Source organism: Arthrobacter sp. Ms25 (genome assembly GCF_059090365.1).
Genome location: NZ_JBNHFP010000005.1, coordinates 166,253 through 278,812, shown reverse-complemented (window position 1 = coordinate 278,812; position 112,560 = coordinate 166,253). Strand labels below are relative to the sequence as shown.

General features: G+C 66.2%; 102 protein-coding genes, 4 tRNA genes and 1 pseudogene (2 of these 107 only partly in view). 43 read left to right on the top strand and 64 right to left on the bottom strand.

The genetic code is table 11. The features are described 5' to 3' along the window. The 27 genes from AC5RT8_RS15890 to AC5RT8_RS15760 form a co-directional block, all read right to left on the bottom strand. A protein-coding gene (locus tag AC5RT8_RS15890) for an EscU/YscU/HrcU family type III secretion system export apparatus switch protein (RefSeq protein WP_494096686.1) crosses the window boundary here: on the bottom strand, window positions 1-324 show its 5' end (the start). It extends 804 nt beyond the left edge of the window; the window shows 324 of its 1,128 coding nt (coding positions 1-324); it begins with the start codon at window positions 322-324; the stop codon falls past the left edge of the window. After that, on the bottom strand, window positions 325-1,083 hold the full coding sequence (locus tag AC5RT8_RS15885; protein ID WP_494096685.1) for a flagellar biosynthetic protein FliR: 759 nt from the start codon (window positions 1,081-1,083) through the stop codon (window positions 325-327). Continuing rightward, on the bottom strand, window positions 1,084-1,359 hold the full coding sequence (gene fliQ, locus AC5RT8_RS15880; RefSeq protein WP_494096684.1) for a flagellar biosynthesis protein FliQ: 276 nt from the start codon (window positions 1,357-1,359) through the stop codon (window positions 1,084-1,086). Then, complete coding sequence (gene fliP / locus AC5RT8_RS15875) at window positions 1,359-2,210, bottom strand: flagellar type III secretion system pore protein FliP (protein WP_494096683.1); 852 nt, start codon at window positions 2,208-2,210, stop codon at window positions 1,359-1,361. The genes fliQ and fliP overlap by 1 nt, the downstream gene beginning before the upstream one ends. After that, window positions 2,207-2,698 (bottom strand): FliO/MopB family protein, encoded by a 492-nt coding sequence (locus tag AC5RT8_RS15870; RefSeq protein WP_494096682.1) that lies wholly within the window; start codon window positions 2,696-2,698, stop codon window positions 2,207-2,209. Before AC5RT8_RS15870 ends, fliP begins: the two co-directional genes overlap by 4 nt. Continuing rightward, window positions 2,698-3,399 (bottom strand): flagellar motor switch protein FliN, encoded by a 702-nt coding sequence (fliN, locus tag AC5RT8_RS15865; RefSeq protein ID WP_494096681.1) that lies wholly within the window; start codon window positions 3,397-3,399, stop codon window positions 2,698-2,700. The genes AC5RT8_RS15870 and fliN overlap by 1 nt, the downstream gene beginning before the upstream one ends. A 3-nt stretch (window positions 3,400-3,402) precedes the next feature. Beyond that, window positions 3,403-4,272: a flagellar motor switch protein FliM gene (locus AC5RT8_RS15860; RefSeq protein ID WP_494096680.1), complete on the bottom strand. Its 870-nt coding sequence runs from the start codon at window positions 4,270-4,272 to the stop codon at window positions 3,403-3,405. A 74-nt stretch (window positions 4,273-4,346) separates the two neighbouring features. After that, window positions 4,347-5,159 carry an OmpA/MotB family protein gene (locus tag AC5RT8_RS15855; RefSeq protein WP_494096679.1) on the bottom strand — a complete coding sequence of 271 codons (813 nt, stop codon included), beginning with the start codon at window positions 5,157-5,159 and terminating at the stop codon, window positions 4,347-4,349. After that, entirely contained in the window at window positions 5,156-5,968 is an 813-nt protein-coding gene (locus tag AC5RT8_RS15850) for a motility protein A (RefSeq protein WP_494096678.1), read from the bottom strand. The genes AC5RT8_RS15855 and AC5RT8_RS15850 overlap by 4 nt, the downstream gene beginning before the upstream one ends. Beyond that, the gene (locus tag AC5RT8_RS15845) at window positions 5,968-6,267 is read right to left on the bottom strand and encodes a flagellar FlbD family protein (RefSeq protein WP_494096677.1); all 300 of its coding nucleotides are present in this window, start codon (window positions 6,265-6,267) and stop codon (window positions 5,968-5,970) included. Before AC5RT8_RS15845 ends, AC5RT8_RS15850 begins: the two co-directional genes overlap by 1 nt. A 168-nt stretch (window positions 6,268-6,435) precedes the next feature. Then, window positions 6,436-7,602 carry a flagellar hook protein FlgE gene (locus AC5RT8_RS15840; protein ID WP_494096676.1) on the bottom strand — a complete coding sequence of 389 codons (1,167 nt, stop codon included), beginning with the start codon at window positions 7,600-7,602 and terminating at the stop codon, window positions 6,436-6,438. 39 nt (window positions 7,603-7,641) lie between these two features. Further along, on the bottom strand, window positions 7,642-8,091 hold the full coding sequence (locus tag AC5RT8_RS15835) for a flagellar hook assembly protein FlgD (protein WP_494096675.1): 450 nt from the start codon (window positions 8,089-8,091) through the stop codon (window positions 7,642-7,644). Between the two features lie 13 nt (window positions 8,092-8,104). Then, window positions 8,105-9,688, bottom strand: a complete 1,584-nt coding sequence (locus tag AC5RT8_RS15830) for a flagellar hook-length control protein FliK (RefSeq protein WP_494096674.1) — start codon at window positions 9,686-9,688, stop codon at window positions 8,105-8,107. Beyond that, entirely contained in the window at window positions 9,685-10,338 is a 654-nt protein-coding gene (locus AC5RT8_RS15825) for a C40 family peptidase (protein WP_494096673.1), read from the bottom strand. Before AC5RT8_RS15825 ends, AC5RT8_RS15830 begins: the two co-directional genes overlap by 4 nt. After that, window positions 10,335-10,769, bottom strand: a complete 435-nt coding sequence (locus AC5RT8_RS15820; RefSeq protein WP_494096672.1) for a flagellar FliJ family protein — start codon at window positions 10,767-10,769, stop codon at window positions 10,335-10,337. Before AC5RT8_RS15820 ends, AC5RT8_RS15825 begins: the two co-directional genes overlap by 4 nt. Continuing rightward, complete coding sequence (locus AC5RT8_RS15815) at window positions 10,769-12,100, bottom strand: FliI/YscN family ATPase (RefSeq protein WP_494096671.1); 1,332 nt, start codon at window positions 12,098-12,100, stop codon at window positions 10,769-10,771. Before AC5RT8_RS15815 ends, AC5RT8_RS15820 begins: the two co-directional genes overlap by 1 nt. Beyond that, the gene (locus AC5RT8_RS15810; protein ID WP_494096670.1) at window positions 12,097-12,708 is read right to left on the bottom strand and encodes a FliH/SctL family protein; all 612 of its coding nucleotides are present in this window, start codon (window positions 12,706-12,708) and stop codon (window positions 12,097-12,099) included. Before AC5RT8_RS15810 ends, AC5RT8_RS15815 begins: the two co-directional genes overlap by 4 nt. After that, window positions 12,698-13,798, bottom strand: a complete 1,101-nt coding sequence (fliG, locus tag AC5RT8_RS15805; protein ID WP_494096669.1) for a flagellar motor switch protein FliG — start codon at window positions 13,796-13,798, stop codon at window positions 12,698-12,700. The genes AC5RT8_RS15810 and fliG overlap by 11 nt, the downstream gene beginning before the upstream one ends. After that, a complete protein-coding gene (gene fliF, locus AC5RT8_RS15800; RefSeq protein ID WP_494096668.1) occupies window positions 13,795-15,378 on the bottom strand; it encodes a flagellar basal-body MS-ring/collar protein FliF in 1,584 nt (527 codons plus the stop codon). The genes fliG and fliF overlap by 4 nt, the downstream gene beginning before the upstream one ends. A gap of 11 nt (window positions 15,379-15,389) precedes the next feature. Beyond that, window positions 15,390-15,695, bottom strand: a complete 306-nt coding sequence (fliE, locus tag AC5RT8_RS15795; protein WP_494096667.1) for a flagellar hook-basal body complex protein FliE — start codon at window positions 15,693-15,695, stop codon at window positions 15,390-15,392. After that, window positions 15,695-16,087: a flagellar basal body rod protein FlgC gene (gene flgC, locus AC5RT8_RS15790; RefSeq protein ID WP_494096666.1), complete on the bottom strand. Its 393-nt coding sequence runs from the start codon at window positions 16,085-16,087 to the stop codon at window positions 15,695-15,697. The genes fliE and flgC overlap by 1 nt, the downstream gene beginning before the upstream one ends. Further along, complete coding sequence (locus tag AC5RT8_RS15785) at window positions 16,087-16,428, bottom strand: flagellar basal body rod protein FlgB (RefSeq protein ID WP_494096665.1); 342 nt, start codon at window positions 16,426-16,428, stop codon at window positions 16,087-16,089. Before AC5RT8_RS15785 ends, flgC begins: the two co-directional genes overlap by 1 nt. A gap of 238 nt (window positions 16,429-16,666) precedes the next feature. Beyond that, a complete protein-coding gene (locus AC5RT8_RS15780; protein ID WP_494096664.1) occupies window positions 16,667-17,011 on the bottom strand; it encodes a hypothetical protein in 345 nt (114 codons plus the stop codon). Beyond that, the gene (gene fliS, locus AC5RT8_RS15775; RefSeq protein ID WP_494096663.1) at window positions 17,001-17,438 is read right to left on the bottom strand and encodes a flagellar export chaperone FliS; all 438 of its coding nucleotides are present in this window, start codon (window positions 17,436-17,438) and stop codon (window positions 17,001-17,003) included. Before fliS ends, AC5RT8_RS15780 begins: the two co-directional genes overlap by 11 nt. A gap of 2 nt (window positions 17,439-17,440) precedes the next feature. Continuing rightward, window positions 17,441-18,775, bottom strand: a complete 1,335-nt coding sequence (gene fliD / locus AC5RT8_RS15770) for a flagellar filament capping protein FliD (RefSeq protein ID WP_494096662.1) — start codon at window positions 18,773-18,775, stop codon at window positions 17,441-17,443. Window positions 18,776-18,955: 180 nt separating this feature from the next. Continuing rightward, window positions 18,956-19,810, bottom strand: coding sequence for a flagellin N-terminal helical domain-containing protein (locus AC5RT8_RS15765; RefSeq protein WP_494096661.1), 855 nt, complete (start codon window positions 19,808-19,810; stop codon window positions 18,956-18,958). 134 nt (window positions 19,811-19,944) lie between these two features. Next, the gene (locus AC5RT8_RS15760; RefSeq protein ID WP_494096660.1) at window positions 19,945-20,817 is read right to left on the bottom strand and encodes a sigma-70 family RNA polymerase sigma factor; all 873 of its coding nucleotides are present in this window, start codon (window positions 20,815-20,817) and stop codon (window positions 19,945-19,947) included. Window positions 20,818-21,111: 294 nt separating this feature from the next. On the opposite strand from AC5RT8_RS15760, the gene AC5RT8_RS15755 reads away from it, so the two are divergent. The 4 genes from AC5RT8_RS15755 to AC5RT8_RS15740 are packed head-to-tail and all read left to right on the top strand — an operon-like array spanning window position 21,112 to window position 24,285. Further along, window positions 21,112-21,597, top strand: a complete 486-nt coding sequence (locus tag AC5RT8_RS15755) for a flagellar protein FlgN (protein ID WP_494096659.1) — start codon at window positions 21,112-21,114, stop codon at window positions 21,595-21,597. A gap of 13 nt (window positions 21,598-21,610) precedes the next feature. Beyond that, a complete protein-coding gene (gene flgK / locus AC5RT8_RS15750; protein WP_494096658.1) occupies window positions 21,611-23,011 on the top strand; it encodes a flagellar hook-associated protein FlgK in 1,401 nt (466 codons plus the stop codon). Window positions 23,012-23,014: 3 nt separating this feature from the next. Next, entirely contained in the window at window positions 23,015-23,902 is an 888-nt protein-coding gene (gene flgL, locus AC5RT8_RS15745) for a flagellar hook-associated protein FlgL (protein WP_494096657.1), read from the top strand. Then, window positions 23,899-24,285: a flagellar assembly protein FliW gene (locus AC5RT8_RS15740; protein WP_494096656.1), complete on the top strand. Its 387-nt coding sequence runs from the start codon at window positions 23,899-23,901 to the stop codon at window positions 24,283-24,285. The genes flgL and AC5RT8_RS15740 overlap by 4 nt, the downstream gene beginning before the upstream one ends. 55 nt (window positions 24,286-24,340) lie before the next feature. Here the strand turns inward: AC5RT8_RS15740 and AC5RT8_RS15735 are convergent, their stop codons facing one another. From AC5RT8_RS15735 to AC5RT8_RS15710, 6 genes are all read right to left on the bottom strand, one after another. Then, complete coding sequence (locus AC5RT8_RS15735; RefSeq protein WP_494096655.1) at window positions 24,341-25,177, bottom strand: aldo/keto reductase; 837 nt, start codon at window positions 25,175-25,177, stop codon at window positions 24,341-24,343. A gap of 152 nt (window positions 25,178-25,329) precedes the next feature. Further along, complete coding sequence (locus AC5RT8_RS15730) at window positions 25,330-25,806, bottom strand: hypothetical protein (RefSeq protein ID WP_494096654.1); 477 nt, start codon at window positions 25,804-25,806, stop codon at window positions 25,330-25,332. A 7-nt stretch (window positions 25,807-25,813) separates the two neighbouring features. Continuing rightward, window positions 25,814-26,485 carry a bacterial proteasome activator family protein gene (locus AC5RT8_RS15725; RefSeq protein ID WP_494096653.1) on the bottom strand — a complete coding sequence of 224 codons (672 nt, stop codon included), beginning with the start codon at window positions 26,483-26,485 and terminating at the stop codon, window positions 25,814-25,816. Window positions 26,486-26,677: 192 nt separating this feature from the next. Beyond that, window positions 26,678-26,878, bottom strand: coding sequence for a YbdD/YjiX family protein (locus AC5RT8_RS15720; protein ID WP_494096652.1), 201 nt, complete (start codon window positions 26,876-26,878; stop codon window positions 26,678-26,680). After that, window positions 26,875-29,181: a carbon starvation CstA family protein gene (locus tag AC5RT8_RS15715; protein WP_494096651.1), complete on the bottom strand. Its 2,307-nt coding sequence runs from the start codon at window positions 29,179-29,181 to the stop codon at window positions 26,875-26,877. Before AC5RT8_RS15715 ends, AC5RT8_RS15720 begins: the two co-directional genes overlap by 4 nt. Before the next feature lie 189 nt (window positions 29,182-29,370). After that, window positions 29,371-30,348 carry an NAD(P)H-quinone oxidoreductase gene (locus AC5RT8_RS15710; protein WP_494096650.1) on the bottom strand — a complete coding sequence of 326 codons (978 nt, stop codon included), beginning with the start codon at window positions 30,346-30,348 and terminating at the stop codon, window positions 29,371-29,373. Window positions 30,349-30,410: 62 nt separating this feature from the next. Here AC5RT8_RS15710 and AC5RT8_RS15705 point away from each other — a divergent pair. Beyond that, window positions 30,411-30,498: transfer RNA gene (locus tag AC5RT8_RS15705), tRNA-Ser, on the top strand. A 262-nt stretch (window positions 30,499-30,760) separates the two neighbouring features. On the opposite strand, the gene AC5RT8_RS15700 is transcribed toward AC5RT8_RS15705, so the two are convergent. After that, window positions 30,761-32,575 (bottom strand): flavin-containing monooxygenase, encoded by a 1,815-nt coding sequence (locus AC5RT8_RS15700; protein ID WP_494096649.1) that lies wholly within the window; start codon window positions 32,573-32,575, stop codon window positions 30,761-30,763. Between the two features lie 223 nt (window positions 32,576-32,798). Between AC5RT8_RS15700 and AC5RT8_RS15695 the strand changes: the two genes are divergently transcribed. The 4 genes from AC5RT8_RS15695 (at window position 32,799) to AC5RT8_RS15680 (ending at window position 40,244) form a co-directional block, all read left to right on the top strand. Further along, window positions 32,799-33,263: a MarR family winged helix-turn-helix transcriptional regulator gene (locus AC5RT8_RS15695; protein ID WP_494096648.1), complete on the top strand. Its 465-nt coding sequence runs from the start codon at window positions 32,799-32,801 to the stop codon at window positions 33,261-33,263. Window positions 33,264-33,396: 133 nt separating this feature from the next. Beyond that, a complete protein-coding gene (locus AC5RT8_RS15690; RefSeq protein WP_494096647.1) occupies window positions 33,397-33,873 on the top strand; it encodes a septum formation family protein in 477 nt (158 codons plus the stop codon). 307 nt (window positions 33,874-34,180) lie between these two features. Next, window positions 34,181-39,124: an ExeM/NucH family extracellular endonuclease gene (locus AC5RT8_RS15685; protein WP_494096646.1), complete on the top strand. Its 4,944-nt coding sequence runs from the start codon at window positions 34,181-34,183 to the stop codon at window positions 39,122-39,124. A 190-nt stretch (window positions 39,125-39,314) separates the two neighbouring features. Continuing rightward, window positions 39,315-40,244, top strand: coding sequence for an alpha/beta fold hydrolase (locus AC5RT8_RS15680; RefSeq protein WP_494096645.1), 930 nt, complete (start codon window positions 39,315-39,317; stop codon window positions 40,242-40,244). A gap of 69 nt (window positions 40,245-40,313) precedes the next feature. Here AC5RT8_RS15680 and AC5RT8_RS15675 read toward each other — a convergent pair whose 3' ends face one another. Both AC5RT8_RS15675 and AC5RT8_RS15670 read right to left on the bottom strand, forming a co-directional pair. Beyond that, window positions 40,314-41,237: a DUF2382 domain-containing protein gene (locus tag AC5RT8_RS15675; RefSeq protein WP_494096644.1), complete on the bottom strand. Its 924-nt coding sequence runs from the start codon at window positions 41,235-41,237 to the stop codon at window positions 40,314-40,316. Window positions 41,238-41,348: 111 nt separating this feature from the next. Then, window positions 41,349-42,005: a hypothetical protein gene (locus tag AC5RT8_RS15670; protein ID WP_494096643.1), complete on the bottom strand. Its 657-nt coding sequence runs from the start codon at window positions 42,003-42,005 to the stop codon at window positions 41,349-41,351. Between the two features lie 219 nt (window positions 42,006-42,224). On the opposite strand from AC5RT8_RS15670, the gene AC5RT8_RS15665 reads away from it, so the two are divergent. Next, window positions 42,225-43,718, top strand: a complete 1,494-nt coding sequence (locus tag AC5RT8_RS15665; protein WP_494096642.1) for an aldehyde dehydrogenase family protein — start codon at window positions 42,225-42,227, stop codon at window positions 43,716-43,718. 81 nt (window positions 43,719-43,799) lie between these two features. On the opposite strand, the gene AC5RT8_RS15660 is transcribed toward AC5RT8_RS15665, so the two are convergent. Together AC5RT8_RS15660 and AC5RT8_RS15655 are read right to left on the bottom strand one after the other, a co-directional pair. Then, window positions 43,800-44,750 (bottom strand): zinc-binding dehydrogenase, encoded by a 951-nt coding sequence (locus AC5RT8_RS15660; RefSeq protein ID WP_494096641.1) that lies wholly within the window; start codon window positions 44,748-44,750, stop codon window positions 43,800-43,802. Window positions 44,751-44,954: 204 nt separating this feature from the next. Then, window positions 44,955-46,964, bottom strand: coding sequence for an FAD/NAD(P)-binding protein (locus AC5RT8_RS15655; protein WP_494096640.1), 2,010 nt, complete (start codon window positions 46,962-46,964; stop codon window positions 44,955-44,957). Window positions 46,965-47,056: 92 nt separating this feature from the next. Between AC5RT8_RS15655 and AC5RT8_RS15650 the strand changes: the two genes are divergently transcribed. The 4 genes from AC5RT8_RS15650 (at window position 47,057) to AC5RT8_RS15635 (ending at window position 51,039) form a co-directional block, all read left to right on the top strand. Then, the gene (locus AC5RT8_RS15650; protein ID WP_494096639.1) at window positions 47,057-49,168 is read left to right on the top strand and encodes a prolyl oligopeptidase family serine peptidase; all 2,112 of its coding nucleotides are present in this window, start codon (window positions 47,057-47,059) and stop codon (window positions 49,166-49,168) included. 68 nt (window positions 49,169-49,236) lie between these two features. After that, window positions 49,237-49,327 (top strand) — tRNA-Ser (locus AC5RT8_RS15645). An 80-nt stretch (window positions 49,328-49,407) separates the two neighbouring features. Next, window positions 49,408-49,953, top strand: coding sequence for a GNAT family N-acetyltransferase (locus AC5RT8_RS15640; RefSeq protein ID WP_494096638.1), 546 nt, complete (start codon window positions 49,408-49,410; stop codon window positions 49,951-49,953). A gap of 45 nt (window positions 49,954-49,998) precedes the next feature. Beyond that, window positions 49,999-51,039, top strand: a complete 1,041-nt coding sequence (locus AC5RT8_RS15635; protein ID WP_494096637.1) for an aldo/keto reductase — start codon at window positions 49,999-50,001, stop codon at window positions 51,037-51,039. A gap of 58 nt (window positions 51,040-51,097) precedes the next feature. On the opposite strand, the gene AC5RT8_RS15630 is transcribed toward AC5RT8_RS15635, so the two are convergent. Next, window positions 51,098-51,646 (bottom strand): hypothetical protein, encoded by a 549-nt coding sequence (locus AC5RT8_RS15630; RefSeq protein ID WP_494096636.1) that lies wholly within the window; start codon window positions 51,644-51,646, stop codon window positions 51,098-51,100. 89 nt (window positions 51,647-51,735) lie between these two features. Here AC5RT8_RS15630 and AC5RT8_RS15625 point away from each other — a divergent pair, with 89 nt between their 5' ends. Together AC5RT8_RS15625 and AC5RT8_RS15620 are read left to right on the top strand one after the other, a co-directional pair. Then, on the top strand, window positions 51,736-52,572 hold the full coding sequence (locus AC5RT8_RS15625; RefSeq protein ID WP_494096635.1) for a crotonase/enoyl-CoA hydratase family protein: 837 nt from the start codon (window positions 51,736-51,738) through the stop codon (window positions 52,570-52,572). Between the two features lie 111 nt (window positions 52,573-52,683). Next, on the top strand, window positions 52,684-53,526 hold the full coding sequence (locus tag AC5RT8_RS15620; protein WP_494096634.1) for an alpha/beta fold hydrolase: 843 nt from the start codon (window positions 52,684-52,686) through the stop codon (window positions 53,524-53,526). Between the two features lie 63 nt (window positions 53,527-53,589). On the opposite strand, the gene AC5RT8_RS15615 is transcribed toward AC5RT8_RS15620, so the two are convergent. Then, window positions 53,590-55,746 carry a RecQ family ATP-dependent DNA helicase gene (locus AC5RT8_RS15615; RefSeq protein ID WP_494096633.1) on the bottom strand — a complete coding sequence of 719 codons (2,157 nt, stop codon included), beginning with the start codon at window positions 55,744-55,746 and terminating at the stop codon, window positions 53,590-53,592. Window positions 55,747-55,842: 96 nt separating this feature from the next. On the opposite strand from AC5RT8_RS15615, the gene AC5RT8_RS15610 reads away from it, so the two are divergent. Together AC5RT8_RS15610 and AC5RT8_RS15605 are read left to right on the top strand one after the other, a co-directional pair. Beyond that, window positions 55,843-57,249 (top strand): phosphomannomutase/phosphoglucomutase, encoded by a 1,407-nt coding sequence (locus AC5RT8_RS15610; RefSeq protein ID WP_494096632.1) that lies wholly within the window; start codon window positions 55,843-55,845, stop codon window positions 57,247-57,249. 2 nt (window positions 57,250-57,251) lie between these two features. After that, window positions 57,252-57,704, top strand: coding sequence for a hypothetical protein (locus tag AC5RT8_RS15605; RefSeq protein ID WP_494096631.1), 453 nt, complete (start codon window positions 57,252-57,254; stop codon window positions 57,702-57,704). Window positions 57,705-57,799: 95 nt separating this feature from the next. Here the strand turns inward: AC5RT8_RS15605 and AC5RT8_RS15600 are convergent, their stop codons facing one another. Both AC5RT8_RS15600 and AC5RT8_RS15595 read right to left on the bottom strand, forming a co-directional pair. Continuing rightward, on the bottom strand, window positions 57,800-59,254 hold the full coding sequence (locus AC5RT8_RS15600; RefSeq protein WP_494096630.1) for a MinD/ParA family ATP-binding protein: 1,455 nt from the start codon (window positions 59,252-59,254) through the stop codon (window positions 57,800-57,802). A gap of 14 nt (window positions 59,255-59,268) precedes the next feature. Continuing rightward, window positions 59,269-59,583, bottom strand: a complete 315-nt coding sequence (locus tag AC5RT8_RS15595) for a M23 family metallopeptidase (protein WP_494096629.1) — start codon at window positions 59,581-59,583, stop codon at window positions 59,269-59,271. On the opposite strand from AC5RT8_RS15595, the pseudogene AC5RT8_RS15590 reads away from it, so the two are divergent. Then, window positions 59,531-60,943: pseudogene (locus AC5RT8_RS15590) on the top strand (type IV secretory system conjugative DNA transfer family protein); the annotation flags it as partial. The gene AC5RT8_RS15595 and the pseudogene AC5RT8_RS15590 overlap by 53 nt on opposite strands. Next, on the top strand, window positions 60,940-61,374 hold the full coding sequence (locus tag AC5RT8_RS15585) for a DUF4913 domain-containing protein (protein WP_494096628.1): 435 nt from the start codon (window positions 60,940-60,942) through the stop codon (window positions 61,372-61,374). The pseudogene AC5RT8_RS15590 and the gene AC5RT8_RS15585, both read left to right, overlap by 4 nt. A gap of 75 nt (window positions 61,375-61,449) precedes the next feature. On the opposite strand, the gene AC5RT8_RS15580 is transcribed toward AC5RT8_RS15585, so the two are convergent. The 7 genes from AC5RT8_RS15580 to AC5RT8_RS15550 form a co-directional block, all read right to left on the bottom strand. Next, window positions 61,450-62,040: a hypothetical protein gene (locus AC5RT8_RS15580; protein ID WP_494096627.1), complete on the bottom strand. Its 591-nt coding sequence runs from the start codon at window positions 62,038-62,040 to the stop codon at window positions 61,450-61,452. Between the two features lie 84 nt (window positions 62,041-62,124). Continuing rightward, window positions 62,125-62,922 carry a Fic/DOC family protein gene (locus AC5RT8_RS15575; protein ID WP_494096626.1) on the bottom strand — a complete coding sequence of 266 codons (798 nt, stop codon included), beginning with the start codon at window positions 62,920-62,922 and terminating at the stop codon, window positions 62,125-62,127. Further along, window positions 62,922-63,164: an antitoxin VbhA family protein gene (locus tag AC5RT8_RS15570; protein ID WP_494096625.1), complete on the bottom strand. Its 243-nt coding sequence runs from the start codon at window positions 63,162-63,164 to the stop codon at window positions 62,922-62,924. The genes AC5RT8_RS15575 and AC5RT8_RS15570 overlap by 1 nt, the downstream gene beginning before the upstream one ends. A gap of 74 nt (window positions 63,165-63,238) precedes the next feature. Continuing rightward, window positions 63,239-64,048 (bottom strand): Fic/DOC family protein, encoded by an 810-nt coding sequence (locus AC5RT8_RS15565; RefSeq protein ID WP_494096624.1) that lies wholly within the window; start codon window positions 64,046-64,048, stop codon window positions 63,239-63,241. A gap of 2 nt (window positions 64,049-64,050) precedes the next feature. Beyond that, complete coding sequence (locus tag AC5RT8_RS15560; protein ID WP_494096623.1) at window positions 64,051-64,353, bottom strand: antitoxin VbhA family protein; 303 nt, start codon at window positions 64,351-64,353, stop codon at window positions 64,051-64,053. A 25-nt stretch (window positions 64,354-64,378) separates the two neighbouring features. Next, complete coding sequence (locus AC5RT8_RS15555) at window positions 64,379-65,287, bottom strand: hypothetical protein (RefSeq protein WP_494096622.1); 909 nt, start codon at window positions 65,285-65,287, stop codon at window positions 64,379-64,381. A gap of 397 nt (window positions 65,288-65,684) precedes the next feature. Then, on the bottom strand, window positions 65,685-67,571 hold the full coding sequence (locus tag AC5RT8_RS15550) for a phosphoenolpyruvate carboxykinase (GTP) (RefSeq protein ID WP_494096621.1): 1,887 nt from the start codon (window positions 67,569-67,571) through the stop codon (window positions 65,685-65,687). Window positions 67,572-67,873: 302 nt separating this feature from the next. Here AC5RT8_RS15550 and AC5RT8_RS15545 point away from each other — a divergent pair. After that, window positions 67,874-67,949: transfer RNA gene (locus AC5RT8_RS15545), tRNA-Arg, on the top strand. 147 nt (window positions 67,950-68,096) lie between these two features. Next, complete coding sequence (locus AC5RT8_RS15540; RefSeq protein WP_494096620.1) at window positions 68,097-69,524, top strand: dihydrolipoyl dehydrogenase family protein; 1,428 nt, start codon at window positions 68,097-68,099, stop codon at window positions 69,522-69,524. A gap of 71 nt (window positions 69,525-69,595) precedes the next feature. Here AC5RT8_RS15540 and AC5RT8_RS15535 read toward each other — a convergent pair whose 3' ends face one another. The 3 genes from AC5RT8_RS15535 to upp form a co-directional block, all read right to left on the bottom strand. Beyond that, window positions 69,596-70,120: a SixA phosphatase family protein gene (locus tag AC5RT8_RS15535; protein WP_494096619.1), complete on the bottom strand. Its 525-nt coding sequence runs from the start codon at window positions 70,118-70,120 to the stop codon at window positions 69,596-69,598. 149 nt (window positions 70,121-70,269) lie between these two features. Beyond that, window positions 70,270-71,139, bottom strand: a complete 870-nt coding sequence (locus AC5RT8_RS15530; protein ID WP_494096618.1) for a winged helix-turn-helix domain-containing protein — start codon at window positions 71,137-71,139, stop codon at window positions 70,270-70,272. A 548-nt stretch (window positions 71,140-71,687) separates the two neighbouring features. Continuing rightward, window positions 71,688-72,320, bottom strand: coding sequence for a uracil phosphoribosyltransferase (gene upp, locus AC5RT8_RS15525; protein ID WP_494096617.1), 633 nt, complete (start codon window positions 72,318-72,320; stop codon window positions 71,688-71,690). Window positions 72,321-72,395: 75 nt separating this feature from the next. Between upp and tadA the strand changes: the two genes are divergently transcribed. The 3 genes from tadA (at window position 72,396) to AC5RT8_RS15510 (ending at window position 73,584) form a co-directional block, all read left to right on the top strand. After that, window positions 72,396-72,866: a tRNA adenosine(34) deaminase TadA gene (tadA, locus tag AC5RT8_RS15520; protein WP_494096616.1), complete on the top strand. Its 471-nt coding sequence runs from the start codon at window positions 72,396-72,398 to the stop codon at window positions 72,864-72,866. Window positions 72,867-72,933: 67 nt separating this feature from the next. Continuing rightward, on the top strand, window positions 72,934-73,419 hold the full coding sequence (locus AC5RT8_RS15515; protein WP_494096615.1) for a pyridoxamine 5'-phosphate oxidase family protein: 486 nt from the start codon (window positions 72,934-72,936) through the stop codon (window positions 73,417-73,419). A gap of 75 nt (window positions 73,420-73,494) precedes the next feature. Then, window positions 73,495-73,584 (top strand) — tRNA-Ser (locus AC5RT8_RS15510). A 147-nt stretch (window positions 73,585-73,731) separates the two neighbouring features. On the opposite strand, the gene AC5RT8_RS15505 is transcribed toward AC5RT8_RS15510, so the two are convergent. The 3 genes from AC5RT8_RS15505 to AC5RT8_RS15495 are packed head-to-tail and all read right to left on the bottom strand — an operon-like array spanning window position 73,732 to window position 76,141. Beyond that, on the bottom strand, window positions 73,732-74,724 hold the full coding sequence (locus tag AC5RT8_RS15505) for a phosphatidate cytidylyltransferase (RefSeq protein ID WP_494096614.1): 993 nt from the start codon (window positions 74,722-74,724) through the stop codon (window positions 73,732-73,734). Continuing rightward, window positions 74,721-75,449, bottom strand: coding sequence for a lysophospholipid acyltransferase family protein (locus tag AC5RT8_RS15500; protein ID WP_494096613.1), 729 nt, complete (start codon window positions 75,447-75,449; stop codon window positions 74,721-74,723). Before AC5RT8_RS15500 ends, AC5RT8_RS15505 begins: the two co-directional genes overlap by 4 nt. Then, window positions 75,446-76,141: a CDP-alcohol phosphatidyltransferase family protein gene (locus AC5RT8_RS15495; protein WP_494096612.1), complete on the bottom strand. Its 696-nt coding sequence runs from the start codon at window positions 76,139-76,141 to the stop codon at window positions 75,446-75,448. The genes AC5RT8_RS15500 and AC5RT8_RS15495 overlap by 4 nt, the downstream gene beginning before the upstream one ends. A 126-nt stretch (window positions 76,142-76,267) precedes the next feature. On the opposite strand from AC5RT8_RS15495, the gene AC5RT8_RS15490 reads away from it, so the two are divergent. Further along, window positions 76,268-76,876, top strand: a complete 609-nt coding sequence (locus tag AC5RT8_RS15490) for a hypothetical protein (RefSeq protein ID WP_494096611.1) — start codon at window positions 76,268-76,270, stop codon at window positions 76,874-76,876. 126 nt (window positions 76,877-77,002) lie between these two features. Here AC5RT8_RS15490 and AC5RT8_RS15485 read toward each other — a convergent pair whose 3' ends face one another. The 3 genes from AC5RT8_RS15485 to AC5RT8_RS15475 form a co-directional block, all read right to left on the bottom strand. Further along, on the bottom strand, window positions 77,003-77,458 hold the full coding sequence (locus AC5RT8_RS15485; protein ID WP_494096610.1) for a hypothetical protein: 456 nt from the start codon (window positions 77,456-77,458) through the stop codon (window positions 77,003-77,005). A gap of 66 nt (window positions 77,459-77,524) precedes the next feature. Continuing rightward, window positions 77,525-82,975 (bottom strand): DUF6531 domain-containing protein, encoded by a 5,451-nt coding sequence (locus tag AC5RT8_RS15480; protein ID WP_494096609.1) that lies wholly within the window; start codon window positions 82,973-82,975, stop codon window positions 77,525-77,527. A gap of 300 nt (window positions 82,976-83,275) precedes the next feature. Next, window positions 83,276-83,557, bottom strand: coding sequence for a pyrophosphorylase (locus AC5RT8_RS15475; RefSeq protein WP_494096608.1), 282 nt, complete (start codon window positions 83,555-83,557; stop codon window positions 83,276-83,278). Between the two features lie 255 nt (window positions 83,558-83,812). On the opposite strand from AC5RT8_RS15475, the gene AC5RT8_RS15470 reads away from it, so the two are divergent. The 5 genes from AC5RT8_RS15470 (at window position 83,813) to AC5RT8_RS15450 (ending at window position 95,356) form a co-directional block, all read left to right on the top strand. Then, window positions 83,813-86,677 carry a hypothetical protein gene (locus AC5RT8_RS15470; RefSeq protein WP_494096607.1) on the top strand — a complete coding sequence of 955 codons (2,865 nt, stop codon included), beginning with the start codon at window positions 83,813-83,815 and terminating at the stop codon, window positions 86,675-86,677. Beyond that, complete coding sequence (locus AC5RT8_RS15465) at window positions 86,674-88,017, top strand: hypothetical protein (RefSeq protein WP_494096606.1); 1,344 nt, start codon at window positions 86,674-86,676, stop codon at window positions 88,015-88,017. Before AC5RT8_RS15470 ends, AC5RT8_RS15465 begins: the two co-directional genes overlap by 4 nt. 59 nt (window positions 88,018-88,076) lie before the next feature. Further along, complete coding sequence (locus AC5RT8_RS15460) at window positions 88,077-92,408, top strand: type VII secretion EssC family protein (protein ID WP_494096605.1); 4,332 nt, start codon at window positions 88,077-88,079, stop codon at window positions 92,406-92,408. Window positions 92,409-92,469: 61 nt separating this feature from the next. After that, window positions 92,470-94,455, top strand: a complete 1,986-nt coding sequence (locus tag AC5RT8_RS15455) for a serine/threonine-protein kinase (RefSeq protein WP_494096604.1) — start codon at window positions 92,470-92,472, stop codon at window positions 94,453-94,455. Between the two features lie 127 nt (window positions 94,456-94,582). Beyond that, window positions 94,583-95,356 carry a GAF and ANTAR domain-containing protein gene (locus tag AC5RT8_RS15450; RefSeq protein WP_494096603.1) on the top strand — a complete coding sequence of 258 codons (774 nt, stop codon included), beginning with the start codon at window positions 94,583-94,585 and terminating at the stop codon, window positions 95,354-95,356. Between the two features lie 67 nt (window positions 95,357-95,423). Here AC5RT8_RS15450 and AC5RT8_RS15445 read toward each other — a convergent pair whose 3' ends face one another. Next, window positions 95,424-96,305, bottom strand: a complete 882-nt coding sequence (locus AC5RT8_RS15445) for a manganese catalase (RefSeq protein WP_494096602.1) — start codon at window positions 96,303-96,305, stop codon at window positions 95,424-95,426. A gap of 210 nt (window positions 96,306-96,515) precedes the next feature. Between AC5RT8_RS15445 and AC5RT8_RS15440 the strand changes: the two genes are divergently transcribed. Both AC5RT8_RS15440 and AC5RT8_RS15435 read left to right on the top strand, forming a co-directional pair. Continuing rightward, window positions 96,516-96,863, top strand: coding sequence for a hypothetical protein (locus AC5RT8_RS15440; protein WP_494096601.1), 348 nt, complete (start codon window positions 96,516-96,518; stop codon window positions 96,861-96,863). 49 nt (window positions 96,864-96,912) lie between these two features. Further along, window positions 96,913-97,212 (top strand): hypothetical protein, encoded by a 300-nt coding sequence (locus tag AC5RT8_RS15435; RefSeq protein ID WP_494096600.1) that lies wholly within the window; start codon window positions 96,913-96,915, stop codon window positions 97,210-97,212. Window positions 97,213-97,217: 5 nt separating this feature from the next. Here AC5RT8_RS15435 and AC5RT8_RS15430 read toward each other — a convergent pair whose 3' ends face one another. Next, entirely contained in the window at window positions 97,218-98,081 is an 864-nt protein-coding gene (locus tag AC5RT8_RS15430) for a patatin-like phospholipase family protein (protein WP_494096599.1), read from the bottom strand. Window positions 98,082-98,194: 113 nt separating this feature from the next. Here AC5RT8_RS15430 and AC5RT8_RS15425 point away from each other — a divergent pair, with 113 nt between their 5' ends. The 3 genes from AC5RT8_RS15425 to AC5RT8_RS15415 all read left to right on the top strand — a co-directional run bounded on the left by AC5RT8_RS15425 (window position 98,195) and on the right by AC5RT8_RS15415 (window position 100,188). After that, window positions 98,195-98,650, top strand: a complete 456-nt coding sequence (locus tag AC5RT8_RS15425; RefSeq protein WP_494096598.1) for a 23S rRNA (pseudouridine(1915)-N(3))-methyltransferase RlmH — start codon at window positions 98,195-98,197, stop codon at window positions 98,648-98,650. A gap of 131 nt (window positions 98,651-98,781) precedes the next feature. Continuing rightward, window positions 98,782-99,402, top strand: a complete 621-nt coding sequence (locus tag AC5RT8_RS15420; protein ID WP_494096597.1) for a hypothetical protein — start codon at window positions 98,782-98,784, stop codon at window positions 99,400-99,402. 69 nt (window positions 99,403-99,471) lie between these two features. Continuing rightward, window positions 99,472-100,188 carry a YcnI family copper-binding membrane protein gene (locus AC5RT8_RS15415; RefSeq protein WP_494096596.1) on the top strand — a complete coding sequence of 239 codons (717 nt, stop codon included), beginning with the start codon at window positions 99,472-99,474 and terminating at the stop codon, window positions 100,186-100,188. Between the two features lie 66 nt (window positions 100,189-100,254). On the opposite strand, the gene AC5RT8_RS15410 is transcribed toward AC5RT8_RS15415, so the two are convergent. Next, complete coding sequence (locus AC5RT8_RS15410) at window positions 100,255-101,316, bottom strand: NAD(P)-dependent alcohol dehydrogenase (RefSeq protein WP_494096595.1); 1,062 nt, start codon at window positions 101,314-101,316, stop codon at window positions 100,255-100,257. A gap of 46 nt (window positions 101,317-101,362) precedes the next feature. Here AC5RT8_RS15410 and AC5RT8_RS15405 point away from each other — a divergent pair, with 46 nt between their 5' ends. The 5 genes from AC5RT8_RS15405 to AC5RT8_RS15385 all read left to right on the top strand — a co-directional run bounded on the left by AC5RT8_RS15405 (window position 101,363) and on the right by AC5RT8_RS15385 (window position 108,931). Further along, the gene (locus AC5RT8_RS15405; protein ID WP_494096594.1) at window positions 101,363-101,935 is read left to right on the top strand and encodes a TetR/AcrR family transcriptional regulator; all 573 of its coding nucleotides are present in this window, start codon (window positions 101,363-101,365) and stop codon (window positions 101,933-101,935) included. Window positions 101,936-102,036: 101 nt separating this feature from the next. Beyond that, a complete protein-coding gene (locus tag AC5RT8_RS15400; RefSeq protein ID WP_494096593.1) occupies window positions 102,037-102,717 on the top strand; it encodes a DUF4232 domain-containing protein in 681 nt (226 codons plus the stop codon). 68 nt (window positions 102,718-102,785) lie between these two features. After that, complete coding sequence (locus AC5RT8_RS15395) at window positions 102,786-107,675, top strand: ATP-dependent helicase (protein ID WP_494096592.1); 4,890 nt, start codon at window positions 102,786-102,788, stop codon at window positions 107,673-107,675. A 32-nt stretch (window positions 107,676-107,707) separates the two neighbouring features. Further along, window positions 107,708-108,502: an Fpg/Nei family DNA glycosylase gene (locus AC5RT8_RS15390; RefSeq protein ID WP_494096591.1), complete on the top strand. Its 795-nt coding sequence runs from the start codon at window positions 107,708-107,710 to the stop codon at window positions 108,500-108,502. Between the two features lie 36 nt (window positions 108,503-108,538). Then, window positions 108,539-108,931, top strand: a complete 393-nt coding sequence (locus AC5RT8_RS15385) for a VOC family protein (protein WP_494096590.1) — start codon at window positions 108,539-108,541, stop codon at window positions 108,929-108,931. Window positions 108,932-108,977: 46 nt separating this feature from the next. Here the strand turns inward: AC5RT8_RS15385 and AC5RT8_RS15380 are convergent, their stop codons facing one another. After that, window positions 108,978-109,844, bottom strand: a complete 867-nt coding sequence (locus AC5RT8_RS15380; protein ID WP_494096589.1) for a LysR family transcriptional regulator ArgP — start codon at window positions 109,842-109,844, stop codon at window positions 108,978-108,980. A gap of 69 nt (window positions 109,845-109,913) precedes the next feature. Here AC5RT8_RS15380 and AC5RT8_RS15375 point away from each other — a divergent pair, with 69 nt between their 5' ends. Both AC5RT8_RS15375 and AC5RT8_RS15370 read left to right on the top strand, forming a co-directional pair. Beyond that, complete coding sequence (locus AC5RT8_RS15375; protein WP_494096588.1) at window positions 109,914-110,510, top strand: LysE/ArgO family amino acid transporter; 597 nt, start codon at window positions 109,914-109,916, stop codon at window positions 110,508-110,510. Between the two features lie 68 nt (window positions 110,511-110,578). Beyond that, a complete protein-coding gene (locus tag AC5RT8_RS15370) occupies window positions 110,579-110,998 on the top strand; it encodes a GNAT family N-acetyltransferase (RefSeq protein WP_494096587.1) in 420 nt (139 codons plus the stop codon). Window positions 110,999-111,184: 186 nt separating this feature from the next. Here the strand turns inward: AC5RT8_RS15370 and AC5RT8_RS15365 are convergent, their stop codons facing one another. Next, the gene (locus AC5RT8_RS15365) at window positions 111,185-112,552 is read right to left on the bottom strand and encodes a hypothetical protein (protein WP_494096586.1); all 1,368 of its coding nucleotides are present in this window, start codon (window positions 112,550-112,552) and stop codon (window positions 111,185-111,187) included. Next, window positions 112,549-112,560: the 3' portion of an ABC transporter ATP-binding protein gene (locus AC5RT8_RS15360; protein WP_494096585.1), read on the bottom strand. 894 nt of this gene lie beyond the right edge of the window; the window shows 12 of its 906 coding nt (coding positions 895-906); the start codon falls outside the window, past its right edge; it ends in the stop codon at window positions 112,549-112,551. The genes AC5RT8_RS15365 and AC5RT8_RS15360 overlap by 4 nt, the downstream gene beginning before the upstream one ends.

Here is a 112,560-nt window from a genome sequence, read left to right as displayed (position 1 = left end):
CACGGCGGCAGTGAGCAGGACGGCGGCGGCAACCACCCCGAGCAGCGGGCCCAGGATGAAGGCCAGGGTGCCCAGCCCCTCGTTCATCTGGGCGAGGGCGAATTCCGGATCGGGGTTGGCAATGGTGGTGGCCACGCCGGCCAGGATCCCGCCGGCCGCTTCGGAGCCGCGGGAGATCGTCAGCGGCATCATCAGGGCGGCCGCGCCCACGCCCACCCAGGCAGTGAGGTCCTCCGACCGCGAAAGCTGGCCTTTGGACCGGACCTCCTTCATCCGTTTGTCGGTGGCCTGCTCGGTCCGCTCCCCCGAATCCTGTTCCGGCATTTATCCCACCCCCGTCAGCGCGCGTTCGATGGTGGAGACCAGCCCGGACACGATGCGGGGCAGGGCCAGGAAGACAACCGACGCCAGGGACAGCGTCAGCAGGATCTTCAGCGGGAAACCGAGGGCAAAGGCGTTCAGGGCCGGAGCCACGCGGGTCAGCAGGCCCAGGCCGGCGTCCGCAAGGAACAGGACCACCAGAAGCGGACCGGCAATCTGCACCGAGGCCAGGAACATCTGCGATACCGCTGCCGCCAGGGCGGACACCGGCTCGGACAGGTCCAGCCCGCCGGTCAGCGGCAGCGCCCTGAAACTGCGCAGCAGCCCGCCGATGATCAGCTGGTAGCCGTCCGAAGCGAAAAGCAGCGCCAGGGCGGTGATCTGGAAGACGCGCGTGAACTGGGCGCCGTTGACCATGGACTGCGGATCGAAGGCCTGGGCCAGCTGGAAGCCGCCGAAGGTATCGATCAGGTTGCCGGCGGACTGCACCGCCGAGAACACCACCATGACGAGGAATCCCAGCACGAAGCCCACCAGCAGCTCCATCACGATGGCCATGAAGAACGCCCCGGTACCCAGCGCGCTGTACCCCTCGCTGACCTGCGGGGCGATGGCCAAGCCCAGTCCCAGCCCGAGCATCGCCTTGATCCGCGCCGGAAACGCGTTGTAGGAGAACGGCGGGGCGATGATGAGGAAGGCGACCATCCGTACCGAGGCCAGCAGGAACGCCTCGATCCAGTCCTGGTCAAGGGTGATGTTCATTTAGCCGCCGCCGAGCAGGGACGGGATCCTTGCGAACATTTCGTGGGTGAAGGACACGATTTCCGAAATCATCCAGTGTCCGCACACCAGCAGCGCGATGGCTACGGCAAGTGCCTTGGGTACGAAGGAAAGCGTGACTTCCTGGATCTGGGTGATGGACTGCAGCAGCGAGATGGCAAACCCCACCACAAGCGCGGTGATCAGCACCGGGGCCGAAAGCTTGGCGGCAACCCAGAGTCCCTGCATGGCAATGTCCAGGACGGCGGTGGTATTCACTAGGTACCGCCGGAGTAACTGTTGACCAGGGACGTGATGATCAGTCCCCAGCCGTCCACGAGGATGAACAGCAGGATCTTGAACGGCAGCGAGATCATCACGGGCGGGAGCATCATCATGCCCATGGACATCAGCGCCGCGGACACCACCAGGTCGATGACGAGGAACGGCACGAAGATCACGAACCCGATGATGAACGCCGCCCGCAGTTCCGAGATCATGAACGCCGGGATCAGGGTGGTCAGCGGAACGGACTCCGGGCTTTCGGGGTTTTCCTGCCCGGCCGCCCGGGTCATCAGCGCAATGTCCTCTTCGCGGGTGTGCGCGAGCATGAACTGCTGCAGCGGCCCGGAACCGGTGTCCAGGGCGGTGTCGAAGGTGGTCTCGCCGTTGAGGTAGGGCTGCACGGCAATGGTGTTTATCTCGCTGATCACCGGCGCCATGATGAACAGCGAGAGGAACAGCGCCAGCCCCGCGAGGACCTGGTTCGGCGGGATCGACGGCAGCGACAGTGCGTTGCGGGTCATGGCCAGCACCACGAAGATCTTGGTGAAGGAACTGAGCATCAGCAGCAGGGACGGCGCCACCGAAAGCAGGGTAATGCCGATCAGCGTGGTCACGGCCGTGGAGGGCCCGCCGTCCTGGCCGTTAATGTCGATGCTCAGCCCGCCGCCGTCGTCGGGCTCGGCAGGAGCGGACGGCTCGGCAGGGGCCGAGGGCGCCGGCGGATCAAAGGTGGTCGCGTGCCCGGCGGCAGCCCCCAGCAGGAGCAGGGCAGCCACGGCGAAGAACAGTGCAGCGGCCGCGGTAAGTGCGTGCCGTTTCCCGCGCACGTCGACGGCGGCGCTCACCTTTCGCGTCCCCGGCGCAGGGCCGCGCCGGCCTGGCGCCAGGTTTCGGGGGCAAGAATGGAGCCGGCCATCACGGATTTTGCCGGTACGGGCGCCATGGTCGGGAGTGCGTGGGCTCCGCGTCCGGTACGGCGCGAGGGCAGTGCGGAATACGGGTCGGGGCTGCCGGGGCCGGCCGGGGAGGGTTCGGCGGTTTCGGCTGCCTTGAGTGAAGCAGCGAAACCGGCGTCGGATTCTGCCGGAAGGTCCACGGAGTTGAGCAGGTTTACCGATCCCTCGGCCACCCCGAGCAGGAGACGCTTCCCCTCGGTTTCCACCGTGACGAGGGAGGTCTTGGGGCTCAACGGCTGGCGGCCGATGATGCGCACGGCGGGCTGGGCCGTTCCCCCGCCCACGGTGCGGCTAAAGCGGCGCTGCAGGAACCACAGGAGTCCGAGCACGGCGCCGAGGGAAACCAGGACACGGAGTCCCAGAAACAGTGTCTCCACTAATTGAGCCCCTCGACCACGTCCAGGATTTTCGTGATCCGCACGGCGTAGTCCTGGTCAATGACGACTACTTCACCGTTGGCGATCAGCCGTCCGTTCAACAGGATGTCGGCGGGTGCGCCTGCGGAGCGGTCCAGCTCCACGACCCGGCCGGGTTCGAGGTTCAGGACGTCGCGCACGGACATGCGGGTGTGCCCGATCTCGACCGTCAACGCCATTTCAATGTTGTTGATGCGGCCCATCTTGCCGATGATCGACGGGTCCGCGGTTCCCGCAGGATTGCCCGGGGTGTCCCGCAGGCGGATAGCGAACCACCCGGCGGTGCCCTCGGGTGACCGGAGTTCGAAGACCACGCTGTCCGGGTCCGCGAAGAGGGCGGATGCGTCTTCCGTGCGGGCCTCGCCGAGCACGCCGACCCCCAGTGTGGCGCTGGCGGCCTCGAGCGAGGGACGCAGCACGTCTGCGGCCGAGACGAGCGCCGAGTCGGTGCCGGCGACGTCGGCCAGGGGCGAGGAGCTGTCCAGGACCAGCGCGAGGTCCGCCGATTCGGTGCCCACGAAGGACGCCGTCACCGCTGTGGCGGCGTGCGACGCCGGGACGCCGGCGCCGTTGTGCGGGATGGGTTCCAGGACAAGGGGGGTGGGCAGGCCGCGGACCAGAGCGGAAACGGCGTCGGCGTGCAGGCTGTGGGGGCTGGACATGGGTTACTTCTCCTCGATACTGACGATGCTGCCGGCAAGACGTGACCCGCTGGCTCCGACGGCGGCCTGGGCCAGGGTCTGTCCGTCAACAGTGACGTTCAGCGGGCGGTGGCGGGGGTGTCCGAGATTCAGGACGTCCCCTACGGCTAGGTTGAGCACCATCGCCGGTTTGACCACGATGGGTTCCAGCTGCAGGCACACTTTCACGGGCACGTGCGTGAGCTGCTGCTGGATAAGTTCCGCCGGCGTGGCGTTGGTGGACTGGGCTCCCAGCGGGTCAAGCTGCGGCAGCAGGGCGGCCGCGGGAATGGCCACCGTGGCGGGGGCAGTGGTTTCACCCACCACCATCTCGAACGTGGCCACGATCATGGGGTCCCCGGAGGCGGCTGCCTGGGCAAACTGCGAGTTGTACTGGACCGAAGACAGCATCAGGGGGGCCGAGAGCAGGTGTCCCAGGGAATAGTGCAGGTCCTCTACGGCGTCATCCATGATCTTGCCCAGCAGGGCCTGCTCGATATGGGTGAATTTGCGTTCCGGGGCCGTCTGGAAGCCGGTGCCGCCGAGCATGTGCCCCACCCAGGACAGTGCTGCGGCCATGGGGAACTGGATGACGGCCTTGGCGGAGGTGGTGGCAATGTTGAAAAGCACCATGCCCGTGTTGTCCGGGAGGGAAGCGGCGTATTCGTCGTAGCTCAGCACCTGGACTTCCTCTGAGGTCACCTGCGAAAGGACCCGTACCTTGGCGGTCAGCTGCGTGCCCCACTGGCGGGCAAAGGTGTCGAACGCCATTTCCAGGACACGTGCATGCTCACGGGCCAGCGTGGTGGGCCTGCTGAAGTCATAGACCTCTACGGGCTTTGCTTTCGCGGGCATGGCTAAGGAAGGTGAATCTTGGACCATCACACCCCGCACTATCGGCACGTGCACCGGCTGTGTAAGGAGAGCTGCTAGGTGCCTGCCGCGTCCCCGCGCTCCGCCACGATTCCGGGGATGAGTGAGCGGACGTCTTCGCTTTGCCCGGACAGGACCACTATGTCCACCCGCCGGTTCTGCGCGCGTTCAGCGGCGTCCCGGCCCGGGGTCAGGGGACGCGATTCGCCGTAGCCCACTGCCTTGATCTGGTCCTGCTTCACTCCCCCGCCGGAAACGAGGTAGCGCAGCACGTTCACGGAACGGGACGAGGACAGTTCCCAATCCAAGGCGTCGTCGGCGAACTGGCGGACCTGGGCGGTGTGGCCTTCCACCGAGACCTGGTAGGTGGTGGGCGCCAGCGCGGGACCCACTGTGTCCAGCACCTCGACGGCCTGGTCGGTGAGGTCGGCCAGATCCGGAGCGAAGAACATATCCGAGCTGACCAGGCGGATGGTCAGGCCGCGCTCATCCATTTCGAAGCGGACGGCCTCATCCAGGCCCTTTTCCTGCAGCCCGGCGTGAATGGCCTCCTGCAGTGCGAGGAGGTCATCGACTTCCTTCGCGGCCAGGGCCGCATCCGGCTCGACGGTTTCCTCGCTGTCCACCTTCTCGGGAGGCACGACGATGCCCACGGCAGTGTCCACCGTATTGCTCTCCTCGGCACCGAACCCGGTGGCCAGGGATTCCTTGAGCTGTTCGAACTTCTTCTGGTCCACCGTGGACATTGCGAACAGGACAATGAACATGCACATCAGCACGGTGACCATATCCATATAGGAGGCCATCCAGCGTTCGTCCGGGTGCTCGTCCTCCTCCTGCTGCTTGGGGCGCCGGCGCTTGGTGCTCACGCTGCGTCCTGGACCTTGTCTGCGGCGTCGTCCTTGTCCGCCTTGTCAGCCTTGCCGCCCAGGGCGTGGGCGGGAACCATGGCGCGAAGCCGCTCTCCGAGCAGGCGCGGCTGGCTGCCGGCCTGGAGGGCCAGGACACCTTCCATCAACAGGTTCATTTCATCCGCTTCGAGGTCCGCCAGCCGCTTGAGCCGGGTACTGATCGGCAGCCAGATGAAGTTGGCGGAAAGCAGGCCCCAGAGGGTCGCAACAAAGGCAGTGGCGATCATCGGTCCCAAGTGGTCCGGGGTGGAGAGGTTCTCCAGGACGTGGGTCAGCGAGACAACCGTTCCGATAATGCCGATGGTGGGCGCATAGCCGCCCAGTCCGTTGAAGAACTTCACTGCGATCTTGTCCGTGGCCGCCTTCGTAGCGATTTCGTCTTCGAGCAGCGTGCGCAGCTCCTCGCCGTCGGTGCCGTCGGCGATGTTCTGCAGTGCCGTGCGCAGGAAGGGGTCTTCGACTTCGGCGGCGTCCTGCTCGAGGGAGAGGAGACCGTCGCTGCGGGCCTTCTCAGCCAGCAGTACCACCCGGTCAATGGTCTCCTGCGGATTGGGGGTCTTGCCCGTGAAGGCCCGGGGCAGGGACTTGAAGGACAGGATGAAGTCTTTGAGGGTTCCCCCTGCCAGCCCCACCGCAATGGTGGCACCGAAGACGAGGATCATTGGCGCCGGCAGCAGGAGCGCGGACACGTGGGCGCCTTCAAGGGTGATCATGGCGTAAAGCGACCCGAAGGCGAGGACTAAGCCGATAATTGTTGCTGGATCCATTAGTCGTTCCTAGGGCGAAGGGGCACTGTCTTGCTGGTGGGAGCCTTATCCGGGGCCGCGGGAACAGCATCGGGTACGAGGCCCAGGGTCCGCGCCCTCGGCGGGATGTCCCGCGCCATGGAAATCACCTGTGCCCGGTAGGCCGCGATGCGGTCAATGACATCCTGCATGCTCTCCGTCACGATGTATTTCGCGCCGTCGACCATGACCAGGGTGGTGTCCGGATTGGAGTGGATCCGTTCGATCAGGTCAGGGTTGATCGCGAACTGGGCATCATTCAGACGCGTAAGAACAATCATTGCCCCGTCCTGGCTGGATCCGCAGGACTCAGATAGGCCCTCACCCCTACTCTCGGCCGCTGCGGCGCCGTCGTTAGGAAGCTGCACCGGGCAACTGCATCCGGGGGCACCGGACGCACAACGGCCCCGCCTGCAGATGCTGCAGCCGGGGCCGTCCGGTAGCGGAGGCTAGCGCTTGAGGTTGGTCAGTTCCTGGAGCACTTCATCTGAGGTGGTGATGATGCGGGCGTTGGCCTGGAACCCGCGCTGGGCCACGATCAGGTTGGTGAATTCCTGGGAGAGGTCCACGTTGGACATTTCCAGCATGCCGCTGCCGATGCCGCCGGCACCGGCCTCGCCGGGTCCGGCGATCACGGGCTCGCCGGAGTTCACCGTAGCCGTGTAGCTGGAGTTTCCGGCTTTTTCCAGGCCCGCGGAGTTGGTGAAGGTGGCGACGGCGATGCGGGCCAGGGCCTGCTTGGCACCGTTGGTGAAGGAACCGATCACGGTGCCGTCCTTGCCGATGGAGAAGGACTCGAGCGTGCCGGCGCTGCGGCCGTTGCTGGTGACGGAGGCCGTGTTGACGCCGGCGTAGCTGGTGAGCCCGGTGAGGTTCACGGTCACGCCGTCCACGGTAATGGTGTCGGCGTTGGCGTCGGGCTGGGCGCCGTTGCCGAAGGCCAGGTTCACCGGTTCCCCGTCCTTCGCGCTGACGCTCCAGCCGTCACTGGTGCGGGTGAAGGTCAGGGGAACCACCGAGGTGTTGCCGTTGGCGTCGTACACGTCCATGTCGCGCACAATAGTGCCGCCTTCAGGCGTTTCGGAGGGCAGGTTGCCGGTCATGGCCGCTTCGTTGGTAGCCGATGCCGGGACGATGGCACCGTCGGGCAGGACAATGTTGCCCACTGCGCCGCCGGTGTTCAGGGTGCCGTCTGCGTTGGCGGTCCAGCCCTGGACGATGCCGCCGTCCGTGGAAACCAGGCGGCCCTCTCCGTCCACATTGAATGCACCGGCGCGGGTATAGGTGGAGGTGGTGCCCTGGCGGGTGATGAAGTACCCCTCGCCGTTGATCATCAGGTCCTCGGCCCGGCCGGTGGCCTGTGCCGAACCCTGCGTGAAGTTGGTGGTGATGCCGGAAACCAGGACGCCGAGACCCACCTGCGCCGGGTTGCCGCCGCCGTTGTTGGCGCCGGGGGCCGTGGCTCCCTGGGTCAGCTGGGACAGGGTGTCCTGGAACTGGACGGCGTTGGCCTTGTAACCCGTGGTGTTCACGTTGGCGATGTTGTTGCCGGTGACATCGAGCATGGTCTGGTGCGAGCGGAGTCCGGAGATACCGGAGTACAGGGAGCGAAGCATGATGGCGCCTTTCAGCTGTGGTGGTGCCGGGAGGGAGGGTTATGCGGTTGCTGTGGGTTCGTCGGGAGCCGGGGACGCTTCTGCGTCGACAACGCCGGAAATGCGGTCCAGCAGGACATCCTCGCCGTTGATGTTGACGGTCGGGACGCCGGCGGCATAGGAGACTGACTTGGCGGTTCCGGTGACGGACACGCCCTCGTCATTGGTATAGGTGACGGTCTGGCCGATGAGGGCAGCGGCGGCAATGCGCATCTGCAGGGAGAAGTTTTCTTCATCCATCTTCGCCATGGCCGTGAGCTGCTCCATGGACGCCAGCTGGGTGGTCTGGGTGATCATCTCATTGGTGTCCATGGGCGAGCTGGGGTCCTGGTTGCGCAGCTGGGTGACCAGCAAATGCATGAAAACCTCGCTGTCCATGGTTTGTTTGGGCGCACGGGTGGTCGCCGTGGTGGCGATGCCGCCGGATGCCGCTACTGCTTCTACGGGCACGTGGTCTCCTTTTCTAGGCCAGGAAATCTATGGTCGATGCCGACGCCGGGATTCCGGGCCGGTAAGTGCGTGGAACGGGCTCTGTCGGGGCCCGCTCGGGGTCCGGCGGGGCGGCCGGAGCCGCTTCCCGCTGCGTTCCGCCGCTGTCCCGCCGCTCCGCGCCCCCGCCCGGGCCGTCCTGGCCGGAGAGCGAGAGGTGCGCGTTCATTCCCGAACCGGCAAGGTCCCGGCGCAGGTCCGTCATCAGGGTCCGCAGTGCCTCCCGGCCGGCATCGGACGGCGCGAAAAGCTCGATCCGCACTCCGTCGGCGCCCACGTGGGCACGCACCGTGACCGGGCCGAGGTTGTCCGGGGTGATGCTCAGTGTCATCACGTGCTCTCCCTGCGGGGCCTGCCCCAGGGAAAACAGCGGTTGGGACACCTGGGGCAGCAGCGCCGGGGCGGCCGGTGCGGGGGCGGAGACAGGCACCGCAGGCATTGCGGCCGCACCGGAGACAGGCGTTTGGGGCGGCAGCGGGGAAAGAGGAGTGACGGGGCCTGCGGCCGGGGCTTCAACCGCGGCGACGGTAGCAGCGCCGGTGCGTGCGGTTTCGGGGGCAACGGCCTCAGCAGCGGACGTCCCCGTGAAGGCCGGTGTGTGAACCCCCGGGTTCCTCCAGACATCGGACGGAACACCGGCGGGCAGGCCGGAAACGGGGGCGGCGCGGTCGGGCATCAGGGGCTCCGTGCCCGCTGGTGCAGCAGCACCTGACTGCCGTACATCCCCGGGCCCTGCACCCTCGGCATTGGCGGACAGGGTGGCTCCGGAGGCAGCCGCCTTGGCGGCACCCGCTCCACCGGCCTTCGCCTGCCCCGCCGGCTGCAGGGTGCCGGCGACGGCGGCTGCTTCCGGCACCATGGCCGGGCTGCCCACGGTGGCCTCACCCGAGCTGATGACGCTGTTGCCGGCCCCCGTGGCCGCACTGAGGGTACCGGCTGCGGCACCTGCGGTGACGGGTCCCGCCGCCGCAGACGCAACGGCGGCGGGAGTGGCCGTGCTCGCCGGAGCAGTGGACGGATACAAGGCAGCGGTCCCGGCAACCGGGATTCCGGCGGTTCCGGCAGCAGCCGGAGGGACGCCAATGGCGGGAGCGGCGCCGGTGGCGGAAGCGGTGTCCACAGCGGGGGCGGGCGCGGTGGACACAGCGCGGGCGGCGGGTTCACCGGTAGCCGGTGAGGATATTCCGGCAGGGACGCCGAGGTCGGCAGCCGCATCATTCACGGCAGAACCCGCCGCCGTGGTTTCCGCACGCGGGCCCGCCAGGCCGGTCAGACCGGTCCCAACCGGGAACTGCGTTGCTGCTGCGGGCGCTGCAGAAGGATCCACGAGTCCGGCGTGCACCGGGAAAACGGTTCCGGGCTTCCCGCCGGTCTCCTGGTCGGCGCCGGGTGCCGCGGAAGGTTTCGTCTCCGGCAAGGCCGGCGTCGAAGCGGCAATTGCTTCCTCAAGCGAGGTGCCGAACCCGTCCGCCCCGGCCCCGGAAGGGACGGGACCCACAACGGCCGCTCCGGAAGCAGCACCGGAAGCGGGATGCGTCATCCCGGTGGACACGCTCATGCTGCCGATCCCATCATGGCTGCCTGCGCTGCACGGGCGGACGCGACCAGATCGGAGAGTCCGGCGGCGCCGCCGGCAACACCGGCTCCCGTCCCGGCGGATTCCGCCGGCAGGATGCGGCGGATAGTGGTGATATTGGCGTCGGTTTCCCACGCGTCGCGGATGGCGATGGTCTGGCCCGGCTGCGGGGCATCCACCGCCTTTCCGTTGCCCAGGTAAATGGAAACGTGTCCGCCGTCGTGGCTGAAAAGAAGGTCCCCGGGCTGCGCCTCGGCCATGGAAGCTACCTGCGTCCCCGAGTTCATTTGGTCCCAGGTGACGCGCGGCAGCGTGTAGCCCAGGTCCTTGTAGACGTTCTGCACGAAGGAAGAACAGTCAAACCCCTGCGCCGGGTCGTTGCCGCCCCAGATGTAGGGCAGGCCCAGGTATTTCTGGACAGCGTCGAGCACCTTGCCGTCAGCCGCCGTTCCAGTGGTACCGGTGTCCATGCCCGTCGATGCCGCCGGAGTCAGCGAGGACAGGGTGGAGGCGAAGTCCGCCCCGGAGGCCCCGGAGGTCGCAGCGGCGGCCTTTGCCGCGGTTGTCCCGGAGAGCTGGCTCAGCGTGCTCCGGATTTCTTCGATCCGCCCGAGGGCGTCCGTCATGCTCATGAGGTGGCTTCCTTCTGCCGGCGGTGCCAGGTAGAGCCGGCAAGTTCATCCAGGATGGTTTGTTCGGTGCGCAGGTCCTCGGCGGCTTCGGCCTCGGCGAACTTGCCTTCAAGTTTTTCCAGGCCCACCGAGCGGGCCCGCGCGGCAGAGAACTCCGCGCGTGCCGTCTCCACTTCCGTGGCCCGGCGCGTCCCCAGCGCCTCCAGATCGGCAAGCATGCTCCGCGAGGAGGCCCGGGCGGCCGCAATCGCGTTCATGGTCGCCGCATCCACGGCCTCACTCTCGGAGGTTTCGAGGGCGGCGTAGGCCTCTGCACGGGCTTCGCGGGTTTCCCGCACGCGGACGTTTGCCGCTGCGAGTTCGCCTGCGGCCCGGTCCTGCTGCAGCTGGCGCAGCCGGAGCAGGCCGGCCAAGGGAAAACTACGTGCCATCAGGAAACCCCCAGCATCCGGGTGAGGTTATGCAGCTGGGTCCACGCGGTTTCGGCCGGGGTCTGCTCATCCATGCGCTGCTGCAGGAAGGCGTTAATGGCGTCCTGGTTGTCCACGGCGGCGTCCACCAAGGGGTTGGATCCGCGCTGGTAGGCACCGACGTCAAGCAGGTCCTGCGCTGCCTTCCGCGCTGCCATCACGCGGCGCAGCGTGGAGGCAGCGTCGCTGCGTTCGCGCGGGTTGACCCGGGAGGCAACGCGGGAAATGGAGGCCAAGGCGTCAATGGAGGGGAAATGACCGGAGACGGCCAGTTTGCGGTCCAGGACCACGTGGCCGTCGAGGATGGAACGGGCGCTGTCGGCAATGGGCTCGTTATGGTCGTCGCCGTCCACGAGCACGGTGTACATGCCGGTGACCGACCCCCGTTCGCCGGTGCCGGCGCGCTCAAGCAGCTGCGCGAGGAGGGAGAACGTCGAGGGCGGATAGCCGCGGGTGGCCGGCGGTTCGCCGACGGACAGGCCGATTTCACGCTGGGCCATGGCCACGCGGGTCAACGAGTCCATCATGAGCATGACGTCGGCCCCGCGGTCGCGGAAGGATTCGGCGATGCGGGTGGCCACGAACGCGGCGCGCAGGCGCATGAGTGCGGGTTCGTCCGACGTCGAGACCACCACGATGGACCGGGCCAGGCCCTCGGCGCCCAGGTCGTCTTCGAGGAACTCGCGGACTTCGCGGCCCCGCTCCCCCACCAGCGCGATCACGGACACTTCGGCATCCGTGCCGCGGGCGATCATGGACAGCAGCGAGGACTTGCCGACGCCGGAGCCGGCGAACAGGCCCATGCGCTGGCCGCGGCCCACGGTGGTGAGGGTGTCCATCGCGCGGACGCCCAGCTGCAACGGGGTATTGATCCGGGTGCGCAGCATGGCGGAGGGGGTTTCGTGGTCCAACGGCACAAAGGCTTCCGCCTGCAACGGGCCCTTGCCGTCGATGGGCCGGCCCAGGCCGTCCAGCACCCGGCCGAACAGCCCGGTGCCGGTGGGGACCAGCAGCGGGGTGCCCTTGGAGCGTGCCGGGGTTCCGGCGGTCAGGCCGGCGAGCCGGCCAAAGGGCATGCAGCGGATGCCGTCACGGGTGGCCGCCACCACTTCGGCGTCCACTTCGGACCCGGGGTTTCCAATGGACACCAGGTCGCCCACGCCGCAGTCCAGGCCGGCGATTTCAATGCTCAGGCCCAGGACGGAGGACACCCGGCCCACCCGCTGCGGTGCGGCGGAGCGCACGGCTGCCGCAAAACGGTCGGCACGCGGGCGCCAGGCGGTGGCGGTCATGATTCATCCCCCAGCAGCGCGGCGCGGGCACGCTCGATGGCGGAGCTGAGCGAAGCGTCCAGGTAGCCGTCCGGGAACTCGGTGACGGCATCGCCCCGCTGCAGGCCGGCGTCGCCCACGAACTCCACCCGGGCACGGCGGAGCGTGTCCTCGTCCAGGGATGCGAGGTCCACCGGATGCATGCGTACGCGCTGCACCAGGTCGGTGTCCACGCCTTCCAGGGCACGGGCCAGCGCCGAGCGGGCGGAGGTGTCGCCGGAGGACAGCTCCCGGCCCAGCAGCGCCTCGGCCAGCTCGAGTGCTGCGGCAGCCAGCGCGTCCTGGATATCGGTAACCAGGGCGACTGTGCGGCCTTCGAGGCTGAACACCGCGGAGTTCAGTGCGGAAAGGCTCCGGTCGATGCGTTCCTGGCCGCGGCGCATTTCGTCGTCGTATTGCTCCCGCAGGGTGCGGCGCAGCAGGTCGGTGTCCGCTGCGGCGGCCCGCAGGCCGGCGGCGTAACCGGCTGCGTGGCCGCGCGCTTCCACCTGCGCGTTGAGCTGCGCTTCGTCCTGCGCGCCGAGGGAGGTGTACACCAGGCGCGAGAACGTCTGCTCGTCAGTAGACATATTCTTCCTCGTCCGCGTGGTGCACCTCGATAATGCCCTGGGCTTCCATTTCACGGATGGCCCGGACAATGTTGGCGCGTGCTTCTTCCACCTGCGAGAGGCGGGCCGGACCGGAAACCTTGATTTCGTCGTCGAGCAGTTCGCGGTTGCGTTCGGAGACGTTGGTGCGGATGGCATCCAGCACCGCCTCGGTGGCGCCCTTCATCGCCAGGGCCAGGGTGCCGACGTCGATGCCGCGCAGCACCAGCTGCACATCCCGGCGTTCGAGCTTGACCAGGTCTCCGAAGGTGAGCATCCGGGAACGGACCTCTTCTGCCAGCTCCGGATCGCGTTCTTCGAGGGCTTCGAGCAGTGCGCGTTCGGTGACGGCATCGGAACGGTTGATGATTTCCACCAGGGGCTGCACGCCGCCGATGGCATCGGTTGCCTCACGGGCGGCGCCCAGGGCAGATGCGCGGGCGCGCAGCGTTTCGGCAACCACCCGTACGGCTTCGGGGGTAGCGCGGGCCATGGTGGCAATCGCCTGGGCGACGTCGGTGCGCAGCTCCGCGCTCAGTCCGGTCAGCACTGCCGAGGCACGCTGGGGACGCATGTGCGCCAGGACCAGCGCGATGGTCTGCGGCAATTCACCGTCCAGCAGCGAAATCACTTGGTTGGGCTCGGCGGTTTCGAGGAATTCGAAGGACTTGCCCGCCATCGAGGAGGTCAGGCGTTCCATCACGCCGGAGGCGCGTTCCACGCCGAAGGATGCTTCGAGCAGTCCCATGGCGACGTCCCGGCCGCCGTGGGCGCGACGTCGGCCCTCAACGGTCATTTCGTAGAACTCGCTGATTGCTTCCTCGGCCACGGAGGAATCAACCCGGCGGAGCCGGACGATCTCCGCCGCGATGGCCTGCGCCTCGGCCTCGGTGAACTGCTGCATGACCACGGCAGCCCGGGATGTTTCCAGCTGCATCAAGACGATGGCAGCCTTCTGGGTGCCGGTCAGGGTGCCAAGTCCGGCATCTGGCTGGGCCGCGGCCAAGGCAAGGGACCCGTTCGAAGCCGCGGCGAAGGGCAGTGTGGCCGGGGCGGTGGCGACGTCCGTCATGCTCGGGTGTCCTCCATGAGGTTGCGCAGGTAGTCAGCGGTGCGGACCGGATCCTGTGCTGCCAGTGCGTCGAGTTCGGCCCGCTTGCGGTCCTGGTCCACGGCGGCGGCAACAATCTGCATGGAGGCGGTATCCGTGGAGACGGGCGGGGCGGGTTCGCTCAGCATGGTGAGGCCGGCCGCCGGCGCCAGGGGGTCCAGCTCGGGCAGTTCGCCGATGTCGATGGCTTCGCGGTTCTGCCGGCGGGAGCGCATGGCATAGGCCACCAGTGCCAGGATGACCACCAGGACAACGCCGGCCACGATGATGCCCATCTGGATCATCTGGGCCCGGCGTTCGGCTTCTTCTTCCGCCTGCGCGTCGGCCAGTGCGTCCTGCGCGCTGGTGGCACCGTCCGCGTTGAAGGACACCATTTCCACCGTGATCTCATCCCCGCGTTCGGCGTTGATGCCGGCGGCGGTGGCGACCAGTGCTTCCAGGTCGGCCACGTTCAGTCCGGCGGCAGCATTGGTGTTCAGCGCCACGGAGACCGTTTGCCGGTTCAGGGAACCGGCCGGGATGTCCCGGGTTTCGGTCACCTTGTTCACGGCGTTGTTCTTGGTGCTGGATTCACTGCGGAAGGCGCCGTCGTCGTTTCCTCCGTTGGGCACCGCAATGTTGTCCGGGCCCAGGATGCCTGCCGCGCCGCCGTCGGCACCGCCGGTGTATTCCTCGGTGCTGGTGGATTCGTTCAGGGCCGGCGTGTCCTGCGGGGCGGTGAAGGATTCCTCCACGCGGTTGGCGGATTCGTAGTTCATGTCCGCGGCGACGGCAACCGTGGCGTTGCCCGGACCCACCACCCGGTCCAGCATGGTCTGCACGGAAGCGGTGACGCGCTCCTCGTAGTCGGTGGCCTGCTTGTCCGCCGAGCCGGTGGTGCCGGTGCCGACGGCGGAGAGCACGGTGCCGGCGGCGTCGATGACGGCCACGTCGGTGGACTGCATGCCGTCCACCGATGCCGAGGTCAGGTGCACGATGGCGGAAACCTGGTCCGCGCTGAGCGTGGTCCCGTTCTGCGTTTCCACGAACACGGAGGCCGTGGGATCGGCCTTTTCCGACACGAACACGGTGTCTTCGGGGATGGCCAGCTGCACGGAGGCGTTCTTCACGCCGTCGATGGCGCCCACGGTCTTGGCGATTTCGCCTTCCAAGGCCCGCTTGTAGGTGACGGACTGCTGGAACTCCGAGGAGGTGACGCCCATTTCGTCCAGCAGGGAGTACCCGCCGCTGGATTCGGACGGCAGGCCGGCGCCGGCGGCCTTGAGCCGCTGGTCGTACACGTGTTCCTCGGGGACCATGATGGTTCCGCCGCCGTTGGCGACCTCGTAGGGAACGCCGTCGGTCTTGAGCTGTTCCACAATGCTATTGGCATCCGTCGCCTCCAGTCCGGAGAACAGCGGGGTGTAGGCAGGCTTGGTCAACCAGGAAGCAAGCAGGGCAATGCCGAGGGCCACCACGGCAATACCGATAATGGCGATGGTCTTCTGCGCCAGGGTGAACTGACCCACCGTCTTGCCCAGCCGGCCGGTCATGGCGCTCATGGGTCCGGGCATCAGGCCTGCATCCGCATAATCTCGTTGAACGCGTCAACGCCCTTGTTCCGCACCGCGGCGACAAGTTCCAGCGTGACGGAGGCCCGGGTGGAGGCGATGGTGGCGGCGTGGATGTCATCCAGGTCGCCGGTCACGGCCTGGACGGCGAGCGTCTTCGATTCGGCGGACAGTGCCGTGACGTTGTCCACGGCTCCGGTGAGCTGCGCGGCGAAGGAGGAGCCGTCCGTGGAGACTGCAGGCTGTACGGCTTCCACGTAGGTCGTGGGCGTGGTGGCGCCGACGGCGGCGATGGGGGGTACGGGCATCAGGAGCGTCCAATCTGGAGGGCGGCTTCGTATGTGCTCTTGGCACGGTCAACCACGGCGGCGTTTGCTTCATAGCCGCGCTGGGCGAGGATCAGGTTGCCCATTTGTTCTGACAGGTCAATGTCCGGGTAGCGGACGTAGCCTTCGGCATCGGCGAGGGCGTGGTCCGGCTGGTAGACCACCCGGCCCTCCGCATCGCCGTACTCGACGCCCGCAACGCGGACACCGCTTCCGTCCTGGCTCTCCTGGGCTACGACGTAGCGGGCCTGGAAGGCAGCACCGTCGGTGCTGGAGACGTTGTTGGCGTTGGCGAGGTTGTCGGAAACGGCGTCCAGCCACTTGCGGTGGGTGCTCAGTCCGGTTGCGGCAATGCCGATGGCATCGAAAGTCATTAGTTGGTCCTCAATGCCGTGCGGAGGGAGTTCGCTTCCCCGCCGACGGCCTGGGTGGCGAACTGGTAGCGCAGCACGGTGTCGATATTGGACAGCGTCTCGGTGTCCAGGTTGACGTTGCTGCCGTCCAGGCGGGTGGGCTCAAGGGAGCGCGAGGTGGTGGGGGCGGCAGCTCCGTCGCCGGCCTTCACCGATTTGGCGAGGGCATCTTCAAAGGAGACGCGCTGGGCCCGGTAGCCGGGGGTGTTCACATTCGCGATGTTGTTCGCGATGGCACGCTGGCGCAGGGCAAGACCGTCCAGGGCGCTTTGCAGCGCAATGGAGGAGACGGAATCGAACACAGTGAAACCCAGTTCTCGCTAAAGGGACAGTGCGGCCGATCCGTGGCCTCATTCACGAGCTATCCATGCTCGTTAATGGTTATCGGCACCCCGCTTATAAATGTAAGCGGGGTGCCGAGTAATTTTTTCGGTTTTTGCGGGTACTTACGCGAAAAAGACAAGTACCCTTTGCTTTTTTATTTAGCAAGCAACCTTCGTATTCGGATTTCGAAAGCACGCTTGGTATTTTGCCCTGCGGTCAGCCGTCAATCTCAAGGTAAACAGGCGCCGGGGACGGTCCGGAAACACTGCTCAAAAGCATGCTTTGTTTTCGATTGCTCCTGGATTCATTCCTCAGCTGGGCATAGGCCCTGGCCTGCGCCTTGGACAGCATCCGGGCACGGGTCAGGAGCTCCTCCGGAAGCGGGCCGAGTTCGGCCGGCGGCTCCCAATCCGCCGCTACCCCGCGGGCCTGTTCCGTGAGGGACTGTCCTTCGAGGAAGGACTCGAGGTTGTCTTCGAGCTGCGTGAGGACCATTTCCCACAACGCAATGTTGGCCAGCTCCTCGGCGCTGCGGAAGGGCTCTGCCGATTCAGCCGACACCGAGCACCCCTCCCTGCGTCCCGGCAGCGGCAGGTGCTGCCCCGGCGGCCGGAAGCTGGGCCGCTGCTTCATGCCAGGCCAGACGGATCGGTTCCAGCAGGTCGATGCACTCGCGGGTCAGCTTTGCGTCCCGGCCGATGTTGGCATTCATCAGGGTAGACAGGGAGTACGTGTACAGGGCGTGCAGGTTGTCCCCGCCCTCCCAGACCTCCGTTTTCAGCGTGCCCAGCAGTTCGGTAATGATGGCCTGGGCATGCAGCAGGTTTTCCGAGGCGACCGGCCAGTCGGCGTTCTGCTGCGCGGTTTCGGCCCGGGCAAGGTCCAGCAGCAGCCGGTCATACAGCATGATCAGGAGCCGAGCGGGCGAGGCCGAGAGTACGGCATTACGTGCATATTCGGCGCGTTTGGCGGCAAGTCCGTAGTTCACGGTCACTTCTTACTCGAGTTGGCGGAGAGGGAGTCGATCTGGCCGGTGAGCCAGTCCATCTGGCTGTTGAGCGAACCGAGCTTGACCTCAAGGTTGGTCCAGATCAGCTTCAGCGTGGACTCCCGGGACGCCAGCCGGCGGTCCCAGTCCTCCACCTGGGTGTTGAGGGACTTCACCATGGACTCCTGGCTGGTGATCCGCTTGGTGATGGAGCCGTCATACTTATCCGACGCCGTCTTCCCTGCGGTTTCGACGCGGGCGGCAATGGCGCCCAGCGCGGCCTGGGCCTTTTCCGGATCCGCCGCGAGGGCGGCGGTGAACTTCTCGGCGTCGAACTCGACGGTGCCGTTCTTGGTGAGGGTGATGCCGATGGCCGACGTCGAACTCCCCTCCAGCGCGCCGGTGGCGGCGTCCATGATGGACTGCTTCAGGGAGCGGGTGGCCGAGTCTCCGGTGAATACTCCACCGACGGTCTTGGTGACGCCGTTCGAGGTGTCGACGCTGACGGCGGAGTTCCGGTCGATGTAGGTGAACACGTCGGTGAGGCTGGCAACCAGGGAGGCCGCGACGTCGGAGATCGCTTTGGCGTCCAGGCTCACGGACACTGTGACCGGGTCGGCTGACACGGCGGAGACGGTGATGTCGACGCCGGGCATCAGGTTCGCGAAGGTGTTGGTGGCCGAGGTGATTTTTGTTTCCGCACCGGCGACGCCGGCCCAGAGGGTGACCTCGGCGTCGGAGCCGGCGCGGATGGCACCCAGGTCGGTGCCCTTCTGGGAGACGGTGAATGCGCCTGCGGCCCCGGTGGCTGCGGCGGTGAACTGCATGCGGTACTGCTGCACGCCGTCCACGCTGCCTGCGGCGATCTTGACGGCGGTGACGCCCAGGTTGGCTTTGTTGACGGTGCTGATGACCTCATCCAGGCTCTTGCCTGCGGTGTCCAGCTCGGTGATGGTGCCGTTGGCGGAGATGGCGAGGGCGTCCCCGTTGGGCCAGGCGGCCATGGCTCCGGACAGGGAGACCTGCGCGGTGGCCAGCTTGTTCACGGTGAGATCCAGCGACCCGGCGGCGGCACCGTCCTTAACCGTTGCCCGAACCGTGTCCGAACCTGTGACGGCGGTGTAGCGGTCGGTTCCGCCTGCCTTGGCAATCTTGCCCGCAGCTTCGGTCAGGGAGGCAATTTTGGTGTTCAGGTTCTGCAGGGCCGTGGCGAAGAGCTTGTTGGTTTCGACCTTTTGCTTGAGCATCGCCTGCGGACGCGCTTCGATCTTCATCAGATCCGCAATCATGGCGGTGGTGTCGATGCCGCTGATCAGCCCGTCAATGCCTAGCGCCATGGAAATGCTCCTTGAGAAGTCCTGCTGGAAGGTCCTGCCGGTAAAGCCGGCGGCAAGCAGAAGGCAGGGAATGGGCTGGCGGCGGGAAGCGTGAGGTCCAAGTCATGTTTCCCCGCCGCCAGCGGCCATCCACCTGCCGGCTCTGCGGTTACTGCTGATGAATCTGGTGGTGCCTTCCTACTACTGCAGGAGCGACATAACGCCGGAGTTCATCTGGTTGGCCTGGGCCAGCATCGCGGTTGCGGCCTGGGAGAGGATCTGGGACTTGGTGAAGTTACCCATTTCCGCTGCCATGTCCGTGTCGCGGATGCGGGAGTTGGCCGAGGAGAGGTTCTCCACGGACACCGCGATGGAGCGTGAAGCGGACTCCAGACGGTTCTGCTGTGCACCAAGGTCGGCACGCTGGTCGGAAGTGGCCTTGATAGCCACGTCCAGTGCCTCAGTCGCGGTAGCGGCAGAAGCCTGGGTATCAAGATCTCCCAGACCCTCGGCGAGCGTGTCCAGCGTGGCGGCGACGTTGGCCTGCGTGATGTCGATGGTCTCGTTGGCAGCAGCGCCTACCTGGATCTTCAGCGTGGCTGCCAGCGGCTTCGCGTCGTCGCCTTCACCTGCGCCCGGCCCAAGCAGCTGAATGCCGTTGAAGTTGGTGGACGTGGTGATGCGGTCCAGTTCCGACTTCAGTTCATCAACTTCGGACTTGATCGCGGTGCGCGACTCAGTGTTGTTCGTATCGTTGGCAGCCTGGACCGTCAGGTCACGCATACGGTTCAGGATGTTGTGGACCTCGGTCAGGGCGCCTTCAGCGGTCTGGATGAGGCTGATGCCGTCCTGGGCGTTGCGGCCGGCCTGGGTCAGACCGGACACCTGGTTCTTCAGGCCTTCCGAGATGGCCAGGCCTGCAGCGTCGTCAGCCGCACGGTTGATGCGCATACCGCTGGAGAGGCGCTCCACCGACTTGGCCTGGTTCGTCTGGTTCAGGTTCAGGTTGCGCATCGCGTTGAGCGACGAAACGTTGGTGTTGATTGTGAAACCCATGATGTATTCCTCCGTGAGTGGGCCGTACTAACAGGCCCTTCCGTGGGCCTGCAACCATAGCTATCGGCGGAGCACCGAGGGGGGTTAGGAGTTCTGAAAAAGAATTTCTGCCGGAAACCCGTCCGGCTCTGTTCCTACGAGGCGGCGGGCTTGAACGCCGCCGGCCGGCCCGGGACACCGGAAAGCCCCGGCATAAAGGCCTGCGCGCCGGGAAGTGCGGGTGCCAGGTGGTGCCGGGTGATGCCGCCGGCCGTGCGGTCCCCCACCGAGGCAAGGTAGGCGCTGCGGCGGGCCGGTGCAATCCGGGACTGCAACTCCGGGGCGGCTGCGGTATCCGAGTAGTGCGTGCCCAGGCCGTCGCGGAGGAGGCGGACCGCCTCGGACCGCTGCTGGGATACAGCCGAATGGGTGCTGCCCAGTTCTTCGGCTATTTCCTTGACCGAACGGTCGTGGAAGTAAATCTCTTCCACGACATAGCGCATCTTGTCCGGCAGGGCGGCGACGGCGGCGTTCAGGTACTTCAACCGTTCGGAGGCCAGCAGGGAACCCTCCGGCGACGGCATGTCCGCGATGAGGAAATCCGTGACCGATTCATCCAGGCTGGACACCGTGCGGGAAGCATCCGACAGGGCTTCCTCGGCCACTGTGCGGTCCACTCCCAGGGCGGAGGCAAGCTCATCCACGTTCGGGGTGCGGCCAAGGGCACCCGTGAGGGTTTCCTTCACCGCGAGGGTTTCCTTGATCCGGCGGCGGGCTGAACGCGTGGCCCAGTCATTGGAACGCATTTCATCCGCGAAGGCGCCGACGATGCGTCGGCGGGCATAGGCCCCGAAGGGCACGCCCAGTTCCGGATCAAAGGAATCGGCGGACGTAATCAGGGCAATGGCACCGGCCGATGCCAGGTCATCACGCGAGAGATGCGTGGCCTTTGCACAGACTTCGGAGACAAGATAACCGACCAGCGGCAGGTTCTCCACCACCAGGGCATTGCGTTCGGCGCGATTCAATTTATGGACCCCCAAGCCCTTGTTCCCCAACAGTTCCCAACTGTTCCCCGACTGTGGCCAGTTGCGCGCCTGTTTCGTGGTCAGTGGCTGAGTCCGCTGGTGGGTCCACGCTTAAGCGCTTTAGCTGAAACATACCACTAACATTGAAGATGAACCGGCCGATAGTGCTTTGTGGCGGACGTATTGGAATACGGACGCCAAACGAAAGACTTTTGCCGCAGGTTGGGGCCTGAAATCAGACGTCTTTTCCCGCTTTAGAGACATTCAGTGCACCACCTAGGAGGTGAGCAAAGCATGGGTACCCAGAAACTCTCGGCACTTCTTTGGGAAGAGCGTGAGTTGTTGGAACTTCTTGTGTTCAAGCTCGAAGAAGAACAACTGCTGCTTACTTCCGGGAAAACCAAATGGCTGACGCACGCCACCCGCGAGGTCGAACAGGTCCTCGAGCGGCTGCGCTCCGCCGACCTGGGCCGTGCCGTTGCCGTTGCCGGCCTGGCCGCCGAATGGGGCACCTCAGAAAACGCCACTCTGCGTGAGCTGGTGGCTGCGGCTCCGCCCGGCCCGTGGACGGAAATCTTCAACGCGCATCTGCAGGCCATGACCGAGCTGACCGTGAAGATCCGCGAGCTGCGCGACATCAACGAACAGTTCCTGCGCACTGCGGCGCGCTCGGCCCAGGAAACGCTGGCGGGCCTCAGCCCCGAGGCCAATACCTATACGGCGTCCGGAGCCTCGTCCGTCCCCACCTCAGCCGCCCGGCTGGTTGACCAAAGCATCTAAGGACTCCTAGACAATGAGCACCTTCAGCGGCCTGAACACGGCGTACACCGGCCTCACCGCCGCCCGCAAGGGCCTGGACGTCGTCGGCCAGAACGTGGCAAACGCGAACGTGGCCGGCTACACGCGCCAGCGCCTGAACACTTCCGCAGTAGCGCCCCTCGCCCCCGCCGGCCGGTTCGCTGCTCCCACCGGCGTAGGCCAGGGCGTAGCGGTGGATTCCATCGCCCGGCTGGGCAGCCAGCAGCTGGACACCCGGGTACGCAGCACCGCCGCCGTCGCCGGGTATTCCGCCGTCCGCGCCAACGCGCTGATCGAGCTGGAGGACGGGTTCAAGGAGCCGGGCAAGAACGGGCTCTCCACAGCACTGCAGAACTTCTCCGCCGCGTGGGAAGGCATTTCCCACAACCCCTCGGACAATACGGCAGCTGCCGTGCTGCTCAGCGCGGCCAACAGCGCCGCCGGGCAGATCGCCAGCGGTTACAACGCGGTCCGGGACCAGTGGAACAGCACCCGCAGCGGGCTCAACGACATGGTCACCGAACTCAATTCCAGCGCACAGCAGCTGGCCAGCCTTAACGGGGCCATCCGCTCCACGCTTGCCTCCGGCGCGTCCGCAAACGAACTGGTGGACCAGCGCAACGCCCTGGCCACCACCATCGCCGCGCTGAGCGGCGCCACGGTGCGGGAATCCTCCGACGGCATGGTGGACGTCCTCATCGACGGGAACGCGCTGGTCTCCGGATCGAATGCCCGCACATTGCAGGTCACCGGCGGCAGGACGATGGACGACCCCCAGGAACCCATGGTCGGCTGGACCGACCGGTCCGGCTCCGCCGGCATCGGCAAGGGCGAAATTGCCGGAGCCACGTCGCTCCTCGCTTCGGCCGGCAACGGCGGAGTCTTCGCCCAGGCCGCTGCATCCTACAACGAGGTTGCCGCCACCCTGGCGTCCAGCGTCAATGAGCTGCACCGGCAAGGCTCCACCACGGCAGGCGGGACAGGGAAAGATTTCTTCAGCGTAGGCACCCCGGCCGCAACCACCCTGGCAGCCCTGCCGACTGATGCCTCCGGCATTGCCTCAGGCCGGCCGGGCGCGGGCACACTCGACGGCGGTATCGCCGACCAGATCGCCCAACTGGGTTCCAAGGCCGGGTCTGCGGACAAGGTCTGGAGCGCCTTCGTCACGGCCACAGCGTCCCAGAGCCGCGCCGAACTGCAGCAGGCCACGCTGGCCGACGTCGCGTCCTCCTCCGCGGTGGACCTTCAGCTCTCCAACGCCTCGGTGGATTTGGATGAAGAAAACGTGAACCTGCTGATGTATCAGCACGCCTACCAGGGTGCCTCCCGCGTCATGAGCGCCATTGACGAAATGCTCGACACCCTCATTAACCGCACCGGAATTGTTGGAAGGTAACCCGTGATCAGCCGCACCACGAACCAGACCATGGCCCGCACGGCCCAGCAGAACCTGCAGGCCAGCATGTCCCGGATGGCCAAGCTGCAGGAGCAGGTCGCTTCCTCCGCTGCCATTGCGCGTCCTTCCGATGACCCCACCGGCACTGCCAACGCACTGAAAGTCAGGTCAGAGATCCGGGCCAACCAGCAGTACACGTCCAACGTGAGCGACGCCGAGGGCTGGCTCTCCGTCACCGACAACGCGCTGACCAACACCACTGACATCCTGCGGCGGGTAAAGGACCTCACGCTCAATGCCGCCACCGGCACGCTTTCCCCGACGGACCGCAAGGCCATCGCCACGGAGCTTTCCGGCCTGAAAACGGACCTGCTGCGCGAGGCCAACACCACCCACCTTGGCCGTACGGTGTTCGCCGGCACCTCCGACACCGGCAAGGCCTTCACCGAGGCAGGCGGTTCCTACGACTACAGCGGCAGCGGAACCCCCACCACCCGCCGTCTGGACAGCAACACGCAGATGCGCGTGGACACGGACGGCGAAGCCGTTTTCGGCAAGGGCGATGCCTCGGTGTTTCGGATGATGGACAACCTGGTTGCGGATCTGGAAGCCAACAACGACGTCAGAGGCTACCTGCCGCAGGTTGACGCCGCGGCCAACGCCGTCCTGATGGAACACTCCGCACTCGGTGTCCGGCACGCTGCCACCATCAATGCCAAGGACAACCTGGCTGAGAAATCCATCAGCCTGGAAACCCGCCGGTCCGGCATTGAGGACCTGGACACCGCCAAGGTCATTTTGGATATGAAGCTTCAGGAAGTGGCCTACCAGTCCGCCCTCGCCGTGACGGCCAAGGCCCTCCAGCCGACCCTGATGGACTTCCTGCGATGAGCATCCACCTGACGTTCCTGGCTCCTCCGCCCGGACTGGCTCCGGCAGTGCACTTCAACCTCAACGAGATTGACGGTGCCGCCGGTCTTTTCGCACTGACCGCTGCGGGAAGCGCCGGCGGCAGCCGGCTGTTTGTCCTGGACGCGTCCGTGTATCTGCCGGACTACCATCCGGAAATCACGGACGAGCAGCGCCTCCAGCTGGCGCTGGACACGCCGGAGGACGCCGCCGTGCTGGTGGTCGCCAACCCGGCCGCCGGCGGCACCACGGTGAACCTGCTGGCGCCGATCGTGCTCAATATCCGCACCGGCAGCTGTGCCCAGGTGATCCTGGAAGGCCAGGACTGGCCGGTCCGCGCTCCGCTGGAGCCGGTCGCCGCATAGTTTCAACGCAAAAGGCGCACGTTCCGCGGAACGTGCGCCTTTTTGTGCTTAAGGCTTAGGCGAAGTCGGCCGTGGCCGGATCCGCGCCGTAGCGGGTGCCGTTGTCGAGGGCGTTGATGGCCTCAATGTCCTCGCTGCTCAGCGTCAGGTTCAGGGCTTCCCAGTTCTCGCGGATGCGGGATTCCGTAACGGACTTCGGGATGACAATGCTGCCCAGGGCCAGGTGCCAGGCGATGACCACCTGGGCCGGCGTGGCGCCGTCGTACTTCGCGGCGATCTCCACGAGCTTGGGATCCTCGAGCAGGCCCTTGCCGGAACCCAGCGGGGACCAGGACTCGTGCAGGATGTTGTGCTCGGCCTCGAAGGCGCGCAGGTCGGCCTGGTTGAGGTACGGGTGGGTCTCCACCTGGTTCAGGACGGGAACGACACCGGTGGCGTCGATGATTTCCTGCAGGGCTTCCTTGGTGAAGTTGCAGACGCCGATGGACTTCACGCGGCCCTGCTTCTGCAGCTCAACCAGCGCCTTCCAGGTGTCCACGTACTTGTTCTGCTTCGGCTGCAGCCAGTGGATCAGGTACAGGTCCAGGGTTTCCAGGCCCAGGCGCTCCATGGAGGCGTCGAAGGCCTTCAGGGTTTCTTCGTAGCCCTGGTCCGCGTTCCATACCTTCGTGGTGATGAACATGTCTTCACGGGGAACGGGGGTGGCGGCGATGGCGCGGCCGACGCCGGCCTCGTTGCCGTAGATCTTGGCCGTGTCGATGTGGCGGTAGCCAGCCTCGAAGGCCTGTCCCACTACCTTTTCGGCAACCTCGTCCTCAACCTGCCACACGCCGTAGCCGAGCTGGGGGATGGTATTGCCGTCATTGAAAGTCAGTACGGGTGATGTAGTCATGTCCTCATCATTGCCGCAGCATCCGATGGGACAAAGTGGATAAGCTCACCGCGAAAATACACCGTAACGTATTCCCGGTTTCGAACAATTTCTTTGCAGTTTGTATCGAGGCCGCGACGGAGGATGCCGGCCGCGTCAAAGACTGCCCGCTGCTAGCGGCGGGAAATTCCCGTTTCCCGGGCGCTGAGCAGAGCACGTTCGGCTTCGGCAACGTCGTCCCGGACCAGTTCCGCACGCCGGCGTACGTTGTCCAATCCGGCGGAGGCGATCCCCCAGCGTTCTCCTTCGAGCCGGGACATGGCGGCGGCCTCTGCGGCGGCGGCCAGGGAGTTTCCGCTGCGGGACAGCGCGCGGTGCACTGCGGTCAGCGCCCCGGGAATGTTCTGTCCGGTACTGGGCAGCTGCAGCTGGGCCGAGGTGCAGACTTCCCGGACGCGCGGGAGGAGAGCGGCGAGGTCGTTCGCCACGGTCACCAGTTCGTTGTAGATGGCGTCATCCTCGACGCCTTCGAGCATTTGGTAATACCGGTCCAGCCCGCGCGTGAAACGGTCGTGCGCACGCCGCCAGACGCCCTTGCCGAGCTCCGCGTCATCTTTCCGCCCCTGCCGGGCGGCTGCAAAAAGTGCCATCTATGTCCTACAAGTACTGGCCGGGGCCCGATTGCGGTTCCTGCCGCGGGCTCCCGGCGCCCTGGGGCCCCTGTGCCCGGTGCGGTTCCCCGTCGTCTCCGATAACAACGCCCGGCGCAAGGATGGTCCCGGGCGGCAGCTGGCGCAGCTGCAGGCGTCCCGCTGCGTGGGATGCGGTCTGCTGGGCCGCGATGGCCGTCTGGATTCCGCGGAACAGGCCTTCGAGCCAGCCCACCAGCTGGGCCTGCGCAATCCGCAGTTCCGCGTCCGTGGGGGTGGAGTCCTCCGTGAACGGCAGGTTGATCCGGTGCAGCTCGTTCACTAGTTCGGGGGCGAGCCCGTCCTCGAGTTCCTTCAGCGACCGGTCATGGATCTCGGCCAGCCGGTCCCGGGCGGCATCGTCCAACGGGGCGTTGCGCACTTCTTCCAGCAGCTGCTTGACCATGGTGCCGATCCGCATGACCTTGGCCGGCTCGTCCACCAGCTCGTTGAGCCTGGCGGGGCCGTTCTTGCTCCTGCCGTGTCCGGACGCCTTGTCCACGGCGTGGTCCGGCGCGCCGGCGGCACCCATGGACGGGCGCTCCGTGCCGGACTCCGGATGGGTCTGCTCTGATTTCTGTCCAGCGGGAGCATCCGGTGCCGCGTCATGGCGGTCGGAGGATCCGTTCTGTTCAGTCATGGCATTAATGCTCTCACGGTTAGTGCCGGTTGCCCTGCGAACCGGCGGTTTTCCGGTTCCGCCCTGCGGTTTTGACGCACTTTCCGCGTCGGCAGGAACGGACGGTAAGCAACAAAAGGAAACAACGACGGCGGCACCGCAGCGAGGTGCCTCAGCTGCGGTGCCGCCGTCGTACTTCAGGGTGCTGCAGAATCAGCAGCAGCGGCCCTCCGGATTGGCGTCCTGCCGGTCCATTTTGTCCCGCCAGAACTCGCGTTCGCTCATCAGCGGCGAGGTGCAGCCGGACGCGGCGTGGAAGTCCGTGTATTTGCGGTAGGCGTCCTCCCCCATCACGTCCCGGAAAAAGCGGACGAAACCGGCAACGCCCTGCCGGACGGCGACGGCGGCACTCATGAGTGCGCCGCCCTCTTGGCGGGCCGGTTCTCCTCCGGCAGCGCATCCCATTGGGCCAGGATCTCCTTTTCCGCCGGCGTCGCCAGGAAACCGGCCGGGGCGAAGGTGCGGGACGGAACGGCCGGATCCTCGGCGCTCGGGGCGCCGCCGGACCGGTAGGACCGGATGCTGGCAATGACGGCCGTGATGATGACGATGATCGCCAGGGTCACGAACACCACGGACAGCGTGGTCTGGATGAAGGTGTTGCGGATGACCGCCTCCATGGCTTCGACCGTCTTGGCCGTGCCGAAGCTGGTTTTCCCGTCTGCCAGCGCCTGCTGGAAGGCCTCATGGTTGGCCCAGTAACCGACGGAGGGAACCGGCGAGAAGATCTTGTAGAACGACGCCGTGATGGTCACCACCGCGGCGAAAGCCAGCGGCAGTGCCACGATCCACAGCCACTTAAACGCATTGTTCTTGGCGATGATCGCCATGCAGATGGCCAGCGCGATGGCAGCCAGGAGCTGGTTCGCGATGCCGAAGAGCGGGAACAGCGTATTGATGCCGCCCAGGGGATCCGTGACCCCCATGATCAGGATCGAGCCCCAGCCGGCCACCATGATGGCCGTGCATATCCAGGCTCCGGGGCGCCAGGACATGTCTTTAAACTTCGGGGCCACGTTGCCGATGGTGTCCTGCAGCATGAACCGTGCCACCCGGGTGCCGGCGTCGACCGCGGTGAGGATGAACAGGGCCTCGAACATGATCGCGAAGTGGTACCAGAACGCCATCATGGAAGGCCCGCCGATCAGGCTCTGCATGATCGTGGCCAGGCCGACGGCGAGGGTGGGGGCGCCGCCGGTGCGGGACACAATGGATTCCTCGCCCACGTTGGAGGCCAGGGAGGAGAGCATGTCCGGGGTGAGGTTCACGCCGGACAGGCCCAGGCCGTTGACGAAGGCGACCGCGCCTTCCACCGTGCCGCCGGTGGCACCGGCGGAGGAGTTCATGGCGAAGTAGATGCCGCGGTCAATGGAAATGGCAGCCACCAGCGCCATGATGGCCACGAAGGACTCCATGAGCATGCCGCCGTAGCCGATGAACCGGGTCTGGCGTTCCTTTTCCAGCATCTTCGGGGTGGTGCCGGAGGAAATCAGGGCGTGGAAGCCGGACAGTGCGCCGCAGGCGATGGTGACGAAGAGGAACGGGAACAGCGGTCCGGCGACCACCGGGCCGTCGTCGCGGCTGGCGAACTCGCTGACCGCCGGAACGTTGATCTCCGGGCGGACGATGATGATGGCGACGGCCAGCATCACGATGGTGCCCACCTTCATGAAGGTGGAGAGGTAGTCACGCGGGGCCAGCAGCAGCCAGACCGGCAGGACGGCGGCGATGAAGCCGTAAATGATGATGCCCCACGCAATGGTGGTGGGCTCCAGCGTCAGTGCCTCGCCCAGCGGGGTGTCGGCCACCCAGCCGCCGGCGATGATGGCGGCGAGCAGGAGGACGAAGCCGATGATGGAAACCTCGGTGACCTTGCCGGGCCGCAGGTAGCGCAGGTACACGCCCATGAACAGGGCGATGGGGATGGTCATGCTGACGGAGAAGACGCCCCACGGGCTTTCGGCGAGGGCGTTCACCACGACCAGGGCGAGGATGGCCACGATGATGATCATGATGACCAGGGTGGCGATCAGCGCGGCGGTGCCGCCGATGACTCCGAGTTCGTCCCGCGCCATCTGGCCCAGGGACCGTCCCCCGCGGCGCATGGAGAAGAACATCACCAGGTAGTCCTGGACGGCGCCGGCGAGCACCACACCGACGATGATCCAGATGGTGCCGGGAAGGTAGCCCATCTGCGCGGCCAGGACCGGTCCGACAAGCGGACCGGCGCCGGCAATGGCGGCGAAGTGGTGGCCGTAGAGGACCCGGCGGTCCGTGGCGGCGTAGTCCTTGCCGTCCGCCTTGTATTCGGCGGGGGTGGCGCGGCGGTCATTGGGCTTCAGCAGCTTCGCTTCGATCAGCTTGGAGTAGAAGCGGTAACCGATCAAGTAAGTGCACACGGCCGCGAAGACGAACCAGATGGCGTTCACGGTTTCACCGCGGACCACGGCGAGCATGGTCCAGCTGAAACCGCCCAGCAGGGCGATGCCGACCCAGAGGGCGATCTTCGCGGGTGTCCAGCGCCGGTCCTCCGCCTCGAGGACTTCCGGATCTACGGCCACCGGCGGCAGTGCCGGGTCCTGTTCCAGGACGTCTCCGTCCAGTGTGCCTGGTGGTGTTCCGGGGGTGCCGGCCCGGCGCCGATGGTTTTCGCTCATGATGATCCCTTGTGTCTGCGGTGGCTTGTCTACGTTGACATACGTACCGAACGGGGCAGGGAGTGGCCCTGCCCCTTGAGATTACCAGCGGGTGAGGCGGCGGTCACAGACAAACGTGACGGCGGCCGCATGCGGCCGCCGTCGTCGTCGGGATCCTTTCCGGGCGGAAGCTGCCCGGAACAGTTTTGGCTAGATCGTCAGCAGGATCTTGCCCGCGTGCTGCCCCGAGTCGAAGTATTCGTGCGCGGCGGCGGCCTCGGCCAGCGGGAAGGTGCGGTCCACAAGGGGCCGGATCTCACCGGAGACCAGCAGCGGCCAGACGTACTCACCGACGGCGGACATGATGGCCGCCTTTTCCTCTCCGGGCCGGCCGCGCAGCGTAGTGCCGATGACGGCGGCACGCTTGGTCATCAACTGGTTCAGGTTCAGCTCTGCCTTGGTGCCGCCCTGCAGTCCGATGATGACCAGCCGGCCGGCCACGGCGAGCGCGTCCAGGTTCCGCTGCAGGTATTTGGCACCCACGACGTCGAGGATGACGTCCGCTCCGTGGCCGTCGGTCGCCTCCCGCACGGCTTCGACGAAGTCCTGTTCCTTGTAATTAATCAGCACCTTCGCACCGAGGGATTGGGCGAGTTCGAGCTTTTCCGCCGAGCCCGCCGTCACGATCGGAACGGCCCCGAATGCGGCGGCCATCTGGATGGCCATGGTGCCGATGCCGCCCGTGGCGCCGTGGATGAGGACATAGTCCCCTTCCTTCACGGCGGCAGCCATAAAGAGGTTGGAAAAGACGGTTGCGGCCGTTTCCGGCAGGGACGCTGCTGTGACGGCGTCGAAGCCGTCCGGCAGGGGCAGGACCTGCCCGGCGGGGACGGCTACCTTTTCGGCGTATCCGCCGCCGGTCAGCAGTGCCACCACTTCGGTGCCCACGGTGAAGCCTTCGACGCCCTCGCCGAGGGCGGCAATGCGGCCGGAGACTTCCAGTCCCGGATACTCGGATGCTCCGGCGGGCACCGGATAGTGCCCCTGACGCTGCATGGCGTCGGCGCGGTTGATGCCGGCGGCGATGACGTCAATCAGCACTTCTCCGGGACCGGCCTCAGGTGCAGGAACATCCTGCAGTTCCAATGCGTCCGGTCCGCCGGGTGTTCCAATAACGATGGCTTTCATGCTGTCCTTCCGGGTTTAGGGAATTTTGGTGATTTCATCCCTTCTGCCAGACTACATAGTGAGGAAGGTTGTCCGAGCGGCCGATGGAGCTGGTCTTGAAAACCAGTGTGCGGTAACCCCGTACCAAGGGTTCGAATCCCTTACCTTCCGCGTAGACATACAGAAGCGGCCCCGCAGTGGGGCCGCTTCCGTTGTTTAAGCCTCCCCCGGCCGACGGGGCACCTTCCGTACAGCTGATGCCGTCCCCGCTCTACCTTCCGTACAGCTGATGCCGTCCGAGCGGGTTCCGCACCGCATGTGCTGTACAGAAGGTGGGAACCCAAAGCCGCCAGGCTGCAGGTGCTGTACACAAGGCGGCCCTGGGCGTCACCCTCACACCGGATGAGCAGCCTGCGGGGCCTGGCGGGCGGCCCTAAGCCTCAGTCACCAGCACATCGCCGATGCTTTCCTCACGCCACTGCTCCAGCAGCCGGTGGAATACCACCGGCCCGGGCCCGAAGGAGAAACTGACGGGCGGCGGGTTGCCCTCGCGGTTGTAGTAGCCCGGGGTGCATTCGGCGGCGAACTGCCGGTTGTCCATCGCGGTCCGCTGGATGGTTTCGCACCAGGCCGCTTCGTCTTCGGCCGTGGGTTCGATGTACCGGGCGCCCACTTCGCGGCCCTTGGCGATGACGGCGGCGATGTGGTTGGCCTGTTCCAGCAGGATGTGCACGAAGTTCACGGAGTTGGCGTTCTGCATCGAGCCCAGGTGGAACAGGTTCGGGAAGCCGTGGGTGTAGAAGCCGTGCAGGGTCCGCGGTCCGCGGCTCCAGGTTTCGAGCAGGGTGGATCCGCCGCGGCCGGTCACCGGCATGGCGCCGGAGGTGACACCCGAGACCCCCACCTCGAAGCCGGTGGCGAAGACGATGCAGTCCACCTCATACTCCTCGTCCCCCACCACGATGCTGTTCTCGGTGATGCGGGTAATCCCGCCGAAGTCGGCAGTGTCCACCAGCTGCACGTTGGGAAGGTTGAAGGTCTCCAGGTAGTAGTCGCTGAAAGCCGGACGCTTGCACATGTAGCGGTACCAGGGCTTGAGCTTTTCGGCCGTCTCGGGGTTGAAGACTTCCTCGTCCACACGGGACCGGATGGAGTTCATTTTCCGGAAGTCGAGGATTTCATCGCGGCGCTCGCGCTCTTCGGCTGAGATGGTCTCGTCGACGGCGCCGGTGATCATCTTGCGGTGCAGCTGCGGGACCGAGGTCCAGCCGTCCCGGGTCAGGTCCTTCTCCACGGGTTCGCCCGAAATCACGGCAAGGAAATTCTCCATGCGTTCCTTCTGCCAGCCCGGCTTCAGCGATGCTGCCCATTCAGGGTCGGTGGGGCGGTTGTTCCGGATGTCCACGGAAGACGGCGTGCGCTGGAAGACGATGAGCTGCTCGGCGTCGTGCGCCACCATCGGAACCACCTGGATACCGGTGGCGCCGGTGCCGACCACGGCCACCTTCTTGTCCGCCAGGCCGGTGAGGCCACCGGACTGGTCTCCGCCGGTGTAGCCGTAGTCCCACCGGCTGGTGTGGAAGGTGTGGCCTGTGAAGGAGTCGATGCCCGGGATGCCGGGGAGTTTGGGCTGTGTGAGCGTTCCGGAGGACGTAATCACATACCGTGCCCGCATCCGGTCCCCGCGGTCGGTGGAGACGATCCATTCCAGTGCTTCTTCATCCCAGGCCAGGCCGGTCACCCGGGTGGAGAAAACGGCGTCGCGGTAGAGGTCGTAGCGCTCGGCGATCGCCACGGCGTGGCGGCGGATCTCTTCTCCCCGTGCGTAGCGTTCGGTGGGCACGTATCCCACTTCTTCGAGCAGCGGCAGGTAGACGTAGGACTGGATGTCGCAGCGGATGCCGGGGTAGCGGTTCCAGTACCAGGTGCCGCCGAAGTCCCCTGCTTCATCCATCATGCGGATGCTCTCGACACCGGCTTCCCGGAGCCGGGCTCCGGTGCTCAGGCCGCCGAAACCGCCGCCGATCACCAGCACCTCCACGGCGTCAGCCAGGGGCTCCCGCTCGGTGCGCGGGGTGTAGGGGTCAGTGGCGTAGTAGCCGAACTTCCCCTTTGCGGGCTGGTACTGAGTGGCGCCGTCGGGCCGGATCCGCCGATCCCGTTCCGCCTTGTACTTGGCCCTCAGCGCCTGGACATCCGGGCCCTCTTCCGTGCGCTCGTACGCTATGGGGGTTTGCGTGCTGCTCATCTAGTGTCCTCATTTCGCTTGCGCGGACCCGGGGGCACAAGGCGGAGCGGGAGGACAACGACGACGCCGGGCGCGCAGGGAGTCCTACTTACTCCCCATACAGCCACCGGGATCGCCGGAATATCTTCCCCGTCAAGAACGGTTAGCCCCATCCTAACTAATTTGGGCCGCGACCTGCCGGCCCTGTGTTTGCCGCCACGTCCGGGGCCATTACGGTGAACTCATGACCGACGGAATCAACGAGCAGCAGGAACGCGAACGCGTGCTCCTGAATCTGGAAGAACTGGCCGATTCCCTGCAGTCCACGGCCGTGCCCACCTTCCTTGATCCATTGCTGGCCACAGACTTGACAGTCCGCCAGCTGAAGGTCCTGACTGTCCTGGTGACCTCCGAGGAAGGCGCCACGGGCCGGGGCCTCTCGGAGTCCTTCGGCGTCTCGATGGCGTCCATGTCAGGACTGATCGACCGCCTTGTTGCCCAGGGAGTCGCGGTCCGCTCCGAGGATCCCCGGGATGCGCGGGTGCGGCGGGTGGAAGCGACGCCGCTGGGCCGGACAGTGGTGCGCCGCCTCGTCTCCGGTCGTCCGGAACTGAATTTTGACATCCTTGCACGGCTGTCGATCGAGGATCTGCGGGCACTGGAGCAGGGCATGCGCGCCGTCCACGCCGAAATCCACCGTATCGCCTGACCCTCCGGGTCCCGAGAGGAATTCACCGGCCGCAGGCAGTCCGAGTCTTGCGGCTCCGTTTCGCCCGTAGGATGAGCCCGTGGTTCCCGGCCGCCATGGGGGTGCGCCGCCACACTGCCTGAGGAGAAACACTGTGAATTCCCCAAAGACTGCACGCGTTCGTGGCCTGCTCATCCCCGTCCTGCTCGCCGGCCTGCTGACCGGCTGCGGAGGCCTATTCGGCTCTGACGGCACCCGATACTCGGACCTCGAAACCGGGGACTGCTTCACCAATCCCAATCCGGGGTCGGGCACTGAGGACGAGCAGATTGTGGAGGTCGACCTCATTCCCTGCGACGAGCCGCACCAACAGGAGGTGTACTACGTGACGGAGATGCCTGACGGAGACTACCCCGGGCAGGACACGCTCGCCACGGAGGCATCGGACATCTGCGCCGCCGAGTTCGAGGGGTACGTGGGAAGCACCCTTGAGGAAACGGAACTGATGCCGGGCTACATCATCCCGACCCAGGAGTCGTGGGACCAGGAGGGCGACCGGGCAGTCATGTGTTCCCTCGGCGACACGACGAGCGAAGAGGTCTCCGAATCCCACAAGGATTCCGGCCTGTAAACCACTGCATCTTCGTAAGAGCGCCGCCGGCCACCGTGGCCGGCGGCGCTCTTACGTTACTTGGGGGTAACCGAGGCGGGAAGTGGGGGCGGAAGGCCGTACACTGTGCTGGCGATCACTTTTCCGCTTCCTCGGAGGACGCGGCGGAACCACACCGGCTCGTGCATTGACGGACGACACCGGGTGGGCACCTGCTCGCAACCTGTCCCACCCAGCATCATCCTTGCCCCCACTCGCTGCACCCCTTGCCGCCCCATTCGGCGGCCATTACCTGTCGGCCCGCACGGCCGGCCAAGGAGTATCAGGAATGAGACCTTTCCCCTGGAAGGCTACGCTCGGAACCGCCCTGTCAGCCGGCCTGCTCGCCGCACCGCTGACCGCGTTCCCGGCCTACGCGCAGGACGGCGACGCCGCCGTTCCCGGCGTCATCATCAACGAGGTATATCTGTCCGGAGGCAGCGCCAACGCTCCGTTCAACACCAAGTTCGTGGAGCTCTACAACCCCACCAGTGAACCGGTGAGCCTGGACGGCTGGTCCCTGCAGTACCGCTCCGCTGCCGCCGCTGCTGCACCCACCGGGATCGGCAGCCTTTCCGGCACTATCGCTCCGGGCGGCTATTACCTGGTTTCGGGCGCCAGCAACGGCACCACCGGTGCAGCCCTTCCGGACGCCGACGCCACCATCGGCGCCAGCTTCGCCGGTGGCGGCGGCACCCTGATCCTCTCGAACCAGGGAACCGGCATCGATCCGCTGCCCACCGGCTCGGTCACCGGCGCTCCCGGCGTGGTCGATCTGGTCGGCTACGGAACCTCCAACACCTTCGAGGCCGCAGCCGCCGGCGCACCGGCCGGGAACTCAGATCCGAAGTCGCTAAACCGCACCGGTTTCGCCGATTCGGACAACAATTCAGCCGACTTCACCCTCAGCACCTCGGTCACCCCCACCTCTTCCACCGGCACGGCGCCGACCGAGCCCGCCCCGACACCTACGCCCCCGGCGCCTCCGGTACCGGGCGACGTGGTTCCGATCGCCGAGATCCAGGGCACCGGCGCAGCCAGCCCGCTGATCGGCCAAACCGTCACCACGCGCGGCAAGGTCACGGCCGTCTACTCCACCGGGGGATTCAACGGCTACTACCTCCAGACCCCGGGCACCGGCAGTGACATCATCCCGGCCACGCACACCGCATCGCATGGCATCTTTGTCTTCTCCGCGGCAACCGCCGGGCAGGTGACCGCCGGCGACTACGTCGAGGTCACCGGCACCGTGGGCGAGCACTACAACCTCACGCAGCTCACCGTCGCCGACGGCGCCATGACCAAACTCAGCGAAGCCGCACCCGAGGTCAAGCCCGCCGCCGTTGCCTGGCCGGCAACCGACGAACAGCGCGAGACCTTCGAAGGCATGCTGCTGGCACCCCAGGGCGAATTCACCGTCACCGACAACTTCTCGTTGAACCAGTACGCGGAGATCGGCCTCGCTGCCGGCTCGGACTCGCTCGTCCAGCCCACCGCCGTAGCGGCCGTGGGCACACCGGAACACGCGGCCGTCACGGCGGACAACGCCGCCCGCGCCGTGAAGCTCGACGACGGTGCCAGCACCAACTTCCTCAACGCCGCCAACCAGGGCAAGCCGCTGCCCTACCTGACGCCGGAAAACCCGGTCCGGGTGGGCGCCGCGGCCACCTTCAGCACCGCGGTGATCCTGGACTTCCGCAACAGCGCCTGGAAATTCCAGCCGCTGACCGAACTGACGCAGGCCAATGCGGGCACCGTCACGCCGGCGTCGTTCAGCAATACCCGGACTCCTGCTCCCGAGAGCGTGGGCGGAAACCTGAAGCTGGCATCCTTCAACGTTCTGAACTACTTCACCACCACCGGTGACACGTTGTCCGGCTGCACCTTCTACACGAACCGCAGCGGCGAACCCGTAACGGTCGACGGCGGCTGCGACGCCCGCGGCGCCGCCAACACCGCTAACCTGGAGCGCCAGCAGGCCAAGATCGTGGCCGCGATCAACGCACTGGGCGCCGACGTCGTGTCCCTGATGGAAGTGGAGAACTCCGCCACGTTCGGCAAGGACCGCGACGATGCACTCTCCCGCCTGGTGGCAGCCCTGAACGCGCAGGCACCGGGAACCTGGGACTACGTGCGCTCCCCCGCGGACCTGCCCGCTGACGAAGACGTCATCCGTTCCGCCTTCATCTACCGCACCGGAACCGCGGAGCCCGTCGGGGAATCCACCATCCTCGACAACGAAGCGGTCTTCTCCAACGCCCGCGAACCCCTGGCCCAGGCCTTCCGTCCGGCCGGAGCAGACAAGGGCACGGAGATCCTGGCCGTGACCAACCACTTCAAGTCCAAGGGTTCGGCTCCGTCCTCGGGCGAGAACGCGGACACCGGCCAGGGCGGCTGGAACGCAGACCGCGTCCGCCAGGCGCAGGCGCTGGTGGACTTCGCCGGTACCGAGTCCGAAGCCGCCGGCACGGACAAGGTGTTCCTGCTCGGCGATTTCAACGCCTACCACGCCGAAGATCCCATTATGGTGCTGGTCGATGCTGGCTACGTCGATCTCGGCGCGGCCACCGGCAAGCACTCCTACGCCTACGGCGGGACCGTCGGCAGCCTGGACCACATCCTGGCCTCGCCGGCCGCCAACGAGGCCGTCACCGGTACGGATATCTGGAACATCAACTCCGTCGAGTCAGTGGCCTTCGAATACAGCCGCTACAACTACAACGCCACCGACTTCTACGCACCGGATCCGTACCGGGCCTCGGACCATGATCCGATCCTGGTCGGCATGGACCTGACCGCCGAAGGCACAGACACCGCAACGCTGAATCTGCTGAACATCAATGACTTCCACGGTCGGATCGATGCCAACACGGTGCCGTTCGCGGGAACCATTGAGGAATTGAAAGCCGGCGCACCGGAGGGCAGTTCACTGTTCCTCTCCGCGGGTGACAACATCGGCGCCTCCCTGTTCGCCTCTTCGGTGCAGCAGGACCAGCCCACGATCGACGTCCTGAACGCCCTGGGGCTGCAGGCCTCCGCGGTGGGCAACCACGAGTTCGACGGCGGTTTTGCCGACCTCACCGACCGTGTGGCCCCGGCCGCGCAGTTCCCCTACCTTGGGGCCAATGTCTACGAGAAGGGCACCACCACGCCTGCCCTGCAGGAGTACGAGATCATCGATGTCAACGGCGTGGATGTTGCCGTCATCGGTGCCATCACCCAGGAGACGGCCAGCCTCGTGAGCCCCGGCGGCATCGCCGACCTGGACTTCGGGAATCCGGTGGACGCCGTCAACCGCGTCGCCGAAGAGCTGGTGGAGAAGGATCTCGCCGACGTGATCATCGCCGAGTACCACGAGGGAGCCGGCAGTGGCACGCCCGACGGCGCCACCCTGGACAAGGAGCTGGCAGCAGGCGGCGCTTTTGCCGAGATCGTCAATGAGACCACCGAACTGGTAGACGCCATTTATACCGGGCACACGCACAAGCAGTACGCCTGGGATGCAGCCATTCCCGGCGCCGACGGCAAGACCCGCCCCGTGGTGCAGACCGGTTCCTACGGTGAATTCATCGGCCAGATCCGGCTTGAGTACAACGAAGAAACCGACGAGGTGCTCTCCTACACCGCAGCCAACGTCGCGCGCACCACGACGCCCGCACCGGAACTCGTCGCAGCCTTCCCGGCTGTGGCCGAGGTACAGCGGATCGTCGACGCTGCCGTGGCCTACTCGGCCGAGGTGGGCAACAAACCGGTAGGCTCCGTCACCGCGGACATCACGTCCGCCTTCACGGGCACTGTCCGTGATGACCGCAGCAACGAATCCACCCTCGGCGCCTTGGTGGCCGACTCCCTGCTGTCCACCCTGTCCGCTCCCGAACGTGGCGGCGCCGAAATCGGTGTCACCAACCCGGGCGGCCTGCGCGCCGAGCTCTACTACGGCGAGGACGGCGTGATCACCTACGCAGAGGCCAACGCGGTCCTGCCCTTCGTCAACAACCTCTGGACCACCACGCTCACCGGTGCCCAGCTGAAGACGATGCTGGAGCAGCAGTGGCAGCCGGAAGGCAGCTCACGCGCCTTCCTGGCCCTCGGCCTCTCCGACAACATCACCTACACCTTCGATCCCGACCAGCCCCGCGGCTCACGGATCCAGAGCGTCACCATTGACGGTGCCGCCATGGACCCGGCCCGCGAATACCGCGTCGGTACGTTCAGCTTCCTGGCTCAGGGCGGAGACAACTTCACCGTCTTCCGGGACGGAACGGACACCCGGGACACCGGTTTGGTGGACCGTGACGCCTGGATCAGCTACCTCTCGGCGAACAAGCCGCTGTCCCCCGACTTCGCCCGCCAGGGCGTCGTCGTCAAGGGAGCACCTACCGCGGTCAAGGCAGGCGCGGCAGCGACGTTCAGCGTCAGCCAGCTGAACCTGACCTCGCTCGGCAGCCCGGCCAACACATCAGTGGCGGTCAGCTACGTGGATGCCGCCGGCACCGCCACACCCCTGGGCACCGCACCGGTCAACGCGGGTTCGGCCACCGTCACCGTCACCCTCCCCGCGACGGCTTCCGGCGCAGGGTCCCTGGTGCTGACGGCCGCCGAATCCGGCACCACGGTGACCCTGCCGGTCACGGTGGAGGCTGCCGCGCCGGCGGTGTTCGCCGACGTACCTATGGGAATGAAGTTCTATGACGACATCCAGTGGATGGCATCCAAGGGCATCGCTACCGGCTGGACGGAAGCGAACGGCACCAAGACCTACCGCCCGCTGCAGTCCGTAAACCGCGACGCGATGGCCGCCTTCATGTACCGGCTGGCCGGAAGCCCGGATTACACCGCACCGCAAAAGTCACCGTTCACCGATCTTTCGCCCAAGGACCAGTACTACAAGGAAATCACCTGGGTGGCATCCAAGGGCATCGCTACCGGCTGGACGGAAGCGAACGGCACCAAGACCTACCGCCCGCTGCAGTCCGTAAACCGCGACGCGATGGCCGCCTTCATGTACCGGCTGGCCGGAAGCCCGGATTACACCGCACCGCAAAAGTCACCGTTCTCGGATGTCCCCACCGGCATCCAGTTCTACAAAGAGATGGCTTGGTTGTCTTCGGAGGGGATTTCCACCGGCTGGACGGAACCCAACGGCGCGAAGACGTACCGTCCGTTCCAGTCCGTGAAGCGGGATGCGATGGCCGCTTTCATGAACCGCTACTACTCCAGTTTCGGCGCCTAGCGGCGCGGGACCGGTTGGCAGTATGACAGGGGAGGTCCGGATTTTCCGGGCCTCCCCTGTGCATACCTGCAGTGGAACGAGCGCGGCCGCGTGTGTCTGAATACCGGTGGGCTGCGAGCCCCGACCCGGCTAAGGTGGGGATCCGTGCAACTGCCTGCGCGGACACCGGCGTCGACGTAGGAGCCACCGCATGGACCGCACCCCCGGGATCCCGCCGGAGCAAAGTAGTAACCGGCGGGGAGCCCGCCCCGAACCCCGGCGGAGCACAGTCCGGAGCCGGGGCGCGGACCTGGCCGTGTACGAGTACGGCACCCCGCAGGACGGGTGGCCCAGCATCGTGATGGTGCACGGCTACCCCGACGACCACCAGGTGTTCGACGGCGCCGTGAAAAGGCTGGCGGCGGACCGGCACGTCATCACGTACGACACCCGGAACGCTGGTGCTTCGCGGGTGACGGGCAACACCGCGGACCGCGGCGCCCTGGGACCCTACCGTCTGGAACTGCTGGTGGAGGATCTCTATGCGGTCCTCGACGCCGCCGAGGCCCGCCATGTGCACCTGGTCGGCCATGACTGGGGGTCGATCCAGGGTTGGGCGGCCATCCAGGACCCCCGGGCGGAAGGCAGGATCCTCAGCTTCACCAGCATCTCCGGTCCGGACCTGGGACATTTCCGGCGCTGGTTCCGTTCCCGCCTGCGCTCGCCCCGCCTGTGGCCGCAGGCACTCCTGCAGGCGCTGCGCAGCTGGTACGTCGCAGCCTTCCACATACCGTTCCTGCCCGACGCCGCCTGGAGATACCTGTTGACGCCCCGCTACGAAAAGTACGCCGGACGCAAGATCGGAGACAGCGGGGTGCGGGGCCTGCAGCTCTACCGGGCCAATATGCTGCGCTCCGGCGGCTCGGTGCCCGACGGCGGATATGCCGGTCCGGTGCAGGTGATTGTCCCGGTGAAGGACCCGTTCCTGTCGCCGAAACTGGTTGACGGCCTGGAGAAGCGTTTTCCCGGGGTGGAAATCCGGAAGGTGGCCGCCGGGCACTGGTGGCCGGAGCGCAACAGCGGGGACTTCGCGGCACTGCTGGACCGGTGGATGGCGGAACATCCCTCCGATCCCCGATAACGCCGCCGGATCCCTTAACGCAGCAGGCCGCCGGGTGTTTCCGGCGGCCTGCTGCGGTGTGCGCGACGATCAGCGGCTGCGTTTGCCGCCGCTTCCGCCTCCTTCGCCCTCCATATCAATCTGCTCCTTGCTGACTTCCTCGGTAACGGTGGCGTCTTCGGTTACCGTTTCGGTGTCCAGCCGGACACGCTCAACGGGGACCGCTTCCTTTTCCACCACGGGCTCTTCGGCATGGAGGGTCACTTCGTGTTCCTCCTCGCTGATCGCCGGTCCGTCCATGGCCGAGCCGCGGTTGGCATCGGTAATGGGTTCACGCTGAATCCGCGCTTCCTCATGGCTGACCGGAACCGTCTTGGTGACGTTCTCCGTGGTGACATACTTCCGCAGCCGCGCACGGCCGGATTCCCGGCTCTGCTTGCCAACGTGAAGCTGCTCCTCGGACCGGGTCATCGCATCATCGGTGGTCGGGCCCGAAGTGTCATGCCCTACCTGGCCTCGGCCGGAGCCGCGGCTGCTTTCCGTCCGGCCGGAACCGCTTCCCGTCCCGCCGGAGGTCATGCCCGAACCTGAACCGCCCGACGTCGTGCCGCCGGAAGAAACATGCTGCCCCGACGTGGTCCCGGAGCCGGAAGTACCCGAGGTGGTGCCGGAAGTTCCGGACATTCCCGAACTGCCCGAGGTGCCGACCGAGTAGTAGCTGTACAGCTCATCCTGCTCCTGGTCGCTCAGATGCCCGTCTTTGTCCACCCGCGGAGCATCCTTCACCATTTCCTTGGAGTACGGCACCCGGACAACAGATCCCTCAACCGTCGCATCGGCCAGGGGCACAAAGCTCTCCTTGGAACCGAAGAGCCCGGTCTTGGTGGTTACCCAGGCGGGCTGGCCCGACTCGTCGTCAAGGTAGACGTCGCCGGCCGAGCCGATCTTCTCACCGTTGGGACCCTCAACGGTTCCATGGTTCATGATGCTGTCGATCTGTTCAGTGGTGATCACGTTGTTCTCCTGTTCCACGCCCTGCAGGCGCCTGGTGGTGCATTGGATACCGCGTCCCCCGCTTATCCCCCCACGCCTTTTTGGCCGGCAGCCCCGGCAGCCCCCGCCCGGTCAATCCCCCAGCCCGGCTTTGTCCACCCGGCGGTGGAAGCGCATGCCACCCAGCCCGCCGAGAATAGCGCCGACCAGTGCCACTGCTGCGGCAACAATGGCGGCGATAATTGTCGATGCCGTGGCGTTGTCACCGAACATCGGAATCTGGGGGAATCCGTTGAGTTCAACCAGGATGTTGAACTGGTCTCCTGCGATCGCGGCAAGGATGGCCGCCACAATGGCGATCAGCACTGCCCACACCCAGACCGCAATGCCCTGCTTCATCCCGTTGAATCGGGCCATCCGCCCAGCCACGTATCCGCCGCAGTAGTAGGCAACGAACAGAATGACCAGCAGGATGATCGTCCCGGTTACCGTCAGTGCCGTGGCATCCGGGTTGTCGTCATTGGCCAGCACTGCCGCGCCGAGGGCCGTTGCCAGGGCGCTCAGCAGCACCGTGGTGCCGATAGCGGTCAGCCAGCCGAAAAACGCCGAGCCTATCTTCACTCCGCCGAAGGTGGCTTTCTCCCGCTCGACCACCCGCCGGCGGCTGGTCTCCCCCACCCCGTCGCTACGCAGACCGTCCGGCGTCGGATTGGCGCCGGCCCGACGCCCCGGGCCCTGCCCGTCTCCGTTTCGTCCGCGGTCTCCCGCAGCGCTCGCGCTTGTGCTCATGAGTTATCCCTTTGGTGTTGGAGCGGCCCGGGAGTCCCTTTTCGGCCCCGGGTACCGCCTACGCTAGGCCGAACCGGGGAAAATAAAAAGGGTACTTAGTAGCTCCGGTTCTTGACAGTCCCGGCACCGGCGCCGGAGGGCCGGACGTTCTGGGAATTGATCCGGACCCGCCTCGGTTGTAACCATCAATACACCGTCAAGATTCATCTAGGAGTAATCATGACAACTCAGCTCGAATCAACATCCCCTGCCCTCACCGACTGGATTCCCGCACAGCAGTTCATCGGCGGCCAGTGGCGCGACGGCCGTTCCGAGAAGACCCTCACGGACACCAACCCCTTTGATGGTTCGCAGCTGATGACCATGCAGCAGGCATCCCGCGAAGACCTCGATGACGCGTATGCCGCTGCAGAGGAAGCGCAGAAGGACTGGGCCGCCAGGACCCCGAACGAGCGACGTGCCGTCATTGCCCGCGCAGCCGAAATCTTCGACGAGCGCCGCGACGAGATCATTGCCTGGCTGAACGCCGAATCCGGCAGCACCATGCTCAAGGCCAACATTGAAGTCGCCTCCGCCGCAGCCATCACCCGCGAGGCAGCAACCTTCCCGCACCGCGTGCACGGCAAGATCATGGACTCGGATACCCCGAACAAGGAACTGCGCGTCTACCGTGCCCCGCTGGGCGTGGTCGGCGTCATCAGCCCCTGGAACTTCCCGCTCCACCTCTCCCAGCGCTCCGTGGCTCCGGCCCTGGCCCTCGGCAACGCCGTCGTCCTGAAGCCGGCCAGTGACACCCCCGTCACCGGCGCCCTCATCATCGCCAAGATCTTCGAAGAGGCCGGCCTGCCCGCCGGCGTGCTGAACGCCGTCGTCGGCGCCGGCTCGGAAATCGGTGACGCGTTCGTGGAGCACCCGACCCCGCGGATGATCTCCTTCACCGGCTCCACCCCGGTGGGCAAGAACATCGGTGCCCTGGCCGCCACCGGTGCCACGCTGAAGTACACGGCACTGGAACTGGGCGGCAACAGCCCGTTCGTTGTCCTCGCCGATGCCGACGTCGACCAGGCAGTCCGCGCCGCAGCCATGGGCAAGTTCCTGCACCAGGGACAGATCTGCATGGCCGTGAACCGGATCATCGTCGAAGACGCGGTCTACGACGAGTTCGTCGAAAAGTTCACCGCGCACGTCAAGACACTCAATGCCGGCGATCCGACGGACCCGAAGAACGTGGTGGGCCCGATCATCAACGCCAAGCAGCTTGAAGGGCTGCAGACGAAGATCGAAACGGCCAAGTCTGAAGGCGCCCGCCTGATGCTCGAAGGCGAAGTTAACGGCCAGGTCCTCTCCCCGACTGTCTTCGCCGACGTCACCAAGGACATGGAGCTGGCACGCGAAGAGATCTTCGGCCCCATCGCCGGAATCATGCGCGCCAAGGACGCCGAGGATGCACTGGCCCTGGCCAATGACACCGATCTGGGCCTGTCCAGCGCCGTTTTCACCTCGAACCTTGAGGAGGGCGTGAAGTTCGCCCGGCGCATCAAGGCCGGCATGACCCACGTCAACGACTTCCCCGTCCAGGATGAGGCACACATTGCCTTCGGCGGCGAGAAGAATTCCGGCCTCGGCCGGTTCAACGGCGAGTGGGCCATCGACGAATTCACCACCGACCACACGATCAGCGTCCAGCACGCGCCGCGCGAATACCCGTTCTAATCCGGTAACGGATACCGGCAGGTAAACGTCGACGGCGGCCCGCACCAACAGGTGCGGGCCGCCGTCGTTAACGCAGGAAAACTATTCGCCGAAGCGGGCCACCAGGCGCCCGAGGACCTGGTTGTTCTTGAGCCGCTCGATCCCTTCGCCGATCTTGTCGAAGCCGATTTCCTCGTACGCGGGGGTGATCTCGCCGCGGAGCATCAGGTCGAAGACCTCCTCAATGTCGGCTACGGTGCCGCCGAGGGATCCTTCGATGGACTTACCCAGGATGGTGTTGGTCGCCACCGTGAAGGTGTGCCTGCCCAAGCCGACCTGCACTACCTTGCCGCCGCGCCGAATCGCATTCACGGCTTTCTGCGTGGTGTCGAAACCGGCGTAGTCAACAATCAGGTCGAAATCTCCGCCGGCCCGGGGATCCGTGACCCATTCCGCGGCGTCCCGCACACAGGAAACCACGCCGGCGTCCTTGGCATTGGCCCAGGCTTCTTCCTTCATCTCGGCCACATGCACTTCGGCGCCGGCCAACACTGCGGCGCGGGCACCGATCTGTCCAAGTCCGCCGAAGCCGATCACGCCCACCTTCATGCCCTTGGTTGCCCCGCCGACCTTGATCATGGCGTGGTAGGAAGTCATTCCCGCATCTGTGGCCAGGGCGGCCAGGGAGACATCCAGCCCGTCGGGCACCCGGGCCAGGTCGCGGTAGTCGGCCGCGAGCTTGTCGGCGAAGCCGCCGGGGGTGAACATGCCCAGCGGAGGCTGGACCCCTGAGGAACACACACCCACGACGTCGCCAACATGGAAGCCTTCAACCTCGGACCCGAGTGCGGTGATGACGCCCGCATTTTCGTGGCCCTGCGTCATGGGCAGGAACGGCATGGCGGAGTCCCCGACCTCCATGTACATCACATCGGAGTGGCACAGGCCCGCCGCCAGCACATCGATGATGACCTGCGTGGGAGCCGGGGCGGGCTCCGGAACTTCATTCAGTTGGATCGGCTTGCGGTCGCCAACGTACTGCCAGGCTTTCATGGAAAGGCCTTCCTCTCGAGTCGGATCGCGAGGCGCTTGTACCGGATGGAAATGGAATGGTTCAGCCCCGCTGAGGACCGATTTTACGGGCGCGGCGGGTGCTCCCGGGGCCTCGGTTCACCCCCCGCTGAGCGTTGGGCGCGGCGTCCCGCCCGGCTTCCGAAGCACTGCTACTGTGCGACGTGCAGGCTCCGCAGAGACGGCTTAGCCCAGCACGGCCGGTTCGTCCCGGCCGGAGGCCGCGTTCCGCGGGCCCGGCACGGCGGAGAAGGATGCGGCAGCGGAAAGCACCGCAGCGGCAATGGCATCGGCGTCCTGCAGCGTCCGTGCACCTTCCCCGGCGGGAGCTCCGGCTTCGGCCGCGATAGCCGTCCCCCACTGGACCGAGGAGAGCTGCAGGCCCAGCACAAACAGGTTTTCCACCGGTTCACCGCTGACGCCCACCGCCCGGTAGGGCGGCAGCGTGACGTCCAGCCCGGGAGTCAGCACCGGGGTGCCGTCCGCGGACATCATGACCTTGGGCCGGGCCAGCCCGTCCCGGATCAGTCCGGCGAGCAGCGGCGAGACGCTGCGGTCCACCCGGTTGGGCGGCATCATGGCCTCCATTAGGGTGGAGGCGGCGTACTCGGTGCCCACCCACGGGGAGGACGCCGTGAACATGCCCCGGGCCTCGTCCACGTCGAAGCGCGGATCGGGACCTACAAAGTGCACCAGGCCGGCACGTACCAGGGCTGCCAGCTGTTCGATCCGTTCCGGGGGCGGACCACTGGCCAGGCCCTCGACCAGCGGCTCAAACCAACCGCGCAGCTCGGTGAGCCAGGAGGCCTCGGCAAGGCCGCCGTCGGCCACTACCGCTTTAAGCAGGCTGCGCCCGGCGTTGAGGGCGCCGATGGCCATCTTCAGCGGATCGTCTTCCCCGGCCGCTGATCCGGCGGCGTCATCCTCCAGATAGGCCAGAACGGTCCCGTCCGCGTCGGAGGCTCCGTTGAACGGCCGGCGTCCCAGCGGCTGGGCCAGGGCTTCGAGGTTGGTGCGGCGGTTGGCGGGAACGTACCTGTCCAGCACTGCTTCCTTCGCTGCATCCCACTCGGGTCCCGGGAGGTTCAGTGCCGCTTCCAGCCGTTCCCGGAATTGCTCCGCGGGGCCGTTGAGCTCGTCCGGGGCCACGCGGGCCAACGTGCTGTAATACGCCCAGACCGCGTCGCGGTGCAGCAAGGGCCACAGATCGTGGTCAAAACCCGGCAGCAGGCCGTCCGCACGGAAGGCGAGCGCCCGTTCCCGGGTCAGCCAGCGCAGGCGGATTCCGCGGGGAACATAGGAGTCCAGCTTTGCCTTCGCCCGGTACGGGGTGCCGCGGCGGGACGCCGCGATCAGCTGCGGTTCCCGGCCCGAGGGATCATAGCGCAGCGCCCGGCCGGCGGGCTGTCCGGTGGGCACATACCGGCCGCCGCGGCCGACGGTGGCCGCAGCCATCACGTCGAAAAAGTTCAGGCCCAGCCCGCGCACCAGCACGGGCTCCCCGGCCGGCAGGCGGGAGAAGTCGACGTCGGCGGGAACCGCGGGCGGGAGATAGGTCAGGCCATGTCGCTCGGCTGCGTCCTGCAGCCGTGCCTGCTCGGGCGACAGCAGCGCCGGCAGGTGGCCCAGGGCCAGTACGACGGCGTCCGCGGCAAGGACCTGCCGGCCCTCCAGCTCGATGACCAGCAGGCCGTCCGCTTCCCGCGCGATGCCCAGCGCTTCGGTCCGGCGGTGCACCAGCTCCACGCCGTCGTCGGCGGCGGCTTTCCGCAGCTGTCCGTACGTCCATTCCAGGTACCGTCCGTACAGCGGGCGGCTGGGGAAATCCGCGGGACCCAGTCCCGCCAATTCGTCGCGGTCACCCGCGGACAGCCCGTCTGCCGTCCGGGTGCCTGCGGCCATCAGCTCGCGCCACTGGTTAAAGGAGAGTCCGGCCGGTGAGGGCAGCAGGTCGCGGACCGTATCCCCGGCCGGGACCACGGTGGGGAACAGTGCCGGGGTGTTCATCAGGAACAGCCGTGACTGGTTGGTCCGCCAGACGTGGCCCGGCCCCGGATCAAACGGATCAATAAGGTCGATACGCAGGGGCGGACGGGCGTTTGAGGCACGCCGGTTGGTGAGGATCCGGTCGACGACGGAGAGGCCGCGGGGTCCTGCACCAATGACAGCTACCCGGAAACTCTGCGCGTGATCCATGCATCTAGGGTATCCGGCGGCGGAGCTGAGCGGGTTCGGGCGGCTCCGCGCCTCCCTGCAGGGGCCCGCAACCCAGTCGCTAGGATGGGCCCATGACTTCCTCCAACCTCGACACCGCCGCACCAGTTCCTGACGATGAGTTCCTGTGGCTGGAAGACATCTACGGGGATCGGCAGCTGGACTGGGTGCGCTCCGAAAACGCGGTGACCGAGAACCTGCTCGCACGCACCGGCTTTGAGCATACCGAGGAGCGCCTGCTGGAGGTGCTGGATTCCACGGACCGCATCCCCATGGTCGCCAAACGCGGAGAGCACTACTACAACTTCTGGCGGGACGCAGCGCATCCCAAGGGCATCTGGCGCCGCACCACCTGGGCCAGCTACACAGCCGCGGACACTGAGTGGGAGGTGCTGCTGGACCTGGACGAACTCAGTGCCGCCGAGGGAACCGAATGGGTCTGGGGCGGGTCCATGTTCCTGCGGCCCGCGGACGGCGTGTCCTACCGCCGTGCCCTGGTGGCCCTGTCCCCCGACGGCGGTGACGCTGCCCGTTTCCGGGAGTTCGACGTCGTCGAGCGCGCCTTTGTGCCCGGAGGTTTCGACATTCCCGCGGCCAAGAACCGGATCAGCTGGGGCACGGAGGACACCCTCTACGTGGGCACGGACTTCGGTCCGGGGTCCATGACCACCTCGTCCTATCCGCGCAGCAGCCGCATCCTGCGCCGCGGCCAGGCGCTGCAGGACGCCGCCCCCTATTTCGAAGTCCCGGAAGAGCACATGATGGGCGTGGTGCAGCGGGACCAGACACCGGGCTATGAACGCGACCTGGCCGTGGACATCATCGATTTCTACAACACCCGCACCTTCCTGCGCGAAGGCAGCGAGTGGGTGCAGCTCGATGTTCCGCTGGACGTCAACGTGGACCTGCACCGCGAATGGCTGCTGATGCGTCCGCGCACTGACTGGGAACTCGACGGCGTAACCCACCCCGCCGGCTCCCTCCTGGCCGCCCCGCTCGCCGACTTCACCGCCGGCAACCGGACGGTCCACCGGCTCTTCACCCCGGACGCGTCCACCTCGCTGCAGAACTGGAGCTGGACCCGGGACCGGCTGCTGCTGAGCCTGCTGCGCGACGTCAGCTCCGAAATCCTGGTGCTGGCCCCGGAAGACGGCTGGCGCGCGGAGATCCTGGATGCCTGCCCGCCGCTGCACACGGTCGAGGCGTACGCGGTGGATGACGAAGACGAGGACGCCGGCAACGACTACTGGCTGGTCAGCACCGGTTTCCTGACCCCGTCCACACTGTCCCGCGGCACCTTGGGCGGGGCCGGAGCCGAGGTGGTCCGGACCACGCCGGCGCTGTTCGACACGGCAGGCCTTTCGGTTGAGCAGCACTTCGCCGTCTCCGCGGACGGCACCAAGGTGCCCTACTTCCAGGTGGGTCCGCAGGACCTGGTGCTCGACGGCGGCAACCCCACCCTGCTCAACGGCTACGGCGGATTCGAAGCCTCCCTGACCCCTGCCTACAGCGGCGTGGTGGGCCGAGGCTGGCTGGAGCGGCGCACCACGGATGCCGACGGCGTCGAACGGCGCGGCGTGTATGTGCTGGCCAACATCCGCGGCGGCGGCGAATACGGCCCCGAATGGCACCGTGCCGCCCTGCAGGAAAACCGGCACCGGGCATACGAGGACTTCGCCGCCGTGGCCGAGGACCTGGTGGCCCGCGGCGTCACCACCCGGGACCATCTGGGCTGCACCGGCCGCAGCAACGGCGGGCTGCTGGTGGGAAACATGCTGACCACCTATCCGCACCTGTTCGGAGCTGTCTCCTGCGGAGTGCCGCTGCTGGACATGCGCCGCTACACCAAGCTGTCCGCCGGCTACTCCTGGATTGCCGAATACGGCGATCCGGACGATCCCGCGCAGTGGGAGTTCGTGCAGACGTTCTCCCCGTACCACTTGCTGAAGGAAGGCGTGTCCTATCCGCCCACGCTGATCTGGACCGCCACCAGCGATGACCGGGTGGGGCCGGTGCAGGCCCGGAAGATGGCTGCCCGGATGAAGGCGATGGGTGCGGATAAGGTCTGGTTCCACGAGGCGCTGGAGGGCGGGCACGCCGGTGCGGCGGACAACCGGCAGTCCGCCCGGATGCATGCCATGTCCTACGAATTCCTCTGGGAGGCGCTCACCGGAAGACTGGGCTGAGGCGTTTTGCCCTAACCGGCAACTTGCCGGTAGTCTTGTCAGGCTGGCAGCTGATGCCAGTGGAAGTTGGAGACGTGCCAGAGCGGCCGAATGGGCTTCACTGCTAATGAAGTGTGGGCCTAAAGCCCACCGGGGGTTCAAATCCCCCCGTCTCCGCCACTAGTCCCCCGGATTTCCGGGGGACTTTTTGCGTCTACCCTAAGATTCACCACCGAATCGCTTCAGAAGGGTACGCAGCAATGGCACCGGACAGCATCAGCCTGGGCGGACCACGCGTGATACTGCGCGACTTCCGGGGCGACGACGTCGACGCCGTGCACGCCTTCGCCTCCGATCCAGTGGTCACGCAATGGTCCACGTGGGGGCCCAACACCCTGGCGGAAACCCAGGCGTTCGTTACGGATGCAATTGCCGAAGCCGGTACCCCCGACAGGACCCGGTTCACCCTGGCTGTGGTGTTCCAAGGCCGGGTAGTGGGAACCGCCGGGGTGTGGACCACCGGACTGCACACCGGGGAACTCGGCTACACCCTCGCCCGCAGCGTCTGGCGCCGGGGCCTGGGCACCGAAACCGCCGCACTGCTGCTGGCGCATGCCTTCGGTCCCCTGGGCTTGGCACGGGTGGACGCCACCTGCCATCCGGAGAACACCGGCTCGGTCCGGGTCCTGGAAAAGAACGGTTTCGCCTTTGCGGGTAGGCTGCGGGAACACCGGTTGGTGGACGGGCAGCGGTGCGATTCGCTGCTCTTCTCCGCCCTGCTTTCGGGCTCGGCAGCTGATCAGTAAGCTGACAGCCGGTTCACCAGCTTCCCTACCGTGAAGGACATCCCCATGGAAATGCGACGGCTCGGCAACAGCGGGACATCGGTCAGCAACTACGCGCTCGGCACCATGACTTTCGGCAACGAATCCGATGAGCGTGCCTCCCACGCCATCCTCAGCGACTATGTCCGTGCGGGCGGGAACTTCGTGGACACCGCGGACGTCTACACGGCCGGCGCGTCCGAGGAAATCATCGGCCGCTGGCTGCACGCGCATCCCACGGAAGCGGCCGACGTCGTCCTCGCCACCAAGGGGCGCTTTCCCATGGGCGAGGGGGCCAATGACGTAGGGACCTCCCGGCGGCACCTTCGCCGCGCGCTGGACGACTCCCTGACAAGGCTGGGTGTGGACCATGTGGACCTCTACCAGCTGCATGCGTGGGATCCACTCACTCCGCTGGAGGAAAGCCTCGGCTTCCTCCAGGACGCCGTCACCGCGGGCAAGATCAGCTACTACGGTCTTTCGAACTTCACCGGCTGGCAGCTGACCAAGGCCGTCTACCTGGCGCGTGAACACGGGTGGGCGCTGCCGGTCACGCTGCAGCCGCAGTACAACCTGCTCGAGCGTGAAATCGAATCCGAGATCGTTCCGGCAGCGCTCGACGCCGGACTCGGGCTGCTGCCCTGGTCACCGCTCGCCGGCGGCTGGCTCACCGGCAAGTATGACCGCGAGACGGTTCCCGCCGGAAACACCCGGGTGGGCGACAATCCCACGCGGCAATTCCAAGGCTGGGACCTGCGCAGCAACAATGAACGGACCTGGCGGATCATCGATGAGCTGCGCACCGTCGCCGCGGCGCACTCGGCCTCGCCCGCGCAGGTGGCGCTGGCCTGGCTGGCGGACCGGCCGGGAGTGACCTCGGTGATCCTCGGTGCGCGCACCACGGACCAGCTCGCGGACAACCTGGGCGCAGCGTTCCTGGTCCTGTCAGATGAGGAGAAGCACCGTCTGACCGAGCTCAGCGTTCCGCAGGTCGGCAACTACCCGTACGGTCCGGACGGCCGGATTCAGCGCTCACGGCCGCTCGAGGGCGGCCGGGCCGGACGGTAAGCCCACCAGGCGGAACAGAACAGGCCGGACCAACACTGGTCCGGCCTGTTTCGTTCCACTACGGCTTGAGGAAATCCTCGGGCCGCAGCTGCTGGGCCCACTTGCTGATCTCTTCTTCCCGCATTGCTTCTGATTCCGGGGCGGCGTCCTGCTTGGCGGCCTCCGGTTTAGCGGGACCGGCAGAGTCCCCGGCCGGGGTCTCAGGATCGGGGATGGGCCGCACATACGGCTGGGGATGGGCGGCCATGTTGGTGATGGCCGCTCCCGAGGCGCGGATGCCGGCACCGGTGAACATGGCGTACAGCTTCAGCGCCTTGACCGGCTGGCCCTGGCCGAGGGCCGCGTAGACCTGCCGGTGCTGGTCCGCGCTGAGCAGGGCGGCGGCGTCCTTGGCCGCCTGCGGCGACGTGCCGGCCTGTGCCTGGGCGGGGCGCTGACGTGCAGGGCGGGACTGTTGCGCCGGACGTCCCGGCGTGGGCCTCGGGCCGGCGCTCGACGTGCCCGCCTCCGGCTTGGGTTCGGCGGCGCGACGCTTCTCGAACCTGCCCCAGAGCGCGCTGACAACTGCAATGGATAGGACGAAGAGAATGATAACCGCAAGCTCCATACCTTGATCCTAGCTTTGCTTTCTTCGGGCCCTAAAACGGCCGGTATATTGACGTCCAGCCCAAAGACGCCCCAATCAACGGAGATGCCATGACGTCCAGCGCAACCCCACTGCCTTCCCTGCGCTCCCTGAGTGTCGAAATTCATGACGGCGTGGCGGAGGTACAGCTGCTGGGGCCCGCCAAGGGCAACGCCATGGGACCGGATTTCTGGACCGAACTGCCGGCAGTGTTCGACGCGCTGAGCACGGACGACGACGTCCGGTCCGTCCTGCTCTACGGCTCCGGCGGGAACTTCAGCTACGGCCTGGATCTGCCGGCCATGGCTCCGGTGTTCGCCCCCTTGCTCGCCGCCGGAGGCATGGACGCGAAGCTGCGTGAAGGTTTCCGGCGGCAGATCAAGGACCTGCAGGACGCCGTCACCTCGCTGGCCCGGTGCACCAAACCGGTCATCGCAGCAGTGGACGGCTGGTGCATCGGTGGAGCCATTGACGTCATCGCCGCGGCGGACATCCGCATCTGCTCCCCCGCCGCCCGCTTCAGCGTGCGCGAGGTGCGGGTCGCCATCGTTGCCGACCTCGGCTCGCTGCAGCGTCTGCCCGCGATCATCGGCGAAGGCGCCACCCGGCAGCTGGCCCTGACCGGCGAGGATTTCGACGCGGCCCGGGCCGCCGCACTCGGGCTGGTTACGGAACTGGCTGACGACGTCGTCGCCCGCGGACGCGAACTGGCCGCGCAGATCGCCGCCAATCCCCCGCTTGTGGTGCAGGGCGTCAAGCAGGTCCTGAACCGGCGGACGCAGGCACAGGTCTCCGACGGCTTGGAGTACGTGCAGGTCTGGAACACGGCGTTCCTGGCCAGCCGCGATTTCGGCGAGGCTACCGCTGCCTTCGCCGAGCGGCGTCCGCCGGTGTACCGCGGCGAGTAGGCAGCGGGGACGACGGGGTTCTCCCAGACCACCCTTACGGCGAAGGCATTGTTCTCCTAGCATCTTCCCGAGAACGCTCACCACATAACGCCAGCCTGAAAGGAATCCGCCATGGGCTATATTTCCGTAGGCACCGAGAACAGCACCACCATCCACCTCTATTACGAAGACCAGGGAGCAGGCCAGCCGGTAGTGCTGATCCACGGCTATCCCCTGGACGGCCACAGCTGGGAGCGTCAAACCCGTGAGCTGCTCGCGGCCGGTTACCGGGTCATCACCTATGACCGGCGCGGGTTCGGCCAATCGAGCAAGGTCGGTTCCGGCTACGACTACGACACCTTCGCGGCAGATCTGAACACCCTGCTGGAGACCCTGGACCTGCACGACGTGATCCTGGTCGGCTTCTCCATGGGCACCGGGGAACTGGCCCGGTACGTCAGCCGTTACGGCCACGACCGGATTGCCAAGCTCGCCTTCCTCGCCTCGCTTGAACCGTATTTGGTGGCCCGGGACGACAACCCCGAGGGGGTGCCGCAGGAGGTGTTCGACGGTATTGAAGCCTCCGCCCGGGCGGACCGCTACGCCTGGTTCACCAGCTTCTTCTCGAATTTCTACAATCTGGAGGAGAACCTCGGCAGCAGAATCAGCTCCGAAGCTGTCACCGCCAGTTGGAACGTCGCCGCGTCAAGCGCCCCGGTGGCCGCGTATGCCGTGGTGCCGACCTGGATCGAGGACTTCCGGGCCGACGTCGACGCCGTCCGCGAAAGCGGCAAGCCGGTGCTGATCCTGCACGGCACCGCGGACAACATCCTGCCCGTCGACGCCACCGCGCGCCGCTTCCGGAAGGGCGTGCCTGACGCCGACTACGTCGAGGTCGAAGGCGCGCCGCACGGCCTGCTGTGGACCCATGCCGCGGAGGTCAACGCCGCGCTGCTTGCCTTCGTCGCCAAGTAGTGGGCGGAAACGGGCGGCGGGGCGGGCTCGCCCGTCCCGCCGCTGTTGGGCGGCCGGGCCGCGTCAGGCCTTCAGCGCGAGCACAAACGGCAGCACCGCTTCAGCGCCCGCTTCGCGCAGCACCCGGCCGGCTTCGGTGAGGGTCCAGCGGCTGTCCGCGAAGTCATCCACCAGCAGCACCGGTCCGGGGTTCGCCGCGAACCACGCGGCGCCTTCCGGGGGAACGGCAAACTGGTCCCACACGGAGGCCAGCCGGAAGGCGCTGTTGCCGCCGGGTCCCCCGGTGGGTCCGCCGTGGGGCAGGTGCAGCGCCCCCAGATACGGGATCCGGCCCAGCTCGGACAGTCCGCGGGCGAGCGAGTCCACCAGCTGCGGGCGGGAGCGGGAGGGAACGGACACGATGGCCACCGGGCGCTGAGCCCAGCCCCACTGCGCCAGAACCTGCACGCAGCCGTTCAACAATGCCGAGTCCACAAGCAGGTCCTCCGCACCGGGTGCGAAGATCTCCCGCAGCCGGCCGCCCCAGCCCAGGTCGGTCAGCCGGGCCAGGGCACGTCCCTCGGAGACGGCCCGGTCCGGCTTGATCTTGCCCTTGACCGAAACACCCAGCCGGTCCATGCCCGAGGGGTACATGCCGCGCGGATCCACCTCAACGCCCACCCGGTCAAGCGCCGTCGCCGCGTTGTCCGTGGCCTCCGCCGCGACGTCGTCACCGAACCAGCGCCCCGCGCAGTTGTCGCAGCGCCCGCACGGCGCCGCTGCCGGATCATCAAGCTGCTGCGACAGGAACTGCATGCGGCAGCCGGTGGTGGTCTCGTAGTCCAGCATCGCCTGCTGTTCCTTCACCCGGGCGGCGGCAATCCGCTCGTAGCGTTCCTTGTCGTAATGCCAGGGCCGGCCGGTGCCCCGCCAGCCGCCGGAAACCTTTTCGACGGCGCCGTCCACGGACAGGACCTTCAACAGCAGCTCCAGCGGCGAGCGCTTGAGGTTGACCCGGGTCTCCAGCACGCCGACGGAGAGCACCTCCCCGGATGCCAGTTCGGCGAGCACCGCGGTGGCCGGTCCTTCCGCCGGCATGGAGGAGGTGGCGAAATACTGCCAGATGTCGCGGTCCTCGGCGCCGGGCAGCAGCAGTACATCGGCGTTCGGTGTGCCGCGGCCGGCACGGCCCACCTGCTGGTAATACGCCACCGGGGAAGACGGCGCGCCCAGGTGGATCACGAACCCCAGGTCCGGTTTGTCGAAGCCCATGCCCAGGGCGCTGGTGGCCACCAGCGCCTTGACCCGGTTTTCCTTCAGGGCGGCTTCGGCCTCCTCCCGGTCCGCGGGGTCGGTTCGCCCGGTGTACGCGAGGACCGGATGTCCGGCCTCCCGCAGCAGCCGGGCGGTGTCTTCGGCGCCGGAGACGGTCAGGGCGTAGATGATGCCGCTGCCGGGCAGATCGTCCAGGTGCGTCAGCAGCCAGGCCAGGCGCGCCTTGGGGTTGGGCAGCCGCAGGACACCGAGCCGCAGGGACTTGCGGGCCAACGGACCGCGGATGGTGAACACGTCTTCGCCGCCGGCGGCGAGCTGGTCCTCGATGTCCTTCACCACCCGGCTGTTAGCCGTGGCGGTGGTGGCCAGGACCGGCACAGTGGAGGGCAGCTGTTCGATCAGGTGCCGGATCCGGCGGTAATCCGGCCGGAAGTCATGCCCCCAGTCGGAGATGCAGTGCGCTTCGTCGATCACCAGCAGCCCGGACCTGCGGATCAGTTCGGGCAGGTGCTGTTCCCGGAAACCGGGGTTGTTCAGCCGCTCCGGGGAGACGAGCAGGACGTCCACCTGATCGGCCTCGAGCTTCGCGGAGATGTCCTGCCATTCCAGCTGGTTGGCGGAGTTGATGGCTTCGGCGCGGACTCCGGCCCGCGCGGCGGCAGCTACCTGGTCCCGCATCAGGGCCAGCAGCGGAGACACAATCAACGTGGGGCCTGCACCCCGCGCCCGCAGCAGCAGGCTGGCTACGAAGTACACCGCGGATTTTCCCCAGCCGGTGCGCTGGACCACCAGGGCACGGCGGCCGCCGGCGACCAGTGCTTCAATGGCTTCGAACTGGTCCTGGTGGAACTCCGCGGAATCGTTGCCGACCAGCGCGCGCAGCAGTTCGACCGCCTCGCCGTGCAGCGGGCGGGCGGACCCGGAAGCAGTGTCAGAAGCAGGGTTGTGCGTATCAGTGCTGTCCATACCTCCACTATCCCAGCCCGCCGGAAGTCCTTTCCGCACCGGTCTCTAGCTGTGGACAAGAACACCGCGGCGGGCGCCCCCTATAGACTTGCCAACGTGAACAATGCATTCGACCTCTCCGCGTCCTTTAAGGCCTATGACGTCCGCGGCGTCGTGGGCGAGACCATCACCCCGCAGATCGTCGAGGCCGTAGGGGCTGCGTTTGTAGACGTTCAGGGCCTGTCCGGGCAGACGGTGCTGGTGGGCGGTGACATGCGTCCGTCTTCCCCCGAGTTCATCCGCGACTTCGCCCGCGGAGCCACTGCCCGCGGAGCCGACGTGCTCCTCCTGGACCTGATTTCCACGGATGAGCTCTACTATGCCTGCGGCGTGCTCAATGCGGCAGGAGTGACCTTCACGGCCAGCCACAACCCGGCCCAGTACAACGGCATCAAGATGGCCAAGGCCGGGGCGGTGCCCATCTCCTCGGAAACCGGCCTGAAGGAGATCCAGGCGCTCGCCGAACAGTACCTGAACGACGGCGCCATCCCGGCCGCTGCAGCCAAGGGTTCCATCTCGATTAAGGACGTGCTGGCCGACTACGCCAAGTACCTGCGCAATCTGGTGGACCTTTCCGGCATCCGCCCGCTGAAGGTCGTGGTGGACGCCGGCAACGGCATGGCCGGCATGACCACCCCCGCGGTGCTGGGCGACAGCATCCTGCCCGGGCTGCCCCTGGATATCGTTCCCCTCTACTTTGAACTGGACGGGTCCTTCCCGAACCACCCGGCCAACCCGCTGGAGCCGGAGAACCTGCGGGACCTGCAGGCCGCCGTCGTCGAGCACGGCGCGGATCTCGGCCTCGCGTTCGACGGCGACGCCGACCGCTGCTTCGTCATTGACGAAAAGGGCGATCCGGTCAGCCCCTCCGCCGTCACCGCACTGGTCGCGCGCCGCGAGATCGCCCGGGCCAAAGCCGCCGGCGAAGACACGCCCGTGATCATCCACAACCTCATCACCTCCCGTGCCGTGCCCGAACTCGTGGCCCAGGACGGCGGCCGCGCGGTCCGCACACGGGTGGGGCATTCCTTCATCAAGGCCGTGATGGCCAGCGAAGGCGCCGTCTTCGGCGGCGAGCACTCCGCGCACTACTACTTCCGCGACTTCTACAATGCGGACACCGGCATGCTCGCGGCCATGCACGTGCTCGCCGCCCTGGGCGAACAGACCCGCAGCCTCTCGGACCTGGCCCGCGAGTATGAGCCGTACTTCTCCTCCGGCGAAGTGAACTCCCGGGTCGAGGACGTCCCGGCCGCCGTCGCCCGCGTCCGTGCCGAGTTCGAGCGCGACGGCGTCACGGTGGACGCCCTCGACGGCGTCACCTTCACTTCCGACGACGGCGCCTGGTGGTTCAACCTCCGCGCCTCCAACACCGAACCCTTCCTGCGGCTGAACGCTGAAGCAGAGGACCTGCCCACCATGGAGCGGATCCGCGACCACGTATTGACACTAGTAAGGAAATAGCAATGGCTGATGTAGAACTGAACGGCTCAGAGCCCTCCGCAGAGGTCCAGGAGGACCTGAACTCCCTGCTGGGCACCGCTCTGGGTGTCACGCAGGAGCAGCTCGAGGCACAGGGCGCCTTCCTTCCGGCCGCCCTCGTGGTGCAGAACGACGGCGAGCTGCGGATGATCGCCGTGGCCCCCGAAGAAAGCGATGAGGACCTCGATGCCGACTCGATGATCGATGACCTCTACACCGTGCTGACCGAGCAGAAGGGCGACAACCGTGCGGTCGCGGTATTCTCCGACATCCACCTGCCGGAGGAAAACACCGACGCCATCCATGTCGTCACCGAACACTCCACCGGTGTCTGCATCTCCGCCATCCAGACCTACTCGCAGCAGGACGGCGAGTGGACGTTCAACGAACCCATCTGGGAGGGCGGCGAGCCCATCGTCTGGGCCGACGCTGAGTAACCAGCCGTAGCACTGCATAAAGGAAAGCCCCGCCGGCGTTTCGGCGGGGCTTTCCTTTTACGTGTCCAAGGGCAGGGCTTAGGTACTCGGCACGCTCACAATCCGCGGGCAACTGCGGCGCCGGCTGCGAGCCATGCCCGCTGGGTGGACGGGCGCAGAGATCCGTAGCGGAGCAGCCCATCAACCATTCCCGGATCGAACGGGATGGTGATGGCCTCCCGTGCCAGTGCCTGGTATCCGGCGGCCACGCGGACTAAATCATTTGTGTGAGCCTTGGGATCAGCCTGGTTGACGATGACCACCGCCTGCTGGGCAAGCCGGGCTGCATGCTTATCGCGCTCTCCGAGGGCTTCCAGCAACAACGCACCTGCTTCGGCATGGTCATCCCGGGTTGTAGTCGCCACGACGAGCTGATCGGTCTGGTCGATCATCCGCCGCCACATCGGATCGCTTTCGTCGTTGCCGCTGTCGATAAAGATGAGGCGGTAGTACTTGCTGGCCACCTGGTGGATGGAATCCACGTCTTCGGCGTTGACCCGTTGTGCCGAAGCCAGCTCCATGGGTTTGGAGCGGAGCACGTCGAATTTGTCGCGGGTCTGGTGGTGTACATAGTGGGCAAGATCGGCCGACTGGGCACCCGTGCTGAGCAGACGATCGACCTGGGGCAGCAGCTCCAGCAGGGTCGCCTCGTGGGGGCCCTTTTCGGTACGCCAACCCAGTGTTCCCCGGGTCTGGTTGTTGTCCCAGGTCAGCAGGCCGGCACCGCCGTAGCGGGCAAAAACTGCAGCCAGCAGGACGGTGGTGGGCGTTTTGCCTGCCCCGCCCTTTCCGTTCACCGCCGCGACCGTCCGCGGGCCGGGCCAGTGCTGGCTCACTGCCTGCACATCCGACCTTTCGGACCGTTCGGCAGCATTGGCGGCCATGCGTATACCCGTGCGTGTGAGGAGGCCGCGCCATCCCTGAGTCGCCGGCTCCTCCTTCTGCTCCTGGTTAAGGAAGGACTGCCGGTGCTCACGACGGCTCACCGGAGCGCTGGCCCCCGCTGGATTCGGCTCCTGTTCCTGCACAGGAACGGGCATCTCGGCTGCATGCAGAGAATCGGGGCTTCCGGGTGCCGGTGTCCCCGGTGTTGGTGTTCCTACCGGAACAACCGGGGACGGCGGCCCCGGTGGTGCCGGAGCCGGGCTGGGGTTGGCAACAACCGGTGCCGGCTGGACCTGAATCGGCGACGTCGACGAGGTCCGGCGGGGAACCTGCTGCATTGCGTTCCGGCCCCGCGGACGGGTGGCGGTTTCGTCGTCGGCTTCGACGGTGCCGTCGGAGGCGATGATGAGTGGCCAGTCGCCATCCGGATCGCTCATGGTGGCACGGACACTGCGACCCAGTTTTCCCGCGCTCTCTGCAACAAGTTCGATGGCGGCTTTCCTGGCGCTGGCCAGATTCTCAGCGTGTATGACGTGCACGGCTCCGCCGATCCGGACTTCCCCCGTGCCGTCGTCTTTGATGACGGCCTCTACACGGGGCCAGGAGGCTACTGCTTCGGTACTCATATGGGCTCCTTCGATTAATACTTAACGCCGACTTCGGAAAGAAACTGAACGGGATCAACCGGGTTGCCCGCGAGGTGCACTTCAAAATGCAGGTGGCAGCCTGTGGCGTATCCGGAGCTTCCGACGCGGCCGATCTGTTGTCCGGCCTCCACGACGTCGCCCTCCTCGACCAGGATTCCGTCGGCGTTCATGTGCACATACCAGGTGATGAGCGTGACCGCCTCGCCGTGGTCGACCTCAATGATCCAGCCGCCGCCAAAGTCCTGGAATACCCGCGCGCAGGCAACTGCCAAGCGTCTTGGCGTCGGCTCCTCGGCTGGTGTGCCCATCGGGCGAACCGTCGGCGGCGGAAAGCTGCTCTACGGATCCTGGGAGGACATGCACATCGATATCTGAGGACCGCGCACCGGTAAGACCACCAGCCGCGCCGTTCCGGCGATCCTTCACGCCCCGGGAGCTGTCCTGGTGACCTCCAACAAGCGGGACGTGGTGGATGCCACCCGCGATGTGCGGGCCAAGGCAGGACCGGTCTGGGTCTTCGATCCGCAGGCCATCGCCGGAGAAGGACCGCATTGGTGGTGGAACCCGCTCAGTTATGTGACCGACGAGGTCAGGGCACAGAAGCTGGCCGAACATTTTGCTGCGGGATCCCGCGACCCGGGTGCCAAAACAGATGCCTATTTCGATCCGGCCGGTCAGGACTTGCTCGCCGGGCTCCTGCTGGCCGCCGCTCTTGACCACCGGGCGATCACGGACGTGTACACCTGGTTGACCCGGCCGATGGACCGCACGGCAGCAGACGTGCTGCGAAACCATCACTTCGATCTACTGGCAGACCAGGTTGAAGGTGTGGTGGACGCTCCGGACAAGCAGCGCGGCGGTGTCTTCGGAACGGCCCAACAAATGGCGTCCTGCCTGACCAGCAAGCAGGTTTCCGTGTGGGTTACACCCCGGAGCATGGCCGATACCCGGCCGCAATTCGACCCCGAAGTATTTCTGCGCGATGGCGGCACTCTCTACAGCCTTTCCAAAGAAGGACGAGGAACAGCCGGACCGCTCGTCACGGCCTTGACGGTTGCCGTTGTCGAGGCCGCTGAAGAGATTGCCGCCCGCTCCGCCGGCGGACGGCTTGCCACCCCCTTGCTCGGCGTGCTCGATGAAGCTGCCAACGTTTGCCGCTGGCGTGAACTGCCGAACCTGTACAGCCACTACGGTTCACGCGGAATCGTGTTGATGACGATTCTGCAGAGCTGGTCGCAGGGAGTGGAGGTGTGGGGCGAATCGGGAATGAAGAAGCTCTGGAGCGCCTCGAATGTGAAGGTCTACGGCGGAGGCGTCTCTGAGGCGGCGTTCCTGGAAGACCTGTCCCGCATGATCGGAGATTATGACCGCCTCTCGTCCTCGACGTCACGTGGAAAGGGACAACGGACTGTGTCCCGGCAACTCCACCGTGAACGAATCCTGGACGTGGCTGATCTTGCCGCCATGCCCAAGGGCCGGGCTGTTGTCCTGGCCTCGGGAAACCGTCCGACCCTGATCCGCACCCAGCCGTGGATGACCGGACCGCACGCTGACGACGTCCGGGCATCCATTGCAGCACATGATCCTCAGGCGCAGACAACAATCACCGATGCTGAACGCGAAGCGGCTACCGTCTCAGCCGCCATGAACACCCGCGGTGCTTCGTGACAGACAAGGGAATCGAAGAATACGCGGACCCCGTACCGGACGGCGCAGCAGCTCCTGAACCGGCGCTCTACTTCGGGAGCGTTGACGAGTTTGTACGGGAATACCTGCGCAATGCCTACCGCCGCAGGATCGACGGAAAATCCCGTGTCTGGGCGGCCGATTGGTGGCAATACGATGAGGCAGTGATCCGGCTGGAAGCGTTATGGCGTTCATGGGAACATCTTCGCCACGATCCCAGCACCGGTATGAGCATCTGGTGGCGGGACCATGCCGACCACCACATGTCTGTTCTCATGGACCCGCAGGGGCCCTTCTATGCTGCCGATGCCGCCAGTCGAGACAATCAGGAGACACGGGGAGGGCCGCTGCCCTACGCGACCCCTCCGGCCGGGTTGTTTCCGGATGTACGCACGGTCGCTACCTACACATAAGACCGATGCGGGAGAAGCAGAACCATCCGTCAGTGATGCGGTTTCGCTGTCTCTCGTGTCAAAACGGGGCGGGCGTCACCGATCGAGACCCAAGGGGTGGTTCTGCCCTCCCCTGGAGCGGCGGGACGTATGGGCTTTGGCGGACTTTGCGGCGCCGGCTTTGACGGCCGTTGTGGCCGGTTTGGCCTGGCTCACATCTGCCCGCATCCGTGCCGCCACAGTCTCTCCGTCTATGCCTTTGGACTCCAAGTCGCGCGCCGTCCCGTTGCGTCGCGCCGCGCTGTCATACTTCATCTGGCTGTCTTCCCGGGCTTGGCCGGCGCGGTCCTGGTTGTCTTCAGCCTCTGCCAGGTCCCGCACAAGTTCATCCGGGTTCGGCTCATGCTCGGCTTGGCCCCGGGCTTGGTCCGCCCGGTGTTCCTCCTGATCCGCCTGGGTCATCAGCCGCTGCGCTTCGGCGATTTCCGCAGCCTCGAGGTTCCGTTCGGTCCCGGCCTGGACACGGTCCCGTTCGGCCCGTTCGGCGGCCGTCCTGGCAGCCGCCGGGTCAGTATTCACGTTATCCGCGTCCACGCCGTACCGGCTGCGCAGCTCGTCCTTCATCCTTTGCACGCGGGTTTCCTGTTCGCTCGCATCCCTCGCCCTGCGCAGAGCCGCCTCCGACATGATGTGCATTCCTCCCCTACCGTTCCGTGCCACGGATTGCGTCCAATCTCGTAGTGGGCCCCCACGAACAACCACGGACTTTCTTCATCTACCGTCCTGGGAGCGCCCTCCGTCGTCCCCCCGACCACGATAGGTTGCGGCCTTGTCCGGTGAGGTCCCCTGCACCGGAACAACCGGGGCGCGGGTCGCTGACTGCGGGTAGGTGACGTCCAGCAGGGTCCGCACCGGGGAAGGGTGCACCGTACCGGATGGTGCTGCACCGCTTCGCTCGACAGCACAATGCCGCATTATGGGCACCAGGAAATCCACCACCGGCTCGTACTGACCCCGGTCCGGGCCGCTGAGCATCGAAGCCTGGTTCCACGCCTCCGGGCTTACCCGCCCGAATTTGAAAGTGAATCTGGATTGCTCCGCAACATGCTCCATGAATATCTTGGACGTGCGACCGTTCCCTTCCCGGAACGGATGCGCCTGATTTAGGTAGGCGAAAACGGTCGCAGCGGACATTCCGAACTCGTCCCGGTCCAAATCCTTCCACTCCGTCATGCCTACCACGCGGTTAACGTCACGCAGATAGCGGTCGACTTGTCCGGAGCGAACGTCGGCAAAACTACTCAGACCCTTGGCTATGTTGACTGTCCGGCAGTCCCCTGCCCACTCATAAACGTCCTGGAATAGATGACGGTGAATAGCCCGCACATGTGACTGGTCAAAAGTTCTCGGAATGGCCACGCCGCCGGACAGCAGCTCACTTTGCCGCTGCGCAACCCGACCGTATTCCTTAACACGCAGCACAGCTGGGTCGCGTTCTCCGAGAATGTTACGCATGGTCGAATCATCCGGCGGCGGGTAGAAATACGACTCCCAGCTGCCGAACTCCATCAGCGTCTTTCCACGCCGGACTCGCGGCGTCGCTCTGCGGCAGAATCAACACGGCGCAGATATTCCTCACGATCAATGGCGCCGCTCACCTGATCGACCAGGTTCGCTACATCCTCGCGGTTGGGTATCCAACCCTCATGCCACGCAGCAGCGAACGACTCAACCACAGCGTTGCGCTGCGTCTCACTGAGCTGTGCGAACAACTCCGGCCAGCGATCTTCGAGGTCAAGCTTCTCTGACATTTTGGTCCTCCCTCAATGACTCACAACCTACAGAACTTCCCCAAAGAGGTGTAGGACCGGTCGCACCGTGGTTCTTATCGTCCTTCTCCACGACCTGGTGATCCGTATCCCAGTGCCGGCAAGAGAGAGGGATTAGAAGGAGTGACATCGCTCTTCCGACTGCTGGAACTGGCAGCTTTCGTTGCCGGTTCGGGATAACTCACCCTGGTTAGGCCTATAGGCGCCGCTTTACCCGTGCCGCTTTCTGCGGCACGTTCCTGCGTGGCCTGCATGAACACACTCACTAACGGCAGCGGGTCAACATGTGGGCGCTCTGGCTTCGGCCTGCTTGCGTCTGATACCGCATTCCAGACATTCTTGTCGATTCGCGAGAAATCCAGGCTGAAGCGGCTTTGCTCGGCCACGTGCTCCATGAAGATCTTCGAGGTTCTTCCGTTGCCCTCGCGGAACGGATGAGCCTGGTTCACGTAACTGAACAGTACAGCCGAGGACATCGCGAACTGATCAGCGTCGAGGCTGGGCCAGTCTATTTGGTGGACGGCCTGCTGGACCTCCGCCAGCAGGAGGTCGACTTCACCGTTATCGATACTGGCGAAGGCACTGGATCCCTTCCGCATATCGACTTCCCGAAATTCTCCTGCCCAGTCGTAGACGTCCTGGAAAAGATGGCGGTGAATGGCTTTCAGGTGCTCGGCATCGTACGTATGGTCAATTTTCGCAGTACCTTCCATCAGCTCGTTTCGACGGATACCAGAAGCGTCGTACTCCAAATTAAGCAGTGCTTCCTTGTTACGCTCCCCGAATTTGTTCCGAAGGGTGCCGCTTCCGGTTCCGTTAATCGTTTCCGGGTAGAAGTACGCGGCCCACGGATCGCTGCGCTCCATGGCTAATGTCCATCAGCCCGGCGAATGCGAGCACGGTCGGCAGCCCGCCGCATGAACTCTTCCCTGTCGATCTCTCCCCGGGAATGTGCAGCCATATCCGCCACCACCTCCCGGTTCGGCTCCCACCCCGCGTGCCAGTTAGCGGCGCAGGTTTGCCGGATAGAGTTTTTCTGCTTCTCGGTCATGCCTTCAAATAAGTCGGGCCACATCGCAACCACGTCCATGCCCGGTCCCGCAGGGACCGGGGTTTCCGTCCGCGGCGCGGCAGCCAGACGTGCCAGCACATCGCTCACCTTCTCGATCATGGTTCCTCCTGCTAGTTGTCGAGCATTACTGCCTGGCCTGGACCCGCGCGGCGTAGCTAAGTCCGGCCCTGCGGACAGCTTCTGCGGGCATTCCTTCAGAGAGGTCCGGCGCCTCTCCTGTCATCGGAAGAGGCGTGACCCGCCGAGCATATGCGTGCAGCTCGTCGCTGATCAGGTTTGCCTCGTGGATATCGGCCGGCACGCCGTCCCCAACTTCGACGGTGATCGTCATCCCGCGGGCCGTGATTGCCTGGCGGATGGACGCTGCGTACGCCTCAAGGTATGACTTCTGATCCTGGACCCACAGTTCTTCGAGCGTCTCCAGTGCGTCCTCGGCGCTGGCCAGGTCAGCGACAAGGGGGTTGTTTTCTTCTTCGGCGCGGTGCGTGACGGCGGCAACGATGTTCTGCGTCTCGAGCAGAAGCCCGGCAGTGGGTTCCTCCCAGGCGGAGTCTTCCTGCTGCCTACCGTGCGACACTGCTGCACGGATCTCATCCATGCGGATGCGTTCTTCCGGAGTGGTCACTGCATCGAACAGCGCCGCGTCTGCAGCGGCTTCACGGTGGTTCAGCTCCTCTGCAGCTTCCCTGTACAGGGCGCTGAGTCCGAAGTCCTCGAAGACTCTCTGTACGTCCAGATTCAGGTTCACCGGTTCGGTGCGGTAGCGCAGGAGCTCTCCCTCATCCTCCCCCACCACGCTGTGGATCATCCGGCGTACATGGTCTGATTCCCAGGAAGCAGACCGGGCCAGCAGCGCCTCGATGCCTCCAACGTTGGCGGCCACCGCGGCGAGGACGCGGCATACGGTTTCACCGAAGTCTTCGGAGCCCGTGCCGACAGCCGCATCTCTGCGGGCTGCAACGGTAAGGGCGGAGATCGCTTCACCCAATGGATCCGGTTCCGGCGCACTGGCTTCCAGCAGCGTCGTGGTCATGGCGTTTCCTCTCCGGTTATGACAGGCATGCCGTTGGAGCAAGGAACATTCAGGGTCTAACGTACTGACTTCCACCACATTGTTACTGGAGTTTCAAGAATTATGTCAATGGGCATTTTTATGTGGCAGTATCCGCATAAGTTGTCGGCAGCCATCGGCACCGATCAATTAGCCCTGCATTGAACGAAATGGGAGACAAAAGCTGCTGGGCCGAGTGTCGTTTCATTTCTTTGGATATTGGCATACCCGGTTACCACATATTCGATCGACGGTCGGCCTGCTGTTCATGTGGAAGACCTCCGGGCCGATGTGCTCTGGATAAGCTCCACCACACCCGGAGGTCTTCCCTATGCCGGTCAGTCCTGCCGCCTGTGTTCATAATCGGCAATCACTGCAGTTAGGCGGCGGCGAACCGGTCCTTGAGTTCGGCCAGCCGGTCTTTCAGTTCCTGCGGCAGGGTGGGACCGAAGCGGTGGTACCACTCGTCAATGCCGTCCAGCTCGGTGGCCCACTCCTGCGGATCCACCCGGACCGCCTGCTCCACGTCCGCGGGGGTCATGTCCAGGCCGGTCAGGTCGATGGAGTCGCCGGTCGGCACGAAGCCGATCGGGGTTTCCACCGCATCGGCGGCACCTTCCAGGCGTTCGATGACCCATTTCAGCACCCGGGCGTTGTCGCCGAACCCGGGCCAGGCGAATCCGCCGTCGGCGGTGCGGCGGAACCAGTTCACCAGGAAGATCTTCGGCAGCTTCTCCTGGTTGGCCTTGCCGCTGAGCTCGATCCAGTGCCGCAGGTAGTCACCGGCGTCGTAGCCCATGAAGGGCAGCATGGCCATGGGATCGCGCCGCACCACGCCCACCTGGCCCGCCGCTGCGGCGGTGGTTTCGGAGGAGAGCGTGGAGCCCATGAAGATGCCGCTGGCCCAGTCGCGGGCCTCGGTGACCAGGGGCACGGTGGTCTTGCGGCGGCCGCCGAAGAGGATGGCCGAGACCGGGACCCCGTTCGGGGAGTGGTACTCGTCCGCCAGCATGTCGATCTGGTCGATCGGGGTGCAGAAGCGGGAGTTCGGATGCGCGGCGGGGTGCCCGGCGTCGGGCGTCCACTCATTGCCGAGCCAGTCCGTCAGGTGCGCCGGCGCCTCGTCGGTCATACCTTCCCACCAGACACCGCCGTCGTCGGTCAGTGCCACGTTGGTGAAAATGGAGTTGCCCTTGGCGATGGCACGCATGGCGTTGGGGTTGGTGCTCCAGCCGGTGCCGGGGGCGACGCCGAACAGGCCGGCCTCCGGGTTCACCGCGCGCAGTTCACCTTCCTTGCCGAAACGCATCCAAGTGATGTCATCGCCCAGGGTTTCGACCTTCCAGCCCTCGATGGTCGGATCCAGCAGGGCTAGGTTGGTCTTGCCACACGCCGAGGGGAAGGCTGCGGAGACGTAGTAGTCCTTTCGCTCCGGGCTGGTGAGCTTGAGGATGAGCATGTGTTCGGCCAGCCACCCTTCGTCGCGGGCCATGATGGACGCGATGCGCAGTGCGTAGCATTTCTTGCCCAGCAGGGCGTTGCCGCCGTAGCCGGACCCGTAGGACCAGATGGACCGGTCCTCGGGGAAATGCACAATCCACTTCTCGTCGCTGCACGGCCAGGGCACATCGTCCTGGCCCTCCGCCAGCGGGAAGCCCACGGAGTGGAGCGCCGGAACGAAGAAGGCGTCCAGCTCCTCCATCTTGCGCAGCACGTCGGTGCCGATGTTGGCCATGATCCGCATGGAGGCGACCACGTAGGCGCTGTCGGTGATCTCGACCCCGAACTTCGGGTCTTCCGCGGCCAGGTGACCCATGACAAAGGGCACCACGTACATGGTGCGTCCGCGCATGGAACCGGCGAAGAGCCCGTTGAGCTTGGCGCGCATCTCGCCCGGTTCCATCCAGTTGTTGGTGAAGCCGGCGTCTTCGCGCTTTTCGGAGCAGATGAAGGTCTGCTCCTCGACCCGGGCCACGTCCTTGGGATCCGAGAAGGCAGCAAAGGAATTCGGGAAGGTCTCGGGGTTGAGGCGCACCAGGGTGCCCGCCTCCACAAGTTCATCCGTGAGGAACCGGTTTTCCTCTTCGGAACCGTCGACCCAATACACGCGGTCAGGCTGCGTCAGCTCGGCTACTTCTTTCACCCACGCGAGGAGGGCCTGGTGGGTGGTGGGGGCAGCAGCGCCTCCGGTGGTGCTGTCCAGCGGCTGGCTTGCAGCATTCTCGCCGTTTTCATCGAGAACTAACTGACGCGCGTCATCGCCCATGACTCTTCCCTTCGTTGGGTCAGTGGTGTGGTTTGATGCTAGTTGCGCCTTTCAGGCCGACTGGCGGGAAATGATCGTACCTTTACAGCCCTTCCGGTGATCGGCCCCACAAAATCAGGGAAAACAGGGCGCCTGCCACACGCTAATGTGACGAAGGTCACATAGACCGGTCTAGTTTTATGTCGTCGGAACCCCCGATTGGCGTTCAACCAAAAAGCCCGCTATAGTTATCTACGGCCAAACAGCCACGGAACAACTTGAAAAACATCGATGGAAATCGGTTCTGTTAGAATAGTTGTTAGGCGTGCGTAGCTCAACGGATAGAGCATCTGACTACGGATCAGAAGGTTGGGGGTTCGAATCCCTTCGCGCGCACCACTGAAAAACCCGGTCTGACTAGGAGAAATCCTAGCCAGTCCGGGTTTTTTGTTTATCCGGGGTTTCACTCCCCCCGGCGGTCCGGGATGCCTTCCGCACCGGGACAGCGGTTGCCCCTGCACCGCCCGTAGTGCAAGGCTCGGACCCATGACCGAGACTCTGCAGACTGACGTTGTTGTTATTGGAGCAGGTGCCGTGGGGGAAAACGCCGCGGATCGCATTGTGCGCGGCGGGCTCTCCGCCGTCCTTGTGGAAGCCGACCTGGTGGGCGGCGAGTGTTCCTATTGGGCATGCATGCCGTCCAAGGCACTGCTGCGGCCCGGCACCGCACTCAAGGAGGCACAGTCGGTGGCAGGCTCGCGTGAGGCCGCCACCGGAACATTGGACACCGCCGCCGTCCTGGACCGCCGGAATTCGTTCACCTCCAACTGGGATGATTCGGGCCAGGCCGAATGGGTCGCCGGCGCCGGCATCGAGCTGGTCCGCGGCCGGGCCCGGCTCACCGGAGAACGCGAGGTGGAAGTCGCCGCCGCCGACGGAGGGACCCGGCGCATCTCCGCACGGCACGCCGTCGTCCTTGCCACGGGTTCCGCCCCGTCCGTTCCTCCGATCGAAGGTCTGGACACCGTGGATTTCTGGGGCACCCGGGAGGCCACGTCCGCAGCAGAGATTCCCGGCAGCCTGGTGGTCATCGGCGGTGGGGTGTCCGGCGTCGAACTGGCACAGGCCTACGCCCGGCTGGGCTCACAAGTGGTGTTGCTGGCCCGCCACGGGATCCTGGGTTCCTTCCCGGAGCCGGTCCGCGCACTGGTGAAGCAAGGACTCGAGGCGGACGGCGTCGACGTGCGCACCTCCGCCTCCCCGGTCTCCGTCCGGAAGACCGACGACGGCGGCGTGGAGGTCGGGCTCGAGGGCGGCGGCAACGTGGCCGGAGATCGGCTGCTGGTCTCCACCGGCCGCCGGCCCGCCCTGACGGGCCTGGGCCTTGAAACGGTCGGCCTGGGGACAGAGATGCTGGACACCGATGATTCCGGCCGGGTGGCAGGCGTTGACGGCGGATGGCTGTACGCCGTGGGTGACGCGGCCGGAAAGGTCCTGCTCACCCATCAGGGCAAATATGAGGCACGGGCCACCGGCGACGCCATTGCCGCGCGCGTAAAGCAGGAGCACGGCAGCGCGGAGCCGGAGGCCTGGAGCCGGTTCACCGCAACGGCGGACAGGTTCGCCGTGCCGCAGGTCGTGTTCACCGATCCGGAAGTGGCGATGGTCGGCCGGACCCTGGACCAGGCCCGGAAGGACGGCCTCAACGCCACCGAAACGTCGCTGGACATCGCCGTCGCCGGTTCCTCGCTCTACGCAGATGACTACCAGGGCTGGGCGCAGATGGTGGTGGACGAGGACCGGCGGGTACTGGTCGGCGTCACCTTCGCCGGGCCTGGCGTTTCCGAGCTGCTCCACGCGGCCACCATCGCCATCACCGGCGAAATCCCCCTGGACCGGCTCTGGCATGCCGTGCCCGCCTATCCGACCATCAGCGAGGTCTGGCTCCGGCTCTTGGAGAAGTACGGGCTGTAGCGGCAGCGATCCCCTAACCCGGAGCGAAAACCAGCCGGAATCCGCGATCCAGCCGGCCGGGTGGACGCGCCTTAGGCGCGGCGCACCACGAAGTCCGTGACGCGGGCGTCGCGGCCGTCCAGTTCGGCCCATGACAGCTCATGCTCCATCACGGTGAGGCCCGACGTCGGATAGCGGGTGGCCATCTCCATGACGGCTTCCTCGTCCGAGTCGGCCGAGGCAAGGCGCATGGCCAGGTCCTGGACACCGGGAAGGTGGGCGATCACGAGCAGGCTGGTGACCGTGTCAGGCACGTGGTTGATCAGGCTGAGGATCCGCTGGGGCGTTGCGGCGTAGAGGCCGTCTTCAAGCTTCGCCGTGGGCGCCTTGTCCCCGAGCTCCTTGCAGACCCAGGTGCACGTCTGCCGCGCGCGCAGGGCAGAGGAGCAGAGAATGAAGTCGGGGATGCTGCCGTGCTCACGCATCCATTGCCCGGCCAGCGGCGCGTCCCGGTGCCCCCGGCCGGAGAGCGGGCGCTCGTGGTCTGCCACGTCGCGGGGCCAGTCCGCTTTGGCGTGGCGCAGGAGCTGGAGTTTCTTGAGGTGATGGCCGGTCATTTGCTCAGTTTAGCCGCGGACGGAGCCCCCGCTCCGTCCGCGGACCGGCCCCCGGCTCCGGACCTGCCGCGGATTGCCGGCTCCGGACCTGCCCCTCGCCTCAGCGGCCCGCAACCCCCGGGTGCTGTACCCAGGGGCTGCGGCGCCAGCTAGATGCTGTATTCCGGTGCGGCCCAGACAACCACTTCGGGGTGCTCATAGAAGCGGTACCCCTGGCCACGGACCGTGCGGACCGTGTTGGCCAGGCGGCCCAGCTTGGACCGCAGCCGCCGGATGTGGACATCAATGGTGCGTTCGTTCGGCACCTCTTCGGCGTTGCGCCACAACCCCGCCAGCAGCTCTTCCCGTCCAACGGTCCGGCTGGCGTTTTCGACGAGGTAGTTCAGAAGTTCGAATTCCTTGAACGTCAGGTTCAGCGTGTCCCCGTCAAGGTGCACCTCCCGGCGGGACAGATCGATCAGGACGCCGGAGGGACGTACCGCAGCCGGGGGCTGGGGTGCGGGAGCCTGCTGGGCGGCGGGCTGCCGCCGGGCAACCGTGGGATCCCCGAGTGCCTGGCGGACAACATCGATATCCGAGCCTGTGGCTCCGGCAGGGGCAAGCGCTACGGCCGCGTGGCTCTGCGCGCCGGGAACCAGGGTCTGGACATACGCCCGGATTTCCTGCGCCAGCTTGCTCAGTGAGGTGCCGTTGGCCGCAGCGGTGTCTTCATCCAGGCCAACGTAGATAACGAATCCACGGGCAGCGGTGTCATTGCTGACCGACTGCGGTCCGGGAATGCCGTTCGGGGTGACCACCTGCATGGGGGCGGTCATAGGGTGCGCGTCCTGTCCGGATACGGCGCGGAGCGGACGGGCTCCGGTGCCGGCGGCGGGTGAAACGGTGTAGGACTGGTTCCCAAACTGCTGTCCGCCGTATGCGCCGGAGAACCCTCCGGCGGATTGGCGCTGGGAACCTGATCCGGCGCGGTTCTGCGCATTGCGCAGGGAGATGTGGACGTAACCGGATGCTACTGACATGTGGGACCTCATCGTGAATTGACGTCATCACGGCTCGATTGCTGGGGGTGTGCCCGGTCGAGACGGCGCCTATTATGCCCGTGGCGGGCCTGAGTCTTACCTAGGGATGGGGGTGGTTCCAAAGGTATGCATTCGACAACAGCAAGTCCCCTGGGCGACCCGGAGGCCGCCGCGGAAGACTGCGACTGATGCTGCCGTGTTGGTGTTCACACTCCGGATTATTGCATGTAACAAAGGGATTCACGCAAGTAACAATGCGCTAGTCGTCTCACATAGTGGACAAAAAGCACCCTTTTGTGACGTACTTCACATAAAGACACAATGAATAGCTATGCGCGTATATGTATAAGACCTAAATTAAATTCCCGCCACCATAGGCCCGATAGCAAGCGGTATCGGTTACTGGATACAGCAAAGGCACCCGCACGGTAACCGAAGTTACGGTGCGGATGCCCGTCAAGCATCGTAAGTCAGTCCACATAGTGGACAGATGGAAGCATCGGCTGAAAGCCGGAGTCCGCCACCTTCGACGGTGGCGGACAGGGGCGTTAGACGACCCCGTAAAGCCGGTCTCCGGCGTCGCCCAGGCCGGGAACAATGTAGGCGTTCTCGTCGAGGCGCTCGTCGATGGAGGCGAGGACCACGGTGACATTGGCATCCTGCAGCTCCTCCTGGAGCACGGAGAGGCCTTCCGGAGCGGCCAGCAGGCAGATGCAGATGACTTCCGCAGCACCGCGCTGGAACATGAACTTGATTGCTTCGCGCAGTGTGCCGCCGGTGGCCAGCATCGGATCCAAGACGAAGACCTGCCGCCCGGTCAGGTCATCCGGAAGGCGCTCAGCATAGGTGATGGCTTCCAGCGTTTCTTCATTCCGGGCCATGCCGAGGAAGCCGACCTCTGCCGTGGGGACCAGGCGGGTCATGCCTTCGAGCATGCCCAGGCCGGCGCGCAGGATGGGAACCACCAGCGGGGTCGGCTTGACCAGGCCCGTACCGGTGGCGGAGGTGACGGGGGTCTCGATCGGAACCGGCTCCACGCGGACGGTCCGGGTGGCTTCGTAGGCCAGCAGGGTGACCAGCTCTTCCGTCAACTGACGGAAGATCGGTGACGGGGTGTCCTTGTCGCGGAGAACGGTGAGTTTGTGGGCAACGAGGGGGTGATCCACTACAAGTACGCGCATGCTTCAAAACTACCATTCCGCCCTGCCACTCCCTGCGTTCGCCCCCGCGGGCGCGGATGCGGGACGATGGCAGGCATGGAGTCCCTTTCCCGAACACATGAGGCCTGGATGGACCTCGCCCTGGCCGAGGCCCGTCTGGCGCTGGCGACCGGCGACGTGCCGATCGGCGCCGTCGTCCTGGGTCCCGACGGCGAGGTGCTGGGAACCGGGCGCAACGAGCGGGAGGCGACCGGGGATCCGACCGCCCATGCGGAGGTGCTGGCGATCCGGCAGGCGGCTGAGGCTGTGGGTGAATGGCGGCTGGAAGGCTGCACCCTGGTGGTGACGCTGGAGCCTTGTGCCATGTGCGCCGGTGCGATTGTGCTTGCCCGCGTACCGAAGGTGGTGTTCGGCGCCTGGGATGAAAAGGCCGGGGCCTCAGGTTCCGTGTTCGATATCCTGCGCGAGCGCCGCCTGAACCACTGGGTGGAGGTGTTTCCCGGGGTGTGCGAGGAGGAATCGGCGCGCCTGCTGCGGGACTTCTTCGGCTCCAAGCGCAACTCCTAGCGTTCCGAACGTATTTATACGTAGGCTTACTAATTCCGGAACGTCTACCACTGAAGGAGTTTGCGCAATGGCATCAGAGCAGGATGGACGGGACATCGTCGTCAAGATCCTCGAAAAGGCCAAGATCGCCACGGTGACCACTGTGGATCTGCAGGGCAACCTGGTCAGCCGGCCGCTGCAGCTGCAGGAGGCGGACTCGGAGGGCAACCTGTGGTTCTTCACCCCGGACCCCTCCCCCAAGGCGGACGAGGTCCGTGCCAACCCGCATGTGAACGTGGCCATCAATGATTCCGAAGGCTTCCTGTCCATCAGCGGCACCGCCACACTGACCAAGGACCAGGGGAAAATTTCCGAGTTGTGGAAGACCTCGGTGGAGGGCTGGTTCGAAAACGGCCGGGAAGACCCCGCGGTCGCACTGCTCAAGGTGGATTCCCATACCGCCGAATACTGGGCCTCGGACGAGCCCAAGATCGCCAGCATGTTCAAGATCGGCAAGGCCGCTGTCACCGGCGGCACACCCGACATCGGCAAGAACGACGTCGTCGACCTCTAGTTCCAGCCGGACCCTTCGCTGGCGGCGGGAGCGGTTTTGGGGGTTGGGCCTTTGACCCGGTAAGGTTGACGCGTTGGTGACGTGTCCGAGCGGCCGAAGGTGCAACACTCGAAATGTTGTTTGGTGTAAAAGCCAACGTGGGTTCAAATCCCACCGTCACCGCCAACTGAAAGGCCCCGGTTCCCTGATAAGCACAGGGAACCGGGGCCTTTTGCTTTGTCTACGGGAATTGTCCTGAAGAAGAATCGGCGCAACACTTCGCAGCCGCTGCATGATCGAATCAGCCCGCTGAGCACCCGGGGCCGCCCACCGTCAGGCGTAGAAGAATCGCACTGCATGAAAAAAGACCGGTGCCGCAAAGCAGAGCGAGTCCAGGCGGTCCATGATGCCGCCGTGGCCGGGGATGGTGGAGCCGAAGTCCTTGATACCGCGGTCTCGCTTGATGGCCGACATCACCAGCCCTCCGGCGAAACCCATCACGCAGGAGAGGAATGCCAGAAGCGCGGCCATCAGCGGGGTGAACGGCGTGACCCACCACAGGGCAGCCCCCAGGGCGGTGGCCGAAAGCACTCCCCCAATGAAGCCTTCCCACGTCTTGTTGGGACTCACGCTCGGGGCGATCGGATGCTTCCCGAGCGTCTTGCCCCACACGTACTGCAGCACATCGGAGCCCTGCACCACGATCAGCAGGAACAGCAGCAGATGCGCGCCGGTAGCCCCGCCTGCCCCGGGCGCCGACCCTTCGGCCGCATCACGGCCTGCCTCCATGGCGAACGGAAGCTGCAGGAGCGCCGGGGCGTGACTGATGGCGTAGACGCAGACCATCAGGGCCCACTGAATGGCCGCGGCCCGCTGCAGGAACCCGGTGGTCTGCCCGGCGAGTGCGTTGCGCGCCGGCAGGAAGAGGAAGGCGTACACCGGGATGAACACACTGAACATGCCGTACCAGTGCTCCCACACGAACCAGTAGTGCACCGCGGGGATGATGAACACCAGCCACACGAGGACTTTGTGATCGCCGCGTCCGGTCGGTGAGATGGTGATGAACTCGCGCAGTGCCAGAAGCGACAGCAGCAGAAACAGCACAATCGTCACAGTCTCGCCGGCTGCCAGGACGGCACCTATCAGTGCGACCATCAACCACCAGGCGTTGATGCGCTGCTTCAGGTTCACGATGGTGGCCGTGGTGCCCGATCGGCGGCCCAGAAGCCGGGCGGTCACGCTGGCAAAAACGAGAACGACGACGGCGCCGCCGAGGAGTTTCAGCGACGTCGAATCCAGCAAACCCAGCTCCCAGCCGCTCATAGGTTGTCCTGCCGGTCCTGGCTGCGAGGCCCCGGGTCGCCCCCGCCCGGGAGAGGTTGCGGGCCTTGATGCTCAGCCAGACCTTCCACGAGAACCTGCCGGGCGCGGGTCAGGAACGTCTGCTTGTCCTCATCGGGATCCAGACGGAGAGGCTCACAGAAGATGACCGTGGAGAGGTGAGGCACCGGGATCACCGCACCTTTGGGAAGGATCCGTCCGAGGTTGGCGAGCGTCACGGGGACCACTGGTACCTCCGGGTGGAGACGAGCCAGTTTGTACAGTCCGCCGTGGAATTCGGCGATGGTATCGCCGTCGCCTCGGGTGCCCTCCGGGAAAATGATCAGCGAATCACCGGCGGCGAGCACCTCAGCCATGCCCTCCACCTGCCCCCTGGGGCTGACTCCCGAATCCGACGTGCGCTGCCGGCGGCTGCTGGAGCCGTGGCGTTCCACCAGATAGGCGTTGAAGATCCGTTCGGCAAAAGCCTTGCGCCACCCGGAGCCCCAGTAGTCCTTGGCAGCCACCGGGCGGGCGCGCTGCTGAAGCTCCGCCGGCAGTGCGGCCCAAATGGTGAGGAAGTCCAGATGGCTCGAATGGTTGGCGTAGTAAATGGCCTGCTCGGGTAGGTCCAGTTCGGATTCTCCGCCGGCAGTCACCACGCGCGCACCGGCGAAGGCGCTGATGAGTTTCGCGAAGCTGCGCTGGGAAACCCTGCCGACGTTCATGCCGGCAGGTCCGTGCTGCGGGCACGCAGCGCGGCGCCGACACGGCGCAGGCGGCGCATACAGGTGAACAGGGACCCTACCGCGATGAGCGCCAGTGCGCCGAACAGTACCCACCCTTCCGACCAGGGAAGCCATGGTTCGGCGATGCTTGCCAGGACGCCGATCATCAGTAACCACATGCGGTGCGGTTTGGCCAAGGGCCCGTCGAAGAAGTTTCCCGTACCGAGGGATGCTCCGAGGCAGCGGATGTAGGCGGTGAGTAGGGCGAGTATCGCCGCAAGGAATCCCAGCGTCACCCCGAGATCGACTCGGTCGGCGGTCACGAGACCGGCGGTGGCGATGCCTGCTGCCCCCAGGAACAGCACATCTGAGATCCGGTCCGGCAGTTCATTGTAGATATCGCCCACCGGTGATCTCATGCCCTTTTCCACGGCCAGCATTCCGTCGAGCATGTTCAACAACAGCCGCAGCGGGATACAGGCAGCAGCCGCGGCCAGAAGGACAGCACGGATTATGGCGTCGTCGGTATGAGCCGACCAGATCAGCGCAGCGGCGCCAACTGCCGCGAATACCACGGAACCGATAGAGATTTGATTGGGGGTGAGTTTTGCCGCCGCAAGAATATTTGCAGATTTTGCCGCCCATTGGCTGCTGCGCTGCGGAATTTCCCGCCTATCCGTTCCGTTGCTCATATAAAGCGTCCATTCATTGCGCCGTTTTTGCCGTAACTCATACGCTAATGCGGGCCGGGCGGCGAAACCGGTAGCAACCCGCGATCAATCCCGCATTTCCACTTCACCATTCATTACAGTCTAAACATGAGAACTCGGCGCAAATCATCCTTCGGGAATGCCATGCGGGACCACGGAATCGCCAGCGCCTGGGGCTTCGCGGAAGCGACCTTCTTCTTTGTGGTCCCCGATATGTGGACGTCCTGGGTGGGGCTGCGCCGGCCGAAACGCGCGCTCGGCACCACACTCTCAGCCCTCGGCGGCGCAATGGCCGGAGGGACAGTGACATATTGGTGGGGCCATAAGGTAGCCGCCGGCACCTCGCGTAAGGCGCTGGTGAGAGTTCCGGCGGTCACCGATGCCATGGTCAGCGAGGTGGAGCAGGAAGTCGCCGAGTCCGGGGCCGCTTCTTTGCTGCGGGGCCCCACCCGGGGAGTCCCGTACAAGCTCTACGCACGGGCAGCCGGGCTGCAGCGGACCCCGCTGGTGGGGTTTCTTGCCTGGACTGTGCCCGGCCGGATGATCCGGTTCATCGTGGTGACAGCGGCAGTATCGGGGATTGCGGCTGCGGGGCGGGGCAGGTTCCCCGGACTTTCTGAACGGAGCATCTCAGCCGTGTTTTGGATCTGCTGGAGTGCGTTCTACGCGGTCTTCATTCCGCTGAAATCCCGTCGCGGATCGACCTCGGGACGGTAATTTACCGGACTCGCGCACACCTTCCCTCGGGCACACCGATTTCCCCGTTAGAAGCGGTAATTCCGGTGTTGAATCCAAATCTTCCGCACTCCTACGTGCGAATCACCCGGTTCCGCGTTGTCCCGGTTATGCGCCGACCTCCTCAAACGACCAGACTTCGGGTGCTACGTCAACCCGATTCATCAGCCAACGGAACGTTTTCGCTACCTCTCCGATTTCGAACGAGTACTTTTCACCCGGCTCCAACTCCGCCGCCACAGAGTCACGGTTGGAAGCGGTAATCCCGGTCTCGTACAAAAGTTTTCCGCACTCCGACGTGGTGATGTACACCCGGTCATACGGGCCCCCACCATTGCGGGGGCCGGATACCTTCACCCCCTCGGCTTCGACCACCGTGCATTCAATCCGCGTATGGTGGCTCTGGTCGTATAGGGAGGCCATGCGTGGGACCACCATGACTGCGGCCAAAAACAAAAGCAGAAGGACAGGAAATATCAATCGGGCGGGACGCAGCTTTGTCTGCGGTTTCTGTCGGTTTCCTTCGGCAGGCTCACCGCTGGCCTGTCCATGAGACACATTCATTTCATCGTCCTTTGCGACTGAAGTCCGCGGACCTTTTCCCGCTGCTCTCCCGGATCCTACGGCATTTTACGGCACACTAGGAACACGTTCCCATCCACCGCCACCCCCTAGCAATCCTCCGATCTGAGCATCCCAGACATCTTCAATCTTGAGGTCTTCTTCCCGCGGCTTTGCCCACTCGTTTATTCCACTGGCGGCAGCATTGGCGACGCGGTCCGTGGCATCAGTTATCCCGTTTGTCCATCGCACCTCACTTGGTGTGGGGAGAGTAGAGCTCCCTGGCGGAGGCGGAGTGATACCTCCACTGCGCAACAGTTTGTCGGACGTTGTGGCGCTGCCCACGGTTGCGGCACCACTGATTGCAGCGCCGGTCAGGCCTGCCTGCAAGTACCCCTCCGGGGTTCTCACACCGTTGTAGTTGAACTGGTAATCCAGGAGATTGTCTGCTGCCCCGGAGACCATACCCGTCATTGTGTCCTGGGCCAGTTTGGAGGACATGAGCGTGCCAGGCGCCGCGGTGGCGCCAGCCGCCTTAAAGGCGGCACCTGCACCGCCGGAGGCGAAACCGGAGGCGGCACCGATTGCCGTGTCCTTAGCAAACTCTCCCCAATCCACTGTTCCTTTATCCCGTTTCTGGGTGATCAGCGACGTTCCGGCAGCAGTCGAGGCACCGGCCGCCATACTCAGCAAAATCAAGCCGGCCCCGGTACCTGCACCGGTTAACGACAGCGCGACTCCGAGGACGATCAGTCCAACGCCAATGAGCACGGCATGCTCATCGGCCCAGTCTCCGAGGTCGGCGAGCATGCTCTGGTTAGCTTTAGCGAAATCCGCCAGTTGCTCGTCCGTGAGCGGACGCAGCCCGGTGGGGTCCGTGGCGTTCAGCGGGTTGTTGCCTGCATAGGCGTAGGGGTTGCCGTCCCAGCCGGCCCCCAGGACGGGCACCAACGGATCTGTCGAGAGGAAACCACGTGTCGCAGGGTCAAAAGCACGCCGGCCCAGCCATTCCAGGCCGGCAATGTCCAGCCCCCCGTTTCCGGTCAGACTGACGCCCGCAGGCAGCACACCGAGCAGTCCCGTTGCCCCACCCTGACCGGACATCGGGGCTGCCGCGTTGCCCTCAATGGAGAAGCCTGCTTCGGGGATGGGTGATGCGCCCAGCACCGCCCACGGATCAGCCTGATCGGTGGGCCGGGCGGCACGCCACGCCGGGCTCATCCAGGCATCCCCGAAGCCCGTAACGCCACCGGGCAGCGAAAGCACCTGCTCCGTTCCAAGGGCCGCCAAGGTGGGCACCGGGTTGGCGGTATCCCACCACACCGGGCAACCATCGACGGAAGCGAGTTCCCCCAAAGCGTCCGTCCACATCCGGTGTTCCGCGCGCAATGTCCCGTCCGGAGCGTGCTCGGTGGTCGCCTGCAGATACCCTGTGGCACCCCAGGCATATTCAGTCCAGGATCCATCAGGACCAATATTCCGGACCCGGCGGCCCAGTCCGTCATGGACGTATTCCGTCCGTGCCCCGTCCGCGTCGACAACCGACTTCAGTTGGCCGGCCGCGTCATACTCGTAAACCCGGAGCCCTGCGGAAGTACGTTCACGGACCAGCCGCCCGCCGGCGTCGTACTCCCATTCCGCAACGGCAGACTGCTTGGATCTGTACGTTGTGGAGGCAGCAACCAGTTGCCCCGCCCCGTCATATCCGTACCGCGTCACGGCACCAGCCCGGGTCAGTCCGGTAATCCGGCCGTCTTCGCCTCGTCCGACGAGGGTGGTATCCGCGCCGCCCTCCGCGGCTGAGCGGTCCGTGCGGCGGGTGTGTTCAGACAGGTAGCCGTTGCGGTAGACCCATTCCTGCACCAGGTCCCCTACCGTCGCTGCTATCGGGTGTCCCGCTGCGTCGTAGGCAAACGTTGCGTCGCCCAGCTGAGAATTACTGACGGTCTTCGCCCGCCCGACGGCGTCGCGGCCGTAAGTCGTCGTCGTACCGTTGGCGTCGGTGAACGCAACACGGTTCCCGTCGGCGTCGTATTCCCAGGACATCCCCTGCCCGCCACGGGTGCGCGAGGTCAGCTGGTTACGCCGGTTGAAGCCGAGTTCATGCTCGACCACCAGCCCGTCCGGCCCGGTGTAGTCGCTGATCACCGCACGGCGGTTTTGCAGGTCGCGGCTAATGGAGGCCAGCAGTTTTCCGTTGCGGGAGGTGCTTGCCTCCCGCCCTGCTGCGTCGTAGGTCCAGGTGGTGGTGTTCCCGTCCGGATCCGTCTGGGACAGCTGGCGTCCCGCCGGATCGTAGGTTGCCGTGGTGACCCGGCCCAGCGGGTCGGTGACGGAGCTGACGTTATCGGTGTCCGTATAAGTGCGGGTGGTGACTCCGCCCATCGGATCGGTAATGCGGGTCAGCCGGCCGCGGACATCGTATTCGAACCGGGTGCGCCCGCCGACACCGTTGACCGTTTCGACCAGTTCTCCGGCGGTGTTGTATTTAAACCGACGGGTTCCGTACCAGGGGTCCTGGGAGAAACTCAGCCGGCCGACCTTGTCGTACCCGTACCGGGCCGCTCCGTTCCCGGGGGTGACACGTAGGACCAGACGGCCGCAGGCGTCGTAGTCGAATGTCTCCACCTGGCCGGTGGGAAGTGTGCGCGCAACCACGCGCTGGTCGGCGTCGTAGGCCAGCTCGGTGACCGCACCCAGTGGGTCAATGGTCTTCCAAGGCCGCCCGCAGACGTCATACTCATAGCGGGTCACCGCTCCCGAAGGGGAAGTGACCGAGGTGATTCTCCCCGCTACGTCCCGGCCCAGGAGAGTCAGCCCGCCTTCACCATCGACCAATTCCACCGGATTCCCGGCCGCGTCGTAGGTGGTCAGTTCCGCTGCCCCGTCCGGAGCTTCGACCTCCACCGGACGGCCATATTCGTCGAAACGATAGGTGGAGGACACGAACGCATCCGCCAGAGTGGCGGTACCGGTCTTCCGGTCCGCGACGGCCTCGGTCCGTACGCCGGTTGGGTCGACGACGGCGCTGAGATTGCCGATCTTGTCGTATTCGCGGATCCAATCGTGGCCGGCCGGGTCGGTGATGCCGGTCAGGCGGGAGAGGGTGTCGTGGGTGAAACCCCAGCGGGCGCCGTCGGGCAGGACTGCCGCGGTGACGTTGCCGAGTTCATCGAAGATGCGTTCCACGCTGCGGCCCAGGGGGTCAATCCTCCGGACCGGTTCTCCGTTGGCTGCGTATTCCAGTTCGGTCCGACCGCCGTCGGGAGCAACCGATGCGGTGACCCGACCCGCAGAATCGTGTTCAAAGGACCAGACGGCGCCGTCAGCGTCCTCCCGTCGGATCAGGAGGCCCGCCTCGTCATATGTGAAGCGGGTTGCTGCTCCGGACGGGCTGACAGCTGCAACCGGACGCCCGGCGGAGTCACGAAGAATCTGCGAGGTGTCGCCAAGTGCGTTGCGGGTGACAATGAGATCGCCGTATTCGTCATACTCGCACTCGACGCTCACTCCGGCCGGGTCGGTGATCCTGGTCAGAAGCCCGTCCTGCCAGGTGAGCTCCGTGCGCCCGCCAAGCGGATCGCTGATCACGGAGGGATCCCGGCTTAGATCGTCTGCGTACTCATACGTGACGACGGATCCGGATTCGGTCACCAGAGTGGTGATCCGGTCCTGCTCATCCCACCCGTAGGTCAGGTCCGCCCCCTCGGGGGTGACGGTCCGGATTTTCCGGCCGCGTTCGTCGTAGGCATGGACGGTGACCGATCCATCGCGTTCGGTGAGCGAGACCAGGTTGCCGTGTTTGTCGTAGGCCATGGACTGGCGGTGGTCGTGGGAATCCAGCACGCCGACCAGACGGCCCTTCGAGTCCGCGATCCAGGAGTTGGAGCGGGTGCCGTCCTCATCCGAGACAACGGTGACCCGGCCGGGCAGGTAGGCGAACCGGGTCCGGCGGCCGTGCTGGGTGACCTGCAGGACCACCCTGCCGTGCTCGTCGTAGGTGTTCTCCGCTTCCAGCACCCCGGCGGCGGAGTACACGGCGTCGACCAGGCCGGCGTCGTTCCAGCGGTAGGTCCGGGTTCCCGTTTCGGTGGTCACCGAGACCAGCCGGCCGGCGTCGTCGTACCCGTATTCCACCCGGCGTCCGTCGGAGGCACGGACGACGGCGGCGAGGCCGTTGACGTAGTCGATGTCCAGGAACCGGCCGCGCACGTGGGAGAGGCGGGTCACCTGGCCGGTGCCGTCGTCTTCGGTGTTTTCCCTGTGCACGGACACTGTCCGGCCGGGACCGGACCCGGTCCCGAGCCAGGCTCCGGCCGGGGTGTAGGCCCACCAGGAGCCTTGGTTGTCCCGGACCACGAGCAGATCGGTACTGCCTTCGGGTACGGAGGCCAGTTCGGTGAATGCGGGTGCGGCGGCGGGCTCGCGGGTCAGCCAGTAATTCTCCCCCACCGCGCGGCCCCAGGCCTCGCCGTCCCGGGGGAAGTCCACGGCGCGTCCGTCGGCCAGTACCCAGCGGCAGCCCTCGTCCGAGAGCACCAGGTGCTGGTCCAGGACGGACGCCCAGCCCGGCCCGAATACACCCGGGGTTTCCAGGCCTGAGGCCAGCGAGTTGTACATCCGGGAAAGCACCAGGTTCGACGCTGTTCCCGCGAAGCCCAGGTCCGTTTCCGGTTCGATGAAGTTGCCCGTGGCCGTATTTACCGGGTCATTGGCGTAACCGGTGGTCGGTTTTGCACCCGAAGCGGTGGGTGCATCGATCTCCAGGGCCTGGCGGTTCGCGTCCACCCCGGCGGCGGCGAGTGCTGCCTCCAAGGCAGCATCCGAGAGAGTCGAGACGTCCGCGTTGCTCCCGGCAGAGGCGAAAGCGTCTGCCAGGACGCCTGCCCACCGGGCATCGTTCTCGTTGGCGTCCAGATACTCCTTGTAGGAAAGGAGGACTCCGTCAGCGTCGAGGGTTGCCCAAGAGCAGACCCCCCTGAATGTGGCCAGGTACCCTTGAAGGCGCGATATGTCGGAATGCAATCCGGCGTCGAGCGCGCGGGACTCGGCTGCGAAGGACCGCAGGTTATCGGGTCGAGCGGAGGAGGTCCCTCCCCCGGCTCCAGCGCCATTGCCTTGGCCCTGGCCGCCCTCCCGATATGCGATGAGAGGAATGTAGGGGGCAAATTGTGGTGCTTTGCCCGGCACCATATCCGGCATATCGTCCACACCGAAGCGCTCGTCCCAGAACTTTTCCCAGCCGTTACGGGATTTGTATTCGCGGACCCACTCGTTGGCCTTCGTGCGGCGCGCATCCTCTTCGTGGGCGAAGTGGATAAAGGTTCCTATGTACTCGGCTACTTTCCGCAGGGCCCGCTCCAGCTCGTGGGCGTCCGTGTATGCCGTTGTGGTGTTTCTCCGGAACATCTCGGAGAAGATTCCCTTGAAATCCGCTATCGCATGGGTGACTGAGGTAACGCGCGAATATTTTGACTGTTCCAGATCGTCAGCGGCGGCCTTGAATGCCCGTTGCATCATCTCCGCATGGACGTAGCTGAATCGTCCGCGGTGAGCTGTGTCAGCCGGCAACATTGGCATTTCGACTAATTCAATATCAACATCAGACATAATCAGCGCCCCCCACTGAACAAGAACTGGAATAGAAGAACCACCAACACCGGTACGCCCGCACGGGAGCGACAACGGTGGGTGCGGCCCGCAGCAGCGGGCAGAAAACTAAAAGCGGTACCGGGTTTCCGGCACCGAGGCCTGCAACGGCCGAGCGGTGGCACCCTTTCGGTCAGCCACTGCCCGGCCATTGCCGGCGTTGTGGGCGGTCTAGGCGCCGCCGCCCGCGGAGAAGATGTTGTCCGAGATCTGCTGGAGCTGGTTACGCAGCTGTTCGAGCTCCTCCCGGGCCTTATCCAGGGCCGCCTTGGTTTCCGGCCACGTTGAACCGCGGAACTGCGAGGCCAGCGGGCCGTCCCAGACGTTCGGGTCCGACAGGATCTTGCCCTGCGCATCAAGCGCGGAGATCTGATCGGTGAAACCGCCGTTGATGATGGACTGGACCTGGCCGATTGCAGACTTCGCCTGCTCGGTAGACAACACACGTGACATTAAGAATTCCCCCTCTAGAGACAACATGCTTTTCCGCCGGGCAGGAAAGCGCCGGCGACCGGACGGTCGTGACCATACCAATAAACGCCACTAAAGCCAACATCATAAGTGGACTGATTATAGGCAGTACGGGCCGGTTTATATGGGCGGTAGCAATGATTAGCAGATTTTCTTTGCCGTACCCCTTATGATGCTCAAGGCACAGCGAACGCAACAGGGGGACGATTCACCATGCCTGGACGACCTAATACACTCATGCAGAAACCGGGGCGCAGCGACGCACCCCGCCGGCGGCTGGGTGCCGTTCTGATCGCTGTGGGGCTGATCGCCACCACATCCTGCACCCAGGAGCCCGAGCCGGAGCCGGTATCCAACCCGGTCAAGCTCCTGCAGAACGTCCGGGTGGACCTGTCGAAGGCTGCCGGCGTGGAAACCATCGAAGGCACCACCATCTCGGTCGCTGCTGACGGCAGTTCCTCGGCTGCGGATACGCAGTACAACACCGACGAGACGGTCGGCGAGCTGCCCGTACGGGTAAGCCTGCAATACCGTGCCGGCGAGGAGTCCGGTTCGGACCTTGCCGAGCTCGAGGGTCACTCCGGGCCGGTCGAAATCGATCTGACGTTGGAGAACCTCACGGTCAAACCCCAGGTCATCGAGTACGACGCCGCCGGCCGGAAACTCTCCGAAACCACGCTCGTGGGAGCACCCCTCACCGTCGCTGCGTCCACCACCCTCCCCGGGGTGCGGGCTGATGACATCACCCCCGGTTCCGCGGACGGTGCCACCGGCACCAACGGCGTCCTGAGCAGCACCGAGGACGGTGCGACCGTGGTGCAGTGGGCCACCGTGCTGGCTCCGCCGCGTTCCGGCGCCAGCGCCACCCTGCGCCTCGTCGCCGACGTCAAAAATTTCCAGGTGCCCGCCATTGAAGTGGCTGTTCAGCCCGGCCTCAATACGGACATGACCGCGGACGGCGTGGTTGCCGCGGCCTTCTCCTCCGGTGCCGGCTCGGAAATGGATCTGCAGCGCCGCACCATCGATCTGGTGGCGGACGTCAACACCGTCCTGATCAAGGCCGGGTCCACCATCACCGAAGTCCGCAGGAACCTGCAGGAAACGTCGCAGACCCTGGGTGTCCGAACCGCGGAGGAGCTCAGCAACAACTCCGAATCGCTGGCAGCAACCATGGCCAGCCTGAAAGACCAGCTGACGGTCCTGGGCGGCGATCTGGAAGCCTCCACCAAGGGCACCGAGTCGGTCACCATGTCCCAGCTGCAGCAGACCGTTGCGGCCGTGGATTCGATGCTGGGCGACACCAGCGCAGTGCCGCCCACTGTGACGGTCACCAACGAGGGTTGCGAGGCCACCGTGGCCAAACCCCAGCAGTCCGCCACCGTGTACGGCAGCATCCTGACCATGGCCTCGCAGCTGGACGCCTATGCGACGGTGAGCGCGGACTGCCGCAACTTCGTGGCCGGTGAACTCACAACCGCCATCGGCCCCGAGAAACCCTCCGCGGAGATCTGCGAAGCGGAACGGACGGATGTCGCGGAGAAGCGCCGCGAGGCCGTCTCCATGACCTGCTCCCTCTTCGACTCCGAGGTGATTATCGGCGGAGCGCTTGCCGGCCTGGCCACAGAAGGCGCAAAACTCGTGGATAAGCTTGAGCCGAAGGTGGTCGAAGCAGCCATTTCGAACCACGAATCCTCCGCAGCTACCCTGGGTGAGGCGCAGGCCCAGCTCACAGCGATCCTCGACGGACCGGAAACCCCTGAGGACTACAAGACTGCTTTGGCCAAGGTGCGGAGTGCCATTGCGGACGCTGAGGCGTCGGCCCAGTCATCCGTGGATACCACCCGCGATGCGTCCGCGGCTGCACGCAGCAGTATTGACGGCCTGCGGAACAACTTGGCCGGAATCAGCACTCTTGCGGAGGATGCGCAGGGGGAACTTACCGCGGGGTTGCCGCTGGACGGTTCCATGACGGACCAAAACCAGGCACTTGCCGATGAGCTGTGCCGGATAGCCCGTGAAGAGCCCCGAGATGGCGAGCTGTCCGTCAGGGATGCTGAGCGTCTCCGCTCCTACCTGACCTCCGTTCCGTGCGACGAAACAGATGACGAGGGCAACCCTGCCGAGGAGCTGACGCCTCCGTTCGGGTTCCAGGAACCGTTGGATGACCGCCTCACCGGCCAGGACGCAGCCTGGGCGGAGGTTTTGAAGCTCACTGACACCACCAATCCGGACCAGGCCATCAACCAGGCATTCACGGCCTTGGACGCATCCATTGACGGCTTCGATACCGAGCTTGAGGCAGTTACCCAGGCCGTGAACGACCTCGACGGTGTCGCCACCGGCACCAGGATCGGCCTCGAAAGACTGAAAAGAACGCTTAGCGACGCTGTAGAAGCTTCCGACGACGTTCAGAAGAACCTGCTGAGCGTAAAGACCCGGCAGGACGAGCTCCGCGACGGCGTCGAAAAGGCCTTGGCCGACGTTTCCGAGGATACTGAAGGCGAAGTGCGCAAGGCCATCGACACCCAGACCCGCAAGGTCACCGACATCGGCGACGAGAGCACCAAGAACGTCACCACCGCCTTCAACCGCTCCATCGCCGGCCTTAAGTCCACCTCCGACGAGGTTGTGGACGACGCCAAGGGAACCGTGGACAAGCAGCGCGGCGAGCTGAACGAGGAGGGCGATGCGCTGGCCGCAGCCCTGTCCGAGAGCACCGAATCGGCGTTGGCGAGCATCGCGTCCACCACCACCGGCTCCACGCGGGACGTTGAGGGTGCCAATGCCCTCCTGTCCTCCAGCCTGAACAAGGTGATGCTGGATCTGGGCGACCGCTCCGTCAACGGCTCGGGTCTGCTCGGCTCCATGGCCACCAACGCTGCGAAGGCGGACACCGCCGACTACCAGCTGGCCCTTGCCGCGCAGAATGCCGAAGGCTACGCCAATATCCGCTCCCAGGATGTGGCCGGGCTGTTGCTGCGGCAGGCCCAGTTCAAGGCCTCGCTCACGGCCGTGGACGAGCTGCCCGCGTTCCACCTCGAGGTGCCCAACGGCGCAACCTCGCAGACCCTGTACACGCTGACGATCGGCGGCGGCGAATGAACTCCCGAACCAAGCTCCTGACCCTGATCATTGCCGGGGTGGTGGTGGTTGCCGCGGCGGCAATCGTGCTGGCCACCACCCTGCACCGCCCTAAGGAAGCGCCCAAGCCGGACCCGGTGGCGGCCACGGTTCCCGTGTCGCTGGACGCCGACGGCCTGCCGGGGGACTTCTCAATCGGCGTCGTCATGACGTTCGGATCCTCCGGCGAGCCCGGCTCGGAGTACAACCGCGCGGCGCAGGGCGCCGTCGTCGCCGCTCACCGCTTTGCCCAGGACGGCGCCGCCGTCGCCCTCCCCACCGAGAACGACGGCGGAACCGAGGACGGCGCCCGCGCCGCAGTCCGCGCGCTGGCCGACCAGGGGGTCTCCGGCATTGTCGTGGCGAGCACCGGACCGCAGGCGGCGGCTGCGGCGAAGGCCGCCGAGGAGCTCGGCCTCCCGGCGATTCTTCCGTACGCCGCACCGGCGGACCCGGCTCCTTCCACCTGGACCACGAAACCGTCCGCCGCCTCCGTCGAAGGCGCCTTGGGCGCCGCGCTGGCAGGCAAGAGCCGGGTGCTGCTCGTGAACGACGGCGGGCCCGTCCCCGCATCGGTGCAGCCGGCACAAACGTTCAACCTCGGGGACTACGAGGACATCATGGCCCTGGCCCAGGACGCCGCCGTGCAGACCGGCGACCAGCCGCTCCCCCTTCCCGAGGATGCTCCCGAAGGCACCGAGGCCATGAATGTTGCCGAGCCTGCAGATGCGGTTGTCGTTTCGGCCGCCACCCCCCAGCGGCTGGCACGGCTGGTCCAGGCACTGCAGTCCCGCAGTGTTTCCGTCCCCCTGATCCTTCCGGACGGGGCCGCCGCGCCTGCTTTTGCCACCGCGCTAACCGAGCTTGACGGAAGCGCCTCCGCGCAGCTGGTCACGATTGCCCCGGCGCACGGCGACGGGACCGCCCTGCGGCAGGACGCCCAGGGCCGGGGCATGTCTGCCTTCCTGTCCGCTGTACGTCTGGCTGCCGGTGAGTCCACGGTCCACAACCTCACGGTTGATGCCCCGTTCTCCGGGGACGCCTGGGCAGCCGACACCGCCAGCCACGACGCCGTCGTCGCCCTCGTACGGGCGGCTGCTGCCGCCGAAAGCAGTGATCCGGCGGAAGTCGGTGCAATGCTGCGCACCATGTCCTTCGGCCCGGGCGAGGGCATGGCCGGTTCCGCGCTGGACTTCTCGCAGTCCGATGCCCTGGCCGTTTCGGCGGTCCCGGTCTATGCCTCTCCCCAGGACCTCGGGCTGCGGCCTGCCGATGGCGAGGCTCCCCGCCTCGTCTGGGTACCTGCTCCGGCAACTCCCTAACGACCCTGCCCGGTCCCTCAATGGACGGGCCACTGTTCCACCATGGAAGGACCGCCCCGGTGCGTGTGCTGATCGATTTGGACGAGAGCCGCTTCGAGTGCGAGGTGGCGCACGCTGCGCCGGCCACTACGTTGGCGGATCTCGTGGAGACGGCGGGCGGGCCCCGCCTCGCCCCCGGCGAGGCAGTGTTCGTTGACGAGTCCGAGGTGCGCGCCTCCACGCCCGTCTCGGAATTGGTTCTCCTGGAAGGCAGCCGCATTTCCCGGGCACCCTGGCCGGCGCCTGCTCGGGTGCGCGGCTGGAGTGTCACCCTCGCCGGGGGCCAGCGTGCCGGCAGTGTGATCGAAGTGCCGCAGGGACGCGAGATGCTCATTGGGCGCTCTCCGCATGCAGATCTCACCCTTCCTGCAGACAGTGCCTCCTGGGACCATTGCCGTCTGCGCAGGGAGGAAGAAGGGCTGCGGGTAGTGGACTGCGGCTCTACCAACGGCACGCTGGTCAACGGCGAAAAGGTCGGTGAAGACGGGATCCTGGTTGAGGACACCGCTACGGTCACGGCCGGCGGCACGGTGCTGCTCCTGCGCAAGAGCCTGGACGAAAGTCCCGCACCGGCGCCCGGCACCCTGCACAACCTCACCCCGGCGGGAACCGCGCCCTTTAACCGGCCGCCCCGTCCCGGGAAGGCGCCGGAGGGCGACCCCCTGGTCCCGCCGACCCGTCAGGACGTGCCCCCGGCGAACAAATTCAGCTATATCACGGTGCTGGCACCGCTGGTGATGGCGGGCGCGATGGTGATGGTTCTGGGAAGCATGCGCTTCGCCCTGTTTGCCTTGCTGAGCCCGGTCATGGCCATCGGCATGTGGTTCGAGCAGAAGCGGCGGCATGACCGCGGCGTCAAGGAAGAGGAAGAGCGCTTCAACGGGGCGCTGGAAGAGTTCGAACAGCAGATCCGTACGGCTGCCGAGGCGGAGACCGCCCGTCGCCACCAGATGATCCCGGATCCGGCCACCGTGCTGCGGCGCCCGGCCCTTCCGGCCACCTCCTTGTGGCAGCGCCGTGCCGAGTCGGATGATTTCCTGGCCCTGCACGCCGGCACCGGTGACGTCCCCTGGAAGCCGGAGGTGGACCGCAACGCAGCGCCCCGGCTCGATCCCAAGGTCAAGGACTCCCTCGCCGCCGCGCGGCTGCTTGCCGCGCCCGTCCTGGTGGACCTGAGCAACGCCGGGGTGGTGGGCATGGTGGGCCCGCGTGAGGGTGCCCTCGCGCTTGCGCGTTCCCTGCTGGCGCAGGCAGCCGTCCACGTGGGCCCGGCGGACCTGACCATCGGCGTCTTCTGCGACCCCGGCCGGGCAGATGAATGGGAATGGGCGTCGTGGCTGCCCCACACCCGGCAGGCGGGCAGCAGCACCGGCCAGCGCTGGATGTCTGCCCACCGCGAGTCAAGCGTGGCCATGCTGCGCACAATGAAGGACTCGGTCGAGGAACTGCCCACACCGGCGCTGCTGGTGGTGCTGGACTCCGAGGTCCTGACCGAAGGCCGGGACGCGCCGGCACGCGCACTGCTCGGAATGGGCCGCTCGGAGTCCGGGTCGCGTTTCACCTCGCAGCAGCAGTCATCCAGGGTGGCCGGCATCGTCATCGCCACCTCCGAAGAGCAGCTGCCGGCCTCCTGCACCACGATCATCCGGGTGGGCGAGGATTCGGCGGCCACGCTGGAGCAGCCGGAGGACCTGACCCGGGTGGAGGACATCATCCTGGCGGGCCTGGACCGGGAGGAAGCGCTGCGGTGCGCCATGCGCGTAGCGCACTTCGACGACCCGGAGCTGAGCGTCCCGGGCGCCTCGCTGCCCTCCCTCGTGCGGCTGCCCGCGCTGCTGGGCTACGAACGGCCCGATGCGGCCGCCATCCGCCGGCTGTGGCAGACCTCCCCGGGCATCTCCACCCCCATCGGCACCGGCGAAAACGGGGATCTCAGCCTGGACCTGGTCAAGGACGGCCCGCACGGGCTGGTGGGCGGCACCACCGGCTCCGGCAAGTCCGAATTCCTGCGCTCCCTGGTGGCCGGCCTCGCCGCCCGCAACGACCCGACGCGCCTGAACTTCATCCTGATCGACTTCAAGGGCGGGGCTGCCTTCAAGGCCTGTGAACGCCTGCCGCACACGATCGGCACCATCTCCAACCTGGACGAGCAGCTGGCCGACCGCGCCCTTTTGGCCCTGGAAGCGGAGATGGAGCGCCGCCAGCGGGTGTTCGCGGCGGCCGGAGAGGGTATCGACAACCTCAACGCGTACCTGGCCACGAACCCGGCCGAGCCCATGCCCCGGCTGCTGCTTGTAATTGACGAGTTCGCGATGCTGGCCAAGGATTTCCCCGACGTCCTCAAGGCACTCGTCAGCGTGGGTGCCGTGGGCCGAACCCTGGGCGTGCACATGATCCTGGCAACCCAGCGCCCTGCCGGCGTCGTCAATGATGACATCCTCGCCAATACGAACCTGAGGGTGGCCCTGCGCGTGCAGAGCCGCGAGGACTCCAACAACGTCATCGGGGTGCCCGCTGCCTCAGCGATCGGCCGCGCCCAGATGGGCCGCGCCTTTGTGAAGCTCGGCCAGGACGACATCACGCCCGTACAGACAGCGCTGGTGACCGGCCGGGCCCAGCTCGGCGGCGGAGCATCGGTGGACGTGCGTGAAATCCGCCAGTTCGGTGTCCCCGCTCCCGCGGCGGCACCGTCCCGGTCCGAGGTGTCCGACGAGAATGACCTGGATCTCCTGATCGAGGCCGTTGTCGAAGCCAACACCGAGGCAGGATACGCCCCGCCGCGGCAGGTCTGGCCGGAGGCCCTCGGCCAGCGGGTGGAGCTGGAAGGCTTCCGCGCCGAACCGGAAGACGCGGAAGAAGCCGAGGCACCTGCCGGCCCCGAAACCCGGATCCTCCCGCGGGTGGGCGGTGTCCGCGGTTCCACTGTCATGGTGACGCTGATGGACGAACCGGAGCTGCAGCGCCAGTCCGCGGCGGGATGGGACATGTCGATCGGAAACCTGATGCTGATGGGCGTGGCCGGCTCCGGCACCACCACCACGCTTGCCTCCATCGCCCTGGCCCTGGCCAAGGACACCGATCCGGCAGACCTGGACCTGATGATCCTGGACATGGGCTCCCGCGGGCTTGAGCCGCTGGCACGCCTGCCGCATACGACGGCGTATGTGGGCACCGGCGGCGGCGCCAAGGAACAGCAGGCCCGCTTCCTGCGGCACCTCAGCACGGAGCTGGAACGCCGCCGCGCGGACCCGGACGGACACCGCCGCACCGTGGTGCTGCTGGACGGCCTGGCCTCGCTCCGCGACGAATTCCAGGACTACGAGGGCCAGCAGCTGCTGGACATCCTGTTCCGCGCATACGCGGACGGTCCCGCCCTCGGACTCTCCTTTGCGGTGTCCACCACCCGGGCCAAAGCAATTCCCACCGCCATGAACGAGGTGACACTGCAGCGGTGGCTCTTCCGCCTCGCGGACACCTACGACTACTCCTCGCTCGGCGTGCGGGGCAAGCAGATCCCCGCCGAACTTCCGGGCCGCTGCGTGGATCCCCGCACGAAACTGCAGATGCATGTGGCCACGCCCGGTATCGGCCTCGAAGCCGCCGTCGACGTGGTGCGGCAGGGCTGGGCCGAAGCCCCGGCCAAGACCCCGGCAATCCGCCGCCTGCCCGCCAACATCACGCTCTCGGAACTGGAGGTGGCCCCGCGGCTGGATTCCGAACCCTGGCTCGTCCCGGTGGGTATGCGGGAAGCGGACTTCGCACCTGCCTATCTGGAAATCTACGAAGGTGAGCACGCACTGATCGCCGGCTCGGCCCGGTCGGGCAAGTCAACGTTGCTGCTCGCCTTGGCCGCCGCCCTGCAGGGAGCCTCCTCCTCCCAGGGCCCGGCGAAGGTCTGGGGCATCTGTGACCGCCGCTCCCCGCTGGCCACCGCCGATCTCGACCGGGTGGCGGTAGGGGCCGACGAGGTGCCGGCACTGCTGGCTTCCCTGCGGCTCGAGCGCACCCCGGTGTTCCTGCTGATCGACGACGCCGAACGCGTGGACGATGCGGACCAGTCCATTACGGGACTGCTCGCCTCCGCGCAGCCGGGAGTCTGCGTCATTGCGGCAGGCCGCTCGGCGGACCTCCGCAGCCTGTACAGCCACTGGACCAAGACGCTGCGCAAATCCCGGCTCGGGGTGCTGCTGCAGCCTGACGTGGATTACGACGGCGAACTGCTCGGGGGAACACTCCCGCGCAAGGCACCCGTCGCGATCACCACCGGCCGCGGCTATATCGGCGTGGGCGGACAAATGGCACTGATCCAGTCAATCAGCCCCGAGGAGGGTTCCGCGGCGGTGACCGCCTAGGATGCAGGAAGGCCCTCACGGGTCCCGGGAAAATCAGATCAGCGGCGTTGGGGAGTACGGGATGCAATTCGCACAGACGGGACAGGCGCTGGGCGCGTCCTACCGCTTCGGCGAGCGGGTGGGTTCCGGCGCCGTCGGCGAAGTCTGGACCGTGACCTCCGCCGACGGCGGCACGTATGCCGCCAAGGTCCTGCGGCCGGAACATGCCGACGATCCTTCGATTGTGGAGCGGTTTGTCCGGGAGCGGTCCGTGCTGCTTGAGCTGCAGAACTCCGCCATTGTTACGGTGCGCGACATGGTGGTGGAGGGTGCCCGCCTGGCCATCGTGATGGACTACGTTGCCGGCGGGTCACTGCGCGACGCCGTTGCGAACGCCGGCCCGCTTCCCCCCGCAGACGCGCTGAATGTCGCTGCCGAAGTCTTCGATGCCTTGTCGTTCGCCCATTCCCGAGGTGTCACGCACCGCGACATCAAACCCGACAATGTGCTCCTCACCCGTCCCTGGGCCGAATGGACACCCGGACAGGTGAGGGTGTCCGACTTCGGCATCTCCGACGTCGTGGGCGAACGGATCCGCCAGACCACCGGCCTCATCGGCACCCCGCAGTACATGCCGCCGGAACTCATCACCTCCGGCAGGTCCGGCCCGGCCGGCGATGTGTACTCCGCCGGCGTCCTGCTGTACGAACTCCTGGCCGGCCGCACACCCTTCGCCGGACCGGGCACTGACTTCACCGTTGCGTACCGCCATGTGTCCTCCCGTCCCCCGCGGATTCCGGTGGACGACGAGGTGTGGCGGGTTCTGGAGACCTTGCTGGCCAAGGATCCAGCCCGACGGCCCGCCGCGGCGGAGGCGGCGGCAACCCTCCGGCGCCTGGCACCCCGCCTCACCGGAAGCGCCCCCCTGGACCGGGGCGAGGCTCCGGCGGAATTCGACGACGTCGAACGGCCCGCCACCATGGTCCGCGGCGCCTTCACCGACGACGAGCTCACCGCCCTGTCGGCCGCCCCGCCGTCGGATGCGGACCTGGCGGTCCCGGAACTCGGGGAGGCGGGCAACGCGACCATTGTGCGCGCGATGCCACGCCGTGAAGTACGTCCGGTCGCCGAGACCCAGTCCGAGGAGACCGAAGCCGCCCCGTTCTGGCGGACCCGCAAGGCCCTGTTCCTGATCGGCGGTGCGGTTGTGTTGGTCGCAGCGATGGTCGTGGGGTTCGTTGTCCTGGCCCCCGGCGACGGCCCCAAGGAGGAGGAGCCGGCGGCCGGGGAACGGCTTTCAGCGCGCCTGCAGGATGCCACCCTGCCCACCGGTTTGACGATTTCCCGGGACGCCACCTTTGAACCCTCCTCCGGCGAGACCCGCTTGACGGTGGGGTATGCAGCGCAGAAGGCACCGTTGTCCGGTGATTTCCTCGAAGTCATTCCCGGCTTGGCCGAGGGAAGCGATTGCCCGGCCGTCACCTGGGAGGGGGCCGAAGTGAAGCGGAACCAGGCGTCGGTAACCGGCCTGGATGCCGACTGCGGATGGAAGCTCTCCGGCCTGGAGATTCCGGCCGGCGGCTCCGTGGACGTTACGGCGACGGTATCGGTCGCACCGGAGGACCAGGAGGCCCTCGACGCGTGGCTGCAGTCCGGATCCGACGCGACGACGGCGGCCACGCACGATGCGGAGGTCAAGAGCACCGCGTACCCGGTCCAGCGCCTGATGGACGTGGAGGTGCGGACTGCGGCCCGCGTCGTGACGCCCAGCCCGTTGACCATCACCCTGGTTCCGGTGTGGGCCAGCGGTGCCGACGAGCTGAACCCGCTCTATGTCAGCCCGGCGTCCGGCCAGCCGTCGCAGATGCTGACGGCAGTGACAGGCGGCGAGGAGGGGCTGCGGTTCTCGGACGGATGCGGCGGGGCGTTGGCGGTGGACGGTACGGGGCTCACGGTCACGGCGCTGCAGATCTCGCCGCAGTGCACCGTCCGCGCCAGCGTCGGGAACTTCACCGAGCTGCAGTCTCCCGGCTTCGCCATCACGTCCCGCGAAAACGCCGGCCCCTAGCCTTCGGGAATAGGAACGGAGCCCCCGACATTGAACATCAAATGGCAAGCAAACTTACCGCGGCTGGATGGTGTAAAAAATAGGAATGACCGGAATAAGAGCGGATGCACAAAACGTAGGTGCTCCAGTGGAAACCCCCACGGGCCGGTCGGCTGAAGACCGGAAAAACACGGCAGATGACCTGGACCTTTTCCTCGTGGAACGGTTGCATGACCTGACGCTTTCTCATCTCACGGTTCAGGAGTTTCTTCATGAACTGGCCCTTCTGACGGCCCGGGCGTTTTCCATTCCGGTGAGCCCGCTCGAATGCGCCATGACCATTACCCGGGACCGCAAACCGGTCCGCGCGGCCTACAGCGGCTCACCCGCCGCCACCCTGGACGACCTGCAGTATGAATTCACTGACGGTCCCTGCTTGACCGTGATCCAGGAACGGACTCCGGTCTACATCCCGGATCTGCACAGGGAAAAGCGGTGGGAGCAGTACGTGTCCATGGTGCAGCAGGCCGGCATGCGGTCGGTCCTGGCCCTTCCGCTGGACCTCGAAACGGAGGGCATGGCGACTCTCAGCCTGTACAGCACCCGGCCGGGGCACTTCGACGCTGCAACGATCGAGCAGGTCCAGGACTACGCGGGCCGCATCAACAAGCCCGTCCGCCTGGCCGCCCGCCTGGCCGCCGAAAGCGAGCACGCCTCGGACCTGCGTGCCGCCATGGATTCCAGGACCGTCATCGATCTGGCCGTCGGAATCGTGATGGCCCAGAACCGATGCAGCCAGGACGAAGCCTTCAACATACTGGTGTCGGCTTCCGGCAGCAGGAATATCAAACTGCGGCGAATCGCCGAGCGGGTGGTGGCGGCGGTTTCGGAGGCTGAAGCCACCACGCATTTCCGGCAGTAATTACCCGCTTTGCACCACGAAAAATGCCCGGACGCCGACGGCGTCCGGGCATTTCCTGTTTACGAAGTTACTCGCGGTTCAGCTTGTCCTGAACCGTACCGGCAACCTTCTCCACGACATTGGGGATGTCGGTGGTGCCGTAGTAACGGGCGTCCGGACGGGTGACGTCCGGCATGGGAGCCGTCGTCGTCGGCCCTTCGTGGTAGCTGAACTCGCCCTTGCCGTCCGGGGTGGGACCGGAAGCCCAGGAGCCCTCGGAGGCGTGCTTGCCATCGGAGAAGTTCAGGTACTGGTAGGACACTTCGCGCTCTTCCTTCTTGATCGGGAAGTTGCTGGGCACCGGAAGCAGCTCGTGGCCCTCTTCCTGAAGTTCCTTGGCGGCAGCGGTCCACATGTTCTGGTGCATGGTGTCGCGGGCCAGGAGGAAGGAGAGCAGGTCCCGCACACCCTTGTCATCGGTCATGTGGTAGAGGCGGGCAACCGCGAGGCGGCCCTGCATTTCCGCATTGGCGTTGGACGTGAAGTCGGCCAGCAGGTTGCCGCTGGCCGTGACGTAACCGGCCGTCCACGGGTTGCCGTTGCTGTCCACGGGACGGGCGCCGGCACCGGCAACAATGGCGTGCTGCACGTCCATGCCGCCCACCACAGCTGCAATGGTCGGATCCGACTGTACGGCGTCGTCCGTGATCCCCAGGGGTGCCTTTTCGAGCAGCTGGGCAATCATGATGGCCAGCATTTCCACGTGGCCCATTTCTTCGGCTGCGATGCCGTAGAGCAGGTCACGGTACTTACCGGGCAGGTGGGAGTTCCAGGACTGGAATCCGTACTGCATTGCTACGGTGATTTCACCGTATTGTCCGCCGAGCACTTCCTGAAGCTTGCGCGCGTAGACGGCATCCGGCTTGTCCGGTGTCGCCTTGAATTGAAGTTCTTGCTTATGAAAGAACATATTCACCTCCGCATATCAGGCCCGGAATATGGGTGGGCCGCCTCTTATGGCGGCCCCGGGCCAGTATGTGAAACCTATCGCAGGGGACAACTTATAAGCAAACTTAGTAATAGTATGGGAGCCGAAGCCGCCGGCTGGCGGTCCCTGCCGGCGTTTGGCGGGCGGGTCATCACCAGTCCCGGTACCAACCAATGCGGCTAGGGGCAGAAGATGGACATCGAGGCGGTTGAGCCGGAGCAACGGAAGTTGCTCAAGAAGGCACTGGACGACGCCCGGCTAAGCGTGGCCGAGGTATGGATGAAGTACTTCAGCATCGGCGGAGCGGCCGGCGAATACGAGGTTGACGCCTACATCAACGGTTCACTCTCCCTGCCTCCGCTCCAGCGGGACATCCTTGCCCACGCCGCTAACGAGCTCATCGACCAACTTCCGGCCCGGCCGCGTGCCCCCTACAGCGCCGATGTGAGCCGGCGCCGGGCAGCGGACAGCCGTGAAGACGGCAGGGACCGTGAAACCGGCACTGCCCGCCAACCCCGTCGGAACACCGGCGAACACTAGCCCTTGCCGGCCCCGGCAACCGGGGGCAAGGGTCTCGATAGGATGAAGCATGGACACCAACGAATCCCAGCCCACTATCGCCCAGCTGCGCGCACGCCAGACCGAGCTGGTCCTCGCCCTGGCCAGCGAGTCCCGTTCCGACCGGCTGCAGCAGTACAGCGACGAACTTGAGTACCTCGTCAAGCACATCAGCGAGCGGGAAAAGGCCGAGGCAGCGGGCGCCGGTTCGGCCTCTTCCCCCGCCGGAAACCCGATGCCCCAGACAGACGGAGTGGAACAGCGCGAAGACGGCGTGGTGATCGAACCGGGCTCACAGATGGACGCCGACGTCCACCGGGACGCCCGCTAAGCCTCTTAGTCTTCCCAGAACCGCCGCACAGTGTCTGCCAGCTCCTTGGCCTGCCGCCGGCCCGCCGCCACGGAGGGCCGGCGGGTGGAATCCAGCAGCATGTTGGCACCGAAAGCCTGCAGGGCCTGCGCGTCGGCTTCGATCAGCAACGGCGTGCCGCCCTTCCCGATGGCGTTCAATGCCTGCGGCAGGGTGGGGCCCAAGGGGCTCTGCGGGGCCTCGAGGCCGCACGACACCACCAGCACCTTGCCGTAGCCGGCGGCGACGTCGGCATTGGTCGCCGAGCGCATGCCGCCGTCCATGTAGGCCCGTCCGTTGATGTGCACCGGCGGCCACACCGTGGGGACGGTGCAGCTGGCCGTGACCGCCAGGCCAAGATCCACACCGGACTCCCGGTTGAACACCGTGAAGCTGCCGTCCTCGGCGTCCACCGCCGTGACCCCCAGCGCCTTCTCGGGCCACGCCGGGAAAGGCACCAGCGACCGGATGCTGTTCACCCAGGCGTCCTCGGTCAGCTGCGTCTCCGCTTTGAGGGCCAGCTGCCCCAGCCGCGCCCGGGCGGCCTTCTCCCCGCCGCCGCCGAAACCGGCCGCACCCATCACGTTCATGAACCGCTCGCCGTCGAACGTGTCCGGTTCCTGATAATCCGGAGAACCCGCGCCGTCCTCGGCGCTCTCCTGGGCCAGCGCCGCAGCCGGGACCTGACCGAAGCGAAGCGCCGTTCCCACCACCGATCCCGCCGAGGTGCCGACCACCAGGTCCGCCTCGTTCAAGTCAATGCCCTGGTCCAGCAGTTCCGCCAGCAAGCCGATCTCCCAGGCGATCCCGGCCACACCGCCGCCGCCCAACACCACTGCACGTGTATCCACCACGTTGAAACCTCCTGGCTTGCGCCGTCGAAGTACCCATCCATGTCCCCGCAGTGTAAGCCCGGGAACTCTCCGGTTACCGGACCGCGCCGGATCCGGGCTTGAATGGGTGCATGGCATTAAGAGTTCTGATGGTGGGCCGCAAGCACGAGGACTGGGTGGTTGACGGGATCCGCCGGTACGAAAAGCGGCTCAAGAAACCCTTCGACCTGACCTGGGTGCCCATTCCGCATTCGGCCAGGGAAGGCGACGCCGCCCGGAAGGAAGAGTCCGAGCGCCTGCTGGCAAAGGTCGGATCCGACTACGTGATCCTGCTGGACGAGCGGGGCAAGGCCATCACGTCGCCGGCGCTGGCCCAGACCTTGCAGAGGCCGCTGGATTCCTCGCGCAACGTCACCCTGATCATCGGCGGGGCCTACGGCGTGGACCAGAGCGTCCACGACCGCGCCGATTTTGTCTGGTCCCTCTCCCCCCTGGTGTTCCCCCACCAGCTGGTCCGGCTGATCCTCGCGGAGCAGGTCTACCGGGCCCAGGAGATTGCCGGCGGGCGCCCCTACCACCACGATTAATCCGCAAATACGACGGCGGCCTGCCCGGCATTGTGCCTGCCGTCGGCCCACCGGCGGCACGGTAAAGTAGGAGCAGTTTTTCAGCAGACCGGCAGGGTCCATGCCGCGCCGGCGGGACGGGAAAGGGAAGCATGCCACAGCGCAACGACCCTTTCCGCCTGCTCCGCTCCGCCGTCGCCACCACCGTCGTTTTCGCGCTGGCGGCCGGGGCACATGTGGCCGGCGGCGGAGTCCTGCCCGAACCGATCCTCCTCGCCGCCCTGGCGGCGTTCACCCTGGCCGGCGTCAGCATCACTGCAGGCCGCCGGTTCCGTGCAGGCCGCCTCGTCCTGGTCCTCGGCGCCGCCCAGCTGGTCCTCCACGGAGCCTTCCGCGTCCTGTCCTCCGGCGTCGAGTGCCTGCCCGGCACCGCCACGCATCACGGCACCGCGGTTCTCTGCCCGGAGGCGGCCGGGCCGCCCGGCTCCCAGGGTGCCCTTCCCGGCCTGCACACACTGCAGCACGACTCCGGCCTGGCACTGTTGCTCGCGCACCTGGCCGCCGTGCTGCTCTCCGCACTGGCACTGGCCCGCGGCGAGGACGCCCTGCATGCCACGGCCGGCTGGCTGCGGCCGCTGTTCACGCCCGCTGCCCCGATTCCGTTTCGGACTCCGCGGCCTGCGGTGATTTCGGGGCCGGCTGCGGGAACCCCGCGCGCCCGGTACTGCTCCGCCCGCCCGCTGCGGGGACCGCCGTCGTACGCATTGGCCTAACTCCTTTATGTCCCCGGCCGCTCCGCGGTCCCCCCGGCGCATTCACGGCGCCATCGAAAGGCTTTTTCCATGCGTACTTCCTCCTCGCTCCTCCTTGCCGCCGGCGGCACCGCCGGGCTGATGGCGCTCGGCCTCGGCCCTGCCGCGGCCCACGTCCACGTCACCCCCGACACCACCGCGGCCGGTGAATCCGCCCTGCTGACCTTCGACCTCTCGCACGGCTGCGAGGGTTCCCCCACCACCGCTTTGACGTTCACCCTTCCCGACGAGCTGGCGGACGCCACCCCCACGGCCCATGCCGGCTGGGAGATCAAGAAAGTCACCGAGAAGCTTGCCGAGCCGCTGACCCTGCCCAACGGCTCGCAGGTCAGCTCCCGGACCAGCCAGATTGTCTACACGGCCAAGGAACCGCTCCCCGACGGCGTGCGGGACACCATCACCCTCGGCGTCGAGCTGCCCGACACCGAGGACACCACCCTCGCCTTCCCGGTGCTGCAACGCTGCGAGACAGGTGAGACGGACTGGTCCCAGATTGCGTCCGACGGCCAGTCCGCCCATGACCTGGACTCCCCCGCGCCTGCCATCACTGTCACTGACGCGGACGACGACGATGATCACGGCGACCACGATTCCACACCGGAACGCGCTTCGGCAGAGGACCGGGACGACGACGCCGAGGCCGAGGCCGCCGAAGTTGCCGGTTACGTTGGGCTGGGGGCCGGCCTGCTCGGCCTTGCCGCCGGTGTCACTGCGCTGATCCGCACGCGTAGCCGCACCCGGGGCTAACCACTCCGTTCCGGCGACTTTCGCAGCGATGCCCGTCCCAGCTCCGAGCGCGGACGGGCATCGCCGTTATCGGGCTTTGCGCTTCAGGCCTTCATCTATGCCGCGGAGGTCCAGCACAAACCGGTAGCGGACATCGTTCCGCGCCAGCCTCTCCAAGCCAAGGTTCGCCTCCTTCCACGGAAGAACCTCAACATCGGCCACGATGCCGTGGCGGGCACAGAAGTCCAATAACTCACGCGTGTGCCGGTGTCCGCCGCTGCCCGCGGAAGCCAGCCGCTTCCGCCCGACCAGTAGGTCTGTGGTGGCCAAGGTGAATGAGCCGAGATAGCCGAGGGAGTACAGGATGCCATCGAGGTCCAGTACCCCCAGGTACGGAGCCAGGTCATGCTCAACAGCCACCGTATCCAGGACAACGTCGAGAGTGCCCCGGCTCTCCTGCATGCCCGGCGCATCGGTCGAAACTATTACCTGCCCGGCACCCAGGGCCCGGGCATCTGCCGCCTTGGCGGGGGTGGTGGTGAAGACCGTGACCTCCGCCCCGAGTGCCCGGCCCAGCCGCACGGCGAGGTGCCCGAGGCCGCCCAGTCCGACGACACCGAGTCTGGTGCCCGGCCCGACGCCGGCCGCCCGAAGCGGCTCCCACACGGTCACCCCGGCGCACATCAGCGGTGCGGCACCGGCTGGGTCGAGTCCATCGGGCAGGGCATAAACGAAGTTCTCCCGAGCCACGTACCGCCCGGCGTACCCGCCCGCGGTCAAGCTCCCGTCCACGCGGTCCTTCCCGCCGTACGTCAAAGTCGGAAACTCCTCGCAGAAGTTCTCCTGCCCGGCCCGGCACATCCTGCAGACCCCGCAGGAATCAACGATATTACCTACTGCCACCGTGTCCCCCGGCGCGAACCGCGTCACGGCGGGACCAACCGACACAACTTCCCCGATGAACTCGTGTCCCGGCACCAGCGGAAAGGTGCCTCCGGCACCCGTGTGCAGGGTGTGAAGGTCTGTATGGCAAACCCCGCAGAAAGCGATCCGAATATCCACATCATCGTCGCGCAACGGACGCCGCCGGATCACTGCGGTCTCCAGAGGACCGTCGGGAGTTAAGGACTGAAGGGCTATGGTTTCCATGAGATGGAGACTACCTACTAGTTGGTAGTAAAGATATAGTCCTTCTATGCCCAATGCCGAGGAAACCCGCCGCCGCATCCTTGATGCCGCCACCAAGGAATTTGCTGCGCGGGGTATTGCCGGTGCCAGAGTGGACCGGATCGCCGCCGCATCGGGGGCCAGCAAGCCCATGCTGTATGCCTATTTCGGTTCCAAGGAGCAACTGTTCGAAGCGGTGTTCACTTCGCACGTGATAGCAAACAGCAACCGGGTTCCCTTCACTGCGCGCGACCTTGCCGGCTATGCCGTGCGCTTGTATGACGACTACGTCGCGGATCCGGCGCTCGTGAGGCTCATTGCCTGGAAACGCCTCGAACGTGAATCCGCGGGGTACCTCTACACCGGGCTGCAGGAAAATGACGCGGCGCACCTGCGCGACATCGAGCAACAGCAGCAGGCGGGGGAAATCCGTTCGGATATCGATGCGGAGAATGTCTGGTCGCTCCTGATTTCACTGGCATCCACTTGGGCACAGACCTCAATCACCGCCGTCGCCGGCGGCGGGGATCCCGGCCCCCTCCATCAGACGCGCCGGACAGCGCTGGCCGCCGTGGTGAAATCCGGCCTGTGCGTTCCGTAATTGCCGGCGCGGACCGCACCGATCCGTAACGGTTTCGCGACGATCCGCCGCACTGGGCGGGGCGGATTGACGCAAAACCGTGCGGCGGGAACAGTGAGAGCATGATCACCCCGGCAGCTGCCTCTCCCGTCAAAAAGTCCTCCCCGTCCCGCACAGCACTGGCCCTGGCGGCCTTGTTGGCTCTGTTCGGTTCGGTCCTTGCCGGCTGCGGCTCCGGCGACGACGGCGAGGGCACCACGTCGGCGTCCCCGTCGCCCAGCGCGAGTACATCCGCCCCCTCCCCCTCCCCCTCTGCGGAGCCCTCGACGGATCCTGCTCCGGCTTCGTCGCCTGCAGCCACGGGCGGCGCGGCTGCAGGCCCCACGCCGTGCACCGCCGACATGCTGGCCGGTGCCGTGGAGGATGTTCCCGGCGGTGCCGGAGCCGACGGCATTTCCCGTGTCCTGGTGCTGACCAACATCTCCGCAGACGGCACCTGCACGGTGGCCGGTTACCCCGGAGTGTCCTACCTGGATGCCGCCGGAGCGCAGGTGGGCGCACCCGCCGCCCGGACCGGGGGTGCCGAAGCAGTTCCCGTCACGCTGGCCCCGGGCCAGGCAGCGGCAGCGGAACTCCGGGAAACCGTGGCCCAGAAATACGGGGACTGCCAGGTCCATGAAACGGCGTCCCTGCTGGTCTATCCGCCGGAGGACACCGCTTCGCTGGCCGTCGACTACCCCTCCACAGGATGCGTCAACAGGGACATCGCACTCCTGCAGGTAGGAATCCTTCAGGCACGCTGATTTTCGGCCCGTAGCCGAACCCCGGCGGCAGCGGGAAAAGTGTCACCGGGGTGGGGAAGAATAGTGCCATGACATCGGCGTCTTCGGTGCTGGGCAGATTCACCCCCGCGACCCGGGAATGGTTCGAGGGTGCCTTCGCTGCGCCCACCCCCGCCCAGGTGGGAGCATGGGACGCCGTCTCCGAGGGGGCCAATGCCCTGGTCGTGGCGCCCACCGGGTCGGGCAAGACCCTCGCCGCGTTCCTCTGGGCACTGGACAGCTTTATTGCCTCGGCAGCCAACGCCGCTCCCGCCCCGCTGCCAGCCCCCGAACTGCCGGTGGCGGACCTGCCGGCGCCCGGATCGACAACGTCCGGCCGCAAGCGCGCCCGTGAACCGAAGCGCAAGACCAAGGTCCTGTACATCTCCCCGCTCAAGGCCCTGGGCGTGGACGTGGAACGCAACCTCCGCTCGCCGCTGATCGGCATCACCCAGACCGCTAAGCGGCTGGGCCTGCCTGCGCCCTCCATCACCGTGGGCGTCCGGTCCGGGGACACCCCGCAGAATGAACGGCGGGCCCTGCTGACGCGTCCGCCGGACATCCTCATCACCACCCCCGAATCCCTGTTCCTCATGCTGACCTCGCAGGCCCGGGACACCCTCTCCGAGGTGGAAACCGTGATTGTGGACGAGGTCCACGCGGTGGCCGGAACCAAGCGGGGGGCCCATCTGGCCGTAACGCTGGCCCGGCTGGACGCCATGCTGGACAAACCCGTGCAGCGGATCGGCCTCTCCGCCACTGTGGAGCCGCACGAGACGGTGGCCCGCTTCCTCGGCGGCAACGCGCCGGTGCGCATTGTTGCGCCCCAGTCGCGGAAGAACTGGAACCTCACCGTCACCGTCCCGGTGGAGGACATGTCGGATCTGGGCAATGTTCCCTCGGTGGAGGACACGGCGGAGGGCGGCTATGCCCCGCAGGCCAGCATCTGGCCGCATGTGGAGGAGAAGATTGTCGACCTCATCGAGGCCAACCGTTCCACCATCGTGTTCGCCAATTCGCGCCGGCTCGCCGAACGCATCACTGCCCGACTGAATGAGATCCATGCCTTCCGGCTGCAGGCTGCGGAGGCGGCCACCGGAACGGACGGGATCTCCCAGCCGGTGTCGCCGGCGCGGCCGCCGGCACAGGTCATGGCGCAGGCCGGGGTGTCCGTGCTGAAGCGCGAGGATCTGGCCGTCGAGGACGACAACCCCGTTTTGGCGCGGGCACACCACGGATCCGTCTCCCGGGACCAGCGGGCCCTGATCGAGGACGACCTGAAATCCGGGCGGCTGCGCTGCGTGGTGGCCACCAGTTCCCTGGAACTGGGCATCGATATGGGTGCGGTTGACCTGGTGGTGCAGGTCGAATCCCCGCCGTCGGTGGCCAGCGGCCTGCAGCGGGTGGGCCGGGCCGGGCACCAGGTCGGCGAGATCTCGCAGGGCGTGATGTTCCCCAAGCACCGCGGAGACCTGCTCAATTCCACTGTGGTGGCCGAACGGATGCTGGCCGGGCAGATCGAGCCGCTGGCCATCCCGGCCAACCCGCTGGACATCCTCGCGCAGCAGACCGTGGCCGCCGCAGCGCTGGGAACCATCGACGTGGAGGAATGGTTCGACGTCGTCCGCCGGTCCGCACCGTTCGCGGGCCTGCCGCGTTCCGCGTTCGACGCCACCCTGGACCTGCTCTCCGGACGTTACCCCTCGGACGAATTCGCCGAACTGCGCCCCCGGATTGTCTGGGACCGCACCGAGGGCACCATTACCGGCCGGCCCGGAGCGCAGCGCCTGGCCGTCACCTCCGGCGGCACCATCCCGGACCGCGGCCTGTTCGGCGTCTACCTGGTGGGCGATTCCGAGGGCAAGAACAGCCGCCGGGTCGGCGAACTCGATGAGGAAATGGTCTACGAATCCCGGGTCGGCGACATCTTCGCCCTGGGTGCCACGAGTTGGCGGATCGAGGACATCACCCATGACCGGGTGCTCGTTTCCCCGGCCTTCGGCCAGCCAGGAAAGCTGCCGTTCTGGCGGGGCGATTCCCTCGGCCGGCCCGTGGAGCTGGGCCGCGCCCTGGGCGCCTTCGTCCGCGAGATGGCCGGCTCCGATGACGCCGCAGCCCGGGAACGCCTGGCCGCCGTCGGCCTCGACGAGTGGGCGGCAGGGAACCTGATCACCTATCTTCGCGAGCAGCAGCTGGCCACGGATGTGGTGCCCAACGATCGCTCGCTGGTGGTGGAACGTTTCCATGACGAACTCGGCGACTGGCGGGTGGTCCTGCACAGCCCCTACGGCATGCCGGTCCATGCACCCTGGGCACTGGCCGTCGGGGCACGGCTGCACGCCCGGTACGGGCTGGACGGTTCTGCGATGGCCTCCGATGACGGGATTGTGCTGCGGGTGCCGCTGATGGAAGACGAACCGCCCGGAGCCGAACTGTTCCTCTTCGACCCCGAGGAACTCGACTCCATCGTCACCGCCGAGGTGGGCGGCTCGGCGCTGTTCGCCTCCCGGTTCCGGGAGTGCGCGGCGCGTGCGCTGCTGCTGCCGCGGCAGAACCCCTCCAAGCGCACCCCGCTCTGGCAGCAGCGGCAGCGCTCGTCCCAGCTGCTGGATGTCGCCAAGAAGTACCCCACGTTCCCGATTTTGCTCGAAACGGTGCGGGAATGCCTGCAGGATGTCTACGATCTGCCGGCTTTGAAAGACATTGCCTCCGGCATTGAGCGGCGCGAGATCCGCTTGGTGGAGACCACCACTCCCTCGCCGTCGCCCTTCGCCCGGTCCATGCTCTTCGGCTATGTGGGCGCGTTCCTGTACGAGGGCGATTCCCCGCTGGCCGAACGCAAAGCCGCGGCCCTCTCGCTGGATCCCACGCTGCTCAATGAGCTGCTGGGCCGGGCTGAACTGCGCGAACTGTTGGACGCCCGGATCATCGCCCGGATCGAAAGCGAACTGCAGCGCTTGGCCCCGGACCGCCATGCCCGCGGGTTGGAGGGCGTGGCGGACCTGCTGCGGCTGCTCGGCCCGCTGTCCGTTGCGGAGGTTGCCGCCCGCCTGCAGCCGGTGGAACTTGCCGCCGACGGGTCCGGGACCGCTGTGGACCCGGCTCCGGCCACTGCTACCGACGCCGACGCCGAGGAGCTGCTCGAGCAGCTGGTCCGCGCCAACCGCGCCCTGAAAATCGGAATGGCCGGCAGTACCCGGTACGCCGCCATCGAAGACGCCGCCCGGCTCCGCGATGCGCTCGGCGTGCCGTTGCCGATGGGCGTTCCGCTGGCCTTTATCGAACCCGTCGCGGATCCGCTCGGAGACCTGGTGGGCAGGTACGCCCGCACCCACGGGCCTTTCACCGCCGCCGAAGCCGCCGCGCGGCTGGGCCTCGGCGTCGCCGTCGTCACCGGCACCCTGCAGCGCCTGGCCGGTGAGGGGCGGGTCGCTGAGGGTGAATTCCGTCCCGCCGAAACGCTGCTCCCGGACGCAGCCGTGGACGCCGGTTCCGCTGAACCGGCCGCCCTCGGCATCCCGAACTCCCCCGGCGGCACCGAATGGTGCGACGTCGAGGTGCTGCGCCGGCTGCGGCGCAGCTCGCTCGCGGCCCTGCGTTCCGAGGTGGAACCGGTGGATCCGGCCACTTACGGAAGGTTCCTGCCGGCCTGGCAGAATGTGGGCTCCTCGCTGCGCGGGCTCGACGGCGTGGCCACCGTGATCGACCAGCTGTCCGGTGTGCCGATTCCGGCGTCGGCCTGGGAACCGCTGATCCTGGGCTCCCGGGTCCGCGACTACGCCCCGGCCATGCTGGACGAGCTGACCGCCACGGGTGAGGTGGTGTGGTCCGGCAGCGGTTCGCTGCCCGGTAATGACGGATGGATTGCCCTGCATCTGGCGGAAAACGCGCCGCTGACACTCAATCCTTCTCCCGATTTCGAACCCGGCGGCCTACACCTGCGGCTGCTGGAACTGCTGGGCAACGGCGGCGCCTATTTCTTCCGCCAGCTCAGCGACGGCCTGGCGGCGGACGGAATCGCGGAAACCGATGCGAACGTCATTTCCGCGCTCTGGGAACTGGTCTGGGCCGGCCGGATCAGCAATGACACGTTCACCCCGGTGCGGTCGCTGCTCTCCGGCGGGAAGACGGCACATAAACAGCGGGCTGCGACCCCGCGTGCCCGCACCGCACGGATGGGACGTCTCGGCCGGGCGCCCGGTGCGTCATTGACCGGCAATTCCCTGCGCCTGGCAGCCGGCGGCGCGACGGCCCCCGCGCTGCGTAACGCGCCGCCCCTGGTCGCCGGTCGGTGGAGCCTGCTCCCCGAGGTGGAAACCGACACCACCCTGCACGCCCACGCCACGGCCGAGCTGATGCTGGACCGCTACGGCGTGGTCACCCGCGGTTCCGTGGCCAGCGAAGGTACGCCGGGCGGCTTCGCCCTGCTGTACCGGGTGCTGGCCCGACTGGAGGAGATGGGCAGGTGCCGGCGCGGCTACTTCATTGAGCAGCTCGGTGCAGCCCAGTTTGCGGTGCCCGCCACGGTGGACCGGCTGCGGTCCTTCTCCGAAGACGCACAGTTGAAGCAGCCCGAACCGTCCGCCGTCGCGCTGGCCGCCACCGATCCGGCCAACCCCTACGGCGCTGCCCTGCCCTGGCCCACGCTGGAGGGCGGACACCGGCCCGGCCGCAAGGCCGGAGCTCTGGTGGTCCTGGTCGACGGCGAGCTGGCCCTGTACGCCGAACGCGGCGGCAAGACGCTGCTGACCTTCACCGAGGAACCTGCTGCACTGGAACTCTCAGCCGCCGCGCTGGTGCGGATCATCCGGCGGGGCGCGGCAGAGAAGATGGCCATCGAAAAGGTCAACGGCACGGATATCCTCGATACGGAGGCTGCCCGTGCATTGACCGCCGCAGGTTTCTACACCACACCGAAGGGGCTCCGGTACCGTGTCTGAGTTGCTGGCCCCAGGGCGATCCGGGAGGAACAGTGCCTGAGGGCGATACCATCTGGCGGGCGGCGAGGGACCTCAACGCCGTCCTGGCCGGTCAAAAGCTCACCCGGTGCGACATCCGGGTGCCGAAGTTCGCCACCACCGATTTCACCGGCTCCGCGGTGCAGGACGTCGTCTCCCGCGGCAAGCACCTGCTGATCCGCGGCGGCGACCCGGTGGACGGCTGGATCCTGCATTCCCACCTGAAAATGGAGGGCCTCTGGCATGTCTATGCCCGGGGCGAGAAGTGGCGCCGGCCGGCGTTCAAGGCCCGCGCCGTCCTCGAAACAGACACCCACCAGATCGTCGGGTTCGATCTGGGGTTCCTCCGCGTCCTGGCGCGGAAAGATGAGGACGACGCCGTCGGCTATCTGGGGCCCGATCTGCTGGGCCCGGACTGGGACGCGGATGAGGCCCTGCGGCGGCTGCGCGCCGAACCGGACCGGCCTATCGGCCTGGCGTTGCTGGACCAGCGGATCATGGCCGGGATCGGCAACGTCTACCGGTGCGAACTGTGCTTCCTGGCCGGCGCCCATCCGCTGACGCCGGTCTCGGACGTGCCGGACCTGCCGCGGCTGGTGGACCTGTCCAAGCGGCTGCTCGAGGCCAACAAGTCCCGTTCCCGCCGGATCACCACCGGTGCCGTAGGCCGGGACCAGCTCTGGGTCTATCGCCGGGAACAGCGGGGCTGCCTGCGCTGCGGGACAAAGGTGGCGCATGAACTTCTCGGTGATAACGAGCTGGAACTGCGGGACCTGTACTACTGTCCGCACTGCCAGCCGCTGCGGTAGGACACTCCCCGCCAGCGCCATGGCAGAATGCTCCGCATGACCAGTGAACCCAGCTCCCCCGCAGGCGGATTGCAGCTGTCCGCGACAACCATCAGCTCCCCGGATCCCCGGGCACTCGCCGCTTTTTACGCGCAGCTCCTGGGGTGGGAGACGGGAACTTCGGAACCGGATTGGGTGGTGCTGCAGAATCCGTCCGGCGGTCCCGGGCTGTCCTTCCACATCGACGAGCACTATGTGCGCCCGGTGTGGCCCTCTACCGGGGGCAGCCAGCAGATGATGATGCACCTGGACATCGCGGTGGATGATCTGAGCCGAGCTTCCGCCCATGCCGCCGCATGCGGTGCCGTGGCCGCGGAGTATCAGCCGCAGGAGGACGTCCGGGTGTTCCTGGACCCGGACGGACATCCTTTCTGCCTGTTCGTGCACTGAGCGATACCGCTTCGCACGGCTGCCGGGCCGCCGGTCCGGGACCCCTTCACCTCAAGGTACGTCCAGCCCGCCGCACGGAATCGCTGATGCGGTGCAGCCGTTTCGAGTCCAGCTTCCAGGCCTGCCAGTAGAGCAGCACATCCTCATGGGCGCGCTCATCAAGCAGCACCAACGTCCCGTCCTCGAGGTCGTTGCCCAACTGCAGTTCCGGCAGCATGCCCCACCCGAGTCCGGCACGGACTGCCGCCAGGAAGGCTTCCGAGGACGGGATGGTGTGCCGGGGCGGACGCCCGCCAGCGCTGCGCGCGTCCAGGAACCGGTGCTGCAGGTCGTCCTTGGCATTGAACTGCACCACCGGCATGGCAGCCCAGTCGATTCCTCCCTCACGGGCGAAGCGCTCCCGCAGGCCGGGCGTCGCCACCGGGAGATACCGCATGGTGCCCAGCGCCTCGACCCGGCATCCGTTGACCGGCGCGGGGTCGGCAGTGATCGCCCCGATGACATCCCCCGAACGCAGCAGCCGGGCACTGTGGTCCTGGTCCTCGACATGCAGGTCCAGGGTACTGTCCGTCCACTCGGCTGCTTCGAAAAGGACCGGCACGAACCACGTGGCGAGGGAGTCCGCGTTAACGGCCAGCGGCGTCGTCGTCCGCGGCGACTCGCCCCCGGAAAGCGCGTGGCGGGCTTCCCCCTCCAACAGCTGCACCTGCCGGGCCATGCGCAGCAGGACCGCACCCGCCTCGGTCGGGCTGCACGGCGAACCACGGCGGACGACGACGTGGCCCACAGAGCTTTCCAGCGCCTTGATGCGCTGGCTCACGGCGGAAGGACTGATACGCAGCCGGTCCGCCGCCGCTTCGAACGTTTCCTCGTCGACGACGGCGGACAGTGCGCGCAGATGCTCGAAGTTCATGAAGCAAACCTAATGCACCGTTCAAGAGATTCGTTTGTCTGAACCAAGCCCGCTGGATACCGTCGGGGCATGTTAAGTATTTGGGCGACCGGCATGGTCACGGGCCTGGGACTGATTGTGGCCATCGGAGCGCAGAATGCCTTTGTCCTGCGGCAGGGGCTGCGGCGGGAACACATCGGTGTGGTGGTGGCCCTTTGCATCGTCAGCGACGCGCTGTTGATCTTCGGCGGCACCGCCGGGATCGGGGCACTGGTGTCCCGTTTCCCCGCGGCCCTGGAAATCCTGCGCTGGGGCGGCGCCGCCTATCTGGCCTGGTGGGGTATCCGCTCGCTGATCTCCGCGGTCAGGCCGTCGGCGCTGGAAGCACAGGCACCGCGCGCCAAGAGCACCGTCATCCTGACCACCCTCGCCCTGACGTTCCTGAACCCGCATGTCTATCTGGACACCGTGGTGCTGCTGGGCAGCCTGGCCAACCAGTACGGTACGGACCTCCGGTGGGTCTTCGCGGGCGGGGCCGCTGTGGGCAGCGTCCTCTGGTTTACCGCTCTGGGCTACGGTGCCCGTTCCCTGTCAGGACCGTTGAACCGCCCACGCACCTGGCAGATTGTGGACCTGCTGATCGGCGTCGTGATGCTGGTCCTCGCCGTGCGGCTGGTGCTGGGCTGACACTGTCGGGCCGTAACAATCACGGTGCCGGACTGGTGCCTGACACCGGGCATGGGAGCATTTCCTCCGTGACGACCGAAACATACCGCCTGATCAAGACAGCACCGCCCGTGGAGGCCTACCTTCGGCTGCGCGCTGAGTCCGGACTCAGTCCTAAGCGCACAGACCAGGCCGAAGCGGCCTTGCCCGGCAGCTGGGCTGCGGTCCATATCGTAGAGACGGCAACCGGCACTCCGGTCGCCATGGGCCGGGTAATCGGCGACGGCGGCTGGTACTTCCACATTGCGGATATGGCCGTCCTGCCGGAACACCAGCGACAGGGCCTGGGCGACCGGATACTCACCGAGCTGCTGGCACACATCCGCGCCGAAGCTCCGACCGGCGCCTGGGTCACCTTGATGGCAGACCCGCCGGGACGCCGCCTCTATAGCCGGCGCGGGTTCCGGGAAACGGCTCCGGATTCACTGGGTATGGCTCTGACACTGTAAACCCGATATCCCAGCGACAGTCCGAACACAGCATCCCACCGGGTGGTACTGCTGTTAGCTCCCGTTGTAACAGCAGCTAACAGGAGCAACAATCGTGGGACGGCGTGCGGGCAAACGGAAGCAAAGGGGGCACAGCACCCCGGGTCCGGTCTCACTAGGCCCGAGGCGCGTGGGGGTCCAGCTTTGCTAAGCCCGTGCCCCGTGCGTGGCGGTGACCCAGCGCAGCAGCGAGTACAGCAGCTGGGATGCACCGGGCATAAAGCCGGATCCGTGGTGATAGACCGGGTCCATCGTGGTCACCAGCAGGCGGGCCGGCTGGTTCACCTCATCCACGTACAGCAGCGAGCCGGACTCGGCCCCGTCCTCCTCCATCACCACCAGCGAACGGGCACCGGGGCGCGGATGCAGCAGTCCGTGGTGATGCCAGGACACGGACCGCGGCGTGAAGAACTCCCAGAGCGTATCCTCGGGCAGGCGCAGCCGGGTGCCGTTGTCCTCGCCTGTGCGCCACATCCAGAACACCGTGGGGCGGAAGGTGTAACCGACGCCGGGCAGCCACTGTTCCACCTTGTTCTCGCCCAGCACGATCACGGTCTTGTCTGGGTCCTGCAGCGCGTCAAGGATTGCCGGAACAAAGCGGGCAAGCTGGCCTTGGTGCAGCCGGTCGCTGACCAGCACCACATCCAGGTCCGCGAGTGCAGCCGGGTCGGCCTCCGGCAAATGCACGGATTCCAGCCGGTACGGTGCCAGAGCCGGATCGGCAAGAGTCCGCAGCGGCTGGAACGCTCCGCAGTGCAGCAGCCCGATCCGCGGGGCCTGTTCATCCCGGGGCGCCACCACAGCGGCGCGGGGCGCAACCGGGGCCGGGCTTCCGGCGGGTGCGGCGCTGTCCGTTACAAGGAACCCGGCACCCCGCCCACCTTGCAGCCATTGCACCAGGTTCGGTCCGAGCACACCGGTGCTGTACCGGTCATCGCTGAAGCTTTCCAGGTCATTGCCGCCGTGGACCAGCACTTCCCCGGCGCCGAGCCGGTAGCTGTAGTCCAGCGGTAGCCGGTACTGCCCGATTCCGGTCACCACGGCTGCCCCCTCGGGCAGGTCCAAGTGGTAGCCGCGGCCATAGAAACCGGCGACGCCAATCTCTTCCAACCGTTCGTAGCTGTGCGTTCCGGGCACTCCGGTCCGGTAGTGCAGGTCCCGGTAATCAATGCCCGCCCATACCGGGTGCGGCGAGACGGCATGGGGACGGACGTCCTGCGCGCCGCGGAATTCGAGCTTCCGCCAGACCGCCAACCCGTCAATGAACGGCTTCACTACCTGCGCGTTTACCAGTACCCGGCCTCCGGCGCGGACATACTCAGTGAGTTCCTCCCGGTAGCGGCCCAGCAGCAGGTGGTCCACGCCGCCGCCGATCACCAGGCCGTTGGCTGAAAGGATCCGGGCGCGGGCAGCGTCGTCGTCGAGGTCATACGCATCGGCGTCCGAAATGCGGCCGCGCCAGGTGGTGTCGGTCTGGCCGCGCATCGGCGTGCCGCCGATCAATCGGATAATCACGGCTGTTC

What these genes read in the sequence shown, in the direction of transcription:
- AC5RT8_RS15575 (WP_494096626.1), bottom strand. Translation starts at nt 62,922, where the DNA reads ATGGAGTTCGGCAGCTGGGAGTCGTATTTCTACCCGCCGCCGGATGAT.
- AC5RT8_RS15380 (WP_494096589.1), bottom strand. Translation starts at nt 109,844, where the DNA reads ATGAACTTCGAGCATCTGCGCGCACTGTCCGCCGTCGTCGACGAGGAA.
- flgK (WP_494096658.1), top strand. Translation starts at nt 21,611, where the DNA reads ATGAGCACCTTCAGCGGCCTGAACACGGCGTACACCGGCCTCACCGCC.
- AC5RT8_RS15515 (WP_494096615.1), top strand. Translation starts at nt 72,934, where the DNA reads ATGGCATCAGAGCAGGATGGACGGGACATCGTCGTCAAGATCCTCGAA.
- AC5RT8_RS15455 (WP_494096604.1), top strand. Translation starts at nt 92,470, where the DNA reads ATGCAATTCGCACAGACGGGACAGGCGCTGGGCGCGTCCTACCGCTTC.
- AC5RT8_RS15550 (WP_494096621.1), bottom strand. Translation starts at nt 67,571, where the DNA reads ATGGGCGATGACGCGCGTCAGTTAGTTCTCGATGAAAACGGCGAGAAT.
- AC5RT8_RS15400 (WP_494096593.1), top strand. Translation starts at nt 102,037, where the DNA reads ATGATCACCCCGGCAGCTGCCTCTCCCGTCAAAAAGTCCTCCCCGTCC.
- AC5RT8_RS15410 (WP_494096595.1), bottom strand. Translation starts at nt 101,316, where the DNA reads ATGGAAACCATAGCCCTTCAGTCCTTAACTCCCGACGGTCCTCTGGAG.
- AC5RT8_RS15735 (WP_494096655.1), bottom strand. Translation starts at nt 25,177, where the DNA reads ATGACTACATCACCCGTACTGACTTTCAATGACGGCAATACCATCCCC.
- AC5RT8_RS15845 (WP_494096677.1), bottom strand. Translation starts at nt 6,267, where the DNA reads ATGATTGTTCTTACGCGTCTGAATGATGCCCAGTTCGCGATCAACCCT.
- AC5RT8_RS15595 (WP_494096629.1), bottom strand. Translation starts at nt 59,583, where the DNA reads ATGGGCACACCAGCCGAGGAGCCGACGCCAAGACGCTTGGCAGTTGCC.
- AC5RT8_RS15685 (WP_494096646.1), top strand. Translation starts at nt 34,181, where the DNA reads ATGAGACCTTTCCCCTGGAAGGCTACGCTCGGAACCGCCCTGTCAGCC.
- AC5RT8_RS15560 (WP_494096623.1), bottom strand. Translation starts at nt 64,353, where the DNA reads ATGATCGAGAAGGTGAGCGATGTGCTGGCACGTCTGGCTGCCGCGCCG.
- fliN (WP_494096681.1), bottom strand. Translation starts at nt 3,399, where the DNA reads ATGTCCAGCCCCCACAGCCTGCACGCCGACGCCGTTTCCGCTCTGGTC.
- AC5RT8_RS15850 (WP_494096678.1), bottom strand. Translation starts at nt 5,968, where the DNA reads ATGGATCCAGCAACAATTATCGGCTTAGTCCTCGCCTTCGGGTCGCTT.
- fliF (WP_494096668.1), bottom strand. Translation starts at nt 15,378, where the DNA reads ATGAGCGCCATGACCGGCCGGCTGGGCAAGACGGTGGGTCAGTTCACC.
- AC5RT8_RS15720 (WP_494096652.1), bottom strand. Translation starts at nt 26,878, where the DNA reads ATGAGTGCCGCCGTCGCCGTCCGGCAGGGCGTTGCCGGTTTCGTCCGC.
- AC5RT8_RS15555 (WP_494096622.1), bottom strand. Translation starts at nt 65,287, where the DNA reads ATGACCACGACGCTGCTGGAAGCCAGTGCGCCGGAACCGGATCCATTG.
- AC5RT8_RS15715 (WP_494096651.1), bottom strand. Translation starts at nt 29,181, where the DNA reads ATGAGCGAAAACCATCGGCGCCGGGCCGGCACCCCCGGAACACCACCA.
- AC5RT8_RS15710 (WP_494096650.1), bottom strand. Translation starts at nt 30,348, where the DNA reads ATGAAAGCCATCGTTATTGGAACACCCGGCGGACCGGACGCATTGGAA.
- AC5RT8_RS15830 (WP_494096674.1), bottom strand. Translation starts at nt 9,688, where the DNA reads ATGAGCGTGTCCACCGGGATGACGCATCCCGCTTCCGGTGCTGCTTCC.
- AC5RT8_RS15605 (WP_494096631.1), top strand. Translation starts at nt 57,252, where the DNA reads ATGGCTGATGTAGAACTGAACGGCTCAGAGCCCTCCGCAGAGGTCCAG.
- upp (WP_494096617.1), bottom strand. Translation starts at nt 72,320, where the DNA reads ATGCGCGTACTTGTAGTGGATCACCCCCTCGTTGCCCACAAACTCACC.
- AC5RT8_RS15630 (WP_494096636.1), bottom strand. Translation starts at nt 51,646, where the DNA reads ATGGAGCTTGCGGTTATCATTCTCTTCGTCCTATCCATTGCAGTTGTC.
- AC5RT8_RS15695 (WP_494096648.1), top strand. Translation starts at nt 32,799, where the DNA reads ATGACCGACGGAATCAACGAGCAGCAGGAACGCGAACGCGTGCTCCTG.
- AC5RT8_RS15730 (WP_494096654.1), bottom strand. Translation starts at nt 25,806, where the DNA reads ATGGCACTTTTTGCAGCCGCCCGGCAGGGGCGGAAAGATGACGCGGAG.
- AC5RT8_RS15840 (WP_494096676.1), bottom strand. Translation starts at nt 7,602, where the DNA reads ATGCTTCGCTCCCTGTACTCCGGTATCTCCGGACTCCGCTCGCACCAG.
- tadA (WP_494096616.1), top strand. Translation starts at nt 72,396, where the DNA reads ATGGAGTCCCTTTCCCGAACACATGAGGCCTGGATGGACCTCGCCCTG.
- AC5RT8_RS15425 (WP_494096598.1), top strand. Translation starts at nt 98,195, where the DNA reads ATGGCATTAAGAGTTCTGATGGTGGGCCGCAAGCACGAGGACTGGGTG.
- AC5RT8_RS15480 (WP_494096609.1), bottom strand. Translation starts at nt 82,975, where the DNA reads ATGATGCAACGGGCATTCAAGGCCGCCGCTGACGATCTGGAACAGTCA.
- AC5RT8_RS15375 (WP_494096588.1), top strand. Translation starts at nt 109,914, where the DNA reads ATGTTAAGTATTTGGGCGACCGGCATGGTCACGGGCCTGGGACTGATT.
- AC5RT8_RS15650 (WP_494096639.1), top strand. Translation starts at nt 47,057, where the DNA reads ATGACTTCCTCCAACCTCGACACCGCCGCACCAGTTCCTGACGATGAG.
- AC5RT8_RS15680 (WP_494096645.1), top strand. Translation starts at nt 39,315, where the DNA reads ATGGACCGCACCCCCGGGATCCCGCCGGAGCAAAGTAGTAACCGGCGG.
- AC5RT8_RS15490 (WP_494096611.1), top strand. Translation starts at nt 76,268, where the DNA reads ATGAGAACTCGGCGCAAATCATCCTTCGGGAATGCCATGCGGGACCAC.
- AC5RT8_RS15470 (WP_494096607.1), top strand. Translation starts at nt 83,813, where the DNA reads ATGCAGAAACCGGGGCGCAGCGACGCACCCCGCCGGCGGCTGGGTGCC.
- AC5RT8_RS15660 (WP_494096641.1), bottom strand. Translation starts at nt 44,750, where the DNA reads ATGAAAGCCTGGCAGTACGTTGGCGACCGCAAGCCGATCCAACTGAAT.
- AC5RT8_RS15420 (WP_494096597.1), top strand. Translation starts at nt 98,782, where the DNA reads ATGCCACAGCGCAACGACCCTTTCCGCCTGCTCCGCTCCGCCGTCGCC.
- AC5RT8_RS15500 (WP_494096613.1), bottom strand. Translation starts at nt 75,449, where the DNA reads ATGAACGTCGGCAGGGTTTCCCAGCGCAGCTTCGCGAAACTCATCAGC.
- AC5RT8_RS15815 (WP_494096671.1), bottom strand. Translation starts at nt 12,100, where the DNA reads ATGACCGCCACCGCCTGGCGCCCGCGTGCCGACCGTTTTGCGGCAGCC.
- AC5RT8_RS15755 (WP_494096659.1), top strand. Translation starts at nt 21,112, where the DNA reads ATGGGTACCCAGAAACTCTCGGCACTTCTTTGGGAAGAGCGTGAGTTG.
- AC5RT8_RS15885 (WP_494096685.1), bottom strand. Translation starts at nt 1,083, where the DNA reads ATGAACATCACCCTTGACCAGGACTGGATCGAGGCGTTCCTGCTGGCC.
- AC5RT8_RS15495 (WP_494096612.1), bottom strand. Translation starts at nt 76,141, where the DNA reads ATGAGCAACGGAACGGATAGGCGGGAAATTCCGCAGCGCAGCAGCCAA.
- AC5RT8_RS15665 (WP_494096642.1), top strand. Translation starts at nt 42,225, where the DNA reads ATGACAACTCAGCTCGAATCAACATCCCCTGCCCTCACCGACTGGATT.
- AC5RT8_RS15635 (WP_494096637.1), top strand. Translation starts at nt 49,999, where the DNA reads ATGGAAATGCGACGGCTCGGCAACAGCGGGACATCGGTCAGCAACTAC.
- AC5RT8_RS15505 (WP_494096614.1), bottom strand. Translation starts at nt 74,724, where the DNA reads ATGAGCGGCTGGGAGCTGGGTTTGCTGGATTCGACGTCGCTGAAACTC.
- AC5RT8_RS15655 (WP_494096640.1), bottom strand. Translation starts at nt 46,964, where the DNA reads ATGGATCACGCGCAGAGTTTCCGGGTAGCTGTCATTGGTGCAGGACCC.
- AC5RT8_RS15385 (WP_494096590.1), top strand. Translation starts at nt 108,539, where the DNA reads ATGACCAGTGAACCCAGCTCCCCCGCAGGCGGATTGCAGCTGTCCGCG.
- AC5RT8_RS15825 (WP_494096673.1), bottom strand. Translation starts at nt 10,338, where the DNA reads ATGAGCATGACGGACGCCCTCGGGCGGATCGAAGAAATCCGGAGCACG.
- AC5RT8_RS15535 (WP_494096619.1), bottom strand. Translation starts at nt 70,120, where the DNA reads ATGACCGGCCATCACCTCAAGAAACTCCAGCTCCTGCGCCACGCCAAA.
- fliD (WP_494096662.1), bottom strand. Translation starts at nt 18,775, where the DNA reads ATGGCGCTAGGCATTGACGGGCTGATCAGCGGCATCGACACCACCGCC.
- AC5RT8_RS15475 (WP_494096608.1), bottom strand. Translation starts at nt 83,557, where the DNA reads ATGTCACGTGTGTTGTCTACCGAGCAGGCGAAGTCTGCAATCGGCCAG.
- AC5RT8_RS15530 (WP_494096618.1), bottom strand. Translation starts at nt 71,139, where the DNA reads ATGTCAGTAGCATCCGGTTACGTCCACATCTCCCTGCGCAATGCGCAG.
- AC5RT8_RS15580 (WP_494096627.1), bottom strand. Translation starts at nt 62,040, where the DNA reads ATGTCGGAGGCGGCTCTGCGCAGGGCGAGGGATGCGAGCGAACAGGAA.
- AC5RT8_RS15415 (WP_494096596.1), top strand. Translation starts at nt 99,472, where the DNA reads ATGCGTACTTCCTCCTCGCTCCTCCTTGCCGCCGGCGGCACCGCCGGG.
- AC5RT8_RS15740 (WP_494096656.1), top strand. Translation starts at nt 23,899, where the DNA reads ATGAGCATCCACCTGACGTTCCTGGCTCCTCCGCCCGGACTGGCTCCG.
- AC5RT8_RS15860 (WP_494096680.1), bottom strand. Translation starts at nt 4,272, where the DNA reads ATGCCCGCGAAAGCAAAGCCCGTAGAGGTCTATGACTTCAGCAGGCCC.
- AC5RT8_RS15820 (WP_494096672.1), bottom strand. Translation starts at nt 10,769, where the DNA reads ATGGCACGTAGTTTTCCCTTGGCCGGCCTGCTCCGGCTGCGCCAGCTG.
- AC5RT8_RS15485 (WP_494096610.1), bottom strand. Translation starts at nt 77,458, where the DNA reads ATGAATGTGTCTCATGGACAGGCCAGCGGTGAGCCTGCCGAAGGAAAC.
- AC5RT8_RS15435 (WP_494096600.1), top strand. Translation starts at nt 96,913, where the DNA reads ATGGACACCAACGAATCCCAGCCCACTATCGCCCAGCTGCGCGCACGC.
- AC5RT8_RS15405 (WP_494096594.1), top strand. Translation starts at nt 101,363, where the DNA reads ATGCCCAATGCCGAGGAAACCCGCCGCCGCATCCTTGATGCCGCCACC.
- flgC (WP_494096666.1), bottom strand. Translation starts at nt 16,087, where the DNA reads ATGACTTTCGATGCCATCGGCATTGCCGCAACCGGACTGAGCACCCAC.
- AC5RT8_RS15465 (WP_494096606.1), top strand. Translation starts at nt 86,674, where the DNA reads ATGAACTCCCGAACCAAGCTCCTGACCCTGATCATTGCCGGGGTGGTG.
- AC5RT8_RS15640 (WP_494096638.1), top strand. Translation starts at nt 49,408, where the DNA reads ATGGCACCGGACAGCATCAGCCTGGGCGGACCACGCGTGATACTGCGC.
- AC5RT8_RS15765 (WP_494096661.1), bottom strand. Translation starts at nt 19,810, where the DNA reads ATGGGTTTCACAATCAACACCAACGTTTCGTCGCTCAACGCGATGCGC.
- fliG (WP_494096669.1), bottom strand. Translation starts at nt 13,798, where the DNA reads ATGACGGACGTCGCCACCGCCCCGGCCACACTGCCCTTCGCCGCGGCT.
- AC5RT8_RS15620 (WP_494096634.1), top strand. Translation starts at nt 52,684, where the DNA reads ATGGGCTATATTTCCGTAGGCACCGAGAACAGCACCACCATCCACCTC.
- AC5RT8_RS15625 (WP_494096635.1), top strand. Translation starts at nt 51,736, where the DNA reads ATGACGTCCAGCGCAACCCCACTGCCTTCCCTGCGCTCCCTGAGTGTC.
- AC5RT8_RS15725 (WP_494096653.1), bottom strand. Translation starts at nt 26,485, where the DNA reads ATGACTGAACAGAACGGATCCTCCGACCGCCATGACGCGGCACCGGAT.
- AC5RT8_RS15600 (WP_494096630.1), bottom strand. Translation starts at nt 59,254, where the DNA reads ATGAGTACCGAAGCAGTAGCCTCCTGGCCCCGTGTAGAGGCCGTCATC.
- AC5RT8_RS15540 (WP_494096620.1), top strand. Translation starts at nt 68,097, where the DNA reads ATGACCGAGACTCTGCAGACTGACGTTGTTGTTATTGGAGCAGGTGCC.
- AC5RT8_RS15670 (WP_494096643.1), bottom strand. Translation starts at nt 42,005, where the DNA reads ATGAGCACAAGCGCGAGCGCTGCGGGAGACCGCGGACGAAACGGAGAC.
- fliE (WP_494096667.1), bottom strand. Translation starts at nt 15,695, where the DNA reads ATGCCCGTACCCCCCATCGCCGCCGTCGGCGCCACCACGCCCACGACC.
- AC5RT8_RS15810 (WP_494096670.1), bottom strand. Translation starts at nt 12,708, where the DNA reads ATGTCTACTGACGAGCAGACGTTCTCGCGCCTGGTGTACACCTCCCTC.
- AC5RT8_RS15700 (WP_494096649.1), bottom strand. Translation starts at nt 32,575, where the DNA reads ATGAGCAGCACGCAAACCCCCATAGCGTACGAGCGCACGGAAGAGGGC.
- AC5RT8_RS15445 (WP_494096602.1), bottom strand. Translation starts at nt 96,305, where the DNA reads ATGTTCTTTCATAAGCAAGAACTTCAATTCAAGGCGACACCGGACAAG.
- AC5RT8_RS15395 (WP_494096592.1), top strand. Translation starts at nt 102,786, where the DNA reads ATGACATCGGCGTCTTCGGTGCTGGGCAGATTCACCCCCGCGACCCGG.
- AC5RT8_RS15570 (WP_494096625.1), bottom strand. Translation starts at nt 63,164, where the DNA reads ATGTCAGAGAAGCTTGACCTCGAAGATCGCTGGCCGGAGTTGTTCGCA.
- AC5RT8_RS15440 (WP_494096601.1), top strand. Translation starts at nt 96,516, where the DNA reads ATGGACATCGAGGCGGTTGAGCCGGAGCAACGGAAGTTGCTCAAGAAG.
- AC5RT8_RS15565 (WP_494096624.1), bottom strand. Translation starts at nt 64,048, where the DNA reads ATGGAGCGCAGCGATCCGTGGGCCGCGTACTTCTACCCGGAAACGATT.
- AC5RT8_RS15615 (WP_494096633.1), bottom strand. Translation starts at nt 55,746, where the DNA reads ATGGACAGCACTGATACGCACAACCCTGCTTCTGACACTGCTTCCGGG.